General features: G+C 54.1%; 106 protein-coding genes, 1 tRNA gene and 2 pseudogenes (1 of these 109 running past the window's edge). 38 read left to right on the forward strand and 71 right to left on the reverse strand.

Features of this window, described 5'->3' with window-relative positions; translation table 11 throughout:
- The first annotated feature begins 76 nt into the window (after window positions 1–76).
- The 7 genes from glnK (at window position 77) to ATG98_RS04935 (ending at window position 7,252) form a co-directional block, all read left to right on the forward strand.
- Complete coding sequence (gene glnK / locus ATG98_RS04905; RefSeq protein WP_007350272.1) at window positions 77–415, forward strand: P-II family nitrogen regulator; 339 nt, start codon at window positions 77–79, stop codon at window positions 413–415.
- Window positions 416–488: 73 nt separating this feature from the next.
- On the forward strand, window positions 489–1,757 hold the full coding sequence (locus ATG98_RS04910; RefSeq protein WP_098422264.1) for an ammonium transporter: 1,269 nt from the start codon (window positions 489–491) through the stop codon (window positions 1,755–1,757).
- Window positions 1,758–1,927: 170 nt separating this feature from the next.
- On the forward strand, window positions 1,928–2,794 hold the full coding sequence (locus ATG98_RS04915; RefSeq protein WP_179888050.1) for a DUF4123 domain-containing protein: 867 nt from the start codon (window positions 1,928–1,930) through the stop codon (window positions 2,792–2,794).
- A complete protein-coding gene (locus ATG98_RS04920) occupies window positions 2,795–4,642 on the forward strand; it encodes an alpha/beta hydrolase (protein ID WP_098422266.1) in 1,848 nt (615 codons plus the stop codon).
- A gap of 184 nt (window positions 4,643–4,826) precedes the next feature.
- On the forward strand, window positions 4,827–5,828 hold the full coding sequence (locus ATG98_RS04925) for a WD40 repeat domain-containing protein (RefSeq protein WP_098422267.1): 1,002 nt from the start codon (window positions 4,827–4,829) through the stop codon (window positions 5,826–5,828).
- A 186-nt stretch (window positions 5,829–6,014) separates the two neighbouring features.
- A complete protein-coding gene (locus tag ATG98_RS04930) occupies window positions 6,015–6,614 on the forward strand; it encodes a sigma-70 family RNA polymerase sigma factor (RefSeq protein ID WP_098419728.1) in 600 nt (199 codons plus the stop codon).
- Window positions 6,611–7,252: a ChrR family anti-sigma-E factor gene (locus ATG98_RS04935; RefSeq protein ID WP_098422268.1), complete on the forward strand. Its 642-nt coding sequence runs from the start codon at window positions 6,611–6,613 to the stop codon at window positions 7,250–7,252. The genes ATG98_RS04930 and ATG98_RS04935 overlap by 4 nt, the downstream gene beginning before the upstream one ends.
- 46 nt (window positions 7,253–7,298) lie before the next feature.
- Here ATG98_RS04935 and ATG98_RS04940 read toward each other — a convergent pair whose 3' ends face one another.
- Window positions 7,299–8,030 carry an SDR family NAD(P)-dependent oxidoreductase gene (locus tag ATG98_RS04940; RefSeq protein ID WP_098419730.1) on the reverse strand — a complete coding sequence of 244 codons (732 nt, stop codon included), beginning with the start codon at window positions 8,028–8,030 and terminating at the stop codon, window positions 7,299–7,301.
- Between the two features lie 200 nt (window positions 8,031–8,230).
- On the opposite strand from ATG98_RS04940, the gene tcdA reads away from it, so the two are divergent.
- Together tcdA and ATG98_RS04950 are read left to right on the forward strand one after the other, a co-directional pair.
- Window positions 8,231–9,022: a tRNA cyclic N6-threonylcarbamoyladenosine(37) synthase TcdA gene (gene tcdA / locus ATG98_RS04945; RefSeq protein WP_098421736.1), complete on the forward strand. Its 792-nt coding sequence runs from the start codon at window positions 8,231–8,233 to the stop codon at window positions 9,020–9,022.
- A 31-nt stretch (window positions 9,023–9,053) separates the two neighbouring features.
- Window positions 9,054–10,865 (forward strand): cation:proton antiporter, encoded by a 1,812-nt coding sequence (locus ATG98_RS04950; RefSeq protein ID WP_098422269.1) that lies wholly within the window; start codon window positions 9,054–9,056, stop codon window positions 10,863–10,865.
- A 4-nt stretch (window positions 10,866–10,869) separates the two neighbouring features.
- Here ATG98_RS04950 and ATG98_RS04955 read toward each other — a convergent pair whose 3' ends face one another.
- On the reverse strand, window positions 10,870–11,850 hold the full coding sequence (locus ATG98_RS04955) for an NADP-dependent oxidoreductase (RefSeq protein ID WP_098422270.1): 981 nt from the start codon (window positions 11,848–11,850) through the stop codon (window positions 10,870–10,872).
- 127 nt (window positions 11,851–11,977) lie between these two features.
- Complete coding sequence (locus ATG98_RS04960) at window positions 11,978–12,787, reverse strand: alpha/beta fold hydrolase (protein ID WP_098419734.1); 810 nt, start codon at window positions 12,785–12,787, stop codon at window positions 11,978–11,980.
- 233 nt (window positions 12,788–13,020) lie between these two features.
- Between ATG98_RS04960 and cls the strand changes: the two genes are divergently transcribed.
- Window positions 13,021–14,451: a cardiolipin synthase gene (cls, locus tag ATG98_RS04965; RefSeq protein ID WP_098422271.1), complete on the forward strand. Its 1,431-nt coding sequence runs from the start codon at window positions 13,021–13,023 to the stop codon at window positions 14,449–14,451.
- Window positions 14,452–14,472: 21 nt separating this feature from the next.
- Here the strand turns inward: cls and ATG98_RS04970 are convergent, their stop codons facing one another.
- The 9 genes from ATG98_RS04970 to argH are packed head-to-tail and all read right to left on the reverse strand — an operon-like array spanning window position 14,473 to window position 25,062.
- On the reverse strand, window positions 14,473–15,090 hold the full coding sequence (locus ATG98_RS04970) for a hypothetical protein (RefSeq protein ID WP_098422272.1): 618 nt from the start codon (window positions 15,088–15,090) through the stop codon (window positions 14,473–14,475).
- A gap of 48 nt (window positions 15,091–15,138) precedes the next feature.
- Window positions 15,139–17,985, reverse strand: coding sequence for a transporter substrate-binding domain-containing protein (locus ATG98_RS04975; protein WP_098422273.1), 2,847 nt, complete (start codon window positions 17,983–17,985; stop codon window positions 15,139–15,141).
- A gap of 56 nt (window positions 17,986–18,041) precedes the next feature.
- Window positions 18,042–19,424 (reverse strand): GGDEF domain-containing protein, encoded by a 1,383-nt coding sequence (locus ATG98_RS04980; protein WP_098422274.1) that lies wholly within the window; start codon window positions 19,422–19,424, stop codon window positions 18,042–18,044.
- 39 nt (window positions 19,425–19,463) lie between these two features.
- Window positions 19,464–20,426, reverse strand: a complete 963-nt coding sequence (gene xerC / locus ATG98_RS04985; RefSeq protein ID WP_098422275.1) for a tyrosine recombinase XerC — start codon at window positions 20,424–20,426, stop codon at window positions 19,464–19,466.
- Window positions 20,427–20,429: 3 nt separating this feature from the next.
- Window positions 20,430–21,173, reverse strand: coding sequence for a DUF484 family protein (locus ATG98_RS04990; RefSeq protein ID WP_098422276.1), 744 nt, complete (start codon window positions 21,171–21,173; stop codon window positions 20,430–20,432).
- Window positions 21,174–21,188: 15 nt separating this feature from the next.
- Complete coding sequence (gene dapF, locus ATG98_RS04995) at window positions 21,189–22,199, reverse strand: diaminopimelate epimerase (protein WP_098422277.1); 1,011 nt, start codon at window positions 22,197–22,199, stop codon at window positions 21,189–21,191.
- Window positions 22,196–23,446 carry a diaminopimelate decarboxylase gene (gene lysA / locus ATG98_RS05000; RefSeq protein ID WP_098422278.1) on the reverse strand — a complete coding sequence of 417 codons (1,251 nt, stop codon included), beginning with the start codon at window positions 23,444–23,446 and terminating at the stop codon, window positions 22,196–22,198. The genes dapF and lysA overlap by 4 nt, the downstream gene beginning before the upstream one ends.
- A gap of 13 nt (window positions 23,447–23,459) precedes the next feature.
- Window positions 23,460–23,642, reverse strand: a complete 183-nt coding sequence (gene lptM, locus ATG98_RS22910; protein ID WP_098419743.1) for an LPS translocon maturation chaperone LptM — start codon at window positions 23,640–23,642, stop codon at window positions 23,460–23,462.
- Between the two features lie 4 nt (window positions 23,643–23,646).
- The gene (argH, locus tag ATG98_RS05010) at window positions 23,647–25,062 is read right to left on the reverse strand and encodes an argininosuccinate lyase (protein ID WP_098419744.1); all 1,416 of its coding nucleotides are present in this window, start codon (window positions 25,060–25,062) and stop codon (window positions 23,647–23,649) included.
- A 118-nt stretch (window positions 25,063–25,180) separates the two neighbouring features.
- On the opposite strand from argH, the gene ATG98_RS05015 reads away from it, so the two are divergent.
- The 6 genes from ATG98_RS05015 to ATG98_RS05040 all read left to right on the forward strand — a co-directional run bounded on the left by ATG98_RS05015 (window position 25,181) and on the right by ATG98_RS05040 (window position 31,224).
- On the forward strand, window positions 25,181–26,218 hold the full coding sequence (locus ATG98_RS05015) for a sensor histidine kinase (RefSeq protein ID WP_098422279.1): 1,038 nt from the start codon (window positions 25,181–25,183) through the stop codon (window positions 26,216–26,218).
- Window positions 26,215–26,973 (forward strand): LytR/AlgR family response regulator transcription factor, encoded by a 759-nt coding sequence (locus ATG98_RS05020; RefSeq protein WP_143751437.1) that lies wholly within the window; start codon window positions 26,215–26,217, stop codon window positions 26,971–26,973. The genes ATG98_RS05015 and ATG98_RS05020 overlap by 4 nt, the downstream gene beginning before the upstream one ends.
- Window positions 26,974–27,080: 107 nt before the next feature.
- Entirely contained in the window at window positions 27,081–28,022 is a 942-nt protein-coding gene (gene hemC / locus ATG98_RS05025; RefSeq protein ID WP_098419745.1) for a hydroxymethylbilane synthase, read from the forward strand.
- Window positions 28,003–28,809, forward strand: a complete 807-nt coding sequence (locus ATG98_RS05030; protein WP_098419746.1) for a uroporphyrinogen-III synthase — start codon at window positions 28,003–28,005, stop codon at window positions 28,807–28,809. The genes hemC and ATG98_RS05030 overlap by 20 nt, the downstream gene beginning before the upstream one ends.
- Before the next feature lie 13 nt (window positions 28,810–28,822).
- Complete coding sequence (locus tag ATG98_RS05035; protein WP_098422280.1) at window positions 28,823–29,986, forward strand: uroporphyrinogen-III C-methyltransferase; 1,164 nt, start codon at window positions 28,823–28,825, stop codon at window positions 29,984–29,986.
- The gene (locus tag ATG98_RS05040) at window positions 29,983–31,224 is read left to right on the forward strand and encodes a heme biosynthesis HemY N-terminal domain-containing protein (RefSeq protein ID WP_098422281.1); all 1,242 of its coding nucleotides are present in this window, start codon (window positions 29,983–29,985) and stop codon (window positions 31,222–31,224) included. Before ATG98_RS05035 ends, ATG98_RS05040 begins: the two co-directional genes overlap by 4 nt.
- Window positions 31,225–31,256: 32 nt before the next feature.
- Here the strand turns inward: ATG98_RS05040 and ATG98_RS05045 are convergent, their stop codons facing one another.
- The 3 genes from ATG98_RS05045 to rho form a co-directional block, all read right to left on the reverse strand.
- Window positions 31,257–32,258 carry a 2Fe-2S iron-sulfur cluster-binding protein gene (locus tag ATG98_RS05045; protein WP_098421737.1) on the reverse strand — a complete coding sequence of 334 codons (1,002 nt, stop codon included), beginning with the start codon at window positions 32,256–32,258 and terminating at the stop codon, window positions 31,257–31,259.
- Between the two features lies 1 nt (window position 32,259).
- Complete coding sequence (ubiD, locus tag ATG98_RS05050; RefSeq protein ID WP_098419749.1) at window positions 32,260–33,771, reverse strand: 4-hydroxy-3-polyprenylbenzoate decarboxylase; 1,512 nt, start codon at window positions 33,769–33,771, stop codon at window positions 32,260–32,262.
- A gap of 178 nt (window positions 33,772–33,949) precedes the next feature.
- Complete coding sequence (gene rho, locus ATG98_RS05055) at window positions 33,950–35,212, reverse strand: transcription termination factor Rho (RefSeq protein WP_098419750.1); 1,263 nt, start codon at window positions 35,210–35,212, stop codon at window positions 33,950–33,952.
- 450 nt (window positions 35,213–35,662) lie between these two features.
- Between rho and moaB the strand changes: the two genes are divergently transcribed.
- The 4 genes from moaB to ATG98_RS05075 all read left to right on the forward strand — a co-directional run bounded on the left by moaB (window position 35,663) and on the right by ATG98_RS05075 (window position 38,282).
- On the forward strand, window positions 35,663–36,235 hold the full coding sequence (gene moaB, locus ATG98_RS05060) for a molybdenum cofactor biosynthesis protein B (RefSeq protein WP_098419751.1): 573 nt from the start codon (window positions 35,663–35,665) through the stop codon (window positions 36,233–36,235).
- Between the two features lie 83 nt (window positions 36,236–36,318).
- On the forward strand, window positions 36,319–37,533 hold the full coding sequence (glp, locus tag ATG98_RS05065) for a gephyrin-like molybdotransferase Glp (RefSeq protein ID WP_098419752.1): 1,215 nt from the start codon (window positions 36,319–36,321) through the stop codon (window positions 37,531–37,533).
- A gap of 2 nt (window positions 37,534–37,535) precedes the next feature.
- Complete coding sequence (moaD, locus tag ATG98_RS05070) at window positions 37,536–37,796, forward strand: molybdopterin converting factor subunit 1 (RefSeq protein ID WP_098419753.1); 261 nt, start codon at window positions 37,536–37,538, stop codon at window positions 37,794–37,796.
- Between the two features lie 3 nt (window positions 37,797–37,799).
- The gene (locus ATG98_RS05075) at window positions 37,800–38,282 is read left to right on the forward strand and encodes a molybdenum cofactor biosynthesis protein MoaE (RefSeq protein WP_098419754.1); all 483 of its coding nucleotides are present in this window, start codon (window positions 37,800–37,802) and stop codon (window positions 38,280–38,282) included.
- 8 nt (window positions 38,283–38,290) lie between these two features.
- On the opposite strand, the gene mobA is transcribed toward ATG98_RS05075, so the two are convergent.
- Both mobA and trxA read right to left on the reverse strand, forming a co-directional pair.
- Window positions 38,291–38,896, reverse strand: a complete 606-nt coding sequence (mobA, locus tag ATG98_RS05080) for a molybdenum cofactor guanylyltransferase MobA (RefSeq protein ID WP_098419755.1) — start codon at window positions 38,894–38,896, stop codon at window positions 38,291–38,293.
- Between the two features lie 116 nt (window positions 38,897–39,012).
- Window positions 39,013–39,339 carry a thioredoxin TrxA gene (trxA, locus tag ATG98_RS05085; protein WP_018402620.1) on the reverse strand — a complete coding sequence of 109 codons (327 nt, stop codon included), beginning with the start codon at window positions 39,337–39,339 and terminating at the stop codon, window positions 39,013–39,015.
- Window positions 39,340–39,618: 279 nt separating this feature from the next.
- Here trxA and ppx point away from each other — a divergent pair, with 279 nt between their 5' ends.
- The gene (ppx, locus tag ATG98_RS05090) at window positions 39,619–41,160 is read left to right on the forward strand and encodes an exopolyphosphatase (RefSeq protein ID WP_098422282.1); all 1,542 of its coding nucleotides are present in this window, start codon (window positions 39,619–39,621) and stop codon (window positions 41,158–41,160) included.
- Between the two features lie 63 nt (window positions 41,161–41,223).
- Here ppx and ATG98_RS05095 read toward each other — a convergent pair whose 3' ends face one another.
- Window positions 41,224–43,164, reverse strand: coding sequence for an ATP-binding cassette domain-containing protein (locus ATG98_RS05095; RefSeq protein WP_179888052.1), 1,941 nt, complete (start codon window positions 43,162–43,164; stop codon window positions 41,224–41,226).
- A 37-nt stretch (window positions 43,165–43,201) separates the two neighbouring features.
- Here ATG98_RS05095 and ATG98_RS05100 point away from each other — a divergent pair, with 37 nt between their 5' ends.
- The 3 genes from ATG98_RS05100 (at window position 43,202) to ATG98_RS05110 (ending at window position 45,033) form a co-directional block, all read left to right on the forward strand.
- Window positions 43,202–43,762 (forward strand): TIGR02444 family protein, encoded by a 561-nt coding sequence (locus ATG98_RS05100; protein ID WP_098422283.1) that lies wholly within the window; start codon window positions 43,202–43,204, stop codon window positions 43,760–43,762.
- Window positions 43,759–44,142 carry a DUF4124 domain-containing protein gene (locus tag ATG98_RS05105; RefSeq protein ID WP_098419758.1) on the forward strand — a complete coding sequence of 128 codons (384 nt, stop codon included), beginning with the start codon at window positions 43,759–43,761 and terminating at the stop codon, window positions 44,140–44,142. Before ATG98_RS05100 ends, ATG98_RS05105 begins: the two co-directional genes overlap by 4 nt.
- 174 nt (window positions 44,143–44,316) lie before the next feature.
- Window positions 44,317–45,033 carry an FKBP-type peptidyl-prolyl cis-trans isomerase gene (locus tag ATG98_RS05110; RefSeq protein ID WP_098419759.1) on the forward strand — a complete coding sequence of 239 codons (717 nt, stop codon included), beginning with the start codon at window positions 44,317–44,319 and terminating at the stop codon, window positions 45,031–45,033.
- A gap of 71 nt (window positions 45,034–45,104) precedes the next feature.
- On the opposite strand, the gene rsd is transcribed toward ATG98_RS05110, so the two are convergent.
- Together rsd and ATG98_RS05120 are read right to left on the reverse strand one after the other, a co-directional pair.
- Window positions 45,105–45,587, reverse strand: a complete 483-nt coding sequence (gene rsd, locus ATG98_RS05115; protein ID WP_098419760.1) for a sigma D regulator — start codon at window positions 45,585–45,587, stop codon at window positions 45,105–45,107.
- A gap of 114 nt (window positions 45,588–45,701) precedes the next feature.
- A complete protein-coding gene (locus ATG98_RS05120) occupies window positions 45,702–46,232 on the reverse strand; it encodes a disulfide bond formation protein B (RefSeq protein ID WP_098419761.1) in 531 nt (176 codons plus the stop codon).
- A 68-nt stretch (window positions 46,233–46,300) separates the two neighbouring features.
- On the opposite strand from ATG98_RS05120, the gene ATG98_RS05125 reads away from it, so the two are divergent.
- On the forward strand, window positions 46,301–46,744 hold the full coding sequence (locus ATG98_RS05125) for a flagellar basal body-associated FliL family protein (RefSeq protein ID WP_098419762.1): 444 nt from the start codon (window positions 46,301–46,303) through the stop codon (window positions 46,742–46,744).
- A 15-nt stretch (window positions 46,745–46,759) separates the two neighbouring features.
- Here the strand turns inward: ATG98_RS05125 and gshA are convergent, their stop codons facing one another.
- The 3 genes and pseudogenes from gshA to ATG98_RS05140 all read right to left on the reverse strand — a co-directional run.
- On the reverse strand, window positions 46,760–48,316 hold the full coding sequence (gshA, locus tag ATG98_RS05130) for a glutamate--cysteine ligase (protein ID WP_098422284.1): 1,557 nt from the start codon (window positions 48,314–48,316) through the stop codon (window positions 46,760–46,762).
- 52 nt (window positions 48,317–48,368) lie between these two features.
- Complete coding sequence (locus ATG98_RS05135) at window positions 48,369–50,726, reverse strand: Tex family protein (protein ID WP_098422285.1); 2,358 nt, start codon at window positions 50,724–50,726, stop codon at window positions 48,369–48,371.
- Window positions 50,727–50,786: 60 nt separating this feature from the next.
- Window positions 50,787–50,973 (reverse strand): annotated as a pseudogene (locus ATG98_RS05140) (EAL domain-containing protein); the annotation flags it as partial.
- 184 nt (window positions 50,974–51,157) lie between these two features.
- On the opposite strand from ATG98_RS05140, the gene rep reads away from it, so the two are divergent.
- Window positions 51,158–53,176 (forward strand): DNA helicase Rep, encoded by a 2,019-nt coding sequence (gene rep, locus ATG98_RS05145; protein WP_098422286.1) that lies wholly within the window; start codon window positions 51,158–51,160, stop codon window positions 53,174–53,176.
- Window positions 53,177–53,220: 44 nt separating this feature from the next.
- Here rep and ATG98_RS05150 read toward each other — a convergent pair whose 3' ends face one another.
- Window positions 53,221–53,634, reverse strand: coding sequence for a c-type cytochrome (locus ATG98_RS05150; RefSeq protein ID WP_098422287.1), 414 nt, complete (start codon window positions 53,632–53,634; stop codon window positions 53,221–53,223).
- A 198-nt stretch (window positions 53,635–53,832) separates the two neighbouring features.
- Between ATG98_RS05150 and ATG98_RS05155 the strand changes: the two genes are divergently transcribed.
- Both ATG98_RS05155 and ATG98_RS05160 read left to right on the forward strand, forming a co-directional pair.
- Window positions 53,833–54,168 carry a hypothetical protein gene (locus tag ATG98_RS05155; protein WP_098422288.1) on the forward strand — a complete coding sequence of 112 codons (336 nt, stop codon included), beginning with the start codon at window positions 53,833–53,835 and terminating at the stop codon, window positions 54,166–54,168.
- A gap of 58 nt (window positions 54,169–54,226) precedes the next feature.
- Complete coding sequence (locus ATG98_RS05160) at window positions 54,227–55,396, forward strand: phospholipase A (RefSeq protein ID WP_098422289.1); 1,170 nt, start codon at window positions 54,227–54,229, stop codon at window positions 55,394–55,396.
- A 126-nt stretch (window positions 55,397–55,522) separates the two neighbouring features.
- Here the strand turns inward: ATG98_RS05160 and ATG98_RS05165 are convergent, their stop codons facing one another.
- The 12 genes and pseudogenes from ATG98_RS05165 to ATG98_RS05220 all read right to left on the reverse strand — a co-directional run bounded on the left by ATG98_RS05165 (window position 55,523) and on the right by ATG98_RS05220 (window position 66,579).
- Window positions 55,523–56,878 carry a phosphomannomutase gene (locus ATG98_RS05165; RefSeq protein WP_098422290.1) on the reverse strand — a complete coding sequence of 452 codons (1,356 nt, stop codon included), beginning with the start codon at window positions 56,876–56,878 and terminating at the stop codon, window positions 55,523–55,525.
- Between the two features lie 113 nt (window positions 56,879–56,991).
- Window positions 56,992–57,081: pseudogene (locus ATG98_RS22185) on the reverse strand (bacterioferritin); the annotation flags it as partial.
- Window positions 57,082–57,175: 94 nt separating this feature from the next.
- Window positions 57,176–57,280, reverse strand: coding sequence for a (2Fe-2S)-binding protein (locus ATG98_RS22915; protein WP_416376568.1), 105 nt, complete (start codon window positions 57,278–57,280; stop codon window positions 57,176–57,178).
- Window positions 57,281–57,356: 76 nt separating this feature from the next.
- Window positions 57,357–58,661: a Xaa-Pro dipeptidase gene (gene pepQ, locus ATG98_RS05180; protein ID WP_098422291.1), complete on the reverse strand. Its 1,305-nt coding sequence runs from the start codon at window positions 58,659–58,661 to the stop codon at window positions 57,357–57,359.
- Window positions 58,651–59,568 (reverse strand): LysR family transcriptional regulator, encoded by a 918-nt coding sequence (locus ATG98_RS05185; RefSeq protein WP_179888054.1) that lies wholly within the window; start codon window positions 59,566–59,568, stop codon window positions 58,651–58,653. Before ATG98_RS05185 ends, pepQ begins: the two co-directional genes overlap by 11 nt.
- Before the next feature lie 73 nt (window positions 59,569–59,641).
- Window positions 59,642–60,655, reverse strand: coding sequence for an ABC transporter ATP-binding protein (locus ATG98_RS05190; RefSeq protein WP_098422293.1), 1,014 nt, complete (start codon window positions 60,653–60,655; stop codon window positions 59,642–59,644).
- A complete protein-coding gene (locus ATG98_RS05195; RefSeq protein ID WP_098422294.1) occupies window positions 60,652–61,650 on the reverse strand; it encodes an ABC transporter ATP-binding protein in 999 nt (332 codons plus the stop codon). The genes ATG98_RS05190 and ATG98_RS05195 overlap by 4 nt, the downstream gene beginning before the upstream one ends.
- Before the next feature lie 4 nt (window positions 61,651–61,654).
- A complete protein-coding gene (locus tag ATG98_RS05200; RefSeq protein WP_098422295.1) occupies window positions 61,655–62,587 on the reverse strand; it encodes an ABC transporter permease in 933 nt (310 codons plus the stop codon).
- Window positions 62,584–63,633: an ABC transporter permease gene (locus tag ATG98_RS05205; protein ID WP_098419772.1), complete on the reverse strand. Its 1,050-nt coding sequence runs from the start codon at window positions 63,631–63,633 to the stop codon at window positions 62,584–62,586. The genes ATG98_RS05200 and ATG98_RS05205 overlap by 4 nt, the downstream gene beginning before the upstream one ends.
- 112 nt (window positions 63,634–63,745) lie before the next feature.
- Entirely contained in the window at window positions 63,746–65,308 is a 1,563-nt protein-coding gene (locus ATG98_RS05210; RefSeq protein WP_098422296.1) for an ABC transporter substrate-binding protein, read from the reverse strand.
- Window positions 65,309–65,486: 178 nt separating this feature from the next.
- Window positions 65,487–66,218 (reverse strand): LrgB family protein, encoded by a 732-nt coding sequence (locus ATG98_RS05215; RefSeq protein ID WP_098422297.1) that lies wholly within the window; start codon window positions 66,216–66,218, stop codon window positions 65,487–65,489.
- Window positions 66,211–66,579 carry a CidA/LrgA family protein gene (locus tag ATG98_RS05220; RefSeq protein ID WP_098419775.1) on the reverse strand — a complete coding sequence of 123 codons (369 nt, stop codon included), beginning with the start codon at window positions 66,577–66,579 and terminating at the stop codon, window positions 66,211–66,213. Before ATG98_RS05220 ends, ATG98_RS05215 begins: the two co-directional genes overlap by 8 nt.
- A gap of 102 nt (window positions 66,580–66,681) precedes the next feature.
- Between ATG98_RS05220 and ATG98_RS05225 the strand changes: the two genes are divergently transcribed.
- The gene (locus ATG98_RS05225) at window positions 66,682–67,218 is read left to right on the forward strand and encodes a YaeQ family protein (RefSeq protein ID WP_098422298.1); all 537 of its coding nucleotides are present in this window, start codon (window positions 66,682–66,684) and stop codon (window positions 67,216–67,218) included.
- A gap of 141 nt (window positions 67,219–67,359) precedes the next feature.
- Window positions 67,360–67,436, forward strand: a tRNA-Arg gene (locus ATG98_RS05230).
- A 131-nt stretch (window positions 67,437–67,567) separates the two neighbouring features.
- Here the strand turns inward: ATG98_RS05230 and ATG98_RS05235 are convergent.
- From ATG98_RS05235 to prpR, 13 genes are all read right to left on the reverse strand, one after another.
- Window positions 67,568–68,260 (reverse strand): glutathione S-transferase family protein, encoded by a 693-nt coding sequence (locus ATG98_RS05235; RefSeq protein WP_098422299.1) that lies wholly within the window; start codon window positions 68,258–68,260, stop codon window positions 67,568–67,570.
- Between the two features lie 204 nt (window positions 68,261–68,464).
- Window positions 68,465–69,928, reverse strand: a complete 1,464-nt coding sequence (locus ATG98_RS05240) for an NAD-dependent succinate-semialdehyde dehydrogenase (RefSeq protein WP_228706246.1) — start codon at window positions 69,926–69,928, stop codon at window positions 68,465–68,467.
- 93 nt (window positions 69,929–70,021) lie between these two features.
- Window positions 70,022–70,726, reverse strand: coding sequence for an ABC transporter ATP-binding protein (locus ATG98_RS05245; protein ID WP_098422301.1), 705 nt, complete (start codon window positions 70,724–70,726; stop codon window positions 70,022–70,024).
- Window positions 70,723–71,523: an ABC transporter ATP-binding protein gene (locus ATG98_RS05250; RefSeq protein WP_228706247.1), complete on the reverse strand. Its 801-nt coding sequence runs from the start codon at window positions 71,521–71,523 to the stop codon at window positions 70,723–70,725. The genes ATG98_RS05245 and ATG98_RS05250 overlap by 4 nt, the downstream gene beginning before the upstream one ends.
- The gene (locus tag ATG98_RS05255; protein WP_098422303.1) at window positions 71,502–72,449 is read right to left on the reverse strand and encodes a branched-chain amino acid ABC transporter permease; all 948 of its coding nucleotides are present in this window, start codon (window positions 72,447–72,449) and stop codon (window positions 71,502–71,504) included. The genes ATG98_RS05250 and ATG98_RS05255 overlap by 22 nt, the downstream gene beginning before the upstream one ends.
- Complete coding sequence (locus ATG98_RS05260; RefSeq protein ID WP_098422304.1) at window positions 72,446–73,315, reverse strand: branched-chain amino acid ABC transporter permease; 870 nt, start codon at window positions 73,313–73,315, stop codon at window positions 72,446–72,448. The genes ATG98_RS05255 and ATG98_RS05260 overlap by 4 nt, the downstream gene beginning before the upstream one ends.
- A gap of 78 nt (window positions 73,316–73,393) precedes the next feature.
- Window positions 73,394–74,581: an ABC transporter substrate-binding protein gene (locus tag ATG98_RS05265; RefSeq protein ID WP_228706016.1), complete on the reverse strand. Its 1,188-nt coding sequence runs from the start codon at window positions 74,579–74,581 to the stop codon at window positions 73,394–73,396.
- A 127-nt stretch (window positions 74,582–74,708) separates the two neighbouring features.
- Window positions 74,709–76,322, reverse strand: a complete 1,614-nt coding sequence (locus ATG98_RS05270) for an AMP-binding protein (protein ID WP_098422306.1) — start codon at window positions 76,320–76,322, stop codon at window positions 74,709–74,711.
- 261 nt (window positions 76,323–76,583) lie between these two features.
- Complete coding sequence (dctP, locus tag ATG98_RS05275; protein WP_098422307.1) at window positions 76,584–77,648, reverse strand: TRAP transporter substrate-binding protein DctP; 1,065 nt, start codon at window positions 77,646–77,648, stop codon at window positions 76,584–76,586.
- A gap of 35 nt (window positions 77,649–77,683) precedes the next feature.
- The gene (locus tag ATG98_RS05280) at window positions 77,684–78,985 is read right to left on the reverse strand and encodes a TRAP transporter large permease (protein ID WP_098422308.1); all 1,302 of its coding nucleotides are present in this window, start codon (window positions 78,983–78,985) and stop codon (window positions 77,684–77,686) included.
- Window positions 78,986–78,989: 4 nt separating this feature from the next.
- Window positions 78,990–79,526: a TRAP transporter small permease subunit gene (locus ATG98_RS05285; RefSeq protein WP_098422309.1), complete on the reverse strand. Its 537-nt coding sequence runs from the start codon at window positions 79,524–79,526 to the stop codon at window positions 78,990–78,992.
- Between the two features lie 22 nt (window positions 79,527–79,548).
- Entirely contained in the window at window positions 79,549–81,147 is a 1,599-nt protein-coding gene (locus ATG98_RS05290; RefSeq protein ID WP_228706017.1) for a long-chain fatty acid--CoA ligase, read from the reverse strand.
- Window positions 81,148–81,410: 263 nt separating this feature from the next.
- A complete protein-coding gene (gene prpR / locus ATG98_RS05295) occupies window positions 81,411–83,351 on the reverse strand; it encodes a propionate catabolism operon regulatory protein PrpR (protein ID WP_098422311.1) in 1,941 nt (646 codons plus the stop codon).
- 229 nt (window positions 83,352–83,580) lie between these two features.
- Here prpR and ATG98_RS05300 point away from each other — a divergent pair, with 229 nt between their 5' ends.
- Genes ATG98_RS05300 through ATG98_RS05320 form a run of 5 tightly spaced genes read left to right on the forward strand, consistent with a single transcriptional unit; the run spans window position 83,581 to window position 87,757 of the window.
- Window positions 83,581–84,642 carry a phosphotransferase family protein gene (locus ATG98_RS05300; protein WP_098422312.1) on the forward strand — a complete coding sequence of 354 codons (1,062 nt, stop codon included), beginning with the start codon at window positions 83,581–83,583 and terminating at the stop codon, window positions 84,640–84,642.
- On the forward strand, window positions 84,642–85,022 hold the full coding sequence (locus ATG98_RS05305; protein ID WP_098422313.1) for a DUF6285 domain-containing protein: 381 nt from the start codon (window positions 84,642–84,644) through the stop codon (window positions 85,020–85,022). Before ATG98_RS05300 ends, ATG98_RS05305 begins: the two co-directional genes overlap by 1 nt.
- Window positions 85,022–85,744, forward strand: a complete 723-nt coding sequence (locus tag ATG98_RS05310; RefSeq protein WP_228706018.1) for a histidine phosphatase family protein — start codon at window positions 85,022–85,024, stop codon at window positions 85,742–85,744. Before ATG98_RS05305 ends, ATG98_RS05310 begins: the two co-directional genes overlap by 1 nt.
- A gap of 58 nt (window positions 85,745–85,802) precedes the next feature.
- On the forward strand, window positions 85,803–86,981 hold the full coding sequence (locus ATG98_RS05315; protein WP_098422314.1) for an acyl-CoA dehydrogenase family protein: 1,179 nt from the start codon (window positions 85,803–85,805) through the stop codon (window positions 86,979–86,981).
- Window positions 86,981–87,757, forward strand: a complete 777-nt coding sequence (locus ATG98_RS05320) for an SDR family NAD(P)-dependent oxidoreductase (RefSeq protein ID WP_179888261.1) — start codon at window positions 86,981–86,983, stop codon at window positions 87,755–87,757. Before ATG98_RS05315 ends, ATG98_RS05320 begins: the two co-directional genes overlap by 1 nt.
- Before the next feature lie 1,044 nt (window positions 87,758–88,801).
- On the opposite strand, the gene ATG98_RS05325 is transcribed toward ATG98_RS05320, so the two are convergent.
- The 7 genes from ATG98_RS05325 to ATG98_RS05350 form a co-directional block, all read right to left on the reverse strand.
- Window positions 88,802–89,191 (reverse strand): SDR family NAD(P)-dependent oxidoreductase, encoded by a 390-nt coding sequence (locus tag ATG98_RS05325; RefSeq protein ID WP_098422316.1) that lies wholly within the window; start codon window positions 89,189–89,191, stop codon window positions 88,802–88,804.
- Window positions 89,192–89,395: 204 nt separating this feature from the next.
- Complete coding sequence (locus ATG98_RS05330; RefSeq protein WP_098422317.1) at window positions 89,396–89,587, reverse strand: DUF2283 domain-containing protein; 192 nt, start codon at window positions 89,585–89,587, stop codon at window positions 89,396–89,398.
- 5 nt (window positions 89,588–89,592) lie between these two features.
- Window positions 89,593–89,850: a DUF4258 domain-containing protein gene (locus ATG98_RS05335; RefSeq protein WP_218925831.1), complete on the reverse strand. Its 258-nt coding sequence runs from the start codon at window positions 89,848–89,850 to the stop codon at window positions 89,593–89,595.
- A gap of 155 nt (window positions 89,851–90,005) precedes the next feature.
- Window positions 90,006–90,365: a DUF4351 domain-containing protein gene (locus ATG98_RS22190; RefSeq protein WP_228706019.1), complete on the reverse strand. Its 360-nt coding sequence runs from the start codon at window positions 90,363–90,365 to the stop codon at window positions 90,006–90,008.
- Window positions 90,352–90,612 (reverse strand): hypothetical protein, encoded by a 261-nt coding sequence (locus ATG98_RS22195; protein WP_228706020.1) that lies wholly within the window; start codon window positions 90,610–90,612, stop codon window positions 90,352–90,354. The genes ATG98_RS22190 and ATG98_RS22195 overlap by 14 nt, the downstream gene beginning before the upstream one ends.
- A 407-nt stretch (window positions 90,613–91,019) precedes the next feature.
- Window positions 91,020–91,319 (reverse strand): helix-turn-helix domain-containing protein, encoded by a 300-nt coding sequence (locus tag ATG98_RS05345; protein ID WP_098419807.1) that lies wholly within the window; start codon window positions 91,317–91,319, stop codon window positions 91,020–91,022.
- Between the two features lie 5 nt (window positions 91,320–91,324).
- Entirely contained in the window at window positions 91,325–92,710 is a 1,386-nt protein-coding gene (locus tag ATG98_RS05350; RefSeq protein ID WP_228706021.1) for a HipA domain-containing protein, read from the reverse strand.
- Window positions 92,711–92,795: 85 nt separating this feature from the next.
- Here ATG98_RS05350 and ATG98_RS22205 point away from each other — a divergent pair, with 85 nt between their 5' ends.
- Window positions 92,796–92,891, forward strand: a complete 96-nt coding sequence (locus ATG98_RS22205; RefSeq protein ID WP_228706248.1) for a hypothetical protein — start codon at window positions 92,796–92,798, stop codon at window positions 92,889–92,891.
- 174 nt (window positions 92,892–93,065) lie between these two features.
- Here the strand turns inward: ATG98_RS22205 and ATG98_RS05360 are convergent, their stop codons facing one another.
- The 11 genes from ATG98_RS05360 to pncB form a co-directional block, all read right to left on the reverse strand.
- Complete coding sequence (locus ATG98_RS05360) at window positions 93,066–94,268, reverse strand: Fic family protein (RefSeq protein ID WP_098422319.1); 1,203 nt, start codon at window positions 94,266–94,268, stop codon at window positions 93,066–93,068.
- Window positions 94,269–94,346: 78 nt separating this feature from the next.
- The gene (locus ATG98_RS22210; protein WP_228706022.1) at window positions 94,347–95,006 is read right to left on the reverse strand and encodes a hypothetical protein; all 660 of its coding nucleotides are present in this window, start codon (window positions 95,004–95,006) and stop codon (window positions 94,347–94,349) included.
- Window positions 94,969–95,718: a type I restriction enzyme subunit R domain-containing protein gene (locus ATG98_RS22680; protein ID WP_267283826.1), complete on the reverse strand. Its 750-nt coding sequence runs from the start codon at window positions 95,716–95,718 to the stop codon at window positions 94,969–94,971. Before ATG98_RS22680 ends, ATG98_RS22210 begins: the two co-directional genes overlap by 38 nt.
- Window positions 95,616–96,296 carry a DEAD/DEAH box helicase family protein gene (locus tag ATG98_RS22685; RefSeq protein ID WP_267283827.1) on the reverse strand — a complete coding sequence of 227 codons (681 nt, stop codon included), beginning with the start codon at window positions 96,294–96,296 and terminating at the stop codon, window positions 95,616–95,618. The genes ATG98_RS22680 and ATG98_RS22685 overlap by 103 nt, the downstream gene beginning before the upstream one ends.
- A gap of 100 nt (window positions 96,297–96,396) precedes the next feature.
- Window positions 96,397–97,722 (reverse strand): RNA-guided endonuclease InsQ/TnpB family protein, encoded by a 1,326-nt coding sequence (locus ATG98_RS05370; protein ID WP_098422320.1) that lies wholly within the window; start codon window positions 97,720–97,722, stop codon window positions 96,397–96,399.
- Window positions 97,723–97,859: 137 nt separating this feature from the next.
- Window positions 97,860–98,570, reverse strand: a complete 711-nt coding sequence (locus tag ATG98_RS05375; protein WP_218925832.1) for a type I restriction endonuclease — start codon at window positions 98,568–98,570, stop codon at window positions 97,860–97,862.
- A 181-nt stretch (window positions 98,571–98,751) separates the two neighbouring features.
- Complete coding sequence (locus ATG98_RS05380) at window positions 98,752–100,146, reverse strand: restriction endonuclease subunit S (RefSeq protein WP_179888055.1); 1,395 nt, start codon at window positions 100,144–100,146, stop codon at window positions 98,752–98,754.
- Window positions 100,136–100,990, reverse strand: coding sequence for a PDDEXK nuclease domain-containing protein (locus ATG98_RS05385; protein WP_098422322.1), 855 nt, complete (start codon window positions 100,988–100,990; stop codon window positions 100,136–100,138). The genes ATG98_RS05380 and ATG98_RS05385 overlap by 11 nt, the downstream gene beginning before the upstream one ends.
- Window positions 100,987–103,401, reverse strand: coding sequence for a type I restriction-modification system subunit M (locus ATG98_RS05390; RefSeq protein ID WP_098422323.1), 2,415 nt, complete (start codon window positions 103,399–103,401; stop codon window positions 100,987–100,989). Before ATG98_RS05390 ends, ATG98_RS05385 begins: the two co-directional genes overlap by 4 nt.
- A 186-nt stretch (window positions 103,402–103,587) precedes the next feature.
- Window positions 103,588–104,226, reverse strand: coding sequence for an isochorismatase family protein (locus tag ATG98_RS05395; RefSeq protein ID WP_098422324.1), 639 nt, complete (start codon window positions 104,224–104,226; stop codon window positions 103,588–103,590).
- A gap of 33 nt (window positions 104,227–104,259) precedes the next feature.
- Window positions 104,260–105,492: a nicotinate phosphoribosyltransferase gene (gene pncB, locus ATG98_RS05400; protein ID WP_098422325.1), complete on the reverse strand. Its 1,233-nt coding sequence runs from the start codon at window positions 105,490–105,492 to the stop codon at window positions 104,260–104,262.
- Window positions 105,493–105,619: 127 nt separating this feature from the next.
- Here pncB and ATG98_RS05405 point away from each other — a divergent pair, with 127 nt between their 5' ends.
- Window positions 105,620–106,348, forward strand: coding sequence for an NUDIX hydrolase (locus tag ATG98_RS05405; RefSeq protein WP_098422326.1), 729 nt, complete (start codon window positions 105,620–105,622; stop codon window positions 106,346–106,348).
- Window positions 106,349–107,439: 1,091 nt separating this feature from the next.
- On the forward strand, window positions 107,440–109,779 hold the full coding sequence (locus tag ATG98_RS05410) for a membrane-bound PQQ-dependent dehydrogenase, glucose/quinate/shikimate family (protein WP_098422327.1): 2,340 nt from the start codon (window positions 107,440–107,442) through the stop codon (window positions 109,777–109,779).
- Between the two features lie 201 nt (window positions 109,780–109,980).
- Here ATG98_RS05410 and ATG98_RS05415 read toward each other — a convergent pair whose 3' ends face one another.
- The 4 genes from ATG98_RS05415 to ATG98_RS05430 form a co-directional block, all read right to left on the reverse strand.
- On the reverse strand, window positions 109,981–111,363 hold the full coding sequence (locus ATG98_RS05415) for a sodium-dependent transporter (protein ID WP_098422328.1): 1,383 nt from the start codon (window positions 111,361–111,363) through the stop codon (window positions 109,981–109,983).
- A gap of 93 nt (window positions 111,364–111,456) precedes the next feature.
- Window positions 111,457–111,612, reverse strand: coding sequence for an aminotransferase class I/II-fold pyridoxal phosphate-dependent enzyme (locus ATG98_RS05420; protein ID WP_323807748.1), 156 nt, complete (start codon window positions 111,610–111,612; stop codon window positions 111,457–111,459).
- A gap of 5 nt (window positions 111,613–111,617) precedes the next feature.
- Complete coding sequence (locus ATG98_RS05425; protein ID WP_098422329.1) at window positions 111,618–111,821, reverse strand: hypothetical protein; 204 nt, start codon at window positions 111,819–111,821, stop codon at window positions 111,618–111,620.
- Window positions 111,814–115,343, reverse strand: the 3' portion of a protein-coding gene (locus ATG98_RS05430; RefSeq protein ID WP_098422330.1) for an indolepyruvate ferredoxin oxidoreductase family protein. It continues 37 nt past the right edge of the window; only the last 3,530 of its 3,567 coding nucleotides appear in the window; the start codon falls outside the window, past its right edge; its stop codon occupies window positions 111,814–111,816. Before ATG98_RS05430 ends, ATG98_RS05425 begins: the two co-directional genes overlap by 8 nt.

Genomic DNA, 115,343 nt, shown 5'->3' on the forward strand with positions numbered 1-115,343 from the left:
GGGGCGGCCGCATCCCGGTCCCAGTCAGCAGCATTATGGCGCTGCCGATCGGCACAGTTTTACTAAGGAGAAATCAATGAAACTGATTACAGCAATCATTAAGCCATTCAAATTGGATGACGTGCGTGAAGCCTTGTCCGAGATCGGTGTTCAGGGTGTCACCGTCACGGAAGTTAAAGGCTTCGGGCGCCAGAAGGGCCACACCGAACTGTATCGCGGCGCTGAATACGTGGTGGATTTCTTGCCCAAAGTAAAAGTAGAGGTCGCCATTGGCGATGATCTGATGGACCAGGTGATCGAGTCCATCACCAAGGCCGCCAACACCGGAAAAATTGGTGATGGCAAAATCTTTGTGACCGAGTTACAGCAGGCCATCCGGATTCGTACCGGCGAAACGGGCGAGGAAGCGGTCTGAACCCGTTCTGATGCTTTAACTACCAGCGCAAAAAACTTTTTCATTTAATAGAGCCTTGTGCGGAGGGTCTTGTATGGACAGCAATGTCTTTCAGTTACAGTACGCGATTGATACCTTTTATTTTCTGATGTGCGGTGCCTTGGTCATGTGGATGGCCGCCGGCTTTGCCATGCTCGAATCTGGCTTGGTGCGCGCTAAAAACACCACCGAAATACTCACCAAAAACGTGGCTCTGTATTCTATCGCCTGCATTATGTACCTGGTGTGTGGTTACGCCATTATGTATGACGGCTCAATCCTGCTGTCAGGCATCGGCGTAACAGACACAGCCTCAGTGCTTGCCGACTTTGCCGGCCGTGAAGACGGTTTTGAAGGCGGTTCCATCTACTCTGCCCCGTCAGACTTTTTCTTCCAGGTCGTGTTCGTGGCGACGGCTATGTCCATCGTCTCCGGCGCTGTCGCCGAGCGCATGAAACTCTGGGCATTCCTGGTCTTTGCGGTGGTAATGACAGGCGTCATTTACCCAATGGAAGGCTCATGGACCTGGGGCGGCAGTGATGTGTTCGGCCTGTATAACCTCGGCGATCTTGGTTTCAGTGACTTTGCCGGCTCCGGAATCGTGCACATGGCCGGTGCCTCAGCCGCTCTGGCAGGCGTAATACTGCTCGGGGCGCGCAAAGGCAAGTATGGCTCAAATGGCGAAATCCGCGCTATTCCCGGCGCCAACCTGCCTCTGGCAGCTCTTGGCACTTTTATTCTGTGGATGGGCTGGTTTGGTTTTAACGGCGGCTCGGTACTTAAACTGGGCGATATCGCCAGTGCCAATTCGGTCGCCATGGTGTTTCTGAACACCAACGCCGCCGCCGCGGGTGGTTCTATTGCCGCGCTGATTACCGCCCGCATACTGTTTGGTAAAGCAGATTTAACCATGTTGCTGAACGGTGCTATCGCTGGCCTGGTGGTTATTACCGCCGAGCCCTCCACACCAACGGCTTTACAGGCAACTCTTTGGGGCGCGCTCGGCGGTATCGCAGTCGTGTTCAGCATTATTGGCCTGGACAAACTGCGCATTGATGATCCGGTCGGTGCCATTTCAGCTCACGGCGTTTGTGGTCTGCTCGGCCTGCTGCTGGTGCCGGTCACCAACAGTGGAGCCAGCTTCAGTGGCCAGTTGATTGGCGCTGCCACCATCTTCGTCTGGGTATTCCTGGCCAGTATGGTTACCTGGGGCATCATCAAGGCGATCATGGGCATACGCGTCACTGAAGAGGAAGAGTACGAAGGCGTGGATATTGCCGAGTGTGGCATGGAAGCCTACCCGGAGTTTGTTAGCAGCAAGTAACATAGCTGCGTACAGCAACAACAAGGGGCGCCCAAGTGGGCGCCCCTTCGCATTTTGCGGCATCTGTTTCAGAAATCTGACATTTTCCCCGGGTTTGAGCTGACCGGCCCTGCCGCTTGAGCTAACATCTGGCACAGATTTCGGCCATCTAAGGATAGATGAAAGCAGCCATGAAGGACGCCACAGCCCTGAGCCACGAGGCTCGCACAACCACGTCGTTTTACCATCACGAAAACGCCGTTAGTACAGATGCCTGCTGGTACCTGGTTGACCAGGCAAAGCACTCAGATGCTTTGCGCTTGCTGTTCGAGCAGGACCCCGCACCAATTTACGACTTGCCATATATCCATTCGCAACACCATGAACAAGCCCTGAATGGCCCGTTAATTATCAAGCCCACCACAAGCCAGAGTAAAACATGGCTGCATAACTGGCGGACAGAAGCCAAAGCTCTGGCACTGCAAGGCCCGTTGCTGACGTTAGAGGAAGTACGCGATCATCTTATAAGCTTGAACACCGTTCGCACCCCTTATGGTGACAGCCTTTTTCGCTACTCCGACACGGCAACGCTTGGCAGCATTGGCGCATCGCTGTCACACCAGCAGCGCCTGCGGGTTCTCGGCCCGCTAACCGCAATTCACGGTTGCTATGCTGGCACCAACTGGCCCCTGAAAAAAGACCACTCCTCGGCACATCCGGACGAATTGCGTAAGCAGAACCCACTGCCTCTGGAATTGACCCAAGAGAATCTCGCATCAGTAGAAGTGTACCGTCAAAATCTGTTGGCAAAAGCCCTGGCGGACAACCATGAATTGGAGGTCCGGACTGTCTCCTGCTGGTTCCAACAACTGAAAACACTCGGTGCACCGAGTGAGCAAGGTTTGGTAGAAGGCGTCGGGTTATTCATCGCACAGGGTATTACCCGCGCGCTGAGCGAGAATGAGCTTGCGGCCTTACGCAAAGCAAGGCACGGAGCCTGCTGGTCCGACACGCTGGACGCATTTACAACATTAACGCATTCACAGGAAGGAACCTGAATGACACCCACTAGCAACCTACCCTTCTCCCCCAGCACTGCGCCTCTCGGGGCCCACAGTGCGCCGGTTTGCAAGCACGAAACCGCAAACGTGATGTTGCGGCGTTCTGACAATCTTGGGCGACCGAGGGCTTTTATCAATGCCGGTAAAATCGAGGATGAGAGCGGTAAGTTAGTCACTGCCGAAGTGCAAGATGGCAAAGAGCATACGCCTGCTAATGCAGAGGCCCGCTTCGCCAAGCTCGTTACAGGCAACGCACGATGGCACGGCCCCGAAGAGCCGGAGGGAGAGCATTTGATCGGGTTCGATACCGTGAGTGAACAGCTCCGTTTCACCCCCGGCCAGACTCCCAGCGAAGGCGTAGACCTGACCGTCATCCAGGGCGAACGCAAAGCAAAAGCGATACACCTACCGCCGCCGGTGATTATTAACCTGCGCGAAGAAGTGCCCGCTCCTGAAGACTTACTCACGGACGAACAACTGGATTACTTTCGGGCAAACGGCAATAACGCGCTCGTTTTTATGCACGGTTACAACATTCCTCATGGTGCATGGGGTCGACTTGAATGGCACTCTCAAAGCGCCAGTGTCTGGCAAGATCCGCAAACCGTGAACGATGAGTATCTGAATGGCGCCGGCGCCCACAACTGGGCTGTTCACTTGGAGTACCAACTGAACCGTGCGGCGGGTTTCGACGGCGAAAACTGGACGCCCTACAGCCGCATCATTAACATTTCCTGGCCGGGGGATACGAGCTCCACCGATTTCATACAGGCGGAGCTGAAGGCCATGGCATCCGGGCGACGCCTGGCCCCGCTTTTGCTGCAGCTGGCAGCCGCCGGCATTGCCATCAACCTGCTCTCGCATTCTCTTGGTGCCCGGGTAGCGCTCACCGCCCTGAACATTCTCGGCACCATCGGAAAACGCGACCTGGTCGAACACCTGTTTCTCTGGCAACCCGCCGTTGCCGACAATGCCCTCACCAACGACAGCAGCCGGGACGTGCACCCCCTGGGGCTTGGCGTATTTCCTGCCGCCAATAGCGCAGCTCGCAAAATTGTGGTGCTGCATTCCCGTGGCGACGGCATTCTTGGGGCGGATAATAGTAAAGATGAGGCTTTGTGGCGGAAAGCCCTGTCATTCAAGCACCCATTAGCCACTACCGCATGGATCGCTGCAACCGCAGACGACTCCTTGGACGACATAGCCGGATACTTTAGGGGAGCCTATGATAAAAAATGGTGGAGCTTTCCAAGTTATCTGAACTTCGGCTTCGGGCCTGCCGTCGAAAAGTTATACAAAGATTACTTGCCACTCAGGTTCGAGGCGTGGATGACCGCACACCCCCAGCGAACTTTGGCCACACCCAAAGCGCTCAAACAAACCGTTCAGGAAAACTGGACCAGGTTAGAAAAAAACATCCTCACCGAGGCAAATGCTTTATGGCAGCCCTGTATAGACTGCCTGCGCAACGGCGAGCGGCCGTCTGACTACACCCTGCCGGCCCCCCTAAACCACCAGGCCAGCGTAAGCCCCGAAGTGGCCAAAGATTATGTTTTGCGTTTGAAAAAGCTTGCTGGGAATAACTGGGTTCCGGAACAACGGCCACGGCCTGCGTTGGGGTATGTGGGGTTTAATGAAGTGGCTGGTGAACGGGCTGGATTGTTTCGAGATCGTTTTATAGAAAACAAGTTGTTTGACGAATCTTGGTTAGCTACAGATCAAAGTAAATGGCTCTTTAGCCACTCGGGGATGCGAATTCCAAGCGAGGAAGTATTCGATCGCTCTTACAGAGCAGAAATTATACGTCGTATATCGGACGGAGGAGTGGATTTTGGCCGTTATTAACGCTAATAAAGTGCGCTGGGCAGGCGCGGTGCTTGGTGCCTTTGTGCCTTTGTGCCTTTGTGCCTATTAGCATCCTGCTGAACTCCAACCTCCTAGGAGTATGGGCTGGGCCGGTTATGTCCATGGGTGTATCGGAGTCTGGCCGCTATGTCGTCAGTGCCCACAGAGACAACAAGCTTATTTTATGGGATCTGCAAGAAAACAGTGGGACACGCTCTCCGGTGACGCCAACCTTTACAGAGCCTATTTTATACCGGGTCAAAACGCTTTTTTGTGGCAGGACACAGACAATATCGTTACTGCACAAACGGTCGACGGAAAAGTACTGAAGCGATTTCAGCACTTCCCAACCTACGGCCACGTTATCGGTGGCGATCTTGAGACCTACTTGTTTGCTGATGAGCATTGGAATGTGTTTTCTGGCTATGGGGACACAAAACGTACTGTCCTTAGTGATGGCATCAGCCCGAGCTTTTTAGGATCCGGCAAACTGTTCAACCTCGCCATAGACCGAAACAACACCTTCTTTGTAACAGCCGGAGTCGATAATGATCGCTCAGCAATCGCAGACCACTCACCACTTAATAGCGGTCAACGGTTCTCAAAATATGGGGGCGTCACTCTTTGGAACGCTGTGACAAAACAACCTGCCGCAAAGCTCCGCGGAAACTCCTCCAAAACCCACGCTACTATCAGTCCAGATGGGCAATGGGTAATCAGTGGGGATGAGAATGGAATTGGATTGTTTTGGAACACGGATCGACCGGAAATCCGACACCGATTAGCGGGATATCATAGTGGGATCTATCTTGATGATGCGCCTTTTGCAACGGGCGACCCTCGAAACTGGGATGAAAGTGAACTCATCGATGCGCCCGCCGGCCTCAACAACTTCACCATCGCCGGCGCCTTCATCCACAACAGCGAATACTACCTCCGCTTCGGCAACAACAGCCATGTCGCCGCTCTATACGAAGCCGGCAGCCCCTGGCCCGTGAAGTATTTTGATCTCGGAGAGTCTCCCAAACTGGTCACTTACGGCAGCCAGTACGACCGCAACACCGCCATCGCCACTTCACCGGAAGCGGGCATTCTGGCGATGGGGCACCAGTCTACCGGCGGTATCAGCGTGTACCAGTTTGACCCCGACAAGCTGACGCTGGAGCGGATCTGGGTGGTGGAGTAGTTGGAAGCTGCGGTTGCTACCGCCGACCATAACCAACGATTTCTGCGGGCTTTAAAAGGTAAACCACAGAGGATGGTGATCCGAGCGTATCAGCCGGGCGTAAATCAATACCTGACAAACCTGGGGTGAGTGCATAGAATGATGACAACACAAAGTTCAAATCATGCAACAGTCAAGGAGCGTCCGGTGATGACACTGGATCAGAAGCCGGTTAAAGCCGAAGGTCGTAACGACCCTTGGAGTAACCTGCTGGTAAAAGTAGGGAAAAACCAGGACCGACAGGCTTACCATCAGCTATTCGAGCACTTTGGCCCGCAGATTAAGTATTACGCCATGGCCAACGGTATGGCGAATCATGCTGAGGAGCTTGTGCAGGAAGTGTTTGTATCGATCTGGCGTCGTTCCTGTCTTTATGATTGGCGCAAAGCAGCGGCATCCACCTGGATTTTTACCATTGCTCGAAATCAGCGCATCGACATGTTGCGCAAAATGAAGCGCATCAGCGCCGAAATATCGGTAGAGACTGAAGATCTGTGGCAGATCCCCGGTGATCACGAAAACGAGCCCGTTACGTCATTGGTTCGCTTGATGTCGGAGCGCCGGGTACGCGAATCCCTCAGCTTGTTACCGGAAGAACAAACGACTGTTATTGCCAAAGTGTATATGGAAAGCAAGTCTCATCAGATGGTTGCTGACGAATTGCAAATACCCCTGGGAACAGTAAAAAGCCGGGTCCGTCTGGCGCTCAACAAACTGAAAGTGATTTTGCAGGATCAAAACCAATGACACGGCATCACCCCGAAAGTACAAGCCTGATGGAGTTCAGCGCGGGTACACTGTCTGACCCTCACGCCCTTTGCATACGGCTGCACCTCGAAAAGTGTGCGCTTTGTCGTAGTCGGGTAGATACCCTGGAAAGCTTGGGTGCAGTGATGTTGGAACAACAACCCTTAACTGATAGCTCCGTACCGGCCGCTTCAACATTCGATGCGATTCTTGCTCGTATTGATAGCGAGACGGCGCCTGTAAAATCTCCGCAGCAACGTCAAGACCTCATAAAGAAGCTTCTGGGCTGCGACATCAACGATTTGCCTTGGAAGCGCCAGCTTGGCGATGTCAGCATGCTCGATGTGACAGATCGTTTCCCCGGGCAGAAAGAGAGGGTGGTATTGCAAAAACTGTCATCCGGAGGCAAAGCGCCGGCCCACACCCACCGCGGGACCGAGACCACTATCGTCTTGCAGGGTGCATTCTCTGACAATAATGGTATTTTCAATCAGTGGGACTTTGCCGTGCTGGACCATAACGACAATCACCGCCCGGTGGCTGTTGGTCATGAAGACTGCATCACTTTGTCGGTGCTTAGCGCACCACTGAAATTAACGGGTACCTTTACTCGACTGCTCAACCCTTTCATGAGCTGAGCAGGCTCTCGAATTAGTCAGACGGAATACCGGCGGCACACTGCTTTTACCAAGGCAGCGTGCTGCCGTCCCACGATAAAAAGCTGCCATTCGCTGATTCGTCAATTTGGTCAATCACCGCTAACAGGTTAGCCGCGGTTTCATCCGCATCGTGAACTTCTAGGTTAGCCAGCGATTGTGAAAAAGGCTCACTCAATGCTGAGCGGGTTGTGCCCGGATGTAATGCAATACAAGCCACCGGCGACATGCGCCTAGGTAATTCTACAGACAGCGTTTTTACCAGCATATTCAGTGCTGCTTTAGAGCTTCGGTAGGCATACCAACCCCCCAAACGATTGTCGCCGATGCCCCCTACCTTGGCGGAAATCGCCACGATGCGCTTTGCGCGCTTATGCCGCAGCCAAGGTAATAACGCTTGCACCAGCAATCCGAAACCACTGGCATTCACCGCCATCGCCCGCGCCAGAGAACTGGCCTGCAAATCTTCCAGGCGCTTCTCTGGTTTCATATTCGCTCCGTGCAGTATGCCCGCAGCGTAAATAATCATATCCAGCCCTTCTGCCTTTGGCACAACAGCGGCCAGTTCCGCGGCAATCTGATCCAGGGCCTCGGGTTTTTCTGCATCCCAGGCCAGTACCTGATGTCGCTCGCGCAGAACCGCTGGTGCTTTTTCCGGCTGCCGACACAGGCCAATAATCTCAACATCGGCCCGTGCCGCGAGTTTTTTGGCCAGGGCTGCGCCAATAGCGCCCGACACACCCGCAATCAAAATCCGCATAGTTGTTCACCAGGGTCAGTTTAAAAGAATTGTGCACGGCTGTTCATTGCCACACAGAGCAACGCCGAGCTTTACGCAATAACGTTATGCCGGCCATAGCTCAAAAGGTCAACATTCCGCGCTATTGCTTCATTATTCCAGCTTTTTTGTATCTGCCAGCGCTGGGTTACAATAGCAGCCTCAAGTCCAATGGAGAGATTATGAATGCCGACGATTACGCCTTCCGCTTTGGCGGCATTGAGCGCCTGTATGGACGCACTGCGCTTGAAGCCTTTCGCCAGGCCCACATTGCGATTGTCGGCCTTGGTGGCGTGGGTTCCTGGGCGGCGGAAGCTTTGGCGCGCAGTGGTATTGGCACTCTAACGCTGATTGATATGGACGATATCTGTGTATCCAACACCAACCGCCAGCTGCACGCGCTCAGTGGCCAATACGGTAAAACGAAAACCGATGCCATGGCCGAGCGTTTGCGGGCCATCAATCCTGCCGCGGATATTCGCACCCAGTTTGCGTTTATTACTATCGATAACATCCCGCAACGGATAACCGCCGACGTCACCGGTGTGATCGATGCGATCGACAGTGTGAAGCCAAAAGCCGCTTTATTGGCTTACTGCCAGCGCAACAAGTTGCCGATTGTGTGTGCAGGGGGCGCCGGAGGGCAAATGGACCCAACCCAGATCCGCGTGGCGGATTTAAGCAAAACCACCCAAGACCCACTGCTGGCCAAAGTACGCAACTTGCTGCGCCGGCAGTACGGTTTTTCCCGCAATCCGCAGCGGCGTTTCGGCATAGAAGCCGTATACTCGCTGGAACAGCTGACGTACCCCGCCGCCGACGGTACAACCTGCCTGCAAAAACCGGTTAACGCAGGCCCGGTTCGGCTGGATTGCGCCACCGGCTTTGGCGCCGCCAGCCCGGTGACTGCGAGCTTCGGGTTTTTTGCGGCCTCGCGGCTACTTAACAAAATCGCACAACGCGCCCAACCCTAATTCACGGAACCGATTTTTATGGCCGTAAGCACTGTTTTGCCAATGGCTGGCCTGGCGTGTACGTATGCCGGCCATACTGTTTTTGCTGGCCGGCGGTATTGCGTCGGGCCCGGTGCTGGGCTACTTGAATCCCGAAGATGTGTTTGGCGACCTGCTATTTCCAATGGTGTCGCTGGCTGTGGCCATTATCCTGTTTGAAGGGAGCCTGACACTGCGCTTTGCCGAAATTCGCGGCCACGGCAAAATGGTTCGCAATTTGCTCCCAATCGGGTCAATTGTTACCGGCACCATCGGCACCTTGGCGGCGCATTATATTCTGGGCATTTCCTGGGAAATCGCCCTGCTGTTTGGTGCCATATCGGTTGTTACCGGCCCTACCGTGATTGCGCCGCTGCTGCGCTCGGTCAGGCCCAGCTCGAAACTCGCGAATATTCTGCAATGGGAGGGCATTATTATTGACCCCATTGGCGCCCTGCTGGCAGTACTGGTGTTCGAGGGCATTGTGTCTTGGGGTCAGGGCAATGTATTTGGCCACTCCCTGTATATTTTTGCCAAAACCATCGCGGTAGGCACTTTTTTAGGTGCGGCGGCGGGCTACATGAACGGTCAGGTACTACGTAAACACTGGATGCCCCAATACCTGCACAATGCCGGCACGCTGACCTTCATGCTAGGCGTGTATGCACTGTCGAACGAACTGGCTCACGAATCCGGCCTGCTGACGGTGACCATCATGGGTATCTGGATGGCGAACATGAAGCAGGTGCCGGTCGACAGCATTCTGGAGTTCAAGGAATCCCTGAGCGTACTGCTGATTTCAGCACTGTTTATCATTCTGGCGGCGCGCATCGAATTTTCTGCCATAGCCGATTTGGGCTGGGGCCTGGCTTGGGTACTGGCCATATTGATGCTGGTAGCACGGCCTCTGAGCATTTTTCTATCGGCTGTTGGTACCAGCCTGAACTGGCGAGAAAAACTGTTCCTAAGCTGGATAGCACCGCGGGGCATTGTTGCCGCAGCGGTGTCTGCACTGTTCGCCTTCCAACTGCAAAAAGTGGGCTATGATGGCGCGGGTGCTCTGGTACCGCTGGTGTTCATGTTGATTATTGCCACCGTAACCATTCAGAGTCTGACCGCTCGGCCGCTGGCAAACCTGCTGAATGTAATGGAGCCGTCGGAGTTCGGGTTTCTGATTCTGGGGGCTAACCCGGTAGCGCGAATGATTGGCCTCGCTTTAAAGAAACACGAGGTGCCGGTGGTGCTTGCGGACACCAACTGGGAGAACGTGCGCCAAGCGCGAATGGAGAATCTGCAGGTGTACTTTGGTAACCCGGTGTCTGAGCACGCGTCTAACCAGCTGGATTTGACTGGAGTCGGCAACCTGTTGGTCATTTCACCCTACAAACACATGAATTCCCTGGCCACCTATCACTTTCTGGACTGGTTTGGTGACAACAGCGTGTACAGCCTGGCGGAAGGCGATCAGGACCAGAAAGCGCGCCATCAAACAGCCGAAAAAATCCAACAGACACGCGGCCTTTTCAACGGCGTCAGCTACGCCAAACTGGCCAGCTTGGTAAGCCAGGGCTACTCGGTAAAAACCACCGAGCTTAGCGATGAGTTCAGCTATCAAAACTTTCTGGACAAGTACCAGAGCCAGGCTCTGGTACTGTTTATGTTTGATGGTAAAGGCCGCATTACGCCGGTGAAATCCATGGACAAACTCAAGCCCGATGAAGATTCCACGCTGATCAGCCTGGTTCCGGCCCGCGCACCAAAAGAGCGCAAGGAACGCAAAGACCGTGATAACGCCGAAGGTAACGGAACCAATGGCGCAAAATAAACAATCAGTCGCGGCAGTCCAGTACCAGCTTGCCGCAAACGTGGCCGCCTTCAAGCAACTCGTGGGCGGCCGCTACCTCTGCCAGTGAAAACACCGTTTCGATATGAACGGTGACATCGCCGTCTTCAATCAGCTCGGCGATTTCCTCAAGATGAAACACATCCGGGCGCACCGTCATGCCATGAGCTCTCAGGCCCATGGCTTCGGCGGCACAGATAATTACATCTGCGGTCACCGTGGGCACCGTTACCAGCACACCTTTTTCACCCAGACAGTTTAACGAGCGCCGGCCAGCATCGCTGCCCACCAGGTCCAACACCACATCCAGGCCAAAACATTCCTGAGCCACGTCGGTGGTGGTGTAATCGATGATTTCGTGCACACCCAGGCGGTCTAGAAAATCGTGATGGCCCTTTGAAGCGGTCGCAATGACGTGGGCGCCTTGGGTCAGGGCAAATTGCACGGCCAAGTGCCCGACACCGCCGGCACCGGCGTGAATCAGAATTTTTTGCCCGGCCTGTAGGTCAGCCACCTCGAATAACGCCTGCCAGGCGGTCAACGCTGCCAAGGGCATCGCCCCAGCAGTCACCAAATCCAGATTTTCCGGCACAATGGCCAGTTCATCGGCTTGAGCCAGCGCGTAACTGGCGTAGCTGCCGCCCGTCAGGGCGAAACCTACTAGCCCCATCACCCGGTCCCCGGGTGCCAAGGTGGTCACATTGTCGCCCACGCTGACAACCTCACCGGCCAGATCATAGCCAGGCGTCCACGGCAGCAGCTCTTGTTCGCTCAGCTGCTTGGCCACAAAACCCAAGCCTTTGCGGGTTTTCCAGTCAATCGGGTTAAGCCCGGCCCCATGAACCTTGATCAGCACCTGGCCCGCCTGGGGCTCAGGCACTGGAGCATCAACAAGCTGCAAAACATCACGGTCACCAAACTCTTCGTAGACTACTTTTCGCATGCTGGTGTTAACGGCGTCTTCCATGGGGTGCTCCGGCAAAAGGGTCGGTCATCGTTCGGCAGGGATAATGGTAAACTCTGCACATTTCGAGTGTATCAGATAAGCCAGCGTGTCCTTTGACTCAAGACATCACGCTTAGCCTTATATTGACTCAATCGTCGGTAGCAAGAAAGTCCACACACAAGGTAGCAAAGGTGTCCGGTTTTTCGGCGTGCAGCCAATGGCCTGTCCCCTCAATCACCTTTACGCTAGCGTTAGGAAACAACTGCAAGATGATGTCTTTGTGCTTGCTTTGTAAATACGCCGAATCTGCGCCTTTAATAAACAGCACCGGCCCTTCGAACCCGCCTTCACCTTGCGGAGCATCGGTGAGCTCTGAATAGCAACGCTCGATTGTCGCCAGGTTCAGCAACCAGCGAAATACCGGCCCGCCTTCAATTGCCTGGTCCTTCGGAATACGTTCCAGATTTTTCAGTAGAAACTGGCGAACGCCGGCGTCGGCCACAAAGTTTGCCATCTGCCTGTCCGCCTCGGTGCGCGAGCTTACCGCGCTCAAATCCATGGCTTTAAGGCCTTCCAGAATGGCATCGTGGCGCGGCTTGTAAGCAACCGGCGAAATATCGGCAACAATCACCCGGTCAATTCGATCCGGCGCCAGTAATGCCAGCTGCATCGCCACTTTGCCACCCATGGAATGGCCCAGCACGCAGACGCGCTCAAGGCCCTGGGTATCCATGTAGGCCAGCACGTCCGCCGCCATGGTTGGGTAGTCCATCGTGTCGGTGTGGGGCGATTGGCCGTGGTTGCGCTGATCCAGAGCGTGGATCTGCCAACGGTCTTCCAAACGGCGGATTATTCCACCCAAATTGTCCAGCGAACCGAACAACCCGTGCAATACGATTAATGGCAAACGCCCGGATTCGGCCGGTCCGGCTTGGCGGGCATTGAGTTCAACAGTCATCAGAGATTTCCTTGCGGCGCTTTTGGCCGCTAGATTAGCACTGCAACAGCCGCATCGACAAAGATCCTGCACTTCTTAAATCGGCTGCACTATCTACGCACTATCTACGCACTATCTACGCAGGACCTCCACAGCACCCACGCAGTACCACAAATGTGGCGGATGATAGGCGCCATGCTATCTTGGCCCATTATAACGCTGCGCGTGCAGTGCCCACCAATACAGGAATCCAGATGCCCGAATTCTCACTGATTGCCGTTATTGTTGCTCTGGTGTATCTGGCATCTCTGGTGTGCATCTACCGGATTCTGATGACGTATCGCACGGCACAGGGGGCTTTGGCCTGGGTTATCGCCTTGCTGGCGCTGCCGTGGATTACTCTGCCATTGTTCTTGCTTATTGGGCGTTCACGCTTTGGTGGGTACGTTAAAGCGCGACGCATGGGCGACGAGGCGCTGACCAATCTGCTGAACCGGTTTGAACAGCAAGAAACCTCGTTACGCTCACCAGCGCACGAACATTTCAGTGACGAACTTCAGGTACTCAGCAAGCTGGCTCGCCAGCCGTTTACCGAAGGCAATCACAGCACTTTATTGCGCGACGGCGAAGCGACTTTCAACGCCCTGTTTGACTGCATGGAAAACGCCCAGCACTACATCCTGCTGGAGTTCTACATTGTGCGCTCTGACCGTGTTGGGCAGCGCATAAAGTCCATTCTGGAGCGCAAGCTGGCGGAAGGCGTGAAGGTGTGGTTTTTGCACGACAACATTGGCAGCTTTGGCTTGCCTCGCAAATACATCAGGGAACTGACGCAAGCCGGCGCCCACACCGCCGCCTTTGGCGATGGCAACGTGCGCCGCTGGCGCTTTCAGATGAATTTTCGCAATCACCGCAAAATTTTGGTGTGTGATGGCAAAGTAGGCTTTGTTGGCGGTATCAATCTGGCAGACGAGTATCTGGGCGCAGCTATGGACCAGGAACCCTGGCGCGACACCCACTGCCGTATTGAAGGCCCCGCGGTAACCGGGTTACAACTGGCTTGGCTAGAAGACTGGAACTGGGCCAGCGACACCTTTCCAGAGCTGAACTGGGCACCCCATCACAAAACCCCGGGTGACGAGCGAATTCTGATTCTGCCCACCGGACCCGCCGACCGCTGGGAAAGCTGTACGCTGTTTTTCCTCAACTGCATCAACAATGCCCGCGAGCGCGTGTGGATTGCCTCTCCCTATTTTGTGCCGGACCTTCAGATAATGAACGCTCTACAGCTGGCAGCACTAAGGGGTATAGACGTCAGAATTCTAATTCCAGAAAAATCCGACAGCCGCATCATTGGCCTGGCAGCTTATTCCTATCTGGTACAGGCCTGCCAGGCCGGCATTCAAATTTATCGCTATCAGCCCAGCTTCATGCACCAGAAGGTAATTCTGGTGGACGACCGCTACACCGCAGTCGGCACGGCAAACCTGGACAACCGCTCCATGCGCTTGAATTTTGAAATTACCGCAATCAACACATCAGGGAAATTTGTAAATGAAGTAGACGCGATGCTCACCGAGGACTTCAAACAGTCCCACTTGATGGACGAACGCGATTATCGCGACCGTTCCCTGGTGTTTCGCATTACCTGCCGCGCCATACGCCTGGCCGCGCCGCTGCTGTAAAGCAGCTGGCCGATGGCAATTTCAGCGCTGGTTATCGTTACTAGACGGCAATGGCTCTACGGTCAGGTGCGACGTGTCGGGCACGATGGGCGGTGGCAATTCTTCTTTGCTGCCGATATCACTGCCGGCCGGTGCCAGGCTCCAGGCATCAATATGATCAAAACTCGGAACCTTAACCGACACGGATTCGACTAAAGTTACGCCCGGTGGATCCAGAGTCAGCGCAGAACCCGCCAGCACCGCATCGGTGCGCTCGCCAGCGATGGGTAAACCACCGGCGCTCGTCTGATTTACCGCGAAGGGGCTGCTGGCCTGGCGCTGGGGTGGCTGGGAAGAAACGGCTGACTGGGAAGCCGCTGCTGACGGCGGTGCAGGGTTCGCCTGCTCTGGTTGCGTCTGCGCGCCGGCTTGCCCTTGCGCCATGGCCTGAACGTACGCCCGCATGCCGTGCTTTTGCAGCAGAGCGCGGTATTTTTCAGCCTGGGTCTGGTCTAGCTGGTTGCGAATAACCACCGGCTTACCGCTGAACATGCGCTCAAGCTGGGTGTCGTTGGCCTTGAATAATTGACGCGCACTGCTGCGAGCTGTGACAAGATCGGTGCCTGCAACACACTCGCCTTTGAATATCAGCTGGAACATATGCCGCTACCTCTGCTATTGAATCAGAATAACGTGTTAACCCTGCCCTTAACCCTGGCCCAGCAGGCGCGGGAACAACTCTAATGAATTATTCACCGCGTCAAGGTTAAAGGCCAACACATCTGACAGCAGCTTTTCGCTGTAACTGGATACCGAGTGCGAACGGTAGCGTTGGCCCCAGGCCACCAGGCGTTCAGCGAAATCGCGCATTTTCTCCGGATCACCGCTTTTGCGCACGCTTTCCCACTCGTCACCGAAATCTTCCGCCAACTGCTGCCGCAACCAACCCCGCTCCTGCATACTCAACGTCTGCGCCAGCAGGCGCTCACCTTCTTCCGGTTTGCCTTCTTCCTCGACTTCTTCGCCGGTTGAGGCCACATCCGGAAGAATCAGCTTGAACACTGAACCTTCCTCCAGGGTGCTTTTCAGGGTCAGTTCTCCGCCCATCATCAGCGCCAGTTTACGGCTGATGGCCAGCCCCAGGCCAGTGCCGCCATAGCGCCGCGAGTTCTGGCCCTCCTGCTGCTCAAAGGCATCAAAAATTCGCTCTTGCTGATCAGTCGCGATACCAATTCCGGTGTCAGTGACGGTGATTTCCAGCCGGTAACGCGGGTGCTCGGGTTCTCCGGGTTTGGTGCCCGGCGGATAGCTCTGCTTTGGCAAAGGGCTCGCCTTGGCGCGTACCGTCACCCCACCCTCGTGGGTAAATTTTATGGCGTTACCCGCCAGGTTGAAAAGCACCTGGCGCAGGCGGGTTTCGTCCAGCATCAGCGCTGCAGGCATTTTTTTACCCACGCTGACCTCAAGGGTAACGCCTTGGTCCCGGGCACGCAGGTCAAAAATGTGCAGCACGTCGCTGAGCATCCTGCGCATGGACACCGGCGCATAATCCAGCCGCATTTTTCCTGCTTCAATTCGCGACAAGTCCAGAATGTCGTTAATCAGCATCAGCAAAGCGCGGCTACCGGCGCGAATGGCGTCCAGATAATTGCGCTGCTGTGGGTCTGTTACCGTATTGCTCAACAAATCGCTGTAGCCGATCACCGCGTTCATCGGGGTGCGAATCTCGTGGGACATGTTGGCCAGAAATTCACTTTTTGTCAGACTAGCGGCTTCCGCTTCCCGCGCCAACCGCTCGGCTTCGAGCTTAGCCGCCCGCAGTTCATCTTCACTGCGCCGCAGTGCGTTTTCCGAGCGGATTCGCTCATCCACTTCCCGCGACAGTTTGCGATTCCAGTACAAGAATATCAGCACCACCACCACCGCCAGTAGAATCACCCGGCGCACCACGGTGTAATCGGTCGCCTGTTCGATATCCAGGTGAATCCAGCGGTTATAAATGGATTCGGTTTCCAGGCTTTCCATGCTGCTCAACGCTTTGTTGAGGATGCGCTGCAAATCCGGATTGTCTTTGCGCACCGCCAATCGCAATTCGTACTCATAGGGCGTCACGCTGGTAATGCGCAGGTTGGTTAATCCCAGGCGGGTCACGGTGTAACTGACCGCCGGAATGTGCGTTACCATCACGTCCAGATCGCCGTTCGACAGCGCCAGCAAGCCCTCTTCCACGTTGGTCATGGGGTAAATGTTCAGATTCGGATGATTAATCAACAGGTAATCGTGAGCGGCATGGCGATTCACCACCCCCACTTTTTCCTGGCGTAGTTCACGCAAATCGCCGATGAAACGGCCGTCGTCGCGGATCGCCAGAGCAATAGGTACGGTCAGGTAGGGCCGGGTAAACAGAAAATCCTGTTCTGTGCGGGGGGTGCGTGAGATGCCCGGTAAAATATCCACTTCGCCGGTTTTGAGCTGTTCTTCAGCCTGCAACCGGCTAATCGGCATGGTGTTCTGAAAGCGCACGCCCAGCTTGGCTTCCAGCCGCGACATTAAATCCGGTACCAGGCCAGCGGGTTTTCCATCTTGCTGAAACTCGAAGGGTGGCCAGTCTGTGCGGTACGCCACGACCAAATTAGCGTTGTTCTTGAGCCAGGCCAAATCCCGCGCCGACAGGTCGTTGCCGGGCTTTTCTTGGGGCGGCACTTCCGTGGTCAGCCAGGCTTCCAGCACCTGGCGGTGCTCGTTACGATCAATGCGGGCTATGGCGTCGTTGAGCAGTCGTAACAGGGGTGCGTCAGCTTCACTCGCGGGCAACCGCAACACAACATCAATGGTTTTCTGGTCTGGCAGGACAGCCAGGCTAATGCCATTCACCCGCGCCGATTGCAGATAATCCGATACCACCGGCACCGGCCCCAGAAACCCCACCGCCTGCCCTGATAACACCACATTCACCGCCTCGGCAACGTCGGCCACCATAACCGGCTCAAAGTTTTCAACGGGGTCTAGCAGCGGGTATTGATTCACATCGTTGCTAATCACCGCAACCCGGCTGTTTTCCAGGTCTGCCAGGCTGCGAATAATGCCGTCACCGGCGCGAGCGAACAGGCCGTAGGTTAACGACATCAAAGGCTGGGTATGAACAAAATCGGTGGCTGGCGGTGCATCGCTGAAACGGGTCACCAGTGCGGCATCTACGTCACTACCTGGCGACCGCGGTTCTACCGGCACACCCAACTTTATTGACAGTTTGGCCAGGTAATCGATATAGATCCCTGCCAAAGAGCCACTCCCGGTATTGAACACCAACGGCACCTGCTCCGCCTTAACCGACACGGTAACTCGCTCGTGTTCGGCCAGCCATAGCCGGTCGGGGCTTGCGGGCGCCAGGCCCTGGGGTGGTTCAAAGGCAGGCTCAGATTCGTTAAAGGAGTTATCGCTGGCAAGCGTTGCGGCGGCAACCGAAGCACCCGGCTCATCCGCTGGTTCGGCGCGCAGCGGAGTATGAAGCCCGCTTAACAGCCAACACAAAAGTAAAACATGCGCAGCCTTCACTAAGGTTCCTCAAAGGATTGGTTGAGCTGAACGCAATAACAGCCGGCTTGGCTCGATTATTCCGTGCTGATCTTGACCTGGTTGCGACCGGCATTCTTGGCCATATAAAGCGTGCGGTCAGCGCGTTCGAACAGGGTGTCTTCGTTATCGCCACTTCTGATGCTCGCAATCCCTGCCGAAAAGGTAATGGTAACCGGCTGATTGCTGAAGTGAAACGGCAACTTGGCGACATTAGCGCGCAAGCTGTCTATTACTTGCTTGGCCTGGGTATCTGTGGTTTCCGGTAGCAACACCACAAATTCCTCACCGCCAATACGGGCGATAAAGTCTGTCGAACGCAGTCCTTTTTTCAATTCTCGCGCCAGCAGTTGCAGCACCCTATCGCCCGCCTTGTGGCCGTAAGAATCGTTAATGCGCTTGAAGAGGTCGATATCGACAATGGCAATTGTTATTTCACCTTTATAACGCTGCCACCGCTCGACCTCGAATTGCAGGCGGTCGTGCCAGGAGTCACGGTTTGGTAGCTGGGTTAGCATATCGGTATTGGCGCGCCGGCGCTCTTTAACGACCTGTTCGCGCATCAGCTCAGACTCGGTTTCCATGGTCACGACTTTCTGCTGCATGGCTTCCAACTGAGTCGCCAGGGCTTTTTCACGGTCACTTTCCCGCTCGCGAAACTGGACGACTGACTGGGCTATATCGTCCAAGTGAGCAGTCACAGAATGTTTCAGCTGCCCTAGGTTACTACTGCTCTGAATATGTTCGCTCAGGCGCGTGATCCCGCCCCGCAAATCCCGGCCCAACGCCTCTGATGCACTCAACCGGCCGCTTTGTGCCGACGTGTGCGCTACAAAACTCTGGCGCAGCACGGCAAGGCGATCGTCAAGCTGTTGAATAAATTCATCAAACTGGGCGCGGCATTGCTTAATGGCCAGCATCACCAATTCAGCCACATCGCGCAGACCTTTACGCAACGCGCTCCATTCTTCGCTGTAGAGCAGAATCTGCTGCAAAGCGCGGGCCTTTTTTTCCGCCTCCGCGCCTATCGGTACCTCACTGACGATTTGCTCCACTAACTGGCCAACCCGGCGTGCAATACGCAGGCGTTCGCCGTCTTGGCCGAGGTCCATAGAATCTGCAGCAGAGCCTTCACCAGAACCTTGTGAAGCAAATTCCGCTTGCTCTAGAAGCACCATCTGGCGATCAATCTTTGTTTGCAACAACTGCCAGTGCTCAACGTCGATAGAGGGGCTACGCACCTGATCACGAACGTTATCCAATAGCTGGTCCAGCTCGCCAGACTGCCCCTTCAGACCCAAGCTGGTGCGCACCAACATGCGCTCAAGCAGCATGCGGTGCTGTTGCCACTGTTGCTCGCGGTGTTCGGCCGCATCCAACTCCCGTAGATACTTGTCTTTCCAAGACAACTCTGCGCTCATTGGACCTCCTGCGCGTCACACGGCCGTGTGCTGGTCAGCTTACTCATGATTGATTCGTCGCCGCTTTGCTCTTGGATGACTTTGGTCATACACACTGGCAAGGTGTTGAAAGTCTAGATGAGTATAGACCTGAGTGGTCGCAATGTCCGCGTGGCCTAGCAACTCCTGAACCGCCCGCAGATCGCCACTGGATTCCAACATGTGGCTGGCAAATGAATGCCTCAGCATGTGCGGGTGCAGTTTCTGATCGGCGCCTTTAACCAAGCCCCAACGCGCCAGTCGCACCTGAATACTTCGGTGGCTAAGGCGGTCGCCGCGGCGGCTGACGAATAGTGCCTGCTGCCCGGCACCCGCAAGCCCTGACCGCACCGCTAACCAAGCCCGAAGCGCCGCCAGGGCAGGTCGCCCCACGGGCAAAACGCGCTGCTTATTGGCCTTACCAGTCACTTTTACCTGAGCGGCTGCCAAGTCTACCGTGCCCAAATCCAAAGCGGCGACTTCTGCCAGCCTTAAACCTGCAGAGTACAGTAATTCAAAAATGCACACATCTCGCAATTCCAGCGGATCATCCGCCTGGGCATTCAACAGGTGCGTCAGCTGGTCTACATCGGCAACGACAGGCAGCCGCCGCCCACTTTTTGGTGCGCGAATACCTTCCGCCGGGCTATTTTCGGCCCAACCTTCACGCAACAAGTAATGGTAAAAACGGCGTATAGCTGAAAGGTGGCGGGCAATGCTGCGGCCGTTCAGGCCCGCACGACTCAAGTATGCGACGTAACGGCGGATGTCGTGACTATTGAGGGTTCGCCAGCTGGCTTGTGAGTGCTCTTGAGATTGATCGAGAGAGCGCTCTTCAAGCCACTGCTGCAGGCGCAGCAGATCTCTCTGGTAGTGTTCGCAGGTGAGCGGTGACAGGCGTTTTTCAGCGGCCAGATGGCGAATGAAACCAGCAACACCCTGGAACAGGCCAGTGTGTTGCGGTTGATCGCCGGCCCATTGCATAGGTCAACGAGACTCGGCAATATCGCTTAGCGGCAATGCCACCAAGTGGCGCTGTACCATAGGCGGTAACAATCGGCTTAACGTGTCGCTGATATAACTCAAAAACAGTGAGCCCATGCTCTGGTCAAAGTAACCCGGCACACAGCTGCCAATGGCAAACACACCGACAAGTTCGTGGTTGCGCAGCGGCACAAGCGCCACCGAGGCAACCGGCTCGTCGCGATCAGGGAACAAAAAAGCGCGTTCGCTTTCGCGGAACTGGCCGCACACTGCGCGACCGCCGTCCAGCAGATTACCCAGCCTTTTGTGCGCTACCGCCGGCGACACCACATGCAGAGCGCCCTGGGCCGCCTGGGGTAGAGGGCCATCGGTAAACAAAATCACACTGGCCGCGTCCAGACCAAAGTCACCGCGAATACTGTCATCAATCACCGCCGCCATGTCATTCAGATTTTTGGCTTCGATAATCTGCATCAGCAAGCGCTTGCTTTTCTGGAACAGCTGGTCGTTCTGGCGCGCAATGCCCACCAACTCAACCAGCTCATCACGCATAGTGTCGCGCTGCTCGCGAAAAAGATGAACCTGGCGCTCAACCAACGAAATGGCCCGCCCGCTGTCGTGGGGTAAAGTCAGGTCGCGCAGCAGGTCGCTTTGTTCAACAAAAAAATCAGGATTGTCACGCAGGTATTGCGCCACTTGTTCTGCATTTGGAACGCCGGCCTCTTGGCGGGCCGCTGAATCTGTCATCGTGTGCTCCTGGTTTCAGGATCGTTGCCTGCCGGTTCTGGCGGGTTTACGGCGGCGGATGCCGGGCTCTGCGGGCAGTCGCAGCTGGCCCTCAAAAACGTTAGCAACGGGGCCGTCCATCATAACAGCGGCTCCGAGCCCCTGCCATTCGATAATCAGCCGGCCTCCGGGCAGTTCCACTTCTACCCTCGGGTCGAGCAAACCTCGCAAACATCCTGCAACAACCGCAGCGCAAGCGCCAGTGCCGCAGGCCAGAGTTTCACCACAACCGCGTTCAAACACCCGCAAACGAATATGGCTGCGATCCACAATTTGCATAAACCCAATATTGGCTTTGGCTGGAAAGCGCCAATGCTTTTCTAGCAGCGGGCCCAGGGTTGCCAGCGGAGCGCTATCGACGTCGTCCGTCAGCAGAACGCCATGGGGGTTGCCCATCGACACCGCCGACAACTCTATGTTCTGGCCATTTACCTCTACGTTATAAACCGGTGCAAATTCGTCAGCGCTGAACGGCACCGTAGCCGGTTCAAGCCTTGGCACACCCATATCCACTTTCACCAGTCCGTCTTTCCCCACCCGCAGCTCAATAATGCCGCCAGCCGTTTGCACCCGCATCACTTTTTTGTTGGTCAGGCGCTGGTCGCGCACAAAACGGGCAAAACAACGGGCGCCATTACCACATTGCTCCACTTCCGAGCCGTCGGCGTTGAAAATCCGATAACGGAAATCCACATCCGGCAGCCCTGGCGGCTCCACCACCAGCAGCTGATCAAAACCGATGCCAAAATGGCGATCGGCCAGCTCGCGAATCATCTCCGGCCGCAGGCGAAACATCTGGCTGATGGCGTCAACCACCATAAAATCATTACCCAAGCCGTGCATTTTTGTAAAACGCAGAATGCCGCCCGCATTGCCACTATAAGCGCCACCGAGAGCGGCACCCGGACTGCCAACAAAGGCGCCGCCAGCGCCGCGCCGGGAGGCTGGGCCGTCAACGTTGGCCAAGAGTTCCCTGTCGTCACTCATAACGGCAGGTTACTCTCGGGAGCCAATTGTTCTTCCAGGGTTTCGCGGCGGCGAACCACATGCACCTGATCGCCATCGACCATCAATTCAGGCGGGCGATTACGGGTGTTGTAGTTGGAACTCATCACAAAGCCATAAGCCCCAGCCGAACGTACCGCCAGCAGGTCGCCGGCGCTCAAACTAAGCTGGCGGTCTTTACCCAGAAAATCACCGGTTTCGCACACCGGGCCCACCAGATCCCAAACTTTTTCGTCGCCCTTGCTGTGGGGGGCCACCGGCACAATGGCCTGCCAGGCGCCATAGAGCGCGGGGCGAATCAGGTCGTTCATGGCAGCGTCAATAATCGCGAAGTTACGGTGCTCTGTGCACTTCAGGAACTCGACACGGGTCAGCAGCACGCCGGCGTTGGCGGCGATTGAACGCCCGGGCTCCAGAATCAGTTCCAATTTGCGGTTGCCCAGGCGCGCAAGAATCGCTTCCACGTATTCGCCGGGCTGCGGCGGTGTTTCATCGTTATAGGTAACGCCCAGGCCACCGCCCAAATCCAGGTGTTTTATCTCGATCCCTTGCTCTGCCAGGCTGTCCACCAGTGCCAGAACCCGATCCAGAGTGTCCAGAAATGGCGCTACCGTGGTCAGCTGTGAGCCGATGTGGCAATCCACACCACGCACGTCGAGGTGCGGCAGGCTGGCGGCGCGGGCATAGATCGCCGGCGCGACGTCAATATCGATACCAAATTTGTTTTCTTTCAGGCCGGTGGATATATAAGGATGAGTGCCCGCGTCTACGTCGGGGTTTACCCGCAGCGATACCGGCGCTTTCACGCCCAACTCACCGGCAATGTCGTTCAAGCGGTCCAGCTCGGTATCAGACTCTACGTTAAAACAACGTACACCCACTTCCAGCGCGCGCCGCATTTCCCAGCGCTGTTTTCCAACGCCGGAAAAAACCACTTTGGCCGGGTTGCCACCGGCTCGGAGCACCCGTTCCAGCTCACCGGCGGATACGATATCAAAACCCGCACCCAGACGGGCCAGCACGTCCAGCACCGCCAGATTGCTATTGGCTTTTACCGCATAGCACACCAGATGCGGGTGGTTCTGCAGGGCGTTGTCGTAAGCACGATAATGGCGTTCCAGGGTCGCTCGGGAGTACACATAAGCCGGCGTGCCGTGCTGCAGTGCAATGCGCGCCAGCGGCACATCTTCGGCCCAGAGCTCATTGTTCTTATAAATGAAATGATCCATAAAAATTCCTGAATTATCGGGCCTGACCCGACGTTTCTGATATGGGCACGGGCGTCGGCTCCGCGCTTTGTACGGCGAGCTCCTGGCTAGGCGCTTCGCGGTAGAGATCGCCTTTCTGACCGCAGCCTGTAAGCCCGATCAGCAACAAAAGGCTTAACAGCGCTGCGACTTTACTCGCGGGAAATTTCAGACCCATTGCCTCAACCCTGCTTCAGTGCGTTACGGGCGCGCTCAACGGCTGCCCGAACCTGCGCCGGTGCGGTGCCGCCCAGGTGGTCACGAGCCTGCACCGAGCCTTCAAGAGTCAGCACATCAAATACGTCTTCGCTGATAGTACCGGAAAAAGACTGTAGCTCCGCCAGTGTCATATCTGACAAATCGCGTTTCTGCTCTACGCCAAAGGCCACGGACTTGCCTACCACTTCGTGGGCATCGCGGAACGGCATGCCTTTTTTAACCAGGTAATCGGCCAGATCCGTCGCGGTGGAGAAGCCCCGCTTGGCTGCTACCCGCATGTTGTCGGCTTTGGCCGTAATCGCCGGCACCATATCGGCGTAGGCTCTCAGGCAACCTTTCACCGTGTCTACGGTGTCAAACAGCGGCTCTTTATCTTCCTGATTGTCTTTGTTATAGGCCAATGGCTGGCCTTTCATTAATGTAAGCAAACTGATCAGGTGACCATTCACCCGGCCGGTCTTGCCTCGGACCAATTCTGGCACGTCCGGATTTTTCTTCTGCGGCATAATCGACGAACCGGTGCAAAAGCGGTCCGGCAAATCAATGAAGTCAAACTGTGCCGAGGTCCACAGCACCAACTCTTCGCTGAAACGGGACAGGTGGGTCATCAACAGCGCAGCAAAGCTGCAGAACTCAATGGCGAAATCGCGATCGCTGACCGAATCCAGCGAGTTTTCCGAAGCACGGTCAAAACCCAGCAGTTTGGCGGTCATCAATCGGTCAATGGGATAAGTGGTACCGGCCAGAGCCGCAGCGCCCAGGGGCATAATATTCACCCGTTTGCGGCAATCCTGCAGGCGTTCGCCATCGCGCACCAGCATCTCGTACCAAGCCAGCAAATGATGGCCAAAAGTCACCGGCTGCGCAGTCTGCAGATGGGTAAAGCCTGGCATAATGGTGTCGGCTTCGCGTTCAGCCAGGTTCAGCAGCCCGGCCTGCAGGCGTTTGATCTCCTCGGCTATCACATCAATCTCGTCACGCAAATAAAGTCGGATGTCGGTGGCTACTTGGTCGTTTCGGCTGCGGCCGGTGTGCAATTTTTTACCGGTAATGCCGATGCGATCGGTCAGCCGCGCTTCGATGTTCATGTGCACGTCTTCCAGACTGACCGACCACTGAAACGTCCCAGCTTCGATGTCAGCCTTAACCGCCTTAAGCCCTTCAACAATGGTGTCGCGCTCTTCGTCGGTCAGAACGCCCACCGCTGCCAGCATGGTGGCATGGGCAATGGAGCCGGTGATGTCGTGATGATAAAGGCGCTGGTCAAAACCGACAGAGGCGGTAAAGCGCTCTACAAAGGCGTCGGTAGGCTCGGTGAAACGTCCACCCCAAGGTTTTTCCGAGCTTGAAGCCTGCTCCGGCGATTTGTTATCCGTCATGATCTATAGTTCCTGCTGGCAGCCCGAGGTCACAGGGCCAAAATGGATAAATAAAAAGTAGTGAGAGTATAACATTCTGACCCGGTTAAAGCAGACACCCGGTAACAGCGCAACCGCCCTGGATGCGCGATTTTTTGTGCCAGACCTGTGCCGGGTGCGGGCCTTGTTCATGTTACTGGTTACCAGCGAACTGCTGGTGCTGGTGCTGGCACTGGCAATGGCGCAGACGCAAAACGGCTGGATTGACTGGGGATATTTTGGCTTGCTGTCGTTGTTTGTGCAGTGGACTGTACTCACCAGCATCGCCATGATCTGCCCGCTGCGTCCGCGCCTGGCGCAGCTGTCTGTGGCCAGCGCCACGCTGGTCATTGTTATTCTGGTGCTGGCGGATGTCTTCGCTTTCAGCCTGTTTGCCGACCGGGTGTTGAATCCGGGGCCCGGCGCGCCTCAATGGAATAACATCGCTAAAAAAATGCTACTGGCGATGCTGATCACGTTAATGGCGCTTCGCTACTTTTATCTTCAGCACCAATGGCAACAACAGGAAGCCGAACTGCAAGCACGCTTAAGCTCGCTGCAGAGCCGGATTCAACCCCACTTTTTATTCAACAGTATGAACACCATCGCAAGCTTGATCGCCAGCGACCCCCAGCGAGCGGAAGACGCGGTGCTGGACTTGTCGGAGCTGTTCCGCGCCAGCCTGCGCACCAGCGAACAACTGATCCCCCTGCAGCGCGAACTGGAACTGTGCCAGCGCTATCTGGACATCGAGGCCCTGCGCCTGGGGGATCGCCTGCAACTGCAGTGGCATATCGCTGACGGCCTGCAAAACCAGGCTATTCCGCCCCTAACCCTGCAGCCGCTGGTTGAGAACGCTATTTACCATGGCATTCAGCCCCGCGCCCAAGGCGGCATTGTGTGGGTAGAAGCACAGGCCAGCGGTGATTTTGTATACTTGCTCGTGCAGAACCCGAAGCCCGAGCCCGGCCACGACGGCAACCGCATGGCGCTGGACAATATTCAGGCCCGTATCCAGGCGTTATTCGGCGACCGCGCGGTGCTCAAACACAGCCATCAGGGCGATATTTACACCGTGACCTTGCGCTTGCCCGCGCAGCAAACAGACCGCGATGAAACGCAGCGAAAGACTCTATGACCAGCCAGAAAATTCTGATTGCCGACGACGAACCCCTGGCCCGCGACCGCATGCGGAGGCTAGTCGAAGGACTTCCCGGGTACAGCGTTTGCGGCGAAGCGGCCGACGGCGACCGTGCACTGCAAGCCGTTGCCGAGCTGGAGCCAGACATTGTACTGTTGGACATTCGCATGCCCGGCGCCGACGGCATGGACGTTGCCGCCCACCTGAGCCAGCTTGAACGCCCGCCCGCGGTTATTTTCTGCACCGCTTACGATCACTACGCGCTGCAGGCGTTTGATGTGAACGCTTCTGCTTATCTGATGAAACCGGTACGCAAAGACGCCCTGGCCACGGCGCTGCAACGAGCCGCAAAAACCAACCGCTTGCAACAACAGCCACCTGCCAGCAATGTTCCAGCCGCGGGCGAACTTGCCGTACGCACGTATCGAGGCACCGAACTGATCGATCTGGCTTCCTTGATTTACTGCCAGGCTGACCAGAAATACGTCACCCTGCACCACTTACAGGGTGATGTATTGTGCGACTACACCCTTAAAAAGCTTGAGCAGCATTACGGTGACCACCTTTTAAGGGTGCATCGTAATACTCTTGTTGGCACACGATTTATTCAGGCGCTGCACCGCAATGCCAGCGGCCAGGCGATTCTGGTTCTACGTGATGGCCTTGGCGAGCTGCCGGTTAGCCGCCGCTACGCCAGTGGCTGCACGACTATCGACCCGGCAGACACTAGCGAGCAACTTGGCAGGCATTAGCGAAAAACCTGATTTACATTAGCAAGCAACCTGACTGACCCTAGCGAGACTTTTTTTGGGCGACAAGGTACCCTTAATACACATTTAACGAACCGACAGTGAGTGTCATGTCCGCAAGAAATCTTCGCATTGCAACCCGCAGCAGCGCATTGGCGCTGTGGCAGGCAGAATTTATCAAAGCCGAGCTGGAACGACTGCACAGCAACGTCACAGTGGAACTGGTCAAGATTAAAACCCTGGGTGACAAGATTCTGGACGTGCCACTGGCCAAAGTGGGTGGCAAAGGCCTGTTCGTCAAAGAACTGGAAGAAGCCATGCTCGATGGCCGGGCCGACCTGGCCGTGCATTCCATGAAAGACGTGCCCATGGCATTCCCGGAAGGTCTGGGTCTGGTGGCCATCTGCGAGCGTGACGACCCCACTGATGCCTTTGTCAGCAACCATTTCAGCAGCCTGGATGACCTGCCGCAGAACGCGGTAGTGGGTACGTCCAGTCTGCGCCGCGAATCTCAATTGCGGGCCAACCGCCCGGACCTGCAAATCCGCATGCTACGGGGCAATGTAAACACCCGCCTGGCAAAACTCGACGCCGGCAATTACGACGCCATTATATTGGCCAGCTCGGGCCTGAAGCGACTGGGTTTCGAAGCCCGTATTCGCAACTGCATGCCAGACACGCTCAGCCTGCCAGCTGTTGGCCAAGGGGCTTTAGGCATTGAATGCCGGCTTGACGATCAGGAACTGCGGGCCATGCTGGAGCCGTTGAATCACACCGACAGTGCGGACAGGGTTAAAGCCGAACGCGCGTTGAATACCCGCCTTAACGGTGGCTGCCAGGTACCCATTGCCGCCTACGCGCTGCTGGAAGACAACGACATGTTGTGGCTACGCGGCCTGGTGGGCGCAGTGGACGGCAGCCTTATTTTCCGCGCCGAAGGCCGCGTACACCGCAGCGAAGGCGAACGCCTGGGCCGCGAATTAGCCGAAAACCTGCTGGCACAGGGCGCTGACAAAGTACTGGCTGAAGTCTATGGCTACACTCCGACCTGAGTCTGCGTTACTGCCCCTTGCGGGGCGGCGCATTCTTATCTGCCGCCCACAGCCAGAGGCTGACCGCCTGGCGCTGGCCTTTCGGGCAGCCGGAGCACAGACCGAGTGCCTGCCGCTGATTGACCGCGCGCCGCTGGAACTGAGTGCAGAACACCAGACCCACATTCAAAACCTGGATCTGTTCCAGCACATTGTTGCGGTAAGCCCTTACGCTGCGCGCCAGCTGCTGGAGCAGGTTGACGCCTGGTGGCCGCAGTTGCCCGAAGGCACTCATTGGTATGGCGTAGGCGCCGGCACCGCTGCTGAACTGTCACGCTACGGAATTACTGCTCGCAAGCCCGCACAAGGTTGGACCAGCGAAGCGTTACTGGCATTGCCGCCGCTACAAAACCTGGTAAACCAGCGAGTTTTGCTGGCCCGCGGCGGCGAGGGTCGCGACTTATTGCGGAACACCCTGCGCCAGCGGGGCGCACGAATAACTGTGCTACCCTTATACCAACGTTTCTGTCCGCAGTATTCCGCGGCACAACTGGCGCATACTCTGGATGATTTTAACCCGGACGCCGTAATTACCCTATCCGGTGAAACCCTGAAAAATCTCGTCGCGCTGTGTGCGAAGAACGACCATAATCTGTATCGAAAGCTATTGATTGTGCCCGTGGAGCGGGTAGCCGAGCAGGCTCAGGCAGCCGGCTTCATGAATCCCCATGTTCCAACGGGCCTGACAGACAACAACATAGTGGCCAGTGTAACAGCTCAACTCACTGGTCGGACGGTGGCCCTGTAACCGCGAAGTAAGGATGCCCGTGACCGACACACAAAAACAACTTCCTGCCCCCATAGCCCAGCAACAGCAGCCGGCGCGAACGCGTATCTGGCCGCTGTGGCTGATCAGCATAATTGCTTTGGTTCTGGTGCTGTTACTGGTGCTCTGGAACTGGCAGCAGTGGAATAACAACCAGGCCAGCCAGCAAGTCCTTAAAGACCTGCAACAGGAAACCGCCCAGCTTGATTCACGCTACGGTGAACGCGGCAGTCAGCAGGCTCAGCGCTTGCAGTCGCTGACCGACGCGGTGGCCGCACAGCGAGAACTGATTGCCACCCAACAGCGGCAGATAGACCACAACGCCACCACCCTGCTGGAAGCCGGCAATCGAACCCGCACCGACTGGTTGTTGGCCGAAGCCGAGTATCTGTTGCGGGTAGCCAATCAACGTCTGCTGATCGAGAAAGACATAAAAGGTGCGGCTTCTGCGCTTCAGGCTGCAGATGACGTATTGGCCGAGTCGGATGATATTGGCGTGTATCCGGTGCGCCAACAATTAGCTCGGGAAATGCTGGCACTAAAGAGCATTGTCGCGGTGGATAGAACCGGCCTGTACCTTCAACTGGAAGCCGTTATAGACAGTGTTCATCAGCTTACCGACCAGGCGCTGATTCATGAAAACGCGCCCGGTTTCATACTCTCGGCCGATGCCTCCGACGTCGATGTGGGCGAGCCCAGCATGGCGGTTCGCGCCTGGCAGTCATTTACCCGCACGCTCAAACAGGTTGTTGTTGTAAGGCGGCTGGACGAACAGGTAAAACCCTTGTTGTCGCCGGATCAATCCGCCTACGCCCGTCTGAATCTGCAGCTGATGCTGGAAGAAGCCGAACTGGCGGTACTGCGCGGTAACCAGGAGCTGTATCAGAAGTCCCTGGAAAAAGCCGGTACCACCATACAGGAATGGTATAACGCCGATAACCCCCGTGTTGGCGCTCTGGCAGACACGTTGAGCGAGCTCGCCAGCCGCAATGTAGACCCTGAACTGCCAGACATCAGTCGCTCTTTGGGACTGCTGAAACAGCGTGTTGCCGGCCGCGGCGCGAACAGTGATGGCGACCCGGACGCCTCCGCCAACAGCGATGACGAGAATGGCGATGCGCCAGCCGATGGGGCCACCGGTAACGGAGGCAACTCATGATCGGTTTGCTGGTCATTATTGTACTGGCACTGCTGCTGGGAACCGGGCTGGCGTTCGGCCTGCAGTATGACTTGGGCTACATTCGAGTTAGCTTTGGCAATTATCTGGTCGAAACCAACTTTTGGGTAGGCCTGGCACTGCTGGTGGTGTTGGTCGTACTGACAGTCATGCTGATTGGCCTGGTGCGGCGTTTACGCAACGGCACCAGCGTGATGTCGGGCTGGATAGCCCGCGGCAAAGAGCGCCGTGCGCGCCGCCGTACCACTCAAGGACTGCTGGCACTGGCCGAAGGCAACTGGCCGCGGGCAAAAAAGATGCTGACCTCGTCCGCAAGCAACGCTGATACGCCGCTGATTAACTATCTGGCAGCGGCACAGGCCTCGTTTGAATGCGGCGACCACGAAGCGGTTGACGAACTGCTGCGCAAAGCGTTTGAGAGCACCCCGGGGTCTGATATGGCCGTCGGCATTACCCAGGCCCAGCTGCAGTTGGCAGGCAATCGGGTGGAGCAGGCCCTGGCCACTTTGCTGCGCCTGCGCAAGCAGTCGCCTCATCATCCATTTGTACTCAAGCTGCTGAAAAGCGCCTACTTACGCCTGGAAGACTGGCGCGAGCTGTCCAAATTGCTTCCGGAATTGCGCAAGTACAACATTCTTGTTCCGGCTGAACTGGACGATCTTGAGCGCCAGACTTGGCACAACCTGTTGGAGCAGGCCGCCAGCAAGTGCCGTAAGGAGCAAGCCAGCAATCCCGCCGCCAGCCTGGATCCACTCACCGGTCTGTGGGATCAGTTACCCAGCTCTATGCGCCGTGACGAACGCACAATCTTCAATTACACCAGCCTTCTGGCGGGCCTGGGGGATGAGGCACAGGCCGAAATACTGCTGCGCAAGGTGTTGCGTAATCACTGGAGCGACGAGCTGATTAATCTTTACGGCCGGGTAGAAAGCCAGGCACCTGACGAGCAACTGCTACTGGCGGAACAGTGGCTGAAAGACCGCCCCAATAACGCCGAACTGTTGTTGGCGCTGGGCCGGTTAAGCCTTCGCAATGAGCTGTGGGGAAAGGCGCGAGAGTACTTTGAAACCAGTCTGAAACTGCAGCGCAAACGTGAAACCCTGGCAGAGCTGAGCCGGTTGAACGCCCATATGGGGCACGACACCGCCAGCATAAATCTGCTGATGCAGAGCCTGGAAAAGGATAACGGCCTGCCCCGCCTGCCTATGCCAAAAGCCTGACAGTTGGGGTTGGGGCCGAGTGCGCGCCACGGCTATAACCGCGGCGCATATTCCAACACATCTGAAAAGAACACGTCCGCTGGCATTCCGGCGTCTTTTAAAGCGTCCATCAGGGTGTACACCATGGTGGGCGAGCCACTGGCGTGTACTTCCACATTGTTCAAATCAATGTTTGCGCCCAACACAGCATGCGCCAGCTGGTCATGGTGCCCGGACCATTCGTTGTCTTCGTTATCACCCACCACCGGCACAAAGCGAAATTGCGGCCAGTCTTTGGCCCATTGCTCGGCCAGGCTTTGCAAATACAAGTCCTGTCGCTGGCGCACGCCCCAGAACAACACCACCGGCTGGTTGTAATCGGTGCTGCGCAAGTACTCTATCAGGCTCTTCATTTGCGCAAATCCGGTGCCTGCTGCGATTAATAGCAGCGGCTTTGTGGGCATCGCCGCCAAACAGGCTTTACCGTGGGGCAATTCCACCATCACTTCGGCGCCCACTTGCAGCGCGTTTACAATGATCTGCCCCGATGCCCAACCCGGCGAGGCCTGAATGTTCAATTCTATATTGGTCTGCTGCGGACTGCTGGCAATGGAAAAATAGGCAGGGCCGGCGTTATCCAGGTGAATCGCCAAATACTGGCCAGCATGGAACGACAGCTCGCGGCGCCGCGATAATTGCAGTTCAATCCGAAAAATATCGTGATTGAGTTTGCGGACGTCCAGCACTTTGGCAAGGACTTTCCGCGGCGGATTACTTCCAGCAGCGATCACAGACGTTATCTCCAGTTCCACATCACCCAGGGCCCGAGTACGACACAGCATCAGGCGGCTGGCAACAGCTAGTGTATTTTGATTTCTCGTGTTTACAGCCGCGCCGGCAAGCATGCGAGCTTCACAAATCTCGCACACACCGTTGCGGCACGCCATAGGCACTGCAATACCTGCAGCCGCCGCTGCGCTAAGCAGGTCGTCACCGGCTTTGGCCCGATATTCCAACCCGCAGGGCTGTAACCGGACCCGGTAACTATCCGCCATATCAGCCGGGGCGGCCGGGCACGGTTTCAACCCCGGACTTCGCCGGCAAGTTAATGCCCAAGCTATCCCAGAGTTCATCCACCCGCTGTTTTATCTCGGGAGTCATGGTGATGGGCTCGCCCCACTCGCGGTCCGTTTCACCAGGCCACTTATTCGTCGCGTCCATGCCCATTTTCGAGCCCAGGCCTGATACCGGTGAGGCAAAGTCCAGATAGTCGATAGGCGTGTTTTCTACCATCATGGTGTCACGGGCCGGGTCCATACGGGTGGTCATAGCCCAGATAACATCTTCCCAGTTGCGGGCATCAATATCGTCGTCAGTCACGATAACAAACTTTGTGTACATAAACTGGCGCAGGAATGACCACACACCCATCATCACCCGTTTGGCGTGTCCCGGGTATTGCTTTTTCATGGTTACGATTGCCAAACGGTATGAACAGCCCTCTGGCGGCAGATAGAAATCAACAATCTCGGGAAACTGCTTCTGCAGAATGGGGATGAACACTTCGTTCAGCGCCACACCCAGAATCGCCGGCTCATCGGGCGGGCGACCGGTGTAGGTGCTGTGGTAAATAGGATCTTTACGATGGGTGATGCGTTCGACCGTGAACACCGGAAACTGGCCAACCTCGTTGTAGTAACCGGTGTGGTCACCAAACGGGCCTTCCGGCGCCATGTCGTCCGGGTAAATAAACCCTTCCAACACAATCTCCGCGCTTGCGGGCACCTGCAGGTCACTCAACCCAGCCTTCACCAACTCGGTACGGCTGCCACGAAGCAAACCTGCAAAGGCGTATTCTGACAGCGAATCCGGCACTGGCGTCACCGCGCCCAGAATCGTTGCGGGGTCTGCACCAAGGGCAACAGCCACCGGATACGGCTGGCCCGGATTGGCTTTCTGCCAGTCACGAAAATCCAGCGCACCACCACGGTGGCTGAGCCAGCGCATAATCAAGCGATTGCGCCCGATCACCTGTTGGCGATAAATACCCAGATTTTGGCGCTCTTTGTGGGGGCCACGGGTAATGACCAGCGGCCAGGTAATCAGCGGGCCAACATCCCCCGGCCAGCAGTGCTGCACGGGTATCTGGTAAAGGTCGACTTTGTCTTTTTCGATCACCACGTCCTGGCAGGGAGCAGAGCGCAACACTTTCGGGCTCATGCGCATAACCTGGCGGAACAGCGGCAGTTTTTCGATGGCGTCTCTGAAGCCCTTGGGGGGATCGGGCTCTTTCAGGAACGCCAGCAATTTGCCGACGTCGCGCAGCGCGGTAACGTTCTCTTGCCCCATGCCCAAAGCAACCCGCTTAGTGGTGCCAAACAGGTTGGCCAGCACGGGCATGGAATACCCTTTAGGATTTTCAAACAGCAAGGCCGGTCCGCCAGCACGCAGTGTGCGGTCGCAGATTTCGGTCATTTCCAGGTGAGGATCTACTTCGACTGAAATGCGTTTGAGTTCGCCCAGCTTTTCCAGCTGGTTGATAAAATCCCGCAGGTCGTTGTATTTCATGCTTTGCTCCGGTTAGTTCCGGTCATGTACGTGAGTTCTGGGAAATTGGTTCTGGTTAAGCGTTCAAACGATTGAACTCGGAGTACGAACAAGATGAGGGACCGCATTCTGGGAGCCGTGCCGGGGGAAAACTTTCCTCCGGCACGGCGCAACACCCCAAACAAATGCGCAAGAAATCTTAGCGGCGCTTCATAGACTGGAAGAACTCGTCGTTCGTCTTGGTGTCTTTTAGCTTATCCAGCAAAAAATCGATGGCTGCGGTGTCGTCGTCCATGGAGTGCAGCAGCTTGCGCAGTATCCACACTTTCTGGATGTCGGCTTCGCTCATCAGCAGGTCTTCGCGGCGGGTGCCGGAGCTGCGAATGTTGATGGCCGGGTAGGTACGCTTTTCGGCAATCTTGCGATCCAGGTGGATCTCCATGTTGCCGGTGCCTTTGAATTCTTCGTAAATCACTTCGTCCATTTTGGAACCGGTGTTTACCAGAGCCGTGGCAATAATGGTCAGGCTGCCGCCTTCTTCCACATTACGCGCGGCGCCGAAGAAACGCTTGGGCTTTTCCAGGGCGTGGGCGTCAACACCGCCGGTCAGTACTTTGCCGGAGGATGGAATCACGGTGTTGTAGGCCCGAGCCAGACGGGTAATGGAATCCAGCAGGATAACCACGTCTTTTTTGTGCTCAACCAAGCGCTTGGCTTTTTCGATAACCATTTCTGCCACTTGTACGTGCCGGGCTGGCGGCTCGTCAAAGGTTGACGCAATCACTTCGCCGCGCACGGTGCGCTGCATTTCCGTTACTTCTTCCGGGCGCTCGTCAATCAGCAGCACAATAATGTGACATTCCGGATGGTTACGGGTGATTGATTGGGCAATACTCTGCATTAGCAGGGTTTTACCGGCCTTGGGCGGCGACACAATCAAACCACGTTGGCCCTTACCAATAGGCGCAACCAGATCCAATACACGGGAGGACAAGTCCTCCGTGCTGCCGTTACCGGCTTCCAGATGCATGCGCTCGTCTGGGAACAACGGGGTCAGGTTTTCAAACAGGATCTTGTTACGGGCGTTATCGGGTTTGTCGAAGTTGATCTCGCTGACCTTCAACAGCGCAAAATAGCGCTCGCCGTCTTTGGGCGGGCGAATTTTCCCGGAAACGGTGTCGCCAGTGCGCAGATTAAAGCGGCGAATCTGGCTGGGTGACACGTAAATGTCGTCAGGACCCGCCAGGTAGGACGCATCCGCAGAACGGAGGAAACCAAAACCGTCCTGCAGAATTTCCAGTACGCCATCGCCGTAGATGTCTTCTCCGCCTTTGGCGTGGCGTTTGAGTATAGTGAAGATAACGTCTTGCTTGCGCGAGCGTGCAAGATTATCGAGGCCCATTTCTTGCGCAATTTCGAGCAATTCGGGCATGGAATTCTGTTTGAGTTCAGTAAGATTCATAGTTTATTGAATTTTCAGGAATGGAAGAAAGCGAGCGTTAGGGTGAAGGGGTGCCCCGGAACGGATTGATAATACAGTCTAAAGAACGGGATGCTGGCCAGATAGAGCAACCGGGAGATAATAAAGTCCGGAATATGAGTACAGAAGCCAGAGAGTGGGAACAATCGTTCGCCGGGCAAGAACGATAATCTGCTACCTCGGCGCCGAATGTCAAGGCCAGAGCCGAAAAAACCACCAATTTCGCAACGGATTGCGCGTTCAGGCCGTTTTATTCTGGCTTCGCTTACATTCAAAGGCTTGCCTTGGGCGGTTTGGTAAGCGTTGTACGGTGCCTCTGCGTCTTGGGCTGTTCCCCACAAAGAGTTACTCCCCTTCCATTAACGCCCCGCGATGCGGATACTAAAGACCACACTTTTTCACACTTTCTATCGCCGAAAACAGGAGCCGCCCATGAGCAGCAAGCCAAGCCAGGAACTGATTCCTATGAATATTGCCATATTGACAGTGTCCGACACCCGCGGCGAAAGCCAGGACAGCTCCGGCCAGTTTCTGGAAGACAGCGTGGTCGAGGCCGGCCACAATCTGATTGCACGGCGCATTTTGCCAGACGATGTCTATTTGATGCGTGCGTTGATCAGCGGCTGGATAGCCGACCCACAGGTTCATGCCGTTATTATTACTGGCGGCACCGGCTTTCATGAGCGCGACAGTACGCCAGAGGCCCTTGGGCCCTTGCTGGACAAAACCATCGAAGGTTTTGGCGAAGAATTCCGCCGCTTGTCGGCCGCAGAAATTGGCACTTCGACCATCCAGTCCCGAGCGTTTGGCGGACTGGCCAATCATACGGTCATATTCTGCCTGCCTGGCTCTACCGGCGCCTGTCGCACCGGCTGGAACGGTATTCTGTCCACCCAACTGGACAGCCGCCACGGCCCTTGCAATTTCTCTGCACTGGTCGGGCGCAAGCCGGAGCGGGTAACAGAGCGTCTGAATCAAGTGATTGGTAAGCGCGCTCTGCGCTAGCAAATAAGGTAGAAATCGCGTTAACAGCCCATCAGTTATCCGATTTTCACGCCTAACCACCCCTAACAAAGAAAGCAGGTACCATGGCCGCCGTCGATCTGACCCCCGTTGAAAATGCCATTCAGCATTTGCTGACCCTTGCCACGCCGCCAGCGGCGGTTGAGCTTATCCCGGTTCACCGGACTCTGGGCCGGGTGTTGGCTCGGGACTACACCGTGCCCGCCGATGTGCCGCCAGCCGATAACAGCGCGGTAGACGGCTATGCTCTGCGCACAGAGGATTTTCAGCCGGGAAAGCCGCTGTTGATTTCGGCGCGCATTCCCGCCGGCCAGGCACCAGGGGCGTTGGTTGCCGGCACCGCCGCACGGATTTTCACGGGTTCTGAAATCCCGTCAGGTGCCGATACCGTTGTGATGCAGGAACGTACCAGGGTTGATGCCGATGGCGTGCTGATCGACGGCGACGTAAAGCTCGATCAGAACATCCGCCGTCGCGGCCAGGACCTGACCGCGGGCGACTTGGCACTGGCCCAAGGCACCCTGATTCGCCCCCAGGAAATGGGCCTGTTGGCCAGCATGGGCATTGCCGACGTTGAAGTGTTCGAAAAGCTGAAAGTGGCGATACTCACCACCGGCGATGAACTGGTTGACCCGGGCACACCGCTCGAAGCCGGTCAGATCTACAACACCAACCGCTACACCTTGTTAGGCCTGCTGGATCAAGCAGGCTGCGAAGTCGTGCTGTGTGAGAGCTTGGCGGACACCCGCGAGGGTACCCGATCAACTCTGCAACGGGCAGCCAAAGCCGCCGACCTGGTGATCACCAGTGGCGGCGTGTCTGTGGGTGAAGAAGACCACGTGCGCGCAGTATTGGAAGAATTCGGCCAGCTATCACTGTGGCGCATGGCGATCAAACCCGGCAAGCCGCTGGCGTTTGGCGATATCGGCGGCACTCCGGTACTGGGCTTACCCGGCAATCCAGCGGCGGTGCTGGTCACATTTTTGGTGGTAGGCATGCCGTATATTCGCCAACGCCAGGGGCGCCTGCAGATCCATCCTTTAGGGCAGCAGGTCGCGGCCGGATTCAGCGTGGCGCCGGCCTCCGTGCGGCGGGAATTTGTGCGAGCAAGGCTGGAGCAGGATCGTGGCACTACCATCATCAAAGCGTTCCCCAACCAGAGTTCCGGTATTCTCAGTTCAGCCTGCTGGGCTGATGGCCTGGCAGTAGTTCCAGAACACAGCACCCTGAGCCCTGGCGACACCATCACTTACTTTCCGTTTTCTGAATTGGTGAGCTGACCATGCCTGAACAGACCCTTAACGTCCGTTTTTTTGCCCGCCTGCGCGAAGAGCTGGGCATCGAACATTTAACCATGCCGGCACCCGCAGGCCAGACCGCCGCAGACCTGCTGGCCACCCTGGCCAACCGCGGTGGGCCCTGGACCCAGCTGAACACCGGCCAACCGGTGATGATCGCCATCAACCAGGCCATGGCAAAACCACAATCACCCGTTAAACCAGGTGATGAAGTCGCGTTTTTCCCACCCGTCACAGGAGGTTAGTGAATGTCACAAAATTCTTCTGTCTGCTCGCAAGCTGTGCCCAGCGTCAGTATCCAAAACTCGGATTTTGATGCGACGCAGGAATACGCGCAACTGCGCGACAGCGGCGCGGGCACGGGCGCTATCGCCACATTCACCGGACTGGTTCGCGACAGCGGTGATCGCCAGGGCGTAACCGGACTGTTTCTGGAACATTACCCGGGCATGACCGAGCAGGTCATCAGTGATTTGGTCGCACAGGCTGGCCAGCGCTGGGATGTGCGCAAAGCGCGAGTGATACATCGCATAGGCCGATTGCCCCTGCAGTCACAGATTGTGTTTGTAGGTGTATGCAGTGCCCACCGGGGCGATGCCTTTGCCGCCTGCGAGTTTATTATGGACGCACTAAAAACTTCGGCGCCGTTCTGGAAGAAAGAGCTGACAGACGCAGGTGAGCACTGGGTCGAGCAGAAAGCGTCAGACGTTGCGCGCACAGAAGGTTGGTAGCAAGAACGTTAGTCCTTCAGATCCTGCGGCCGATTGCGGTTGGTGAACAGCTCAGAGGCCGCAGGGCAATCTACAGACTGAGCCTGTTGGCTGCGGGCAAACATCATAACGCGGCGGTTATCATTACGCAGCTGCTGCTCAAGTGCAGCCGCCATAGCCACCGGATAAACTCCGTGCAACGGGTGGTCGCGCCCGTCGCACCGGGCTATCACTGGCTGACCGGGGGCACTGTACCAAGCCTGCAGCAGCAGCTGCATTAGCGCAGGGGTAACGCCCGGCGTGTCGCAGGGGCACACCAGCACAGCCCCGTTTCCACGGGCCTCGGCCTTCCGCAAACCTGCTAACAGGCCCGCCAGTGGCCCTTGCCCGGCAAACTCTGGGGCGTCAGTGAACACGTCTCCCAAACGGCTGTATTCCTCCAGGGAACGGTTGGCGCTGATCAACAGCGAACCGGTTGCGGCTTTCAGGGCTTCTGCAACCCAGACTGCCATGGGCTTGCCACGCCAGTGCATCATGCCTTTGTCTTTGCCATCCATTCTTGTACCCGCGCCGCCTGCCAGCAACAGACCGGCTACCAGAGAGGGCGCTTGGGAATCGTTGGTATCAGCGTTCATCACTTTCCCTTTATGGCCGTATTGCCTGGCACCATAAAAAAACCGCCCGAGAGCAGCGCTCCGGGGCGGTTTTTCAGCCTGGTTTTTCAGCCTGGCTTTTCAGTCGGGCTATGCAATCAGAGATTGCTGTCCAGAAACGCTGCCAGCTGGGACTTAGACAGAGCTCCCACTTTGGTTGCGTCTACATTGCCGTTCTTGAACAGCATCAACGTAGGAATACCACGAATGTTGAACTTGGGTGGCGTTTGCTCGTTCTCATCAATGTTGAGTTTGCAGACTTTCAGCTTACCGGCGTATTCCTCGGCAATTTCTTCCAGCACCGGCGCGATCATTTTACAGGGGCCACACCACTCAGCCCAATAATCCACCAGTACCGGCACATCAGACTGCAGTACGTCCTGTTCAAAGGAAGCATCGGTTACGTTTACAATATTTGCGCTCATTCTCATTTCCTGTTTCTGGCATCTGCCCGGTAACAGATGCAGTTAGCTGTATTGACTATCGCTGTCATTTTGAAAACCGCGCGATAACTCACGCTTTCTTCGTGGACCATGCCTTCAATGGACAATACTTTACGCCATTGCTCCGTCTGTTGTGAAGCCTTCGCTGACAGGCGGGGTAATTCCCTGCCCGTTAAACCACATGAGGCCAGGCTGGCTGACAGGCCCTTGGGTTATCGCTATAGTACGCCCTACGTTCATCCCACAAGGATTCATAACCCCGTGACGGCAGAACCCAACGCCGAAAACGTTTCCGCGCCTCCTGATATGCTTGCCGCTATCGATATGGGCTCAAACAGCTTTCACATGGTGGTCGCGCGCCTGGTGCACGGTGAAATTCGTACCCTGGAAAAAATGGGCGAAAAAGTTCAGCTAGGTGCCGGGCTTGACGCCCAGAACCGCTTGACCGACGAGGTTCAAGAGCGGGCCCTGGCCTGCCTGAGCCGCTTTGCCCAGCGCCTGCAGGGCATGCCACCGGAAGCCGTGCAAATTGTTGGCACTAACGCCCTGCGCATTGCTCGCAACGCCAACGAGTTTCTCGGCCGCGCTGAGGAAGTGCTGGGCTACCCGGTAGAAGTGATTGCCGGGCGCGAGGAAGCGCGACTGATCTATCTGGGCGTTGCCCACACCCTTTCTGACGACACCGGCCGCCGGTTGGTGATCGACATAGGCGGTGGCAGCACCGAATTTGTGATTGGTCAGCGCTTTGAGCCGGAAGCCTTGGAAAGCATGCACATGGGCTGCGTGTCGTTTAGTAATCGCTACTTCCAGGACGGAAAAATCAGCCGTCGCAGTTTAGATAACGCCATCACCCACGCCGAGCAAGAGCTGCAGAGTATTCGCCGCCAGTATCGGGCAATGGGCTGGCAAAGCGCTGTGGGTTCTTCAGGGTCGGTAAAAGCCATTGGCCAGGTTCTGGCCACGCTCAAGATTACCGATGGCACAATCACCCTGGAAGCCATGCAGGAACTGCGTAAACGGCTGGTCAGCATGGGCCGCGTTGAGCGGTTGGGCGAACTGGGTGTACGCCCGGATCGGCAAAGTATTTTTCCTGGCGGTTTCGCCATTCTGATGGGCGCGTTTCAGTCACTGGGCATTGAAACCATGAGCTTTGCCGATGGCGCGCTGCGCGAAGGCCTGTTGTACGGAATTGTTGGGCGAATACGCCATGAAGACGTGCGGGAACGAACCATTTCCGCGTTACAAGAACGCTACCACGTTGACCAGCTGCACGGCGCCGCCGTAGAAGCCAGCGCAGTGGCTGCCTGGGCACAGGTCGCAGAAACCTGGAAGATAAACAGTTTCAGTGACGAAGACACCCTGCGCTGGGCCTGCAAGTTGCATGAAATCGGCTTAACCATCTCACACAGTCAGTATCACAAGCACGGCGCTTATCTTTTACAATATTCGGACTTACCCGGTTTTACTCAGCAGTTCCAGTGGGATCTGGCGGCCTTGGTGCGTGGGCATAGGCGCAAGTTTACCGCAGCCATTTGGGCGGGAGCCTTAGTGGAAGAGGTCCCCCGCTTGCGCTATCTATGCATACTGGTGCGCCTGGGCGTGCTGCTGCAGCACGCCCGCAATCTGGAAAAACCACCAGAGCTGACGCTGGAAGCGTCTGCGAACAAGCTCAGCATCCGCTTCCCGGAGGGCTGGCTGGAACAGCGCCCACTCACCCTGGCAGACCTCGAAAACGAACGGGACTACCTGCTGCGGCAGGACTTCAGCCTGGACATTATTACCGAACAAAAAATCACTGAATAAGAAGTCACCGAACAGGAAACCGGCCAAAAGCGCCGGTTTCTGCTGCAAAGTGGCAAAACAACCTTAACTTTCCAGTTCCGCTTCCAGAGCTTCAACCGTTTCACTGACCTCCAGCCACTGGGCTTCTACAGCTGCCATTTTTTGGCGCGCCTCGGCCTGCCGTCCCAACAGCGTTTTCAACTGCTGTTTGCCGCTGTCACTGTACAGCGCCGGATTGGTCAGCTCGGCGTCCATCTCCGCCAGCGCAGCCTGCATGCTGTCCATCTGTTTTTCCAGTGTGGCCTGCTGTTTGCGAAACGGGCTGATTGTCTGGCGCACGGCCGCCTCGGCGCGCTTGCGGGCCTTGCGGTCATCGGCACTTTCACCGTTGACTGCCGCGTCCTGGCCACCTTCTGCAGCAACAGACTGCCGCTTGGGTGCCTCGGTGTCGTCTTTGCGGCGATCAGCCAACCAGCGTTCATAATCCTCCAGGTCGCCCTGGTACTCAACAACGCGGCCATCGTTCACCAACCAGAACTCGTCCACGGTGTTGCGCAGCAAGTGGCGATCATGCGACACCACCACAATGGCCCCATCAAAGTTCTGCAGGGCCATGGTTAGCGCCTGGCGCATTTCCAGGTCAAGGTGGTTTGTAGGCTCATCCAAAAGCAACAGATTAGGTCGCTGCCAGGCGATCACTGCCAGCGCCACCCGAGCTTTTTCGCCGCCGGAAAAAGAACGTATCGGTGACAGGGCCGCATTGCCATGAAAGTCAAAACCACCGAGAAAATTGCGAATACTCTGATCCGACGCCCGCGGGCTCAAACGCTGCAGGTGCAAAAATGGGCTGGCGTCCAGATCCAGAGATTCGAGTTGATGCTGGGCAAAATAACCAATGGCCAGATGCTCGCCGCAGGTGCGCTCACCGTTAATCAGCGTGGCCTCACCCCGCAGACTGTCCATAAGGGTAGATTTACCCGCGCCATTAGGGCCAAGCAGGCCAATGCGGCTGCCCGGCAACAGGCTCAGATTCAGGTTGCGCAGAATCGTCACGTCACCGTGGCCGGCCTGGCCCAAACGAATACTCAGCAGCGGGTTTGACACTTTTTCGGCTAAAGGAAATTGAAAATTAAACGGTGAATCAATGTGTGCAGGCGCAATTTTTTCCATGCGCTCCAAAGATTTCACTCGGCTCTGAGCCTGGCGTGCCTTGGTGGCTTGAGCCTTGAATCGGTCAATAAAACGCTGGATTTCAACAATGCGCGCCTGCTGACGCTCGAATCCGGCCTGCTGCTGTGCCAGGCGTTCGCTGCGCTGAACTTCAAAAGCTGAGTAATTACCGCTATACAGTGCCAGATCGCGCCGATCAAAGTGCACAACATGTGTCGCGACACGATCCATGAAATCCCGATCGTGGGAGATGAACAACAGGGTTCCGGAGTAACGCCGCAGCCAGTTTTCCAGCCAAAGACAGGCGTCCAGGTCCAGGTGGTTGGTCGGTTCGTCCAGCAGCATCAGATCGGACGGGCGCATCAGCGCCTGAGCCAGATTCAGACGAATCCGCCAGCCACCAGAAAAGCTCGATACCGGGTGATCAGCATCACCATCACTGAAACCCAAGCCGCGAAGCAGAGTCTCAGCGCGACGCGATGCAGACCACGCCTCGTGCAGGTCTAGCTCGCCATGGACACGGGCCTGGGCCAGGTCGTCTTGTGCGGCTTCCGCTCGTGCCAGTTCGTGTTCAAGACGACGCAAGTCGAAATCACCGTCTAATACAAAGTCCCGCGCGCTACGCCCGGTCGCCGCCACTTCCTGCGCCATATGAGCGATGCGACAGCCTCCGGGCAGAGAAAAATGACCCTGCTCTGGCGCCAAATCACCCAATAAAAGCTGGAACAAACTGGACTTGCCGGCGCCGTTAGCACCCACAATGGCCATGCGCTGGCCCGGTTGCACGGTCAGGCTGACGCCTTCTAGCAACCACGCACCGCCTCGTTGTAAACTAAGATCATTAATTGTTAACATGTTTTAATTCTGGCACTTTAATAATTTCAGGGAAGCCTTGGACACTGCACCGGACGATATCGCGATCATACCGCAAACCTCGACCAGCCTGGCACTGCCGGCAGATTTGCAGACCGACACAAAGCTTTGGTCTTTTGCCTTATCATGCTGGCAAAAACCGGGAGTAGCATCTGCCTGCCTGTTGTTACAACAACAAGGCTGGAGTGTGACCCGCATTCTATGTGCGGCCTGGCTGGCGAATCAGCGCAGAACTTACACCGGGCTAGAAGCCATTACGGTAACAGAGTGGCGCAACCGTGTAACCGGGGCACTGCGTGATGTAAAAAGGGCGCTGCCGAAAGAGTCGGAAAGTTGTTATGAATTGCGCGCAGGCGTGGCTCGCCTGGAGCTTGAAGCAGAGCGTGTCGAACTCGCTCTGGCGTGGCAAGTACTGAATACTGAAACAGAAAAACCGGCAATGCAAGATCGCGACATTTTGATCATCGGCAATCTTACAGCAGCGGCGCCTTGTGCAGACAGCGCACGGGCAGCTGCCTCAGATATTCATCAACTAGCGTCTGCTTTGACTTTTTCGCGCCCCGGAGCGCAATCAACATGATGATTAAATGGCTGGTACGACTAGCCTTTCCTGCCCTGGGCGTATTGGTATTGCTGATCGTGCTTGGCTTGGGAACCCCCGAGCAACAAGTAGCACAGCCGTTGGCTAAAGAAACAAAGCCAACAGACATTCCCGCCTTCGAAACGCTGGTTCCAGACTCAGTGGTGATTGAGTCGCCGGACATCATTTTCAAGTGGCAGGATACCGATGGTAACTGGCACTATGCTGACCAGCCACCGCCTCGGGGGCCTTGGAACACCTTGGCCATAGAACGGCCGACTCCGTCCCGCGGCGTGACTGGCAGTGCTGAACCTGGAGCTGGCTGGCAGACACCGTATACCGCACCATTCAACATGGGCGCAGGCGCTTCAGGCAGTTAGTAGGTGCTTCGGGCAGTAACGTGATTTTTTGCCCGGCCATTAACAGATGTTCAGTGGCGTAAAGCCGGCGATATAGGTACCTTTTGCGCCAGCATTACATCGACTACCCTCAATCAGCCAGCGCCGGCCAAGTCCGGACATTGCGGCTCATTTACTAATACGAAGGATAGATTCATGAAGAAAACACTGTTTGCACTGACGATTGCCGGCCTTGTTGCAGGCTGCTCTTCCGCTCAAGAAGCACCGAAAGACCCTGCGTTGGAATCCAACAGCGAAAAGGTCAGCTACGGCATGGGTCTTGTTATGGGCGAGCGTATGGGTAACGACCTGCCAGACCTTCAGATGGAGCAGTTTCTGCAGGGAATCCAGCACGGCAACAACGGCGACCAGGAACAGCGCCGGATGACTCAGGAAGAAATCCAGGCAGCGCTGATGGCTTACCAGCAGCAGCTGCAGGAAGATCAAGCCAAACAGATTGAAGGAATGGCACAGAAAAATATGGATGCGGGAAACGCCTTTCTGGCTGAAAATGCCGAGCGCGAAGGCGTGACAACCACGGACTCCGGCTTGCAGTACGAAGTGCTTGAAGCTGGCAATGGCCCGCAACCCGGCACCGGCGATACGGTAAGAGTCCATTACACGGGCGAACTGCTGAGTGGCGAGGTGTTTGACAGCTCCCGCGAGCGCGGTGAACCGGTTTCATTCCGCCTGGACCAGGTTATTCCCGGCTGGACAGAAGGCTTGCAGCTGATGAGCGAAGGCGCGCGCTACAAACTCTATATTCCGTCAGACCTGGCGTATGGCCCGGGCGGCAACCGCGCAATTGGCCCCAATGAAACACTGGTTTTTGACGTGAAACTGTTGGCGGTTAATCCGGACAGCGCCCAATAACTGTTTGCTGTCGTTAGCACCTGGGCGACGACGTTTCTAGAACTCGCCGCCCAGGTTTGCCAACCGCTCTTTCAGGCGGGCTCTACCTTGTCTGCATTGGCAGTATGCAGATGAGCAATCAGAAGGTCTTCCAGCTCAAAACGGCTGGCCAGGATTTCACCCACTCGCGATAACTCCGTAAACAGCGCCTGCATTTCCGACTCGGAAAGGTCGCGGCCATCTACCTTGTCATTAAAATCAAGAATCACCTGGGTGGTTTCGGTAATACGCGGATATACCTTCGCGGCCAGTTCCAGGCCCTCGTCGTCGTTAAACTCTCGCGCCTCGCGCACCAGTTGCTCGTAGATTTCAAAGTGGCCGGCGGAAACGTAATCCATCAGCATTTCGCACAGCAGAACCAGTTTGGGTCTCAGGCTTTCGGTCTGGGAATAGTCGTTTTCAGCAGACAGCTCACAATACCGCACCAGTACATCCTGACGCTCCTTAAGCCAACGGTCGATCAGATCACTGACCCCACCCCACCGCTCACGGGCATTTCGACAATGCTCCAACATAACGCCTGTACTCCACTTGGTGTTCTATCTGGCTGATGCCTTCTGAACTTCAACATAAGTCTATGCAAGTTACCCTATGGCGGTGACCAGCCGCAACCGTTTGTGGCTGCGGTCTTACCAAGGCCGCTTCGGCGCGGGGCGCAAACACAGATAAAGACCCACCAGCGCCACGCAAACGAAAAACAGCGCGCTCCACCCCGGAATACTCAGGCCCAGAAAACGCCAGACCACCGCCGCACAGTCACCGGTCCCGCGAACCGCGGTCGCCAGTACTTCCGACCAAGGCAGCACATCCAGCATGTAATCCACCGATGGGCCGCAAGCCGGCACTTGGTCCGCAGGCAAGCTTTGCAGCCAGAGCTGGCGACTGGCCAAGCCCAACCCCGTGCCCGCAGCCAGCGCCAAAAACAGACCGTATATCCGTGTGGCGATCGGCCCCGGGCCGTGTAGCCACGCCAACAGGCTGACCAACCCGGCTGCCATGAAAGCAAACCGCTGTAACCAGCACAAAGGACAAGGCTCCAGCCCCATCACATGTTCCATATAAAATGCCACCGCAAGCAGTGCGGCACACACCAGAAAAATAACGGCAAACATGATTCTGTTGGTCAAGAGATCACCTCGAAAATAGGAATGGGACTGCATCTGTGCTACCAGCCTGTTACTGTAATAATCGTTGTGAAACTATCGCGGTTATCAGAGTTATCAGGGTTATGACTGTATTGAAAAAAATGATGCCAAAAATCTTCATCGCCCTATTTCTGATGGCGCTCGCAGTTCTCGCCTACGGTGAAGAGCCCGACGAACCGGCTGAACCAGCAGAACCGACCATTACCGATTATATATCGCTGGAGCCCGCGTTTGTGACCCACATAGGGCCACCAGGCGGCAAGCTTTCCTATCTGAAAGCCAGTGTTAGTTTACGCGCCGGCGCCAGCACCACTCGCCCCGCCGTAGAAGCCCACATGCCACGCATGCGCCATGAGCTGGTGCTGCTGTTTGGCGAACAAAGCGATGTTGATGCCCTTACCCGCCCAGACACGCAGCAGACACTGGCAACTGAAGCCACGGCCCGCGTTAATCAGGTACTGGAAAACCAGCACACCGGTGAAATTGTTAGCGGCGTGCTGTTCACCGAGTTTGTCGTGCAGAAATAACCAACACTCCGGTGTTCAGCTTTGCTGATACTGATGCAGGTAATCGGCAAAGCTTAGCGTATCGGCGGCTTCAATCTGTTGCTGCTGTTGCAAGGACTCAAGGCTAAACTCTTTATATTGCTGCTGCACAGCGCCTGGCAGCGGCTGCGCGAGCAAGCTGTGTTTGTGCTGGTGGGACATTTCCAGCGCCCAGTCGCGGTGGCCCAGACCACTACTGGTCATTGCATCCAGGACCTGCTGCGATGGCAAACACCAACTGCCTTCCAACTTTTTCCGCTGCTCCGCCAGAGCCCGCACGTAGGTGGCGTCACCATTCCAACCGTCGAGCTGTTCCGCCAGTGGCTGCAGTGAATCCAGAAGCTCAAGCGCCGTCTCTCCGGCGTTAACACTGCGATTGCCCAGCTGCAACGCCAGGTTGCGCCCGCGTCCATGTGCAACCACATCTTTGAAATTGTTATCCAGCAGGGCACACTCATCGTCACCAATCCGCGGGCTGTCCTGTAACAGACAATCCAACAGGAACAGGTCAAGAAAATCCACTTGCGGTGCGGTAATACCCACGGCTGCGAACGGGTCCAGATCCAGACACCGCACCTCGATGTACTCCACCCCGCGGCTCATCAACGCGTGGATGGGTTTTTCGCCACTGGCGGCAGTGCGCTTAGGGCGTAAGGCACTGTAATACTCGTTTTCAATCTGCAGCACATTGGTATTGAGCTGAATGTATTCACCGTCGCGGTTTATACCCATTTTTTCGTAGGGCGGCCAAGGCGTGTGAATGGCTCGCTCCAGGGTGCGGGTATAGGTTTTCAACTCGTTAAAACAAATGTTCAGGGATGCCTGGGCATTGTTGTGATAACCCAAATCGCCCATGCGCAGCGAGCTGGCCTGTTCACCGTAAAAAGTATTTGCATTGAAGCTGCTGAGGTTGTGCCGCACGTTGGCGACAAAACTCTGATCCAGCGCCGGTGAGGCGCCAAACAGCAGCATCAACAGCCAGCTGCGGCGGCGGAAATTACGAATCAACCAGAAGTACTGCTCGGATTTGAAATCTTGCAGGCTCAGCTCACTGCCGCCCACAGCCTGCTGCCACTGCGGCCAAAATCCTTCAGGTAGCGACACATTATAATGGGTGCCCGCGATACTCTGCATCATTCGCCCATAGCGAACCGCCAGACCCTGGCGATACACGTGCTTCATCTTACCCACGTTGGAGGTGCCGTAATTGGCGATGGGAATACTGCTGTCGCCATCCAGACCGCAAGGCATACTGGCGGCCCAGAACACCTCGTCACCCAGGTTCTGCTGCACAAATTGATGGGTGTGGCCCAGCGCTTCAAGCATGCCGGCGGTGGTGTCATACACCGGCGTAATCAGCTCCAGCAGAGATTCCGAATAATCGGTGGTAATGCGTGGGTGGGTTAACGCCGAACCCAGAGCGTGCGGGTGCGGGGTTTGTGCGATGAAGCCGCTGGCATCGGCACGCAGACCTTCTTTTTCAACGCCTTTACGAAAGCCCTGCCACTCGTTGGCGGCAAACTGCTGAAATATGTGATGGCGTGATTGAGCCATGAAAAACTCCTGCTGCAACCGCTGTGGTTGCCAAGTAAAGTTGCCAAGTAAATTAACGGTCGCGCTTGTTGGCCGACGCCATGGCCTGAGCCAGAGCTCCAGCCATGGCACCTTGACCCTGACCCGGATTCTGATTCTGACTCTGATTTGCAGCCGGCGCCGGTTTACGCGCGCCAGCCGCAGTGTTGCGATTTGGGCTTGGGGTTTTGTCACCACGGGGCCGTTCAGCCGGCTGCTGGCCAGGCTGATCACCCATGCGCATGGTCAAAGCGATGCGCTTACGCGGAATATCCACCTCCATCACCTTCACTTTTACGATGTCGCCCGCTTTCACCACTTCCCGCGGGTCTTTTATAAAACGGTCTGCCAACGCCGATATATGAACCAGGCCGTCCTGGTGCACGCCAATATCCACGAAGGCGCCAAAATTGGTGACGTTGGTGACAGACCCTTCCAGCACCATTCCCGGCTCCAGATCTTTCAGGGTTTCTACGCCTTCTTCAAAGCTGGCGAAGCGGAATTCCGGCCGCGGGTCGCGCCCCGGCTTTTCCAACTCGGCGAAGATGTCTTTGACCGTAGGCAAGCCAAACTGCTCGGTCACATAATCCTGCGGGTTCAGGCTGCGCAAAAATGCTCCATCACCCACCAGGTTGTTCATATTCCGGTGATTTTTAGCGGCGATGGTTTCCACCACGCGATAAGCTTCCGGGTGCACCGAAGACCGATCTAACGGATTATCACCATCGCTGATGCGCAAAAAGCCCGCCGCCTGTTCGAAGCTGCGGGCACCCAGACGCGGCACTTTCATCAGCTGCTTGCGGTTACGGAACTGGCCATTCTGGCTGCGATAATCCACGATGTTCTGGGCAATGGTTGGGTTTAACCCAGATACACGGGTTAACAGCGGCACCGACGCGGTGTTCAGATCGACTCCTACGCCGTTTACACAGTCTTCTACCACTGCATACAGGCTGCGCGATAGCTGTACCTGCGATACGTCGTGCTGATATTGGCCCACACCAATAGATTTTGGCTCAATTTTAACCAGTTCCGCCAACGGGTCCTGCAAGCGCCGGGCAATGGATACCGCGCCGCGAATGGTGACATCCAGGTCCGGCAATTCCCGCGAGGCGAATTCCGATGCTGAATAAATAGACGCACCCGATTCGCTGACCACAATGCGCGCCAATTTCAGTTCCGGGTAGCGCTTGCACAGATCGGCCACCAGTTTATCGGTTTCCCGCGAGGCAGTGCCATTACCAATAGCCACCAGTTCGATGTTGTACTGGCGACACCATTTGGCCAATTGCTCTATCGAGGCGTCCCACTGATTTCGTGGGGCATGGGGAAATATAGCGCCGTGGTCCACCACTTGCCCTATGCCGTCAATTACGGCTACTTTTACACCGGTACGCAGGCCTGGGTCCAGGCCCAGAGTCGCCCGTGGTCCGGCCGGAGCCAGCAACAACAAATCTTTTAGGTTATCAGCGAATACCTGGATAGCCTCGGTTTCGGCAGCCTCTCGAATCTGGCCTATCAGGTCGGTTTCGAGCTGGCCAGACAGTTTAACCCGCCAGGTCCAGCGCACCACTTCGGCCAGCCATTTGTCGGCCGCCCGGCCCTGATCGCGGATATTCCAGTGGGCTGTAATGTAAGATTCTGCCGGGTGCGGCTGGCGACGATCGTCGCTGTTTTCGCCAACGGCAATGGTGTAGCTCAGAACGCCCTCGTTGCGGCCGCGTAAAATAGCCAGAGTGCGGTGTGACGGTACTTTTTTTAACGCTTCGCTGTGATCGAAATAATCACGGAATTTGGCGCCTTCGGCCTCTTTACCGGCAATAACGGTGACTTTCAACTGGCCTTGCTGCCAGATGAAACCGCGCAGCTGGCCTAAAAGTTCGGCGTCTTCTGCGAAACGCTCCATCAGGATGGCACGGGCGCCTTCCAGGGCAGCCTTGCTGTCAGCCACATCGGCGTTAACGAACTGCGTTGCCAAAACCTCTGGCACGTGTGTAGGGTCGTTATAAAGGCCATCGGCCAGTGGCTCAAGACCGGCCTCACGGGCAATCTGGGCTTTGGTACGGCGCTTGGGTTTGTAAGGCAGGTAAAGATCTTCCAGGCGGTTTTTGGTGTCTGCCCCGTTTATGCTGGCTTTCAGCACATCGGTCAGTTTGCCCTGCTCGTCAATACTGGTGAGGATGGTGGCGCGGCGGTCTTCCAGCTCGCGCAGATAGCGCAGGCGCTCTTCCAGGGCTCGCAACTGGATGTCGTCAAGCGCGCCGGTCAGCTCTTTGCGATAGCGGGCAATAAAGGGCACAGTCGCACCGCCGTTTAACAGCTCAACGGTGGCGTTGACCTGTTCTTCACGTACACCGAGCTCATTCGCAATGCGTTGGGAAATACTGTTCATGCTACCTCTGCTAATCACGTTCGCTGACAAACAAAGTGGCAAAGGTACAGCGGCACAGGATTACAGGCAAGCAGACTGCCTCTGATTAAGGAGGAACTGTAGCAACTGACCCCAAGGCATCGGCCGATGCAAAATAGTAACCCTGGACGTGGTCACAGTTCAGTTGTCGTAAAAACTCCATCTGGGCGTAGGTTTCCACACCCTCTGCTACTACGCTCATTTTCAGGCTGTGAGCGAGGCTGATCAAAAAAAGCGAAAGGCGATACCATCTGCGAATCCATGAGTTTGTAAGATTTTCTGCACCAATGCGCAGTAATTCAAGCCGTACAATTCATTAACAATAGCTGACTTTCCGGTAGGGTGCCGATTGCCCGGGTGCTGTAGAATAAGCACGATATTAACGCACTTTGCAACCAGGCTGCTGTGACGCCGTGACAAAACTGAACCCCCGACAACGCGAAGCCGTGCGCTATGCAGATGGCCCCATGCTGGTACTAGCGGGTGCCGGCAGCGGCAAAACCAGCGTTATTACCCGCAAAATTGCGTTTCTGATCGAACAGCTGGGTATTCCTGGCCGGCATATAGCCGCCGTGACCTTCACCAACAAAGCCGCACGGGAGATGAAAGAACGGGTTGGCCGCATTATCGATCGCAAGCTAACCCGTGGGCTAACCGTTTCCACCTTCCATAACCTTGGCCTGAACATAATCCGCGAGGAAAATGACCACCTGGGCTATCACCCGGGATTTTCCATTTTTGATGCCGAGGACGCCAAAGCCCTGTTGCAGGATCTGATGTTAACCCATGGCAGCACCGATGCTGGCGATGAGCTCAACCCGGTACAGATGACCATCTCTTCCTGGAAAAACGCCATGCGCACCCCTGCCGAGGCGCTGAGTAAAGCGGCGGACGAGCGCGAGCAGAGAATCGCTATCATTTATGGATACTATAACGAGTACCTGAAAGCATACAACGCCGTCGACTTCGATGACCTGATTTTGCTGCCGGTGATGCTGTTTCGCCAGCACCCGGACGTGCTGGCGAAATGGCAGCGTAAAATTCGGTACATGCTGGTGGATGAATATCAGGACACCAATGTGTGCCAATACGAGCTGGTAAAACTTTTAGTGGCGGGGCGTGCCGCTTTTACCGTGGTGGGCGATGACGACCAGTCGATTTACGCCTGGCGTGGAGCGCGGCCGGAGAACCTGGCGCAGTTGGAACAGGATTTCCCCAGCCTGAAAGTGGTTAAGCTGGAGCAGAATTACCGCTCCACCAGCCGCATACTGCGGGCCGCCAACACGGTGATTGCCAACAACCCGCACGCCTTTGAAAAAGTGCTGTGGAGCGATCACGCCATTGGCGAAGAAATCCGCATCATCCGCTGCCGCAATGAAGAAGCAGAAACCGAGCGTGTGGCCACCGAAATACTGGATCAGAAGCTAAAGCAGGGCTTGGGATTCAAAGATTTTGCGGTGCTTTACCGGGGTAACCATCAGGCTCGACTGCTGGAAGTGAAGCTTCAGGCCTACCAGATTCCCTATCGCATTTCCGGCGGCCAGTCGTTTTTTGCCAAAAGCGAAATCAAAGACGCCATGGCGTATTTGCGCTTGCTGATCAATCCCACGGACGACGCCGCGTTTTTACGGGTGGTTAACGTGCCCCGCCGGGAGATTGGCCCGCGCACGCTCGAGCAGTTAAGCCACTACGCACGCGCTCGCAACGTCAGCCTGTTCAAAGCACTGGGCGATATGGGCGCGCAAAGCCACGTGACCGACAAGGGCCTGGAGCGCCTGCGTCGCTTCGCCCACTGGGCAGACGCTACCTGCGAACGGCTACACAGCGATGACCCTGTGCAGGTGATCAAACAGCTGTTTACGGATATAGAGTACGAAGAATGGCTACACCAGCATTCTAGCTCGCCCAAGCAGGCGCAACGGCGCATGGAAAATATCTGGTATCTGGTGGACTCCATCCAGCGCATGCTCGACGACGGCAAAGGCACCGCCGACGAAATAGGCGTGGAAGACGCCATTACCAAACTGATTCTGCGGGACATGATGGAGCAGCGCGAGGAAGAAGACGACAGCGATAAAGTACAGCTGCTGACCCTGCACGCTTCCAAAGGCCTGGAGTTTCCCCACGTGTTCATCATCGGCTTGGAAGAAGAGATTCTGCCGCACCGGATGAGCATTGAAGAAGAAAATATCGAGGAAGAACGGCGGCTAATGTACGTAGGTATTACCCGGGCACGGGAAACCCTGACTCTGACCTACGCCGCGTCTCGCCGGCAATATGGCGAAAAAATGGAAACCATTCCGAGCCGCTTCCTGGACGAACTGCCGGAAGACGATGTGCGCTGGCTGGGTTTAGGGGAAGCAGATGTAGAAGTGAATCATAAGAAGGGAAAAGCGACGCTCAGCGCTTTGCTAGGAGATTTAGGCGCCTGACACCGGGCAGTCCGCATTGGCGAACAACCCGGCTTTAGGCAGCGTTACTCGCTTTCTGCCACTAGGTATTCAACGGCTGCAGCGATTTCTTCATCCGGGCAGCTGACACAGCCACCTTTGGCTGGCATGGCGTTATAGCCATTGATTGCGTGGAGGATCAGCGTATCCATGCCCTGCTCGACCCGCGGCGCCCAAGAACTGGCATCACCAATCACCGGCGCACCCGCTGCACCAGTGGTGTGGCATGCCAGGCAAACGGCGCCGTAAACTTCAGAACCAGAACGAGGGCCGGCACTGGCGGTAACCGTTGGGGCGGCCGCAGAACCGCACTCTTCACCCTGCAGACACACATCGCCTATCGGCTGGATACGGGACAAAATTTCGTCATCAACACTTGCCAGAACAGCGCCGGCTGTCAGACCAAAACCAAGCAGAACAGCGGCTAGAATTCTCTTCATCTTCACAATGCACCTCGCATTCAAGCGTTATAATAATAAGTCGCCGCATTATAGCGGCTGTACCCCGGCAAAAAAACCAACGCGCAGACGTATACATCAATTTCAACACCATTTGTTGCCATTTGGTAAATCACAAGACCTGTCACGCCGTTATGGTTACCATACGCTCTCAGCCCGTTTATCGCTCAGGAATTCGCCATGCCAGACCCCGGTCACTCGCACCACCGCTTGCGCAAACCGCTCTTAATTATAGAGTTTACCGCGCTAGCCACCCTGCTGGGCTCTATGATCTGGTTTGGCTACAGTACCCCGCCGGGGGAAGTTCTGGCGCCCGCCTGGCTGCTGGTGCCGGCTGTGGCCAGCCTGCTGGTTTTTACCAGTTTTATTGGCCTGATGTACCTGCGCTGGGTGATTACCGCAGGCGCAGAGCGGCAGATTCGCCATAAACTGATTTTTGCATTGCTGGCAATAACTATGTCCAGCGTGTGGTTATACGGCATAGCGAATACCTGGATCAGCCTGAACGCCCAGTAAAACTCTATCATTTATACGCTATTTTTCTTTCGTCAAAGGTCAAAGAGACATTACCAACATGCTATCCGCACCTGCGTTAACAATTATCCGGCAGCGCCGCCACGTGTTGGCAACGGCACTATCCACAGCACTAGCCGCCGCACTGTGCACCTTGGCTTGGGCGCCTGCAGCCAGCGCCCAAACCGACGCTGAGCCCCAGGCAGCTCAGCCGCTGTCCGCCCAAGACTGCGCACTGATTCGCGATGGATTGCAGCGCCTGGCCTGTTTCGATGAGGTTTACCAGCCTGATCAAGCCCGCGACAACGCCAGCGCCGAGCAACGGCAGCGGGTAGAGGTCGCCACCGAGGCACTACTGCCAAGCAAACGAAACATGGAAGAGACGCCGAATAACCCCGGGGCAGAGGACGAAACCGCGGTAATGTCGTCGATTCTGGACCGCTACATGGATGCAGAAGAGGCCCTGTTTTCATTCTCTGGCAGTTTTATTCGCCACCGCCCGAACTACATTCTGCCAATCACTTGGTCAGACCACCCAAACCAGACACCTACAAGTCCGCGCCTGGGCGTGACCGGCTACGACTACGGCCTCAAGCGGGAAGAAGCCAAGTACCAGATCAGCTTCAAAGTTCCGCTGCTCACCGGCTTTATGGATAAACGCACTACGCTTTGGTTCGGCTACACCCAGAAGTCTTTCTGGCAGCTTTACAATCAGGATGAGTCCGCGCCGTTTCGTGAAACCAACTACGAGCCTGAACTATTCCTGCGCTACCAACCCGACTGGAACATTGGGCCGGGCCGCCTGAACACGGTGAATCTGGGCATTAACCACCAGTCAAACGGTCAGGCCGAGCCGCGCTCGCGCAGCTGGAACCGCATTGTTGGCATGGGAACTTACACTTACAACCGCTGGCTGTTCATGGTCAAACCCTGGATACGCTTGCCAGACGGCAACACCGACGACAACGACGATATTGAACGCTATCTGGGCCATGCCAGTTACCACGCAGTGTACAAACTGACGGAAGACCGTACCTTTTCACTGAAACTGCTGAACAATCTGCGCACCTCAGACAACAAAACCTCGGTGGAGTTTGGCTACAGCTTCCCCATGGGCGATACCATCAAAGGCTTCGTGCATTATTACAACGGTTACGGTGAGAGCCTGATTGACTACAACGAGCGTATTCAAAGAATCGGCGTGGGGATTATGCTGAACGACTGGCTGTAATCGTCAGCGCCGAGGCGAGAGTTATAAACAGCTATAAAGAGGTATAAAGAAGCAAAAAGGCCCTGCCGGATTTAATTGTCCGGCAGGGCCTTTTCACAGATGTCACAAAGCAAATCACAAGCATGCTTAAAGAGCGTTCAAACGCTCCATTTCCGCAAGCAGTTCGTCGGTTTTCTCTCGCATCAACGGTATATCACCACGGGATTCCACGTTCAGCCTAACCACCGGTTCGGTGTTAGACATCCGCAGGTTAAACCGCCAGTGGTCGAATTCCACACTCACGCCGTCAATGTGGCTCACGCTCTTGGCATCGGCGCCGTATTTTACTTCGATGGCGGCAATCACGGCAGCGGGGTCTGCAATCGTACGGTTGATTTCGCCGCTGGCCGGGTAGGCTTCAATGCGGGCATCAATCAACGATGACAGCGTGCAACCCGCCTGGCACAGGCGCTCTGCCACTAGCAGCCAGGGAATCATGCCGCTGTCGCAGTACGCAAAGTCGCGAAAGTAATGGTGGGCGCTCATTTCACCGCCGTATACCGCATCTTCATCGCGCATACGCTGCTTGATGAACGCATGTCCGGTTTTGCTCTCAACGGCAATTCCACCAGCAGCGGCAACCAGGTCCAACGTGTTCCAGATCAGACGCGGGTCGTGAATCACCTTACCCGGGCCGGTCTTACGCAGAAACTGATCGGCCAGCAGGCCAACAATGTAATAGCCTTCAATAAAGCGGCCATTTTCATCGAAGAAAAAACAGCGATCGTAATCACCGTCCCAGGCGATGCCCATGGCAGCACCACTGGATTTTACCGCCTCTGCGGTGGCTGCGCGGTTTTCTTCCAGTATGGGATTGGGAACACCGTTGGGAAAATGGCCGTCTGCGTTGTGGTGCACTTTCACAAATTCGAACGGCAAGTGCGCTTCAAGTTCATCAATCACCAGCCCGGCACCGCCGTTACCAGCATTGACCACCAGTTTCAGCGGCTTCAGATTTGCACCGTTGACATAGCCCAGAAGGTGATCGATATAGGCGTTCATGGTTTCCAGGGTTTCGTAACGGCCTTGATCCTGAGCATCCGCAAACGGCTCCAAAACACGGTCACGGATGTCGTTCAGGCCATTGTCTGAACTGATCGGCCGCGACTCTGGCCCCACCATTTTCATGCCGTTATGGTCACGGGGGTTGTGGCTGGCGGTGACCATAATGCCGCCGTCCATGTCGTAATGGCTGGTGGCAAAGTACACCATTTCGGTACCGCACAGGCCAATGTCGTACACGTCTGCGCCCGCAGCCATCAAACCCGAGCACAATGCCTGGCTGATCTCGCGGCTGGACAAGCGAATGTCATAGCCGACAATAATTTTTTTCGCGCCGGTTACTTCCACATAGGCTCGGCCAATAAGCTCCGCCAGCATAGGGTTCAGCTGGTCTGGAACACGGCCACGAAGGTCATACGCTTTAAAGCAGGACAGATCCATTGTCGACATTTACTCCGCTGCGCCAGACTGTAACTGGATGTAATTTTGAATACCCATCCGACTGATCATTTCCAGCCCGTCGATGTGCTCTTCTTCACTATCGAGCATACAGAGCGTGAGTACAACAAATACTGGTTGATGGCCGTCAGCTCGTTGCCTAACACTTTGTTCAAAAACTGTATAATTTGTTTATCGCCTTTCATAGCGCCTCTCTCTAAAGATTTTGATCGGTTCGGGTAAGAATAGCGCGTTAGGGCAATAGTTAGAATCGCTGCGGTGATAAAGGAAGCCAGGCACTCAGGCCGGGTGGGCCAGCATGCCGGCCAATGCCATATAATCTTGAGCGTTGTAATCGCGGAGGATTTCACGGGCGGTTACGCCGTGGCAAAGGCACACATACATAGGGCTCTCACTTACGCAATTAAATGTTAGTGATAATTATTTCCATTGCGATCTTAAAGTTCAAGCCCTTTGCGAATTAATTTTCGTTCAATCTGCTCAGATTTCGTGCGCCCGTCTCGGTCACCAGCACGTTGTCTTCCAGCCGCACACCACCGCAGCCCTTCAGTTCGTCCAGTATCGCGGTGTTGATATGCTGCGCCAATGGTCCTGCCAGCAACGGTTCCAGCAACGAAGGGATAAAATACAGACCCGGTTCAATAGTCACCACCATGCCGGCTTCCAACGTTCGCGTCAGGCGTAAAAACGGCGCTTCTGCCGGCGACGGTACGGGTTTTCCAGCCACATCGTGCACCTGTATGCCCAGAAAATGGCCGATGCCGTGGGGGAAAAACACCCGGGTGATGCCCTGCTCTACCATGGCTTCATCGCTGATACCGCTTACCAGCCCACTGGCACTAAGCAGCGCGGCGACACCGGAATGAGCTTTGCGGTGAATAACCAGGTACTCGACACCCGGTGCAACCATCGTGCACAGGCGCTCGCGCAACAGGTCCATACCTTTTACCAGTGCGGCGAATCGGCCTTCGCCCGCGGCTGCGTAGGTGCGGGTAATGTCCGAGCAGTAACCGCGGTAGCGCACACCGGCATCCATCAGCAGGCTGCGGGACTGCGCCGGTGCCGTGATGTCGTAATACTGGTAATGCAAGGTGCCGGCGTGTTCGTTCAAGCCGATAATGCTGTGATAAGGCGCTTCTGTTTCACGCTGCAAGGTAGCCTGCTGATACGCCAAGTTGATCGCAAATTCACTGGCACCATCGGCGAACGCCGCGGCTGCCGCCTGATGGCCCGCCAACGCAACGTTATTGGCACGGGCCAGGCAGGCCACTTCATAGTCGGTTTTGTGCATGCGGGTTTCATCCAGAGCCGCCGTCAGCGCCGCCGGATTATGGTCACCCGGCACGCCTGCAAGCAGGGCCGGATCGCCCACAACGGCCAGTCCCTTACCCTGACGGGTCTCGGCAGGCAATGGCGGCAGGCCGCGTTTGGCAATGTAGCGAATATCCATTGCCTGCTGCCAGGGTTCGCTTGGCAGCTGCAAAGTCGCGTGCCAGAAGTCCACCGGCTGATACAACCACAGCACCGGCGTTGTATCTGGCTGAATCAGCAGCCAGGCGTGTTCGTAACCGGTCAGGCCGGTCCAGTGCAGGAACGGGCCAAAGCCCTGGAAAGGCGCGCTCTGGTCGTCGCCATAGCGCATGGGCGAAGCACCAGCGCTGATCAACAGGGCGCTGTAGCCATGTTCCGCCAGCGCTCGCTGGTAGCGCTGCTGCAACTCGGCAATGTGGTCAGGTTGCAGGGCCAGAATTTGGTTATCGGTCATATTGAGTTTCCAATGTGTTCCAGAGTGTATTGAATTCCTGGGTACGGGGCTGGCTCAGGCGCAGCAATCGAATTTCCAGTGTTACGTCCCAGCGCTCATCGCCGGCGCGCACCAGGCTGCCAGATTCTTCGCTTTTTTGGGCCATGCGCTGGGGCAACCAGCCCATGCCAAAGCCCTGCTTTACCAGGGCTTTCACGCTGGCCGACTGGGCGTTTTCATTCAGCGGTAACAGATTGGCGGTGGTCTTCTGCCGCGCCAGATGGGTGGTAATGGCGGGCTGCAAAAAGCCCCGTGGATGGTAAGCAATCAGCGGCACCGGCTGCGCCGCGCTGCCCGGCAGAACAAAACGTGGGGCGCCTTGTTCGTCACCGACGCTCAGCGGTATCAGTGCCTCCTTTGACAGTGTCATAGAGCGGTAGGCACTGCTGTTCAGCCGCTCATGCCAAGGCAGGTCGTCATGCCAGTAGCACAGCACCAGATCGCAGTCGCCGTTGTCGAGTGCGTCCAGAAACTGCTCGCCCACCCAGTTGGTGGCCTTTAGATTCAGTTGCAACCGCTCGGCTACCCCAGCCTGTTGCGCCCAGGTCTGGTAAAAATGGGAGAACAGACCCTGGGTTGAACCCACACTGATGCGGGCATTGGCTTCGGATTCAAGGTGTTTTACCCGCTCGCGGGTGTCGCGAACATCGCGGGTGACCCGCGCGCACAATTCGGCGAAAACCTCACCCGCGGGGGTCAGCGACAGTGGCAGCGTCTGGCGGTTAACCAGAGTTGCACCCATCGAGTCTTCCAGCAGACGAATACGCCGGCTAAAAGTAGGCTGGCTGACGTGTTGAAGCTCAGCCGCACGTGAAAAATGGCGGGTGCGGGCCAGCGCCATAAAATCTTCCATCCAGCGTACTTCCATCAACCCCCCACGGCTTTGCGGACCCTTGGCGTTACATCAAGAGCGCCATGATAACGCATCGGCTAATGGGTTTTCACAAACGGCCTTCTTCCACCCCGTGGCAGGCCACCTGGCCACCGTCATCTGTGGCAAACAATTCCGGAATTTCCTGGCGGCAGCGATCGTTAGCGTAGGGGCAACGGCCATGAAATACGCAGCCCGGGGGCAGGTTAACCGGCGTAGGCACCTCGCCCTGCAGGCGAATGTAATTGGGCCGGCCGTCTTCCAGTCGCGGTATCGCGGACAGCAATGCCTGGGTGTACGGGTGCCGCGGGGTGGCAAACAACGCCTTGGTAGGCGCCAGCTCACACACCCGGCCCAAATACATAACCGCCACGCGGGTGCCAAAGTGCTCCACCACCGCCAAATCGTGGGTGATGAACAGATAGGTCAGATTGCGGGATTCCTGGGCGTCCATCATCAAATTCAGCACTTGTGCCTGAATAGACACATCCAATGCCGAAATGGGTTCGTCCGCCACAATAAATTCCGGGTCTACCGCTAACGCGCGAGCTATGGCAATACGCTGGCGCTGGCCGCCAGAGAACTCGTGGCCAAATCGGCTGCCCCAATCCGGATCAATCCCCACCGACTGCATTACATCCTGAACTTTTTCCAGCACGTCGGTTTTGTTCCACTTGGGGTGGTGAAAGTGGATCGGCTCTTCGAGGGTTTGCTGAATGGTCATCCGCGGGTTCAAAGAGGCATAAGGATTCTGAAAAATCATCTGCATTTTGCTGCGGTACGGCAACAGAGCTTTGCCTTCCAGCGTGTCGATGCGTTTGCCTTCGTAGTGCACCTCACCGGCGGTGGGTGACAGCAAGCCCATAATAGTGCGGGCCACCGTAGACTTGCCGCAACCAGACTCGCCCACAACGCACAGGGCTTCGCCTTTGAACACCTGCAGATTCACGCCGTTGATGGCGTGCACCGCTTCCTGTTTGCGCTGAAAGCGACCGTTTTTAAAGCTGATCTGCTCCAGAAAGCTGCCAGACAGGTCGAATTTCTTTTCCAGACCGCGAATATCAACCAACGGCGAGGCGCTCATGGGGCCACCTCTCGGGCTTGCTGTTCTTGTGCAATCAAACGTTCTACCTCATAGCAGGCCACATCTACATTACCGGCCCGCACATACTCAGGCATAGTGCTGCGGCATTCATCGGTGGCGAATGAGCAGCGCGGGTTAAACGGGCAACCCGTGGGCACATTCTTTAACGACGGCATGGCGCCCGGTATCTGGAACAACCGCGCACCGGGCTCGCCCATTTGCGGCAGTGCGTTTATCAGCCCCTGAGTATACGGGTGCTGGGCATCGTTGATGATTTCGCGGGTAGGCCCCTGCTCGATGATACGGCCGGAGTACATCACCAGCATGCGCTGGGACACCTGGGATACCACGCCCAAGTCATGGGTAATCAGCATCAGCGCGACGTTTTCCTGCTCACACAAATCCAGCAGCAGAGCCATGATTTCGGCCTGAATGGTCACATCCAGAGCGGTGGTGGGCTCGTCGGCAATAATAATTTCCGGGTCTAGCAGCAACGCGATGGCAATAATCACCCGCTGGCGCATACCGCCAGACAGTTCATGGGGATATTGGTCCAGACGTTTCTCGGGGGACGGAATCTGCACCTTGCGCAGCTTGTCTACGGCAATGGCCCGCGCGTCTTTGGTGTTGATCCGGCGGTGGGCCTTGATGGCTTCCACCATCTGGGTGCCAATGGTCAGCACCGGGTTCAGGGTCATCATCGGGTCCTGAAAAATCATGGCGATGCGATTGCCGCGGATTTTCCGCAATTCGCGCTCGCTCATGGCCGCCAGGTCTTTGCCTTCAAACAGAATCTGCCCACCGGCAATGTAGCCTGGCTGCGCAATCAGATTGAGAATGGAAAACGCCGCCACGGATTTACCCGCACCGGATTCGCCCACCAGGCCCAGCCGTTCGCCTTTGTCCAGCGAAAAGCTGATGCCCCGCAGGGCCGTCAAATCGCCACCGCGCACGGCAAAGCGAACATCCAGATTTTTTACTTCCAGCAGTGCCATCGGATTATCCCTTGTACAGCCGTGGGTTCATTACATCGCGCAGCCAGTCGCCCAGCAGGTTGATCACAAGCACCAGTACCACCAGCACAACGCCCGGCAGCAGGGTGATCCACCAGGAACCGCTCTGAATGTAATCAAAGCCAGATTTGATCAGCGAGCCAAGTGACGGCTGGGTTTCAGGCATGCCCAGACCCAGAAACGACAGCGCCGCTTCGGAAATAATGGCGTTGGCGATCTGCACCGTACCAATCACGAAAATGGGCGACAAAGTATTGGGCAGAATGTGGCGGAACATAATGCGATTGGTGCGAAAGCCCATCACCTTGGCCGCATCCACGTATTCTTTTTTCTTTTCTGCCAGCACGGAGGCACGCACGGTACGGGCAATCTGCGGCCATTCGGACACGCCGATGATAAAAATCAGCATGTAAATGGCGATTTCACCAAACATCAGGCTGCCAAAGCTGGCCTTGAAAACGGCCCCGACAATGATCGCAACCATCAACGTTGAAAACGACAACTGTACATCGGCAATGCGCATCAAAATAGCGTCTACCCGGCCACCCAGGTAGCCCGCCAGCAGGCCGAACATAATACCCAGAGCGGCTTGCAGAATGACGGCACCAAAACCGATCATCAGCGACACCCGGGTGCCGTACAAAATGGTCGACAGCATGTCCCGGCCCTGAGCGTCTGTGCCCAACGGGAAGGCTTCGTCGGCGCCGTTCATACCAAGCGGCGGCAACTCCGAGTTCATGATATCGATTTGCGCAAGATCGTACGGATCGGTCGGCGCCAGCAAGGGCGCGAAAATCGCCGACAGAACCATCGCCAAAAATACGATAAAGCTGATAATGGCGACCTTGTCGCGCTTGAAGCTGTACCAGAGAAAAGAGTCGCGGACGCGAGCCCAACGGGAGACAGTCGCGGTCATCATGCTTTTTTACCTGTCAGTTTTACAGTGGGGTTCACCAGGCCGTAGATCAGATCCACAATGGTGTTGGTAATCACAAAAACCAGCCCCACCACCATCAGGTAGGCCACAATCAGCGGAATGTCGCTGCGGGTAATGGCTTCCAGAAACATCAAGCCCATGCCCGGCCACTGGAATACAGTTTCAGTAAGAATGGTGTAAGCGACCATGATGCCGAGTTGCACACCGCCTACGGTGATGACCGGCAGCATGGTGTTTTTCAAGGCGTGCAAAAAGTTGATGCGGCCGGAAGACAGCCCCTTAGCACGCGCGTAGCGAATATAGTCGCTTTGCAGCACTTCCATCATTTCCGCACGAATCAGCCGGATAAACAGCGGCAGCATGATTGACGCCAGAGACACACAGGGCAGCACCAGGTGCCAAAGGCCGTCTGAAGAGAAAAACCCTGAATTCCAGGTACCGAACAAATGGGTAAGTTCATCACCGCGGCCGTAAGAGGGTAAACCGCCATCGGTAGACAGCGCGCCGTTTAGCCAGGCGCCCCAACCGGTATCCGTTGGAAACAGTTCAATCGTAACCCCAATCGAAAACAGCTGAATCAGCACAATGGCGGTCAAGAACACCGGAATTGAAATACCAACGGTGCTGATGCCCATAAAAAATTTCGACAAAAATGCTTGCGGGCGAATGGCTGCGTACACACCAATAGGCACCGAAAACACCAAAATAATCAGGCTGGCACCAATCACCAATTCCAGGGTGGCCGGAAGGTGTTCAGCAATAACCTGTAACGTAGGCTTGCCGTAGAAGTACGAAATGCCCAGATCTCCCTGCAGAGCATTACCGGCAAAGCGCGCATACTGCACGTAAATTGGGTCATTAAAACCCATGTCTTCACGTATGGCATCGCGCTCTTCCAGCGACACCGACATGCCCACCAGTTCATACAGCGGGTCACCCAGGCCGTCCTGAATGGCAAACGCGATCACGCTGATCACGAACATGACCAGAAATGCCTGGGAAATCCGTTGAACCAAAAACGCTAGCATGAAAAATGTCCGGATTAGGCGTCAATAAAAAAGCCGGTTGCAGGCGCCCTTGGGAGGTGGGTGCCCGCAGCCGACCGGGTTTTACGGGTTGATCACGTGTGATTAGAGGCGGTTACTCGACCACTAAGTCTCCCAGGTACGGGAAGTTCATCACGTTCAATATGGGTTCAAGTTTTACGTTCTTCTTTGAAGCCCAAGCCAGATCCTGCCAGTGCAGGGGGATGAACGCAGCATCGTCATACAGTTGCTTTTCTGCGTCTTGCAGCATCGCAGCGCGTTTTTCACGATCGGTTTCCACATTGGCTTTTGTGACCAACGCGTCTACTTCCGGATTGCAGTAGTAACCCGCGTTGTACTGGCCAGCACCGGTGTCGGCGTTCGGGCAGAAGGTCAGAAACTCGAAGAAGTTCGCTGAGTCTTCGGTATCGGCGTGCCAGCCAATCAGCATCATGTCACCTGAGCGGGCATCAAATTCCGGCCAGTACTGCGCCTTGGGCAGGGTTTTCAGATCCACCGTGATGTTAATGCGCGCCAGCATGGCCGCAGCCGCCTGGGCAATCTTGTCGTCGTTCACGTAGCGGTTGTTGGGCGACATCATGGTGATGGTAAAGCCGTCTTCATAGCCGGCCTCCTTCATCAGTTGTTGCGCCTTTTCCACATCATAACGAGGTTTCAAAGAGTCGTTATGGCCAGAATAGCCAGCCGGTGACATCTGCGCTGCGGGGGTCGCGAAGCCTTTCATGATTTTTGCCGCAATGCCTTCCTGGTTAATGGCGTAAGCCACCGCCTGGCGGACTTTGGGGTTCTTGAAGGCCTCAACACGATCCTGGTTCATGTGGAACATGATGATGCGGGTACCGCTCATGGTCACCAGATCCGTGTCTTTGTCGCGCTTAATGCGGTCCAGATCGGTTGGCGGCACCGGAGCAATAAAATCCACACCACCTGACAACAACGCCGATACGCGGGTGTTGTTTTCCTTGATGGGGGTCAGCACGATTTTCTTCACGTTGCCGGGTGATGCTTCATCCCAGTAATCGGCAAAGCGTTCAAACTCCATGCGCACGCCCTGCTGACGCGAGGTAACAACGTAAGGGCCAGTACCGGACAAGTTGCCAGACGCGAACGAACTACCGTGCTTGGTAATGGCCGCTTTGCTTTGGCCATTTTCGGTTTCACCGGAATAGAACTCGCTGTCCATCGGAAAAATATAAGTCGCGGTGTTCAGCAGCAGCGGGTAAGGCTCGGCGGTAACCAGCTCAAAGGTGTAGTCATCAATGACATTGATGCCGGTGAAAGGCGCAAAGATCGCCTTATAGTCAGAGCTTTGCTTCAAACGGTCGTAGGTAAACTTTACGTCTTTGGTGGTCAGCTCGTTACCGGAATGAAACTTAACACCCTCACGCAGCTTGAAGCGCATGGTTTTGTCATCCACACGTTCCCAACTTTCTGCCAGGCGGGCGTCAAAACCCAGGTCTTTGTTCCAGCGGATCAGCGGGTCAAAGGTCATGTGGGACAGTTGCAGCATACCGCCAGACAACTGCTCATGAATGTCCAGGGTGACGGGATCGGCGTCGTAGGCCATTTTCAGTTCTTTGGTCGCTTCAGCAGACAGCGCCAAGGGCGCTGCGGCCAAAGCCATAGAGCCAACAAATGCGGTTAGTAGCTTTCTCATCGCGTTTTCCGTTGCTGTTTTAAGAATTGTACGGACGAATCGGCGCCCAAGAACGCCAGATACCTAGTAGTAACCTAGTCAACCCACAGAAAAACGGCAATTGAAATTGCGACATACCCCTATACGCAAGATGCATACAGGCGTTTGAATGAACACACAGGTTGGAACGAAGAGCCTGTCACAGGTTGAAAAGAACCGGCAGCAGCAGCGCGGTAAACAGCCCGGTCAGGCTCATGCCCAATGAAGAAAAAGCCCCTGCGGTACTGCTGATTTCAAACGCCCGCACGGTGCCAATGGCGTGGCCATTCAAGCCGAGGGCAAAACCGATCACCCGCTCATCCGTAATGTTCAGCAGGCGGGTGGCTACCTCAACACACAAAGTGGTAAACACGCCCGTAATCAACAGAGCCGCCATCAGCATCGGCACCGAACTGCCAATGATGTCACCAATACCCAAAGCGATGGCTGCCGTAACCGATTTTGGTGCCAGCGACGCCATAACCGTTGGCGACGCACCCAGCGCCCAAGCAATGACCAGCGTGTATAACACCGCCAGCGAGGCGGCTATAGGCAAGGTAAGAACGATAGGCCAGAGCATGGCACGAATATGATGAATGTTTTGATACAGCGGCACGCCCAGCGCCACTGTAGCCGGGCCCAACAGCAGCATTAGCCAGTTTGCGCCTTCACGATAACTGTCTGGGTCTAAGCCTGAAAGCGCAATCATGCCGGCCAGAATGGTGGCTGCGGGCACCACCGGTGGCAGCCAAACCGGGCGGCCAATAGCGATGTACACCCTGTTCGCTGCAAAAAACGCCAGTATAGTCATCGCGATGGCAAGCATCGGCGTGTCTGCCAGCACTTGAGACAGAGTCAGTAAACGCTCCCAAACCGTCAGCGAACTATTCATGGTTGTCTGATCCGGAGGGCAGTTTGCGCGCCAGCACATTTAATAAAACCAAGGTGGTAACCACACTCAAAAAGGTACCCACCAGCAAAGACACACTCACCGCCAGCCACTGCCCGGTGAACTTGCCGGAGATGAAAAATATCTCTGTCAGGCCCGGCATAATCAGCAAAATAAGCACCGAAATCAGAGCCTGGCTGGCACCGGCCACAGCATTACCCACGCCGCCAGTTACCATCAAATACAGGGTAAGTAACATCAACCCCAGAATACCGCCGCTAATCGGCACCAGAAACACCAGCCGCAGTGATTCCCCTAGCAGGAAAAACAGCACCAGAATCAGAAAACCCCGTAATATCGACATAGGTGGCGCCCGGCTATCCCTGAAATGAATTACACTCGTCGCGCGCATTGTCCCCCACGCACCGAAAGGGCGCAAATAGCCCGCGATTACCATAGGAACCCCATGGCGCTCAAAGCTACAATTTTCAAAGCCACACTGAATATTGCCGATATGGATCGCCATTATTACGCCGACCACCAGCTGACCCTGGCACGCCACCCGTCTGAGAACGACGAGCGCATGATGGTGCGGCTGCTGGCGTTTGCACTGAATGCCAGTGACCAACTGGAGTTCACAAAAGGCCTGAGCACCGACGACGAACCGGAACTGTGGCAAAAAAGCCTGAGCAACGAAATTGAACTGTGGATTGAACTGGGCCTGCCAGACGAAAGCCGCCTGCGCAAAGCCTGTAATCGCTCAAAACAGGTAATCCTGTACACCTACGGCGGCCGCGGCGTGCCCATCTGGTGGGACAAAAATAAAGCAAAACTGGCCCGCTTTAACAACCTGACCTGCGTGAATCTGGACCCGGAAGCCACCGAACAGTTGGCCGGCATGGCCCAGCGTGCCATGAGCCTTCAGGTAACCATTCAGGATGGCGAAGTGACCTTCAGTAATGAGCACGGGCTTGTCGCCCTGACGCCCGAACCGTTCGCCTGACTAAGCTGAGCGGTGAGTTGGCCTCTTATATAGGGCCAAACCAGTAAATTAAGCGCCGCTGCCCGGCAAAGGCTGGACAGTCGCCCGCGGCAAACGTAAGATTACGCACTCGAAATTAGCGCATAGCCGTTAAGCTCGTAAGCGCCCGTAGCTCAGCTGGATAGAGTACTGCCCTCCGAAGGCAGTGGTCACAGGTTCGAATCCTGTCGGGCGCGCCATATTTTTCAAGGTCTTACGTGAAAGCGTAGGGCTTTTTTAATTTCCTGTGTCCAGACTGCCCACTCTGCCAGCCTAGTTGTCCAATTGGCTCAGGGTGTAGTGGTCTCGTCCGGAGCTACCGGACGGTTGATTAATAGTTCGACGGAAATAGTGCACGCAGCGTCTCTTCGTCCCGCTCTTTCTTGAACGGGTGGTCCGTGCCGACCAGACGCGCGCGAATCGCCGCTGGCCTGTCTTCGATAAGCTCGAACCAACGCTTAATATTGGGAAATGCCGCTAGTGGGTTATCATCGCCTGAAAACACACGTTCCGCCATGTTGATCCAGCCCCAGGCGGACATGTCAGCGATAGAATAGTCATTGCCAACGATGTATTCCCGGCCGTTCAAGTGATCTTCCAGTACTTGGTAGTGACGTTCGGCTTCCCGACGATAGCGGTTGATAACGTAGGGTAGTTTTTCCGGAGCCGCGAGTTGAAAGTGCACCGCTTGACCGGAGAAGGGACCAAGGCCCGTGCCGATGAAAGAAAGCCAAGACAGCAGTTCCCCGCGATCTTCTGGCGCGCCATTAAAGCGCCCGGTTTTCTCGGCGAGATACAGTAGAATGGCGGTGGAATCGAAAACCCGCACGGCGTTTCCACCCGGGCCGTCGGTATCCACAATCGCGGGCACCTTGCCATTGGGGTTGATGGTTCGGAACTCGGGGGTGTGTTGCTCGCCCTTGCTGGTGTCGGTGGGTACTACCTCGTAATCCAGACCGGCTTCTTCCAAGAAGAGCGCAATCTTGGCCGGGTTGGGGGTCGGATGGAAATAAAAACGGATCATATAAGAAAGCTCCCGCTCTGGCTGGCTGGCTGAATTTTTTGCGGCCAGAGTCTATTGTTGACTTAAGTTTCTGATCAATCGTTCTACGATAAGTTAGGTAACCAAATTCTGGGAGACCCGAGGCCAGCCAAAACTTCGGGAGTGTCCAGCCCGCGGAGCGTGCGACGGGGGAGCCTGACATTCAGTTCCCCTTAAACCCCGCACCTAACGCATGCCGCCGAGACATAGGTATTTGAGCTCCATGAACTCATCCAAACCATATCGTGAACCTTCCCGGCCAAGCCCGCTTTCCTTAATACCGCCAAAGGGGGCCGCCTCTGTAGAAATAATCCCATCGTTAATGCCGATCATGCCAGTTTCAAGAGCCTCAGCCACATGCCATATGCGTCTTACGTCATTGCTGTAGAAGTAGGCAGCCAAGCCAAACTCCGTGTTATTGGCCATGGCGATCGCCTGCTCTTCAGTATCAAACCGAAACAGCGGCGCCACCGGGCCAAACGTCTCTTCACTGGCTACCACCATTTCCTGTGTTACATCAGTAAGGATTGTGGGCTCGAAGAATGTTCCGCCAAGCGCGTGTGCCTTCCCTCCCAATACGACTTTCGCTCCCTTAGCCGTCGCATCGGAAATATGCCGCTTGACCTTGTCCAGAGCCGCCTGATTGATCAACGGCCCCTGGTGCGTCTCACCGTCGAGACCGGCACCTACAACCATCTTGCTGACAGCAATCTTTAGTTTCTCAACAAATGCATCATAGACTCCGGACTGAACATAGATACGGTTGGCGCAGACACAGGTCTGCCCCGTATTTCGATATTTGGATGCCATAAGCCCGTTTACTGCCGCATCAAGATCCGCATCGTCGAAGACGATAAACGGGGCATTGCCGCCCAGCTCCAGGCTCACTTTTTTGACAGTGCCGCTAGCCTGGCGCATCAGCAATTTGCCAACCGGCGTTGAGCCGGTGAACGATACTTTGCGAACGATTGGGCTCGTTGTTAACTCTTCACCCACCTCCGGCGCTCGGGCTTTAGAGCAGGTTATGATATTGAAAATTCCTGATGGAACTCCCGCCTCAGCTGCCAGCACCGCCAACGCAAGGGCGCACAAGGGTGTATCTTCCGCAGGCTTGACGACAACAGGGCAACCGGCCGCGAGCGCGGGCGCTACTTTGCGAGTAATCATCGCCACTGGAAAGTTCCACGGCGTGATGGCCGCTACCACCCCTATAGGCTGCTTGATGACTATAATTCGCTTATCCCGGCCGTGACTGGGAATTACATCGCCGTAGGCTCGCTTGGCTTCTTCGGCAAACCACTCGATAAAACTTGCCCCATAGGCCACCTCGCCCCGTGCTTCCGTAAGTGGTTTACCTTGTTCGGCGGTCATCAGCCGGGCCAGGTCTTCCTGATGATGCATCACCAGATCAAACCACCGGCCAAGGATACTCGCACGCTCCTTGGCTGTTCGTGCACGCCAGTCAGGCCATGCAGCCTCCGCAGCTCGGATTGCTAATGCCGTGTCTTCCGCGCCCATGTCCGGCACAGTGGCCAAGCTCTCTCCATTGGCAGGATTGATAACCGAGAAAACCTCACCGGATTGGGCCTGAATCCACATTCCATTGACGTAAGCATTTTTACATAGGAGTTTCGGGTTCGCTAAACTAATAGTCATCACAGTCCTCACGGGGGGAGATTCAACGTTTCCAAAGTAAATAGTTTTTAATCATATCTGCTCCTGCAGCAAAGATTTCAGGCCAGATTACGCGACCGACAAAAACCTGTCCTGAGTGGCCTGGTCAGCTCGCAGTTCGTCACTAGTGGCCTGATGGACAACCTGTCCCTTTTCCAGAATGTAGGCTTTCCGGGCATGTTTCAGTGCAAATCGAACATTCTGGTCAGTGAATAGTATGGTCGTGGTCTGACTAAGATCGTCAATCAACTCCCCGATCTGCTGCACAATAACCGGGGCCAGCCCCTCATTGGGTTCATCCAGCAACAGCAGCCTTGGCTGAGTCATCAGCGAGCGAGCTACCGCCAGCATTTGCTGCTGTCCGCCAGACAAAGTAGCTCCGTCTTGATCTTCTCGCTCTCCCAACATTTCGTATTTTTTGAGGATATTATCCACTGTCCAGTGGGCGGCACTCCCCTTGCGCTGATAAGCGGCCACTTCGAGGTTGTCCCGGACGCTCAGACTGGGGAAAATCCGGCGATCCTCCGGCACATAACCAATGCCTGAACGGGCAATTCGGTGCGGCGGCAAACCCTGAATTCGCTTGCCGTTAAAGATCACCTCACCAGATCGCGGAGGTGTTAAGCCAATAATACTTTTCAGTGTTGTACTCTTTCCGGCTCCGTTCCGGCCGAGTAGACAAACAGTCTCACCCTCTTCCAGTCGAAGAGTAACGCCTTGAAGCGCTTGGCTTTCGCCATAGAACGTCTGAATATTGCGAACATCAAGAATCATGCGCCGGTCTCCTCGGTCACTTCGTCTTCTTCCTCACCCAAGTAGGCACGCCGAACCTCAGGATGGCTTTTCACTTCCGCTGGAGTGCCTGCAAACAATTTTTCACCACGGTGCATGACGAGAATGCGATCCGCTACATCGAAGACCACATCCATATCGTGCTCGGTGATGAGGAACGTATAGTCGCCACTGTTTGCCAGACTTTTGATCAGTTTTGCGGTTCGCCGGGTTTCCTCCGGCGTCATTCCTGCCGTTGGCTCGTCCAGCAGAACCAATTTTGGGCGCGTCGCCAGAACCATCGCTATTTCTAACAGACGTTTGTCGCCATAACTGATGACCTCGGCACGTTGATCCTTGAGGCTATCGACACCCAGGCGCTTGAGGAGCTCTATCGCTTCCTGCTGAATACCGGTGTTACGAGACGCAATATTAAACAGCTTGCGACTGTGGCCATGGTAAGCCGACAACACCACTTCAACGTTTTCTTGAACCGTCATCTCAGGAAAAATGTTGTTGATCTGAAAAGAACGTGAAATTCCCAATTTGCTAATTTTATGGGGTGGCAGGCCAGTAATGTTTTTACCGTCAAGCGTGATATTGCCCTCAGAGGGCTGCATCCGGCCAGAAACCATGTTGTAAAACGTCGTCTTGCCAGCGCCGTTGGGGCCGATGATAGCCATGGTCTCCTTCCGCATGACTTCCAGATTGATGCCCGAAACCGCAGCGTTTCCGCCAAAACGTTTGGTAAGGTTTGATATGGTGAGAATTGGATGAGTCATTTCTTTATCTCCATCCACCAATCAAGGACGGTGCCTAGTAAGCCCTTGCGGAAGAATATAACCATTAGAGCGAGGATAATTCCTAAAACAAGCATCCAAGACTCTGTGAAGCTGGTTATCCAGGTTTCTAGCAGTACAAACACGGCTGAGCCAACAAACGGTCCCAAAAAGTAGCCTGTGCCACCCAGGATAGCCATCAGTATCGGCTCTGCAGACATCGACCAATGCAGCAGTTCAGGGCTCGCAACCCGAAGAAACGGAGCCATTAGACCACCTGCCAAGCCAGCAAAAGAGCCTGCAATCACAAAGGCCACCAACCGATAAGTGCGCACATTCAGGCCAGCAAATGACACCCGCTCGGGATTCTGGCGAATAGCTCTCAGAATCATGCCGAATGAACTACGGCAAACCAGATATAGCACCGCGGAGGCAATAGCAACAATGACTAGCACGACGTGATAGTAGATCGCTGGATTCGCCAGAGTCAGATCAAGCCCAAGCCCGAACGAGCCCAAAGAAAAGCCAGCCAGCCCGTCACTGCCATTGGTGACTGAGCGCCATTGGTATGCAATAGCAAAAACCATCATGCCGAAGGCCAAAGTCAACATGGAGAAATACACTTCATTAAGCCGAACGCAGAAAAAACCAATGATCAAGGCCAATAGCGCGGACGCACCCATGGATACCAGCAGGCTGACGACGAACGGCCATTCGAGATGTATTAACACCAGTGCCATAGCGTAGGAGCCGATACCGAAGAAGGCCGCGTGCCCGAAACTCAGCATTCCTGTATAGCCAAAAATCAAATTAAAACTGGCTGCGAACAAGCCTAAAATAAGTATTTCGGTAAAAATGAAAATATAAAAGTAAGAGGCAATCCAAGGTACGGCAATCAGCCCTGCGATCACCAAAGTCAGCAAGGCCCATAAAATCTTGATCTTCATGCCGCTGCCCCTTTGCCCATAATGCCATTAGGTTTGAACAACAGAACCAGCGCCATTCCCAAAAATGGCAAAAGCATGTTTACCTCAGGAAAATAACGACCACCAAAGCCATGGATTAGCCCGAGAATAATGGCCCCGATCAAGGCGCCTGGAAAGCTCCCAAGACCACCGATGACCACCACAATGAAGGATTCGATAATAATCTTGTCGCCCATGCCGGGATCCAGTGCACGCATCGGTGCGGCAATCACACCGCCGACAGCCGCAAGCCAGGCGCCAAAGGCAAACACACCTGTCACCACCAGCCGGGTATTGATACACAAGACCTCTGCCATATCGCGATCCAGGGCCGCAGCACGCATGATTCGACCGATTCGGGTCCGATTAAACAGGAACCAGAGGCCAGCCAGCAGGGCCAGACCCATAACAATCACAAACAGGCTGTAGGTCGGTATGAAACTACCCATAATATCCATCGACCCAGCCAGCAGCTGAGGTGGCTGAACGACCTGAATTCCGCTGCCCCAGATTATTCGCACACTCTCGTTAATAATTAACAGAAGCGCAAAAGTGAGTAACAGACTGTCTGCTATATCCCTGGAATAAATATACCGTAATAAAAACCGGTCGATGAGAACCGCCAATATAGCCACACCAAGCGGAGCCAATAGCAGCGCTGCCCAAAACGGCATTCCTACTATGTTGATCAGGGTAAATGCCAGATACGCCCCCAGCATGTAGAGCGCTCCGTGAGCAAAGTTGATGATGTTTAAAACACCAAACACGATATTCAGTCCCACTGCGATAATGAACAGCAGAAGCCCGATATCAAGACTATTCAGCAACGCCGATCCGATGCCAGACATGGATTACCTCATTTCGTTAGAGCCGGTTTCGTGGCGCCCTGCAAGGGCGCCACGGCAAGCATTTTGACCACCGTTAATTCAGAGCTTGCAACCGGTCTCTTCGATAGAGCGAGCCACATCCTCGCCGTTAAAGATCTGCAGATCAGTCAGTGTGCGGATACCGTACTCAGGATGCATCGGGCCTGAAATGCCCCAGTTCGGACTGACCATTGCCTGATTATCTCCTTTTCGGAAAGTAACCGTACCGTTTGGTGCTTCTATGCTCATACCACTAAGTGCTTTTGCAACCGCAGGGCCATCGGTAGTGCCCGCTGTCTCCATTGCTTTTTTATAGGCATAAATTGCCGCATAGGCGCCTTCCGCGTTATAGCTGGGGGGGCCACCGTAGGCATCGACATAAGCCTTAACGAAACGGGCATTGATGTCGTTATCATAAGCATCGAACCAGTACCGAGTAGAAAGGTGCACGCCTTCTGGCATCTCGTCGCCAAGAGCCGATAACACTTCGGTTGCTGCACCCACGGTAAAGAGCAGCTCAAAGTCTTTTTCAAAGAATCCGCGATTGTTGGCCTGGCGAACAAAGTTGACCAGGTCGCCACCCCAAACAGAGATAAGAACACCGTCGGCATCCGAGTCCATGACCCGATCAATGAACGGAGTAAAATCTTCAGCCCCAAAACGCGGGAAATTGGTCTCCGACATCAGGTTGACGTCAGGTTTGAGCTCTTTCAGGTAGTTTCCGAAAAACTCCCAGGATTGGTGACCAAAAGCATAGTCCGGGCCGATAGTCGTCCAGTTAGTGGCATCAAGTTTTTCAGCAACCAGGGCAGCGGCCTTCATGTTCTGGGCAACGTTTACGCTGATACGATAGGTCAACGCATTACACAGCTTTCCGGTAACGTCGGGAGTGGCTGCATGAGTAATAATGAGCGGTTTCTGCAGCTCGGGCATTGTCGGCACCATGCCCTGGGCGACACCGGAACTATCCAGTCCAACCAAGGCGTCAACACCTTCCGAATACACTAATTTCCGGGCTGCCTGTATGGCCACCGACGCTTTACCCTGGCTATCTTCGTAGACCATCTCGACTTGCCGGCCCAGAATTCCGCCAGAGGCGTTGATTTCATCGACCGCGAGGTTAATGCCCTTCTGGGCAAACTCACCATAGGTCGCAGCGCTGCCAGAGAGAATGTAGATTCCCCCGATGCGAATTGGCTCCTCCGCGTAACTGGTACTTGCGGCACCCATCGCAGCAGCTGCGGTCATCGCAACCAGGATTTTTTTTGCACATGTTTTTATCATTGTAATGCCCCTTCGTTATTGTCTTTATTTTTAATGGCTAAAAAGCGTTCTAGTTGCTATCGCAACCTCCTTCTGGCCACGGCCAGACTTGTTATGGGAACAGCGAGTCCCGAAGAATGTTTTTGCGGACCTTCCCTGTAGCGGTTTTCGGCAACTCGCGAAACACGACCTTCCTGGGCGCCTTGAAATGCGGCATGTGCTCTCTACAAAACGCTATAATATCAGCGGACGTTATCTCTTCACTATCGTCAATCAGACTGACAAAAGCACAGGGTACCTCCCCCCACTTTTCATCGGCTATTGCCACGACAGCAGCCTCGGAAATCTGCGGGTGCCGGTACAGCACCTCCTCCACTTCAAGGCTGGAGATGTTCTCTCCGCCAGATATAATGACATCCTTGGCCCGGTCCCGAATCTCGACGTAGTGGTCAGAGTGCATGACCGCCAGGTCGCCCGTGTGAAACCATCCATGACTAAAAGCATCGGCTGTGGCTTCCGGATTTTTCAAATAGCCCTTCATCACGGTGTTTCCCCGAATACAGATCTCACCCATGGTTTTGCCATCGGCAGGCACGTATTCACCACTCACCATATCGAGAACAGCAATCTCATCCAGCCCATGTGTGGAAACTCCCTGACGGGACATTTTCAATGCTCTTTGTTCTAGCGGAAGGGCCTGCCACTCGGGCTGAGGCACGCACAATGCGGATGGACCAAATGTCTCGGTCAAACCGTAGAGGTGAGTAATCTGAAAACCGATCTCTTCTGCTTTTCGAATCACACTGCTCGGGGGTGCTGCACCACCCAAAGCGAATTGGGTCGAACGGGACAACTTCAGTTTCTGCCGCCCGAGCTCTTGCAGCAACATATTCATGACCACCGGAGCCCCACACATATGAGTCACTCCGTAAGTCTCGATATGACGATAAATTTTCATCGGGTCCACATCTCGGAGACAAACGTGGGTTCCACCCACTGCCGTTATGGCCCAGGTATAGGCCCAACCATTGCAATGGAACATTGGAAGGGTCCACAGGTAGACCGTCTCGGGTGTCATTTGAAACACCATTGAGTTCGTCATTGCCGCCAGAAAAGCACCACGATGGTGGTAAACCACGCCTTTGGGATTACCCGTCGTGCCCGACGTATAGTTCAGAGAAATCGCGTCCCACTCATCATCAGGGCGCTGCCAACTGGCCTCCGGATTTCCCTCTGACAGAAAACTTTCATAGTCCTGTTGCGCAAGCCCATCACTTACCCCCGCTTTACTCTCGATAGAAATCAGAAGCGGCGGTGCGTCCAACTGTGAGACGGCGGCGCGCACCACATTCTCCCAATCTGTGTCGTAAAACAGCACGCGGGCCTCACCGTGGTCCAAAATAAAGGCAAGGGTTGCGGCATCCAGGCGAATATTAATGGTGTTGATGACTGCACCCGCCATGGGCACAGAGTAGTGGGACTCCAGCATCTCGTGGCAATTCGGGCTTAATATCGCGACCGTATCACCGGAATTAACACCTCTGCGCCTCAGCGCATCACTCATCTGGCAGCAGCGTCGGTATAGTTCACCATAGGAAAGCACCAGATCGACATCGATTACGGCCAGTTTATCCGGATACACGGTTGCCGAGCGCTGTAGCAACGTAAGTGGCGTCAGTGCGGAAAAATTGGCGCGTGCTCTGTCGAACTTTTTGTACTTATTCATGTTTCACCGATTCAGGTAGCCCGGGCTGTTATTCCCAAACGAGCGTCCGTTAGAGTTCGGAGCACTTCACGCAGAGCCTTATCTCAACCATTCAGCCGACGCTCGCGAATCGCATCGGCGGGAGATATCCAGCCATTGCTGAGAGTAATCACGTCGATTTTTAATCCACTTCAGTCGGCCAAGGTTATCTCTTAACAAAAATTTTAGTCGAACGACCCAAGTTTTGTAATATTCAAAGAGCCGCCCGCCAAATAAGTCAGATTAGATTTTGCCTGTCAGTTGCATGAATTCGCGTAGAATTGGGCCAATCTTCCCTGAATATTCGGGATCACGTTTGGAAAGTTCGTCGACTACCTCTAGCGATTTTAAGCGAAGCATTTCAACTGAATCGTTGTTCATGTAAACAATTTCGCCATTATATTCAGATTGAAAGTCTTTCATTCGCTGGAGATCGCGAATCATGAACATGCCAGCTGCTTCAAGGTGTGTGGCCAAAACTGCGTCTTCGATCACGCGTTTGAAATCGTCTCCCAACTTATTCCAAGCTTCTAAAGAGAAAAACACCTCACTATTCTGATGCGCCGCTAGGTTGGGTTGGATAATATACTTGTTTACTTCTTGTAAGTTCATTCCCCACCCAGCGGAAACGCCGCCCCAGTGAGCGCCGTCTACAACACCTGTTTGAAGGGCCTGATATAGCTCACCCCCAGTAATAGATACAGGAGCTGCGCCCATTTTTTCAAAAACTTGCGCAGAACTACCATTAGAACGAACTTTAAAACCTTCGAAATCTTTTGGAGTTTCCAGACGTTTGTTACTGTAAATTGCGGTGCCACCATTTGAAATTGGCCCTACTTGGTAGATGCCCCTGCTTGCGTAAGCCTCACGGATAATTTTAAGAGCCCCCATATCATGCAAGAAGAATTGCATCTCCTCCATAGAATCCCAAGTACCAAAATTACCGTTTAGATGCCCTGCCGCCGGGATATCTCCAACCCAATAAGCGGGATAAATCATCGCGCCTTCCAGCGTTCCACGGCGAACGCCACGCAGTACATCTCCGGTGGAAACGATGGAGTTTGGTTGATGTGTTTCAATTTCAAATTCACCATTAGTAGCTTCTTTAATACGGCGGGCAAACCCCTCAAAAATAGGATCGTAATACCAGTTTCCGGTAGGCCAGTGGGTTTGCATTCTCCACTTGATCTTCTGTTTTGGGGAAGCGATGACAGCCGGTGCTGAAAGACCAGTTACGGCAACAGCGGCAGCAGCCGTTGCGCCAGTAGCCAAGAACGAGCGACGGTTGATGGTTTTTGTATTGTTCATGACAACCTCTCTTAATGCTTACATTGGTTTTAGGACTACGTGAGTATTTTAACGCCTTCCGTAATAATGCTCGGAAATGCCAATAAAAAAACGCCGAATAAAATCATTATTACAACAAAAGGAAGCACGCTCTTATAAAGCTCTAGAATGGGAGTTTTTGGGCTTAAAGTCTTCAGATAAAATATATTATATCCAAATGGCGGAGAAATATAGCCTACACATAAATTTAGTTGAAATATAACGGCAAACCAAATTGGATCAAATCCCAATTCAATAACAACCGGCATGAATATAGGCATAACCAAAAGTATAATGCCTATGGGATCAAGGAACATCCCTAAAATAAATCCAGCTATTTGCATTATCACAATTAAAAGCCAAGGAGATAGCTCAAGTGATAATAGAAAAGACTGTACAAAATTTATCCCGTTCGCTGCCGAATAAACTGATACAAATGCGCTCGCGCCAAAAATAATCCAGATAACCATACCACTCATGGTAGCTGTTGAATAACTGACGTCTTTAATAAAACTCCAGCTGAACTCCCCGCGAATGGCGATGGCAATTAATACGGCAGCAGCACCGACCGCTGCGGCCTCTGTCGGTGTGGCCATACCAAGAAAAATGGAAAGCAGTACAATCGCTACAATTGTAATTGGAAGAACAATGGAGCGCAAAGAGCGGATTTTGTCTCTAAATGGGATACTTTCTGCCGATGCGGGAGCTTTCTCTGGCTGGAGATTGGCGATTACAATGACATAAGCCAAAATAACGAGCAACATACCGATCCCGGCAATCAGTCCACCCATAAACAATTTTCCGATCGAAAGCCCCGTACTCATACCAATCACAATCAATGTAATTGAAGGTGGAATGAGTATTCCCAATGTTCCTGCCGCTCCAATAGTGCCTAGCACAAGCCTTTTGTCATAATTGTGGCGCTCCATTGCTGGCATACCCACCATGCCTGTGGTCAATGTAGAAGCCGCACAGCTACCGGTCATAGCAGAAAGAAGAGAAGCAAACCCGGTTGTGCCTATCAATAGTCCCCCATTAAGTTTGCCAGACCAGAGATAAAAGGCTCTGTAAAGATCGGATGCGATCTTGGACTTTCCCAGTGAGACCCCCATCATCACAAATAGCGGGATAGCGGCTAAAGAAATTGACCACATACTTCCAAATGTAGCGGATAAAATAGGGAAAAGTCCGCTTGTTCCATTCATGATTACTGTAAAAATGACTGCAACTGAACCGAGAGCGAACGCGAGTGACACACCTGCAAGAATAAGAACTAGCAACAGGCCAAACATACCAGCGGTTAATAATTCTGGTGACATGAGATTACCCTTCGCTTTGTTTTTTTGGTTTGATGAATTGAAGGCTGGACGTGAAAATTCCGCTTAATCCCTGAATCAGAATCAACGCTGATCCAACTAATAGTGTCAAATTAACCGGCCACATGGGGTGACGTAAGGCGCTAGCGTCCAGCTCATTGAACATCCAAGCATCTTGAAAATAAAACCAAGCTTCGTAGGTTAAAGCCATTGTCCATATCACAAGTGCAATATAATTAATGATATCAGCAAAGGCATTCCATCGAAGTGACCGAGTGTTTAATAAAATGTCAACCCGCACATGCCCCCCTTTTATAAGGGTATAGGCTCCAATTAAAATAAAGTAACCAGCGAATACACGTTGTGTATAGCCTGGCGCCCACACAGAAGGAGCGTTAAAAACGTATCTGGCTATCACTTCGTAAACAACGATCGCCATGCCAATGAAGACAAAAAAACTAAATAGTTTTCCGACCGCTAGATTTATTGCTTCGATGATTTTTATGGGGTTCATATTTTGCTCTATTATTTTTGTGTGGCCCATTCATGTCGGCTGTCGCTGGAAACTAGCTCCACTGGTAATGGTTGAAATCCTCTCTCAACATTTTTTTACTTACCTTTCCTGTGGCTGTATGAGGCAGTGTTCCAACAAATTCGCACGCGTTTGGAATCCACCACTTTGGAACTTTTCCTTCCAGATAACTAAGCAGCTCGCCGGGTGTTAATACTTGATTGTTATTATTTGGGACTACGATCAATAGGGGACGTTCGCTCCAGTGCTGGTGGGCTATTCCAATCACAACCGCTTCGCGCACTCCAGGATGAGACATAACTACGTTTTCTATTTCGATAGAACTAATCCATTCCCCGCCCGACTTGATCACATCTTTCACTCGGTCTGTTATGCGCATGTAGCCGTTAGGATCGATGGTTGCAACGTCACCGGTGTTGAACCAGTCGTGTTCCTGGGTTTTTCCATAATAGGCGCTGCATGTCCATGGGCCACGAATTTCAAGCACGCCAGTTGTATGGCCGTCATGAGGTAAGCTGTTGCCGTCTTCATCAACAATGCGCATTTGAACGCCAAACAAAGGCCGCCCAGACTTGAGGCGCTGTTCTATACGAGCGTCGTCTTGAAGCTGATGATGCCAAGATAGTTGTCGATTGTAGCTGCCGATAGGGCTGAGCTCAGTCATTCCCCAGCCATTCTCCAGCGTGACGCCGTGGCTATCCATTTCTTCATACAGCTTGAGTGAGCCTGCTGCACCACCAATAACCCCTCTAACAAGGCTGGGTATGCTAACGCCTGAGCTTTTCAGATATTGGTTGATGCCACTCCACAAGGTTGGCACAGCAAGTGAAAACGTAACCTTCTCTTGATTGATAAGGTCAACCATTGCGGAGGCATCGGACACATTCGGACCCGGAAGAACCAGTGCAGCGCCGGCCATCGGCGCGCTATATGGCATGCACCACGCATTAACATGGAACATTGGCACCATTGGCATTACGACGTCTTCGGATGTGAGGCCCAGATTACTGGCCATATTTTGAGACATGCATTGCAAAACAATACTGCGATGACTGCCGAGAACACCCTTGGGATCACCCGTGGTGCCCGAGGTATAGCAGAGATTGCTGGCTCTATTTTCGTCTAGAAGCGGCCAGTCATAGATGCTTTTTTCGCGAGCAAGAACGCTTTCATAAGACCTCAGATTTGGTAATTTACTTATAGGTAGACTGTCAGCCGAGCAAAGCGCTATCCAGTGCTTAACAGATGGAAGCTGATCCATCATCTCCTCAACCATGGGAATAAATTGAGGATCGATGAAGAGCGCCTCGTCCCTTGCGTCGTTAATGATGAACTTGATTTGCTCAGGAAATAATTTTGGATTGACCGTGTGACAGATACGGCCGCCGCATGGAATAGCATAATGCAGTTCAAAATGCCGGTTGTCGTTCCAGGCTAAGGTGCCCACCCTCGCATCGGCGCTCAGATTTAGGTAATCCAGCGCATTCGCAAGCTGTGCGATTCGGGCGAAGGCCTGATGGTAGATAAGCCTACAGATACTGCCGTCTGCCCGACGGGAAATAAGCTTGGTATCCGCTGCGGTCGTTTGCGCATGGGACATTATTGTTGTGATGCTCAGCGGAGCATCCATCATTAAGCCTCGCAAGATAGGCCTCCGATTATAAATTTTGTAAGGGCGACCGTACGTCACCACGGAACGATGGATAAAAGTGATGCGATGAAGATGACACAGCAGGATGCATGCCAGCTTGCCTCTGTTTACTCTAACAGGGGCTTCGGGGGAGGTTTTGGAGATCCAAGTTGGTGCGGGCTTGACTCTCATTTGTTTCACATTTGAAACTCTTGTCGCATCGGCTGGACGTGCGGTTCACAACGCGGCTATGCTTTTGGACGTCATCAGCGAAGTCTGCGCCAGAGTGTCGAGCGGCTAATACCCAGTGCTTTTGCCGTTTTGGCCAAATCACCGTTATGCGAGTCGAGAACCTCTTGGATGTGCACAATCTCGGCCGCCTTACCGTAGGCTTGTAGGCTTTCTTTTGGTTTTTTTGAACTGACAGATTGATTAAATGAGTCTGAGAATAACTCAGGGAAAAGAGCTTCTGTTGAGTGGTGCTGATTCGGAAACTGGCTCACTAGATGAGCTCGTTCGACGAGGTTTTCTAGTTCGCGGATATTCCCTTTCCAAGGATGTTGAACCAGCCGAGGTGTGAGAGCCTTTAAAACCTGATTCGTTGCCTTCTCTTGGTCAACGTTGCCTTGGGCGAGGTTTTTCGATATTCCCATCATAAGAGAATTGATGTCAGACGTTCGCTCGCGTAGGGGTGGAACGGAGACTCTGAGAATATTCAGTCGATAATACAGGTCTTCCCGAAAACGCTTATTTGCGATCTGTTGTTGAAGATCCTGGTGTGTAGCAGCAATAACCCGAATATTGAGGGGCGTCGGTTCGGAAGCCCCCAATCTAAGCACCTCTCGCTCCTGCAACACTCGAAGTAACCGAGTTTGGAGGTGAGTCGGCATATCACCTATTTCATCGAGAAAGATCGTGCCGTTGTGCGCGGCTTCAAACAAGCCCGGTTTGCCTCCCTTTCGGGTTCCGGTAAACGCCCCATCTTCGTAACCAAAGAGCTCACTTTCTAGCAGCGTTTCAGGGAAGGCTGCACAATTAATGGCAACAAAGGGCATCTTCTGCCTGTAACTGGCGTTGTGAATACTCTGTGCAAATAGCTCTTTGCCCGTTCCGCTTTCACCTGTAATCAGAACGGTGGAGTCTGAATGAGCGTAAAGTCTTGCCAGCTGAACGGCTCTTTTGAATTGGCTATCCTGTCCTAATATCAGGTCAAAGTGATACTTTGCTATGAAGTGGCTGGGTCGGCTTTGAGAGCGTAATCTCCTTTCTGCGCGTTGAATTTCATTAATTTCTTGACATGTCAGAATCGCTCCGTCGACCAACCCTTCTTCCAGGATTGGAATGACGCTGATCGCCAGCCGTTGGCTTCCCCGGATGCTCAAGCGATTTTCAATGGCGGTTCCAGTGCTCAGTACCTTACTTATATCGACATCAGGAAAATGCTCTGCAGCGGTTTCGCCGATGGAGATCGGCCGAATAGGTTTTAGCAAGTTGTTCATGCTTGTATTCACCGAGAACACTTTCCCCAGTGCGTCCAGAGCGATTACTCCCTCATTCAGGTGCTTCAATACGGAGTGAATACGCTGATGCTTCCGTGTTTCTTGTGACCTGCTGTGGCAAATGGCAAGAGCCTCATCCAGCGTGCGTCGCACAGCGTCCGCGTTAATCGCAAACACGCCCTCTGCCCCTGCGGCTTCTGCCAGGTCAACGACCGTTGGCGAGCCGATAATCACTCGATAGCCTTGCTCAACGAAAGTTTGAACTTTCTGGCGGGCATCTTCTAAGGACGTATAGACAGCCTGTGACACCTCGACGGTAAACAAGCTGGACAGCTCATCCAGATCTTTCAATGTGTGCTGGTGGGTGAGAATACCTGCCTTAGTGCCGCGCTCTTTAGCCAAGTTAAGGGCTCGAATCAAATCGTATTCACCCATTCTGAAAGATAAGGTGGTTGTTGAGATTTTCTTGCGCAAAAATTCCGCGGATGCGCCGGAACAAAGCAGAATATCCGCTTCCTGCTCATACTCTATGGCTCTAGCCGTCTCCAATAATTTATCAACCGATGTTTCTACAATGCGTATTTCCGCCTGCTGTTCATAGCGAGGCATTATTTCCTGGAGGATTCGCGTCAGCTTGCTGGGATTGCCATCGAATGTGAGGTGGTTGATAAGGGTAACGATCCGCGGTTTGCGTTTTGCAAAGGCCATGTTTGATTCTTTTAATCTTGGATTTAGGCTCCATCCTAGCTGTAATGCGAGTATTTCAAAAGTGACTTTAAACGTTTCATTGATGAACCATCAACATTTGAACTTACTATTCTATTCTTTCAACCGATTTCAGAGGCTTGAATTTAAACAAAAAATATAAATCTTGGCAGCTGGCACCGTACTTGCTAGCAGACAGGGTATAGAAACATGACTTCAAAGAGGGTAGCTAATGGACATTTCGCAGAATAGCTTAGCTTCGCAACAGGATATTCCGGGGGCGCCACAGGGTTGGCAACAAAGCCTGGAACGATATTTCTCAAATGTCGTTTTGAATGGCAAAGCTAAGATCACTGATATGAAGCGTCTTTCTGGCGGCGCCATTCAAGAGAACTGGCTGCTAAGTGTTCTTGTGCAAGGCGGTGATTTCGCTGGCGAGAATAGGTGGGTGTTACGAACAGACTCCTCGTCTGTTGTACAGGTGAGTATGTCTCGCGGGCATGAATACGCTGTACTCAAAGCTGTTTACGAAGCTGGTGTTCAGGTGCCTGCGCCTTTGTGGCTCTGTAGTGATTTAGATGTTATTGGGCGTGAGTTTTTTGTCATGCAGGCGGTGGGTGGTGCAGCCGCTGGCCACCGTTTGGTGAAAGACGATTCACTGGTTCCGGATCGATCCGCACTCTGTCGTGAGCTAGGGCGAAATCTGGCGAAGCTTCACGCCATACGCCCCCCTAGAGAGTCGCTCGCTTTTCTACCTGCCCCTGGAGCTGACCCAGCAAGATCAATTATTGAGCAGTATCTTGATTTTTTGGATGAGCTGCCTCAAGCGTTCCCTGTTATCGAATGGGGGTTACGTTGGTTGCACACAAACAAACCGAATCCCATCGAACCCTGTCTTATCCATCGTGATTTTCGAACCGGTAATTTCATGGTTGATCAGGGATCGGTTTCGGGGATTCTGGACTGGGAGTTTACGGCTTGGGGAGATTGGCGCGAAGATATTGGATGGCTAACCGCAAAGTGTTGGCGCTTTGGCAATAACGCCAACGTGGCCGGCGGAATTGGCGATGTGAGCGATCTGATGGCGGGATACTCCGACATATGCCCGCGTGAAATATCGTCGGAAGAGCTTCGCTACTGGCAAATTATGGCACACGTTCGATGGGCCATAATTGCCGTTCAACAAGCGGAGCGCCATCTATCAGGCCAGCAGCATTCGCTGGAGCTTGCGCTAACAGGGCGCATGGTTCCGGAGCTTGAACACAATATTTTGACATTGATAGGAGGCCACTGATGAATCGTCCGGATGCGTCGGAGCTGCTTGCTGCCGCTCGTGAAACCCTTATGAATGATGTTTTTCCATCAGTTCCCGAGCACTTACGCTATGAGGTGCGCATGATCGCCAGTGCTATGGGCATTGCGGCTCGCGAAGCTGCAGCTCAAAGTCAGACTGAGGTCGAGTTATTTTCCAAGGTTTTGCCAGAGTCCATTGCTGTTAGTTCTACATCCTCTTTCGACGCGCGCCGTGCCATAGCGAGAGCTATTCGAGCCGGTGTGTTTGATACCCCTGGCGCCCAGCAAGAAAAACTTCAGGTAGCTTTAACGGAGACGGTCTACAACGCGCTAAAGATAAGTAACCCGAAAGCCACCCAATCATCGGGAGGGCAGCGATAGTGACGCCGCATTCGAAAGACTATTCAGGTTCGGGACGCCGCCGGTTGTACCTGATTCGGCACGGACACGTAAGTTATTTTGACGATTCGGGTCGCCCACTGGATCCGCGTAATGTCCCGCTGTCCACTGATGGTGAGGCTCAGGCATTGGCTCTGAGTGACTTCCTGAAAGACATAACCTTTGATAGGGCCATTAGCTCTGACTATCCAAGAGCCATACAAACACTTGAGATGGCGCTATCAGGAGCTTCCACTCATGTTTTCACTGAGACAACACCTGAATTAAGAGAGATTCGTGGGGGCCGCCTTAGCCAACTACCGCGCGATGTTTACAGCACGGAAGTCGCCGGAGCGTACCACCTGTCTCTTCGGCCAGAGGCTGGTTTTTTGCGGGGCGAACGATGGAGCGATTTCGGCACAAGAGTTCTGGATTGGTTTCGCTCGATACTTGCTGATTTGCAGTGGCAGAATCTTGTAATCGCCAGCCACGACGCGGTGAACCGTGTCCTGATTTCATGGCTGATGAATGGAAATTTATCGGCGCTCCCTCTTCTTGAGCAAGATCACGCCTGCATTAATATCGTCGATATTGATCGCTCTGGCGATGATTCTTCAATAACGGCGTACGTGCGCCTGCTGAATTTTACGCCATACAACCCCCTCAAGACCGGCGAACGTTCGACTGTGATGGAGCGACTGGCTCAGTCCATGTCGCGGATGTGAAATTCAATAAAGTGTCAGCGCATCAATAACTAATGGATTAAGCGATCAGGAGATCAACATGAATTTTGAATTAAGTGACGACATCAAAGCATTGCAAGCAAAGGTACGCCGCTTTATTACTGAAGAAGTGATGCCTATGGAGTCTGATTCGCGACAAACGCCACACGGGCCAACCGAAGCTCTACGCGACGAACTGGTTGCCAACGCGCGTAAACACGGGCTGCTTACTCTTCATGCCTCGCGGGAGATGGGTGGTGCCGGGCTTTCCCATGTTGCAAAAGCAGTGATTTTTGAAGAAGCCGGATATTCCCCTTTGGGTCCTACGGCGATGAATATACACGCGCCAGATGAGGGTAACGTGCATCTGATGGACGTAGTAGCTTCGGAAGAGCAAAAAGAGCGTTGGCTTCGCCCTATGGTTGAAGGCAAAACGCGGTCTTGTTTTGCGATGACTGAGCCCGCACCCGGCGCAGGATCTGACCCTTCAATGTTGGAAACAACAGCGGTTCGTGACGGCGATGACTACGTTATTAACGGCGAAAAATGGTTTATCACAGGTGCTGAAGGGGCCAGCTTTGCAATCATTATGGCCAAAACAGAAGATGGCAATGCGACCATGTTTTTAACCGATACCAGCCGGCCCGGATTCATTGTTGAACGGCTGATGGACGTTATGGACTCCTGCTTTACTGGCGGGCACGGGGTTGTTCGCTTCGAGAATCTACGCGTGCCAGCAACCGATATACTTGGCGAGCTTGGCAAAGGATTTCGCTACGCGCAAATTCGTTTGGCGCCTGCGCGCCTTACACATTGTATGCGTTGGCTGGGAGCTGCGCAGCGGGCCCACGATGAAGCGTGCCAGTATGCTCGGACACGAGAATCTTTTGGTAAGCGTTTAGGCGAGCACCAGGGCGTTGGGTTTATGTTAGCTGACAACGAAATGGATATGTTGACCACACGGCTTTCCATCTTGCACTGCGCTTGGATATTAGACAAAGGTGAGCGCGGTAATCGCGAGTCCAGCATGGCCAAGGTCATCAGTTCTGAGGCTATTTGGCGAGTAATTGATCGGAGTGTTCAAATCCTTGGGGGACAAGGTGTTTCAAGCGAAAATATCGTAGAACGAATCTTTAAAGACGCTAGGGGTTTCCGTATTTACGATGGACCAAACGAAGTACATCGTATGAGTTTGGCGCGGAAAATTATTGCCCGTAAGGCGGATAGGGCAGAAGGATAATTATGTCTGATATTAATAATCTTTTTAGCATGACGGGCAAGCGTGTGTTGGTCACGGGTGCTTCAAGCGGGCTTGGGCGACATTTTGCGCGAATGCTGGCACGAGCGGGTGCAAGAGTTGCAGTTGCGGCGCGGCGGACAGATCGGCTTCAGACGTTAGTCGAAGAGATTCGCTCTGATGGTGGTGAAGCGGTCGCATTGGCTTTGGACGTATCGTCACGCAAGTCCGTAATTGCCTGTCTTGACGCTCTTAATGATCAGTTCGGCGGGCTAGATGTTGTGGTGAATAACGCCGGAGTGAGTGACACCAAGGCTGCGTTGGATTACACCGATGACGATTGGGACAGCATTTTACAAACTAACCTCAAGGGCGCTTGGATGGTAGCCCAAGAGGGGGCACGCTGGATGGTCAAAAATGGCGGCGGTAGTATCATAAATGTGACCTCTATCCTGTCCAGCCGTGTAGCCGGTGGCGTTGGGCCCTATTGTGCTGCCAAAGCTGGCCTAGCTCATTTGACCCGGTCGCTGGCCCTGGAGCTCGCACGCTATGGCGTGCGCGTTAACTCTTTGGCGCCGGGCTATGTTATGACGGAGATAAATCGGAAATTTTTGGAAAGCGATGGCGGCGAAAAACTGAAAAAACGTATTCCAGCGCGTAAATTCTGCCAGGTTCAAGATTTGGATGGGGCTCTTTTGTTGCTTGCTTCTGATGCGGGGAGAGCTATGACGGGGTCTGAGATTGTTGTGGACAACGGTCACGCCTGCTCGGGCTTATGATGCTAGTGCCGATCCTACTCGAATAGTTACGTTGAAAAAAGTTAGGCGTCACTTATGTTTTTTTCACTAAGAGTTGGTGGCACCTGCGAATATTATCCGAACACAGAAGGGGTTTTATGCTTCCACGTAAAGCCATTTCGAAGTATTACGCAGCCTGCAGAATTTGAACCTGCGCATCCTATTGCGTGACCAAATTCGCAAGTGCCCGGCCGTCACAACTCGTGATTGATGGTAGTGATTTATTTGGTTTGGTCATCACATAACCGGCCAGTCTGTATTTGCATTATTTTCAGGCACTTACTGTGTACTGTAACTTAGTTCGGATTTAAGATTGTGTGTCCTTTCCCCTTCCATTGGAAGGGGGTTTTTTAACGACCTAACAAAGCCTGTTTTATGTGAGCGTCCAGTCATCAAAGATCCGGATTTTCCACGCCTACTAAAAAGAATTTATGCTAAAGAACAGCTCCGATATCTCGCCAGCCAATGCTGTACGGTTCAAACGAGAACTGGCTGCGTCCTGTGAAGAGGATTAGTTGTGTTAGTTAACATCTTGGATAGAGGCGGCTTGCGCGTATCGTGCGGGGCAATTTTTCTAAGCCATACGCTACTTTAAAGCGGCTATTACGCACGCCAAATACCGAGCTGGTGAGAACCAGTACAAACTGGTCAACCAATATCTTGAAGCCCATGCCAAGAATAATCGAAAAGATAAATTCAAGAAGAGCCTGGAGAGGGCAAACTATCTTGGCATTCAGGCTCGCTGGTTACGTGATCAGGAGCAAACATAGAAAAGCATCGCTTTCGTTCCCTAAATTCTCCAGAAGGCGCTTTACCCCAATCTGTAACCCGATCAACATTCATTTAACGAAATATAACAACGACCATTACAGACCCATTACCAAATAGACAACCAGGCTAGCAAAGAGGGGTAGCCTTAAGTCATTTATTACGACAGTTAAATGCCATTCGATAAAACGTAATTTTCGAACCAAGCTATCATCGGCTTGATGAATTAGTCTATTCAAGCGTCGGTTTAAACCATAATCAAACCGAAAGCGAGGCAGTTTGTTGCATCCCCGAAGCCAGATAGCCGCCATCAACGGGCAAGGTGTGGCCATTAACGTAACGCGCCTGACGAGAAGCCAAAAAGACGATAGCGATCGCAATATCTTCGGGATCGGCGAGAAATCCGGCAGGGATCATCGGCAGCAACGAGGCCAACGTTTCATCCGTATATATATCATCGGTCATTGCAGTAAATGTGGCGCCAGGAGCGATTGAGTTAACAGTGATTCCGTTCCGACCTAGCTCCAAAGCCATTTGCCGAGTCAAACCGGCAATCGCGGCCTTAGAAGTGCCATATGCAGTGCGGCCTACCCCGGCCCGAAATCCACTAACCGAGGATAGATTTATGATTCGACCGTTTGGCCGAATTCGTGAATCAGGCCTTCAATTTCGTAGAGCAATTCCTAAGTTTGGCCAAACTGAAGGCAGGAATAAGAACAGTGCCAGCATCGGCCAGCTCGTGGCAGGAACCGGTTACGCCTGTCACCGCTCCATGGTGTTTTAGGTCAATTATAGTCCCTTACCGCTTATTGTGAATATTCAGCTCTGGCCTATCAGCAATTAAAACCACCATTACGCAGCGTGAGTTTTCACCAAAGGCCACGCACCATTTTTGTGTGCGTCAAGCACTACAACCTCAACGATGGAACCATCGGCTGCATAACTTAAGTGGGTGCTCCAATCCTGTGAAATCTCTTTCACAATCTGTTTGTCGCTTAGATGGACTGTAAGGATATCATCGGCTTCATCATAGATGGTGTGCATTGTTCTCAGCCCTCCCATGAAAAATGGTGCATTACTGTTTTAACTATCAAAAATTTTTCTTCCAGAACTACTGGCGCGCACAACATATTATCAAGCCGCTCCTCAAAGCGATGAGCAACCCATAATCTATACTCATCCTTGTTACGAGTTTGCCCTTCCTCAATCAATAGCGCCAGCTCAAGATCCGTTATACATCGCGTGCGCATTCTCTGCATTGCGTGGCGAGTAATTTTAACTTCCCGCCCAAAGCGTTCTGAATACATACAAGCCTTCTCCTTCCGTGGATTAATGCTGCCCCTTACTACTGCCACTCGGCTCCCGCTGCCATTCCATAGAGATTTCATCCAGAAAGTCATAAACCGAAGAGCTCTACGGAATGTCCTGATTCGATGATTGAAAATCCAGGTAGGCCGTTTCGTTAATGCCGATTTAGCAATGACTCCAACGTATCCGAGGTCAATATAGCTTCCAGCCAGACCTCCAGTTCTGGAACACCGGCAGATTGAATTTGCGCTTCGGCCCAGTGGGGAAGCTCACCGAATTTCAGGCTGATCAGCTTTTTCAAAGCGGCGGCTTCACCTTGCTGCATGCCTTGTTCTACGCCTTGTTGCATGCCTTGTTCTACACCTTGCTGCATGCCCTTTTGCATGCCTTCCGCTCGTAACCGCTCACTCAAGGTGGCCATGGTGTTGCTCTCCTGCGGGTATTGCGCTTTATATTGTTCCGTTTCATTATCATCCAGGGCTGAGTAGATGTCGATGAAGTCAATATACTTCAATTGCTTCTCGGGGTCTGGCTCCAGCGTGCTCACCGCCCGGCCATTCCACCATCAGCGGTACATCCAGCTCGCGAAAGCGCTCACCAAGCCGCTCTTTTAACTGCTCTTGGCGCAATGGAACAACCCGTGCTCTCGGGCCAATGTGCCTGGCCTCTTCGGGGCTGAAAAGCTCAATGGCTTGCCGTGGATAATCAATGATAAGGTTTTTGAAATTCTGGTCGTGGCTAACTCGCTTGGGTCCATCCATACCTTTCGTCCATTTACTGTATTTAAACAGTAATTTAGTGAACCAACTGAGTGGGGTCAAGCCGAAAGAGAGAGCATTTAGTCCCTGCCAGGCACCCGATCACCCGCGCCCTTGCCGGACACCGTCACAAGGATGTACCTGAGGTCGCAGTAGGAATGCCGGTCACCCGACACCCCCTGCACAGATCCGTACGTGCGCTACTAACGCATACGGCTCCTATCTTGAGTGGCATGGAGCGCAGCGCAACGGCGGTATCCACGGACAGGATGTAGCCAGCGAAGGCAAGCAAAACACCGCTCTCGAGCCAAGATCGGAAAACAGCGCCTTGCGACGGGCGGTTGCTTTTTTCAGCGTGGCCACAATGCGAACATGCTTGGCTGGAATACGCACCGATTTTCCAAATTCCGTTAATGATCACTTGGAATTGCTGAAATTTGGCGCAGTGTCAGGCGCATCCCAAAGCGTTTGAGAATCTGGTTAAGCGTTTTGACTGTCGCGCTTTCCGCATCCCGTTCCACGGCCGACATCGTATTGGCTGATAGTCCTGCAATCTTGCCAAAGCGTCCTTGGCTCAGGCCTGTCCATTCACGGCGCATACGCCGGATCGCGCCACCCAGTTCGAGGTCACCGCGGTCAAGCGCGGCAAAGATTTCTTCGCGTGCTCGGATTCGCTCTTCACTGCTTACGGGTTGCATGAGTTTTGGCATAGCAGTTACCTCGGGGCCGGGCCACCTTCAATCAGGGTGTTCAGAGCCATCAGCACTTCGCCAGCCAGATTCAGCTTCAACCTGCCGGCGTTGAGCATTGCTTCCGGCGCCCCGTTGCGTCTCAAGGCTTCGGTCATATTGTCCAGCTTTACCAGGTGATCCCTCAGGAGATCCGTAGCCAACTCAAGGTCACCCGCGTATTTAACAACAATCCCCACATAGTTCGGTTCTCCATTTAATTGTAAGAGTTCCCTTGGCCATCGGGTCGTCATGGCAATGCCTTCAGGATCTAGAACCATCGGCGCAACATCATAAGCGGGTGCGAGTTCAATATCCTTTCCACGTTTAATCAACGCGGTATTGCGACCATGATTGTCCTTATTGCCAACAGCAAAGTTCAGAAGATCGCGAGCAAGATAGTCAGCAAGCAGGGCATCCTTGGCTTGGGGTTTGGTCGTCTTCTCAATCAGAGCTTCGAGGATGTCGTTATGAACCAAAGCCGCTCCGTCGCCAATCTTCCCCATCATGGAATAAATGGACTCCACGCCATTGCGCACAATCACCCCGTCAACCACCTCTCGGTCAAAACGGGGCATCCATAAAGCGTATTGACCGTTGCACTCATCAATACGGGTGTTTTTAATGGAGTCGAAATTTCTTTGCTCGAGTGTCTTGTAGATGGCCGCTTCGCCCTTGAGCACGTTCATATCCGCCTCGGTCTTGCGCCCGCGTGGGAACTTGACCAGCCAATGCTCCTTCACTTCAGCCTCAGCGACGGTGCCTTCCAGCGCAAAATCGCCGTCATGGGTTTCAACCATCAGCAGTTTCGGGGCATCACCACCGGCACCAGTAGCGCCACCGATTGCAATACCAAGGTTGTGAGCGTGTTCAATCAGATTATCGGCGCGCCTGCAAACCTGCTCTCGCGTGAACCGCACAGCCGGCGCTGCCGCCGCCAGTCGTTCAGCGAACGCCTCAGCCGCTTCTTTGATTCTCAGATTGCCAATCGGCGCAATGCATCCCTCAGACAGCAATCGCGTATCAATGGTCTGCTCCGGATCACGGCTGTAACCCATCATTTTCACCCACAGACGCCTGCTGGCTCCTTGCGGAATAATGTCGCGTAATATAGGAGCAATTTCGCCATTGAGGTAGTCCCCGCCAAAATGGCAGGGCAGGTTCACACCCACTGCAGTTTTATCGATCAGGTTCTCCGCATTGAAATCACCCAGATATTCCAGGGCATTTACGGTGTATCTGGTGTCATAGGAGAAAAAAGGGTCGCCAAGCAATCCATTTTCGGGTTTACGGAACCGAACGGTGCCAGCATCGTGCCACTCATTTTCCCAATGTACTTGTAAAGTTAGATTCATACAGATTCCATATTCCAAGTATTCTTGTAATATTAGCAGATTGGCATTTCATCTCTACAAGTAAAGCTGTAATTTTGTTTTCAAGCATTGTTGGCGGGAAGCCATCTTTCGAGAAACCTGCGAACAAATGGGAAAGGAGTTAATCGAGTGCAAAGGAGAAGGCGATCACGTTCACCTGATTGCCAGCGTTCACTCTTAACATTCGATCTCGAATTTTGTGGGCAAACTGAAAGGAAAAAGCGTCTACGTCCTGCGCCGTGATTATCACGAAGAAATCAGTCCGTGGCTTTGGGACAGCCACCTTTAGAGTCCGAGCTATTGCTTTAGACACTCGCGTCAGGTAACGCCAACCCATTCGATGGCGCACGTACCACTAAGCACCTGGTGCGAGCTGCGGAAAATAAAACGGTTCTGCGTGCTCTGGGATCTCCCACTTTAAAGGGGATCGGCTACTGGTTTCGCTGAGCAAGCCATCTTCTTTTAGTTGTGCAAGTAAGCGGCGAGCGCTGCGTTCAGGCATCCCTGTTAGTTCAATGGCATCAGCCCTTTCCAGAGAGCCCGCCAGGAACGCATTGTAGAGTAGCAGTGCTGTTATGGGCTTGTGCTTACCGATCATTCCAGGAATGCGACCATCATTTCGAGCCTCGATATAACTTCGCATTCTAGCGCGCAACCCATCAAGAGCCAGCAAGTCCGTCATGTAACTAACTTGATCCAGCGCGATTTCCAGAATGAATTTGCAGAACAATGCCAGGCGCTCTTGGCTCAGATAGCCCCGACCGTCCGTTTCACCCTGTCGTGGGTAATCCGCTTGCGCCAGGGCTGCTTTATAGTCCGAAGACTGACGTGCCAGCCCTCGGCTTAGGCACCAGATGCCGTAGCTTTCCAGGCCTACCGCTCGGAAAAGGGCATCCGTCCATAACCGAACTACCCGACCGTTCCCGTCCATAAACGGGTGAATCCATAAAAAACGGTGGTGAGCGCAAGCTAAGCCGATCAGCCGGCTGTGGCCTGAATAGCGGGCGGATCGATATTCATTACAAAACCCCTCCATCAAGCTCACCAGCCCTTGGGCATCGGGAGGAATATGTCTCCCGACTTTCACATTCTGTTGCCGCCAGTGTCCCGGCTCAACCATTGCGACAACCCCACTCTCATCGTGTACTTGTCGTAAAGTCTCTGGAAGCTCCTCATAGAACCGACGGTGAAGCGCGAGAATAAACTCCGTCGAACAAACCGTTTCCAGTGTCAGTTCCTGGCCTTCAATCCATTCCTGAACCTTGATATGCGCGACCGATTCCAGCTGATGATCCCGTTTGACCGGATCTTCGCTGTAGTACCCACGCTGAGCCTCCCGAATTTCATGGGGAAGCGTTCGATTTCCTTCGATGAGATTGGAGTAGTAGGAGTTAATGACGGACATGTGACGCCGGATTGTGTCGGCACTTTCGGTCGGCATCATGCCCGTCAGCCGTGCGGCCTGACGATCAAGCTGGGTCACCAAATCAAAAATCCCATGCCGTTGAAGCGCGGACTCTTGAGGAATAAAGGGAGTGATGTCGAGCTTTGATGTCATAACTTGGCCGGTTTAATGTCCGCTTTATTTAGAATTTAATACTCTCTATCTAATTATTATAGATCATTTTAATTATTTTTACTCAACCTGAAAAATAACCGTTATGGCCGGATAAATGGCCGGTTTATAGTGGTTTTTTGTCTCTGAAAATCGAGAGGTTGAATAGATGCGCCATATTCGTGAACCCAGCTCTTCAAAGTCCATCAGCGTTTCGCTGTCATCGGCACGGATATACATATCCAGCAAATGGCGCATCGCCGGTTCAAAGCGCTTCATGTTCACCAAATCGCCACTGCCCAGCTTCACCTCGTCGCGAACTTTTTCATAATAGGCAACCTGGTTGCGCGCAGACTCTGCATCCTGCGCGTTATAACCCGCATCCGACATTTCATTGGCTGCTCGCAGCAGCTTAGCCACGCTTTGGTAAAGGGTCAGGCGCAACGATTCTTTTTCGCCAATGTCATCTTGGTCAGCGCCCGACTCACCACAGAAATAATGGATGTAGTCTTGGGTATTGCACGGTGCTTTAACCGGTTCACACAGAGCGCGCACCATTTCCAGTGCGCTGTCTAAATCCTGCGTTGCCTGCTCTAACCGGTTTTTTAGCAGGCCGGCGACGTCTTCCGCGTCATAGCCATCAAACGCACCCTGGGTGTAGTCCGTAATCGCCTTGTCGAGTGAGCGAAACAGGTCTTTATAGTCAACGATGTAGCCGTATTCTTTGTCGTCGCCGTCCAAACGGTTGACTGACCCGACAAATCGCCTGAAACAGATTGTGATCGAGCATTTGTTTGTCGATGTAAAGATAGGTCGCCGAAGGCGCGTCAAACCCGGTTAGCAGTTTATCCACCACAATAAGCAGGCGCATTTGGCCCGGCTCGTCCACAAACCGCTTCTTAACCTCTAGCTCAAATTCGGCAACCCGCGCAGCCGCTTTGTCTTCGGGCTGCTCAAAATAATCCGCCAGCATTTTGCGGTAAATATCGTACTTGAACAGCTTTTCAGTCAGGCCTTCGCCGGTTTCTTCGCCTTTGATACTGGCCGCTGTTGGCTGAAAACTGGTGACAATCGCCACCTTGCCGGCCAAATCCGACTGGCTGAACATTTCATAAGCTTTGCAGGCCTGATAAACACTAGAACACACCAGCATCGCATTGCCGTAACCGCTCATCAGGCGCGGCTTGGTGTCCATATCCAGCAGAATATCGTTCACAATTTGCTGTAGGCGAGACTTGCTGGACAGCACCTTTTGCAGGGTGCCCCATTTTTGCTTCAGCTGAGTTTTGCCCAGGTTGGACAAGCCGCGGGTTTTGGCCTCAAACCAGTCATCCACCTTTTTTTGCGAGGTTACGTGTTGGTCAATATCGCGGGCTTCGTAGCGTAAATCCAGCACCACACCGTCGGCCACCGCTTCATCAAACTTGTAGGTGTGGATGTAAGAGCCAAACACTTCGATGGACTTTTCTTGTCTTTTTTCATCAGTGGCGTGCCGGTAAAACCGACGAACATCGCCTCTGGCAGAATCACTTTCATGGCGTCGTGCAATTTGCCCGACTGGGTGCGGTGGCATTCATCCACAAACACAAACAGATCGCCCTTCGCCTTAAAGTCTGTCGGCAAGGACTGCCGCAACTCGTGAATAAAGGCGTCCGTGGCGGCATTGTCAGCACGGTCGGACTGGCGACCAAACTTGTGCACTAAGGAACAGGCCAGCCAAGGCGTGGGTTGGTTCAGGGTAGCAATCAAATCAGCACCGCTTTTGGTACGGTAGATGTCTTCGTCTACACCGGTGAATACTTTTTCAATTTGCTCATCCAGCTCGCTGCGGTCGGTTATGATCAGTACACGGCCGCCTTTCACATGTTCCCGTATCCACTTCGCCAGCCACACCATCGTCAGACTTTTACCCGAGCCTTGGGCATGCCAGATAATACCGCCTTCACGTTTTGCCACGCGTTGCTTGGCCGCCTCCACGCCAAAAAACTGATTTTGGCGGCAGGTTTTCTTTACGCCCGCGTCAAATACCATAAAGTCATGAATAATCTGTAAAAAACGATGCTTGTTACAGGTGCGACGTGAACTACCAACACTAAATCGAAGATTTTGAATTGGCATCTGGGTAAACCTACTACGCGGCGATCTGATGCGCAGTATTTTCCCTTCTAATAACGATGGATTTGTGTGGTATCAAATCCATCATTATGGGGTTGGACACGCACCCCTTACAGGCTAGCCCTAAGGCCTCACCCGTTGCTTTTCTCAGGATATTAAGAGCACCGTTAATGTCGGCGTTTATGATCCCGTGTTTGCTTTGATACAGCCCTCGGCGGATTCGCTTTCCGCTGAATAGTGGTAAGACGTTTTTGGGTTTTTCACCGTAAACCGGCAGGAAGTCATTATCCAAAGCGGAGGCTTTGGAAGTGTACGACTCTTCCTGAATAACGGTGGTGATGCCCAGCCCGTGGCACTTATATTGGATTTGAGACATCAGGGTGGCATGCGGAATACCGACAAATTTCTGGTTGTTCACGCGGCCAATGTTGACCTCTTGCTTCCAGTGTTTGTTATAACCGATGACCAACGTCCCGATGTTGTTCTCCAGGCAATAAGCGATCACCTTGCTGGACGCTCTGTGCAACAGGTCTTTTATCCGGCGATTGCGTTTGTTGGTCACGGCGCGAATGTGGGCGTATTTGCCTTGGGAGCGAAGTTTGGCCACACGTTTGTTGTACCAGGCATTGATCGATTTCAGCGCTTTACCGTTGATCAGAACAGGGCGAACGCCCGGCTGATCGGTTGCGAGTGCGATAAGATTGTTGATGCCTAAATCGATCCCGGCCTTGCGGGATTGGTCGAGAAGACGGCAAAAGTTGCCCGCCTCCACAATTTTTGATTCGTTGTAGATGATTTCGATAATGAAGCAGTTGCCCCTGGGTACAATTCTGACTTCAAGCGCAACGGTGTCGCCGACAGACGCGTTCCATTTTTGTGAAAACCGAAACTGCGTTTTGATCGGTGGCAATACACCGTTGGCAAAATACAACGTGCCGTCGACAAACTTGAAGCCGTTTCGTCCAATGTGGACGGTGGCTGCTTTGTGGGCGTAACGTGGTTTTTGAGGTCGAGCTTTGAAGGCTGAAGGTGTTTTCTTGAAAGCCGATAAGGCGGCAAAAAACGCCTTCCATTCCTGGTCGACAATCTGCGTGCTCCGCTGGGCAATGGCCGACGGGAGCTTGGTGTACAGTTCCGAGTTGTTTCTCTTCAGCCATTTATCAGCGTCGCGATGCGACAGTCTCTGATCTTTGCCGTCCGGATGGTGCTGCATCAGATAAGAGGTGGCGTTCTTAATTCGGCGAACAATCTGAGTGCAAACGCTGGCTCCGCGAAACGCCTCATGCTGCTTTCGAATGAGGATTTGCTGGGTGCGAATGTGGGTTGATTTCTCGTTGTTCATGTTGATAATATTAGGACTTGAAATAATTGGTGTCAATCATTTATACAGTGAAATTTACCGACGAAAAGAAGCCACAATTCGTGTGCACATCGAAAACCAAGATCGATCCAAATAGTCGCTATCCATCCAACACTAAATCAAAGATTTTGAATTGGAATTCCGCTCATTTCGTTAAATGGAAATCCAGCTTGCTGGAATAGGCGTTGGTAACGTCCTCTTTCCATCCATTCCAGATAGTATTTTGAGGACGTTTCAATGGTGCCGTAGCGTAGCCCCTGGGTATCGTTGCCCGCCATCACCAGCTTCATGGTGGTAAAGAAGTTGCGGATAAAGTCTTTTTTCTGGTTATCCAGGTTCTGGTGAATGCCTTCTGACACAGCAACCGACGACCGCTTCAGTTCCAGCACGCCCAAAGCGATGCCATTCACATAGAGCACAATGTCTGGGCGTTTTTTATTTTCGCCCTTGATGGACACTTCTTCTGCGATGGCAAAGTCGTTCGCTTCAGGGTTTTGCCAGTCGATTAGCCACACGGTTTGATTCAGTTCGCCGGCGCCTTCTTTGTCTTTTACACCGTAACGCAACAGCTGGTACACCGCTTTATTGGCGTAGTAGAGCTTTTTGCCTTCACCCAGCGCAGCGGCGGCGTCTAACTGGCGGATAGCACGGGTGATCAGCGCGCTGCTTACACCCCGCTGCTGAAGCCACGAAGTAAGCGCGCCGGTTTCGATGTTTTTATTGCCCTCTCGATCCTGCAAGTTACCCAGGTAGCGATAGCCAAGGTCTTCCTGAAACAACCGCACCACTCGGCTTTGTGTGTCGCGCTCACGCTGGCCTACTGTTGTCATAGCTCAATCCCTTGCATCAGCACTTCCCAGTCAACCATCGGTCAACCAAATATTTGTTATATATGCCAATGACCTAGCTAGAAAATCCAGTCAAAAACCGCTGACATCCGCACTGCCAATCAACCACCCGTCAAGCAAATCAGGCCCAGAATGGAGTGTACCAATCGTCAAATACTACATTCTAATAACTCTGGCCCGCCACTTTCGCGGATAGCTGCAACAATCGGGTTCTGCCTGTGAGCAGCTCCTGCATCATGCCTTGTTTGATTTGGCGGGTTTTGCTGAGGCGCTGTTCGAGGGCCTGAATTTCTTCGTCCATATTGGAGAGGATGGTGGCGATGGCGGTTTGTTCTTTTACTGAGCTAGGAAATGCTATTGGAATAGCCTTTAGAACATCTTGATTAATATTTGTATTTGCACTGACAGTGCTACCTGAAATTATCCTTTTCCTAAACCCCTCATCATAAAAACAGTATTTTTTAAAATTTATTTCTAATTTACCACCACTACGAAATCGTATAAGAAAACCGGAATAAACTGTTTCAGTTAATTCGTTCAATACAACCGATGTAAGTCCCACGCCTGTAGGCTTGACAGATGAGCGTATAAATAAAATATCTCCTTTTTCAAGAGAATATTCTTTTTTTTCTAAGTCAGTAGAATTTATAAGACCTAAATTCTCTATACAGCTTATAGAAGGCTTACCAAATACATCCATTAAATTTACAAAAGGCGAGCCATACCCAAAATCATCTGCACTTTTATTAATTCCATTTTTAAACTTACCAACGTCACCTAAGGTTAAAACACTCCAATCCTCCGGCACCTCTCCCAACTCACTTTGCTTATAGCCTTTGACTGAGCCATCCTTGCGCAGAGCGAATTGAGGTAAGCGGGTACGGCCAGTGAGCAGTTGCTGCATGGTCGCGGTTTTGATCGCCTGTTTTTTGGCGATGAGTTTTTCTAACTCGCTGAGCAGTGCATCGACATCGGATAGGGCATTGGCGATGGCAGTTTGTTCTATTTTTGTAGATGGTAATGGATATTTTGTTTCACCGAACTCAGTTTTATTTACCAACGGAACAGCTTGCTCACCGGCTAAAACCTTCACTCTAGGAGCCAAATAAGTTAAAGCGTAGTAAGTAAAGTGTGAGTCATTATTAAGATTAGGAAAGACTGCATTTATTTGCTGGTTAGATGTTAAGTCAAAGCAAGCATATCCCGTCTTCCCGATAGTAGAACCTATACAGGTGAAGAGAGTGCTTCCGGCAGGAAACCTCCTAGATAATGCAAAGCCTTTTAATGAAAGCATTTTCTCTGTTTGATAAATATTCTTTTTTTCACCTAAATCAGCGGGGCTGGCAAAAAGATAGCTCTCGCCATAGTTACTTTTATCAGACGGGGGAGGAGTATTTCCTGTAGCAACTTGGTGGTTCTCTGAAATCGAAAGAACAAGCCAATCCTCCGGTATAACCCCAACCCCAGTCTGCTTATACCCAATCGGCACAGCCCTCTCCGCAGCCTCAATCAGATACGCATGACTCACCTCTGCCACACCCACATCCTTATTCATCATCATTTTTCCTGGCAGTGAGTTGGGCGATGACGTTAGCGCGCTCACGTTCAAGCTCGTGCTTTAGCTGCTCTTCGGTGGGTAAATACGGCAGGTACTTGGCGGAAAACAGTTGTTTCTGTTCTGACAGCACGGAGTATTTCACTACTACTTCGCTTTTCTCGCTGCACAGCACCAGGCCAACGGTGGGGTTGTCGTCTGCTCCTTTATGCTGCTCGTCGTAGAGGCGCACGTAGGTGTCCATTTGGCCGACATCCTGATGTTTTAGTTTGCCCAGTTTTAAATCCACCAGCAAAAAGCATTTGAGCTTGAAGTTGTAAAACACCAGGTCGATGTAGCTCACACCTTTAAAACACGCCTCATCAGCAAAACGAATGCGCTGTTGGCGTTCCACAAAAGCAAAGCCTTTACCCAGCTCCAGCAGAAACTGCTGGATATTGCTGATAATCGCCTGTTCCAGCTCGCTCTCTTGGTAGGTTTTATCCTGCAGGTTGAGAAAATCCAAAATGTACGGATCACGCAGGTAATCTTTCACCGATTCGGTACGCAGTGCGTCCCGAATTGGAAACCCTTGATAAAACGCGCGCATGTTGCGCAGGTTGCGAATATCGAAGCCTTTCCCCAAGCGCTGGGTAAGCTGTGCGGATAGCTGCTGTAATTGCTGCTTGCCGTATTCAGCACGGCTGGCGCCCTGCTGTTCGTGCTCAACAATCATTTGGCCGATGTGCCAGTAGCTGTGCACCATTACGCTATTCACCGCTTGGCGAACCTGGCCCCGCGCCTGTTCAATAATCTGGGCTATGGGTTCCACCAAACCCGTCAGGTTGGTATGGCTCGGCTGATTCATAACGCCAGGCCCATGGCTTTGAGGTGCCCGGCAACTTTATTGCTCAGCTGCTCAACCGATTGGGTGATGGCAGGCAGTGGCTCCGCGTAACGTTCGTCCAGTTGTTTCACCCGATTCGCCAGCTGTTGGGTAATGCGCTCTATTTCGGCCTCAATCCGCTCGCACAAGATAGCGAGCCATTTGTCGTCAACAATCAGCGCTTTGATGTCGGCTTCGTTCAGGCTGGGGTAATGTTTGAACACGGCCAAGTCCAATGCATCCTGTGCGTCTTTCACGGCTTTCTTGCCGCGCGTTTCGGCATCAAAGAGTTTTTGTACCTGTTTTAGCGCGGCTCTTTCTTCGGGGTCTGCTGCCAGTTTCAACCGCGCCGTCACGCTGACCTTGGTGACTTTATCTTTGTCGTTCAGCGCGTCCGCCAGGCCGCCGTCCTCAGCGCTGTTTTCTTCAATAAAGCTGTCCAGTTCTTGGGTGGCGTTATCCAGCTTGGCTTGCAGCACATCGAGCTGAGCCTGCTCAGCGGCAAAGTAACGCTGAACAATCAAGGCCGGCGGGATCAGCTCGGCTTTGTATTTGATTTTATTGATGGTCAGGTCCGAGGTTTCTTTTAGCTTTTCACCTTTCCGGGCCACCAGTTCGCGCAGCACCTTGCCCGCTGGCCAGCCGTCCTGCGCCAGCACATACACGTCGTCTTGCATCACCTCTGCCCAGTAATCCATCAGAATCTGGTAGATATCGTATTTGCTCAGCAGGGGCCTTCCGGCGTAGCGGTTTAGCAATGCTTCACTGATGTCGTGAATCAGCTGTTTGGGTTTGTCACCGATGGCGATGCTCTTCAGCGCAGCGCTCTCACTCCAGGCGGTGAACGGCTCCAGGCTTTGGCCGGCAAAGGCTTTGAATTCGTGATGATTTAAGATGGTGCTTTTTACGTTATTGGCAGCTACCAGACTTTTACTGTAGCCGGCCCGGTCACCGGTAAAGAGCGTGGCGCGAAGGCTGGCGAACACTTGCCAGTAGTTATCCATCGCGTCTATGTCGCGGTTGGGAATACCGCCTTGCAAGTGGGCGCTCAGGTCGTGCTGGTCTTCCGGCTCGCTGCTGTCGATGTAGCGGGGAATGTTCAGGTTGTAGTCGTTGCTGACTATCTCCGCCAGCGGCACTACGCGGCTGAAACCTGGCAATTCCAAGTACTTGGTAAACACATCCACGATTTTGTGAATGTCCTGGCTGCGCAGGCGGTTTTTGTTGCCCTCTTTCATAAAGCCTTTGCTGGCGTCTACCATAAACAAGCCTTTACGGGCCTGAGCATCGTCTTTGTCGATCACGATGATGCAGGCGGGAATACCGGTGCCGTAAAACAGGTTGGCGGGCAGGCCGATAATGCCTTTGATGTAGCCCTGTTTGATCAGGTTTTCACGGATGCGCGACTCGGCGTTGCCACGGAACAGCACGCCGTGGGGCAGAATCACTGCGCCTTTTCCGGTGCTTTTCAGGCTTTTTATAATGTGCAATAAAAAGGTGTAGTCGCCGTTCTTCTCCGGCGGTATACCCCAAACGAAACGGCCAAACTCGTCTTCGTGGGGATTCAGGCCACTGGTCCAGTTTTTGTTGGAAAACGGCGGGTTGGCCACGGCAAAATCAAAAGTTTTCAGTTTGCCGTTGGCATCTTTCCATTCCGGGCTGCTCAGGGTGTTGCCCTGCACGATTTTGGCGGTGGCGTTGTCGTGCAAAATCATATTCATGCGTGCCAGTGCGCTGGTGGCATTGTCCATTTCCTGGCCGTAAATACTCAGTCCACGGGGCGCTTCGTCATTGGCTTTTAGCAGCAGCGAGCCAGACCCGCAGGTAGGGTCGTACACGCTGGCGTCTTGCGCTGTGTCGCTGGTGATGCCAATCACCTTAGCCAGAATGCGCGACACTTCCGAGGGGGTATAAAACTGGCCTTTTGACTTGCCTGACTCGGTGGCGAAGTGGCGCATAAGGTACTCGTAGGCGTCGCCCAGCAGGTCATCACCATCGGCACGGTTGGAACTCATGTCCAAACCTTCAAAGGTGCCGATCAGTTTGGTGAGGCGATCCACCATTTCTTTGCCTTTGCCGATCTTTTCCTCGTCGTTGAAATCGGCGACGTCGATCACGCCTTTCAGGTCGTTTTCTTCGGCCAGAGCGCTGATGATTTTGTTGATCTTGTCGCCGATTTCTTTATCACCCTTCAGGGCAATCATGTCGTCAAAACTGGCGCCCTGTGGCACTACAATCATGCCATAGGGGTCACCTCTGTATTTGTCAGACACGTACTTCATAAACAGCAGAGTCAGCACGTAATCTTTGTACTGGCTGGCGTCCATACCGCCACGCAACTCGTCGCAACTGGCCCAAAGGGAGGAATAGAGTTCGTTTTTCTTAATGGCCATTGAAAATCCTTAAATGAAGAGCCCTTAGATCGAGAGCCCTTGAATAGGCTTATCTTTTCGGGCTACCGGATAAGCCTCACCGAGAAATAGCGATGGCAAAGGTAGCGTTTTCCGTAGCGGGTTGAGAGGTCTGTGTGCTGCACACACTTTGGTAGGATCAGAGGTTAAAGGCACTGCCGAAACCCCCTACCGTGGCAGCAGTCGCTCGACGTCGTCCGCATTGTTGGCGAACTCGGCACCGGCCTGCTTCATGTCGGTCATCGCCTGCTCAATGCTGTCCTCAGCGATACCCCGAACGGCTGCCAGATTAACGATGACCTGGAACCCGGCGCCTCTTAACTGTAGAACGGTTTTGGCGACGCAGTAATCAAACGCCAAACCACCAACAATGACAACGGTCACGCCCTTGCTTTCGAGGAATTCGATAACACCCGTGGTCACGGTATCACCCAGATCGTGATAGCAGGCACCATATGGGTGGCAGTCCGGGTCCAGACCTTTGTTCACCATAAAGTCGTAACCGGTGACGGGGTGCGGCAGGCCGTCCAGCAACTCGAAACCGAAGGTTCCCAGTTCCGCGTGCCGAGGCCACTTAATGTCGACATTTTCGCCCTCGACCTTACTGAACACGTCTTCGGGCGTGTCGGCGATCCACTTTGCATTTGAGGGGTGAGCATCCCGGGAACCAACCCGGAAAGCGGCCAGCTCGGCCTGAGCGTTCAACTCATCGACGATTTGGTCACCTTCCGGTACCGGCAGCTCATTCGGGCACAGAGGCGTGAACGTCTTCTGTGCGTCTACGTCAAAAGCGGCAATGCATGTCATGTCAGAACTCCTTGCTTATTGTGTGTCGGCTCCTTATGGAACGTTAAACCGGGCTTTCAGGTTGGCCAGGTACACAGGGTCATCACACATGCTCTTGCCGGGCTCATCGCTGATCTTCGCCACGGGCATGCCATTGCACTTAACCATCTTCATAACAATATTCAGAGGCTTGTAAGCGTCACCGTCGGGTGTCACGTAGTCGCCCAAGTCGTTGCTCAGAAACGTTCCAATGCCAAAGCTCGTCTGAATTCTACCCTGAAAATGTTCCGCGATATCCAAAGCTCGATCGAAATTCAGGCCGTCACTGAACACCAGCGTTTTCGTCATCGGGTCGATGCCCAAGGCCTCATAGTGGGCGATGAACTTTTCGCCCCAAATGATCGGGTCACCGCTGTCGTGGCGCACACCGGAGAACAGCACCGAGAACAAATAATCAAAGTCCGCCAGGAAGGCATCAGCGGTGATGCAATCGGTCAGGGCAACACCCAGGCGACCGCGGTAGACCTGATTCCACACTTCCAGAGCTTCTTTTTGTGACTGGGCGACATTTACAAACGCCTGATGTGCCTGCAGGTACTCGTGCGCCATAGTGCCGATGGCTGTGAGATTGTATTCCTGGGCCAAGTGGTAATTGCTGGTGCCGATGAAGTTATCGGGCAGTGTTTTGGCCAGATAGCCCACCACGCGGTTCTGCACGGTGTAGGAGAAGCGGCGGCGGGTACCGAAGTCGGCAAACTTGAATGATTCAATGCCGCGACGATCCAGCTCCAATTTCAGGTGTTCGACCTTTTCATAGAGCACATCCTGAAACTGGTCCTCACCGACATTGCCGTACCGGCGACGGTTGCGAACTTCACTAACGATAGCCAGTACCGGGATCTCGAACAGGATGGCATAGAGCCACGGGCCGTCGCACTCAATGACCAGCTCGCCCTGCTCCACCCGGATTGACAGGTAGCGCTTGGGATCGAAGCGGTACTGGCGCAGGAAGTCGATAAAGGCTGGTTTGAGGAACCGGATTTTGCTTAGGTACATCAATTCGTCTTCGGTAAAACCCAGCCCGTCGAGATCATGCAAGGCTTTGCGAATCTCGCCGGCATATTGCGCCAGGTTTTCATCGGTCCGGCACTGGAATTTGTACTTCACGATCACCGCTGCGTACTTTTCGAAAACGACCTGCTGCATGTGCAACTTGTAGGCGTCGGTATCCATCGCGCTGGTGATGGTTTGCTGGCGGAACAGTGATTTGTCGACGGTTGCGCTCATCGCTCTACTCTTTAGTCAATTCATTTGACGATAAACTTAGCGTCTAGCCTCGCTTGTGTCAATTGATTTGACAGAAAAAGTTCGGATGGTATTCTTAGATCAACACTTACTCACTGGAGACGCCTTCATGGTTGTCACGCTCGATTTTATTTGCCTGCGCCTGAACCCGGAATCCGGGCTGCCGGAAGTCATGCTGCAAGAGCGCCAGAAGGGGCCAGAGAGCGGTCGATACGCCCTTGTGGGAGGTTGGGTATGGGAAGAACCTGCGTCTGACGGGGGTGATTCAGATGAAACCCTGGGCGATGCCGTAACCCGCATTCTAAAAGGCAAGGTTGGCTTCTTGCCAAGTCATCTGGAGAAGCTCCCTCCGGAAGGAAGTGTGACCCGGGACGCATCACTGGGGTGGTCAGTGACGATTCCATTTCTATGTCTGTTCAATCGCCCGGACATGGCCGAACTGGATCAGCAGGACGGAATTAAATGGGAACCCATCGAGTCGATTCTGGCCGGAAAATACCCTCTGCCTTTTGATCATCAGAAGCTCGTGAACATCGCTTACGAAGCGTTCCTGAACAAAATCAAATACTCGTCGTTACTGCTCTACCTGCTCCCCGAGAAGGTTGCCGTGCGTCAGATCGTTGAAGCGTACAATATCTTTGGTATCTGCGTGAAGAAACAAACGGTGTTCAGTCGGTGGGTAAATACGGGACTACTGGCAGAAACCGGAGAGAAGCGATCGATTGCGGCGAAGGGCCAGCCATCGAAGCTTTACGGACTGGAAGAGAAATCTCTGTCTTATTTCGACAGCGAGATTGGCAAGAGCTACAACAAAGCGCTGTCTGCCGTTTGCTCCTGAATTTCAGAAGTCCCGCCCATGCTAAGAATAGAGTAAAAACTGTGTCGTCATGTGACTGACTGGAAACGCCGTGGGATATGGTTTCACGGCGTTTTTTATTTTTACATACTGTGCAATTGTAGTGGATCAATGATTCCGGACACCAACGTAGGTTGTAATATTGCCGCCATAAGCGAGTTATAGTGATCTGCTAATGGACATTGGTTAAACCTTGACACGGGTCGCTACGACAATAAGCCTCAATCAAAGAGGGAGTTGCGAAGATCAATGGTGGCAAAGGACCAATTGTGCAGGGAATGTGAAAAATTTTATTTAATGGCTTTCCAGATTGTCAAAGTCCTAGGAAAGCTAAAAGTAAGCATCCGCTATAACTGATGCTTTAGCTGTGTGAGTAGCCCATAGTCAGCCAGTCACGTTTCTTGACGGCTCTCATTACTTTACAACTTCGTATATGTAGTACAAATTAAGCCGGTGGAGCTGAACCGATGCCTCAGCAGTCAGAACTGCTGGCAAAATGCGACACTTGAGACCGGACAATTTTTAGAGTCGCGTGGCACTGCATTTCGGCAAATTCATCGAGAAATAGCGGTTTAGGCAGAACTCAAATTGGGCAAAGTTCGACACCAGAAACCGGACAATCGTGTGCCCGCAAGTGGCGTAAAACGTGTAAATATCGGTTTTAAAAGGGTTTTTATCTTTTTAGCACAGCGGTCATAAGCTGTTTAAAAACAGACTTTATGCCGACTAACATCTCATCTCGCCGTGTGAAATTCCCGCCCTACGAAGGCAGTGGTCGCAGGTTCGAATCCTGTCGGGCGCGCCATATTTTTCAAGGCCTTACGTGAAAGCGTGGGGCCTTTTTTATTGGCTGCGCCCAAACGGTGCCCTGAGTGTGTCCACAATTTCAATCTGCTTTTCCTTACCACTGTAATTATAACTACCGCCCAGATTTTGGCCCCCTCCTGTCGGGCACAGAAGCAGGCGCCCCGCCGGAAACCGCTTACATTGCGGCGATTTAAACTTGACGCTGCTATTCAGGCCTACTTAGCTTGAATGTATAGCTGCAAATTGTATGACCCCGGGAACGGACTATGATCCTGCTCGCGATATTACTTGTTGTATTCGGCCTTCCCATGTTGGTAGGGGGCGTCTGGCTTATTACCCTCGGGGGCAGCTGGTACTACGCTCTGGCCGGGACGACACTGATAATAATCGCCTTGCTGGTGAAGCCCCGGCGCACCTTCGCACAGACCCTTTACGCATTGCTGCTGGCAGCCACCGCCGTCTGGGCCTATTGGGAAGCAGGGTTCGACTGGTGGCCCTTAGCGTCGCGGCTGGGGGTTCTGCTGCTGCTGGCTATTCCGCTGCTGTTTCCCGGTGCGCCGGGTCGTCGGCATGGCGCTGTCACGCTTGCCATTGTCTGGATTGGAGTGGGCCTGTTCACTGTGGCCAGTATTCCTTACGACGCCCACCGCATCGAAGGAGAGCTCACCACCGATGCTGTGGTTCCAAATCCCCGGCTCGGGGACGTACCTCAGGGCGACTGGTTCAGTTATGGGCGTAGCAACCTCGGCCAGCGCTATTCCCCGCTGGACCAGATTACACCGGAAAATGTCAGTGATTTGGAGCTGGCCTGGCAATACCAGACCGGCGACCTTAAGGGCCCGGACGATGTCGGCGAAACCACCTACGAAGCCACACCCCTGAAAGTGGGCAATACGCTATACCTGTGTACTCCCCATAACTGGCTGGTGGCACTGGATGCGGATACCGGAAAAGAACGCTGGGTCTACAATTCCAGGGTGCCTTCCGAGAGCCAGCGCCAACACCAAACCTGTCGTGGCGTGTCCTACCTTCCTCCAAGCGCGGGACTCGATGATATTCCGGAGGTAAAAACCCTCCAGTCACCGGCAGAAAGTCAGGCCAGCAGGAAATGCGACTCCCAGCTTTTCCTGCCGACCTCTGATGCCCGCCTGTTGGCACTGGACCCGGTTACCGGCGCCCGCTGCAGCAATTTTGCTGACGACGGATCGCTGAATCTGATGCACAACATGCCCCACAAGCAAGATGGTTTTTATTACTCCACGTCCCCGCCAGTGGTTGCCAACGGCGTGGTAGTCGTCGCCGGGGCGGTCAATGATAACTACGCCATCAACTCACCGTCTGGCGTTATCCGTGCCTACGACGTCAAGACCGGTAAGCTGGTCTGGAACTGGGACCCTGCAAATCCGGACCAGACGCAACCTATTGGCGAGAACGACACCTACTCCACCAGTTCACCCAACAGCTGGGCCGTGGCCAGCGCGGACGAAGAGCTCGGCCTGGTCTATTTCCCCATGGGGAATCGCACGCCGGACCAATTGGGGATGTACCGCACCCCGGAGGAAGAAATCTACTCATCTTCGGTGGTCGCTCTCAGCCTGGAAACCGGACAGGTTGCGTGGGTGCAGCAGTTTGTTCATCACGACCTCTGGGATATGGATACGCCAGCCCAGCCCAGTCTGGTGGATATACAAACAGAACAGGGTCTGCAACCGGGACTGGTGGTACCCACCAAACAAGGAGATGTGTACGTACTCAACCGGGAAACCGGCGAGCCACTGATTCCCATTACGGAACAGTCAGCCCCCCAGGGCACTATTGAGGGCGACTATGCCGCCGCGACCCAGCCAGTATCTGCCCTGAGCTTTCGGCCCCCAACCCTGAAAGCCTCCGATATGTGGGGCGCCAGCGCCATTGACCAGATGGTCTGCCGTATCAGGTTCCAGTCCCTGCGTTACGAAGGCATCTATACTCCGCCTTCGGTCCAGGGCACCCTTGTCTACCCCGGCAATTTCGGCGTGTTCAACTGGGGCGGCATTGCTGTTGATCCGGAGCGCCAGGTGATGTTTGGCATGCCGCTGTACATGGCGTTCATTCAGAGGCTGGTACCCAAAGACAATAACACCCCCATGGGCCCTACCAACCAGGGTGAACAGGGACTGAATGAAAATGCGGGGGCGGAATACGCCGTCGAAATAAAGCCCCTGATGTCGCCCCTGGGTATTCCCTGCCAACGTCCACCCTGGGGCTATGTGGCGGGCGCGGACCTGCGTACCGGTGAAATCGTGTGGAAGCACAAAAATGGCACCATTAAAGATATGGCCCCCATTCCAATACCTCTGGAGCTGGGTGTGCCAGGCATCGGCGGCCCCATCATCACCCGCGGTGGTGTGGTATTCCTTGCAGCCACCGTGGATAACTACCTTCGTGCCTACAATCTGACGGATGGTGAAGAACTGTGGCGGGCCCGTCTGCCGGCAGGGGGCCAGGCCACCCCCATGACCTATCTGAACAGCCAGGGTGAGCAGATGGTGGTGCAGGTTGCCGGTGGGCACGGCTCTGTTGGAACCACCATCGGGGACTACGTACTGGCTTACAAACTGAAGTAAGCGCTCAGTAAGCCCAATCGCCTTTACCCGAAATCAGCGATAAGAGTGCCATCGCCAACCAAACAGGATTCACCGCCACCAGGGATCAGACGACTTTCTCCGAATCCGGGTACCAGAATAAGCAGCGCAAAACACGTTGTAACTTCTTTCTGTCACGGATGGACAAGCTGCTTCCCTGGCGGCCGTTGGAGCAGAATGGCTTTAAATCAGGTTATAAAGAAACACGGTCGCAATACCCGCCGGCGTTACAAACTTCAGTATCACCATGAAGGCTTTGTAAGCGCCGCCCTTCAGCCCGATATCTTCAGCCAGCCCCTCGCGGCGGATGGCCCACCCTGCAAACAGGGCGATAGCAAGTCCTCCCAACGGCATCATCACGTTAGAAACCAGAAAATCGAGCAGGTCGAATACCGTTTTGCCTTCAAAGAAGCCGATAAAGCCCAGCGGGTGCACATCGCCCCACAGGTTAAAGGACAACACGGTACCGATACCCATAAACCAGGCAGCGAAGCCCCCGGCCAGAGCGCTTTTAACCCGATTTACACCCTTGTGTTCCTCAAGCCATTCGACGACGGGCTCCAGCATGGAGATGGCGGACGTTATGGCCGCCACCAGCAGCAATGCGAAGAACAGAGCTCCAAACAGGATCCCGCCGCCCATCTGGCCGAAGGCCAGTGGCAGGGTCACAAAAATCAGACCCGGCCCGGCGCCGGCTTCCAGTCCATTGGCAAAAACCAGCGGGAAGATTGCAAGCCCGGCAAGCAAAGCCACGCTGGTATCCAGCACCGCAATGGTCATGGCGGTTTTGGCGATGTTGATGTTTTTTGGCAGGTACGAGCCGTAAGCCATCAGCACACCTATACCGATACTGAGCGTAAAGGCAGCGTGACCAAGGGCGATTAAAACACCTTCCGTTGTCAGACGGCTGAAATCCGGCGAGAACATGAAGCTGACAGCACGGCCAAAGCTGCCGCTGCTCATGGCGTAAAACACCATCACGATAAGCAGCAAAAACAGCATTGGCATCAGCATACTGACCGCTTTTTCAAGACCCTTACGTATGCCTCGGCCAACGATAAACACCACAATCGCCATGAAAACCGTGTGCCAGAGCAACAGTTCCCAAGGGTTCGCCAACAGGTTATTGAACTGCCCGCCTATGGCTTCTGCATCAGCACCCACAAACGAGCCGAGCGCCGCTTTACCGATGTAAACCAGCGACCAACCACCGATCACCGCGTAAAAGGACAGCACCAGGAAGGACGCAACCACGCCGTTCCAGCCGATGATGCGCCAGCCTTTGGATGTACCCTCGGTTTTTGTGAGGGTGCGCATGGTTGCAACAGGGCTTTGACCACCCCGGCGGCCAATCATGATTTCTGCGATAAGAACCGGCACACCGATAAGAAAAATACAGGCGAGATAAACCAGTACAAAGGCACCACCACCGTTTTCACCTGTGATGTATGGAAATTTCCAGATATTGCCAAGCCCAACGGCCGAGCCGGCTGCAGCCAGAACAAAAGCCATTCTGGAGGTCCAGAGACTACTGGTCTGCTGATGAGGGTGAACTGTTTCACTCATTGCGTTCTCCGTATAATTGTTTTTGTCGGATCGTCATCATTTAAAGCCTCTGTAAAAGAGGCTCTGATTACTTGTTGTCATTGGGTTAATGAGTTACTGCATAACTCTGCGAATCGCGCTGGCAACTCTTGGCAGTGCCCGGTCATTCAGGCCTGCTACATTCACCCGGCTACTTTCCAGCATGTAGATGCCGTGCTCTTCCCGTAATTGGCGAACCTGTTCCGGTGTTATACCCAGGAACGAGAACATGCCGCTTAATTCACTCTGCCATCCGGCGCGCAAGGCGTCATCACCCAGAATGATTTCGACGATGGCGGCGCCATGATGGGCGTCTTGCCTGTGTCATCTTTGTAAACTCCGACACCCAGATCGACCTTGTCGGGCCGGGTATCGTCACGAAACATCTGCATCAGTTGCAGAATCGGATCCTGAGGTAACTGCTTCAGCGACTCAAACATGATCTGCCTCCTTGTTGTCGGCCTGGCTGGTTCGGATCAGTGTCGGGCGGCCTGTGTCGAGGGCTTTGATCAGCTGTGAATGTTTTTCCTGCACAGCTTCTGCGGCCTGTTCGCGCACCGGACCATAGCCCCGCACTTCACCGGCCAGTTCCGCCAGCTGAAGAAAAGTGTCGTAGTTGCTGGCCTCCAGCCCACTGACAATCCGCTCCACAAGCTGTTGGTAATCTTTCAGCTGCGCCCGATCCATCTTGCGGTCGGAGGAATAGCTGAACGGATCGATGGCCGTGCCGCGCAGCACCCGGAACTTCGCCAGCAGCTTGAACGCCTGGAACATCCAGGGGCCAAACTGACGTTTCTTCGGCCGGCCCTGGGCATCGCTGCCACGGCTCATGATGGGCGGAGCCAGGTGAAAGTGAACCTTGAAGTCGCCCTCAAAGGTGTTGTTCACCTCCTTCATAAAGTCGGTTTCCGCAAACAAACGGGCCACTTCGTATTCATCCTTGAAAGCCATAAACCGGTACAACTGCTGGGCTACGGCACGGGTCAGCAACTGGTTAGTCTCGCCCAGAGTTTCCTCGGCTTTACGTACCTGCTGTACCATGTCCATATAGCGATCGGCCCAGCGACGGTTTTGATAGTTCACCAGATGCTTATGGCGGATATCGATCAGCTCTTCCAGGCCCGGCTCCGGCTTCACTTCTTCTACTCTGGCCTCGCCGGTGTTCAACAGATCGGTGATGACTTTCACGTCCACAGCGGCCACTCGACCCCAGCCAAAGGCTTCCTTGTTGCGTTCAATGGCAACGCCGTTCAGCTCGATGGCTTTCATCAGCGCGGCTTGTGACAGCGGCAACAAACCGCGCTGCCAGGCGAAGCCCAGCATCATCACGTTGGAAAACACCGTGTCGCCCAGCAGTTTCTCCGCAATACCATTGGCATCCAGCTGTGCGAAATTGTCATCGCCTACCGCGTTACGGATCAGATCCAGGCGCTTGTCTGCCTGCATGTCTGCATCCCGGAACAGCACATAGTCCGCTGTCGGCAGCTCGGCCTCGTTGGCTACCACACGGGTGTGATTGGACCTGAGAACGCTCAGCGCTTTCTGGGAGGAGGCAACCACCAGATCACAGGCAATCACGGCATCGGCCTGGCCGTTACTGATACGCACCTGGTGCAGCTTGTCCGGAGACGGCGCCATGCGAACATAACTCAATACCGTGCCACCCTTCTGCGCGAAGCCGGTGAAGTCCAGCACCGAGGTACCCCGGCCTTCAAGATGAGCGGCCATGGTGATGAGCTGGCCCACGGTCACAACGCCCGTGCCACCCACACCACCCACCAACAAATCGTACGAGCCCGCAAGCTCCGGCAGAACCGGCTCCGGAATATCCGCCAGTTTGCCGGTAAGCACAGAGCCGGTGTCCATACCTCGGGATTTGCGCAGCTGGCCACCCTCGATGGTCACAAAGCTTGGGCAAAAACCATTCACGCAGGAAAAGTCTTTGTTGCAGGAAGACTGGTCAATCTTGCGCTTGCGGCCCAGCTCGGTCTGGCGCGGTACCACCGAAAGGCAGTTCGACTGTACAGAGCAGTCGCCGCAACCTTCGCACACGTGATGGTTGATAAACGCCCGTTTGGCGGGGTCTGGGTACAGGTTGCGTTTGCGCCGGCGGCGCTTCTCAGCCGCACAGGTCTGATCGTAAATCAGGATGGTACAGCCGGGAATATCCCGCAGCTCTCTCTGTACCTTGTCCAGCTCTGTACGGTCGTGAAAGGTTACATCGCTCGGGAACAGTTGCTTGTGGCTATCGTACTTTTCCGGCTCATCACTAAGCACCACAACCCGGCGCACGCCCTCGGCGGTGACCTGTTGCGCAATCATTGGCACGGTAATCTGACCGTCCACGGGCTGGCCACCGGTCATGGCCACCGCGTCGTTAAACAGAATCTTGTAGGTAATGTTGATGCCGGCCGCTACGGCCTGGCGAATAGCCATGGACCCCGAATGGAAATACGTGCCCTCACCCAGGTTCTGAAATATATGAGGATTACCGATATAACGGCTCTTGCCAACCCAGTTGACCCCTTCGCCGCCCATCTGAATTAACGATTCCGTATTACGACCCATCCAGGACGCCATAAAGTGACAGCCAATCCCGGCCAGCGCTTTGCTGCCTTCCGGCACTTTGGTAGACGTGTTGTGGGGGCAACCCGAGCAGAAATACGGTAAGCGCTTTACGCCACCCGGATCCTGAGCGTTGCTCATGCTGTTTATAGCGGCCAGACGCTCGCTGAAATCTTCACCGAAGAAACGACCAAGGCGGTCTGCCAGAAAACCGGCTACTAATTTGGGGCTCAGCTCACCGACATAAGGAATCAGTGGGCGGCCCAGTTCATCCTGTTTACCGGTAATCAGCACCTCGCCGGGGCGGTCCGGTTCCGACATCGCCTCTTTGATCTGGCTCTCGATAATGCCCCGCTTTTCCTCGATAACCAGCACTTCTTCCTTGCTATGAACAAAGTTGAGAATACCGCGTCGCTCAATGGGCCACACCAGACCCACTTTGTAGATATCCAGCCCCATCTCCCGGGCCCGGTCTTCGTCAATACCCAGCAGATCAAGCGCTTCCAGCAGGTCCAGGTGGCCTTTACCGGTGGTAACAATGCCAAAGCGCGACTGTGCGTTATCAAACAGGCAACGGTCAATGGGGTTAGCCCGGGCAAACGCCTGCACAGCGGCCAGTTTGTGCTCAATGCGGGTTTCCAGTTGGGGCCCGGGCAGATCCGGCCAACGGTAATGCAGGCCGGTTTCCGGCGGGGTGAAATCGTCCGGGGTTACAAACTCTGGCAGCGCAGGTAGCTCTACCGACGCCGCACTTTCCACGGTTTCAGACACCGCCTTGAAGCCCACCCAACAGCCGCTGTAGCGGGACAACGCAATGCCCCAAAGTCCAAACTCCAGATACTCGGCAATGTTGGCCGGGTTGATCGTGGGCATGAAAAAACTCATGAACGCTACATCAGACTGATGTGGCATGGAGGACGACACACAGCCGTGGTCATCGCCTGCAATCACTAGCACGCCGCCGTGGGGGGAGCTTCCGTAAGTGGTGCCGTGCTTTAACGCATCCCCGGCGCGGTCAACTCCCGGCCCTTTGCCGTACCAGATCCCGAACACGCCATCTACCGTGCGGTCATCATCGGTCTCTACCTGCTGGGTACCCAGCATGATGGTCGCCGCAAGGTCCTCATTAATGGCAGGTACGAAATCGATGCGGTTTTCATCAAGATGTTTTTGAGCTTGCCAAAGGGCCATATCATAAGCACCCAAAGGCGAGCCCCGGTAGCCACTTACCATGCCCGCTGTGTTGAGCCCCAGTTTGCGATCCAGCGCGGCCTGCATCAAAGGGATGCGAACCAGCGCTTGGGTTCCGGTCAGGAACACCCGGCCAGAGTCCCGCAGGTAGCGGTCTTCAAGCGTGTAGTTGTCCAGCTGCGGGCTGCCCGCCTCGGCGTTGCGGT

This window comes from Marinobacter sp. LV10R520-4 (genome assembly GCF_002563815.1).
GTDB lineage: Bacteria > Pseudomonadota > Gammaproteobacteria > Pseudomonadales > Oleiphilaceae > Marinobacter.

Coding starts and splice junctions, on each gene's coding strand:
- glnK (WP_007350272.1), top strand. CDS start 77: ATGAAACTGATTACAGCAATCATTAAGCCATTCAAATTGGATGACGTG.
- ATG98_RS04910 (WP_098422264.1), top strand. CDS start 489: ATGGACAGCAATGTCTTTCAGTTACAGTACGCGATTGATACCTTTTAT.
- ATG98_RS04915 (WP_179888050.1), top strand. CDS start 1,928: ATGAAGGACGCCACAGCCCTGAGCCACGAGGCTCGCACAACCACGTCG.
- ATG98_RS04920 (WP_098422266.1), top strand. CDS start 2,795: ATGACACCCACTAGCAACCTACCCTTCTCCCCCAGCACTGCGCCTCTC.
- ATG98_RS04925 (WP_098422267.1), top strand. CDS start 4,827: ATGGGATCTGCAAGAAAACAGTGGGACACGCTCTCCGGTGACGCCAAC.
- ATG98_RS04935 (WP_098422268.1), top strand. CDS start 6,611: ATGACACGGCATCACCCCGAAAGTACAAGCCTGATGGAGTTCAGCGCG.
- ATG98_RS04940 (WP_098419730.1), bottom strand. CDS start 8,030: ATGCGGATTTTGATTGCGGGTGTGTCGGGCGCTATTGGCGCAGCCCTG.
- tcdA (WP_098421736.1), top strand. CDS start 8,231: ATGAATGCCGACGATTACGCCTTCCGCTTTGGCGGCATTGAGCGCCTG.
- ATG98_RS04955 (WP_098422270.1), bottom strand. CDS start 11,850: ATGGAAGACGCCGTTAACACCAGCATGCGAAAAGTAGTCTACGAAGAG.
- ATG98_RS04960 (WP_098419734.1), bottom strand. CDS start 12,787: ATGACTGTTGAACTCAATGCCCGCCAAGCCGGACCGGCCGAATCCGGG.
- cls (WP_098422271.1), top strand. CDS start 13,021: ATGCCCGAATTCTCACTGATTGCCGTTATTGTTGCTCTGGTGTATCTG.
- ATG98_RS04970 (WP_098422272.1), bottom strand. CDS start 15,090: ATGTTCCAGCTGATATTCAAAGGCGAGTGTGTTGCAGGCACCGATCTT.
- ATG98_RS04980 (WP_098422274.1), bottom strand. CDS start 19,424: ATGAGCGCAGAGTTGTCTTGGAAAGACAAGTATCTACGGGAGTTGGAT.
- xerC (WP_098422275.1), bottom strand. CDS start 20,426: ATGCAATGGGCCGGCGATCAACCGCAACACACTGGCCTGTTCCAGGGT.
- ATG98_RS04990 (WP_098422276.1), bottom strand. CDS start 21,173: ATGACAGATTCAGCGGCCCGCCAAGAGGCCGGCGTTCCAAATGCAGAA.
- dapF (WP_098422277.1), bottom strand. CDS start 22,199: ATGAGTGACGACAGGGAACTCTTGGCCAACGTTGACGGCCCAGCCTCC.
- lysA (WP_098422278.1), bottom strand. CDS start 23,446: ATGGATCATTTCATTTATAAGAACAATGAGCTCTGGGCCGAAGATGTG.
- lptM (WP_098419743.1), bottom strand. CDS start 23,642: ATGGGTCTGAAATTTCCCGCGAGTAAAGTCGCAGCGCTGTTAAGCCTT.
- argH (WP_098419744.1), bottom strand. CDS start 25,062: ATGACGGATAACAAATCGCCGGAGCAGGCTTCAAGCTCGGAAAAACCT.
- ATG98_RS05020 (WP_143751437.1), top strand. CDS start 26,215: ATGACCAGCCAGAAAATTCTGATTGCCGACGACGAACCCCTGGCCCGC.
- hemC (WP_098419745.1), top strand. CDS start 27,081: ATGTCCGCAAGAAATCTTCGCATTGCAACCCGCAGCAGCGCATTGGCG.
- ATG98_RS05030 (WP_098419746.1), top strand. CDS start 28,003: ATGGCTACACTCCGACCTGAGTCTGCGTTACTGCCCCTTGCGGGGCGG.
- ATG98_RS05035 (WP_098422280.1), top strand. CDS start 28,823: ATGCCCGTGACCGACACACAAAAACAACTTCCTGCCCCCATAGCCCAG.
- ATG98_RS05040 (WP_098422281.1), top strand. CDS start 29,983: ATGATCGGTTTGCTGGTCATTATTGTACTGGCACTGCTGCTGGGAACC.
- ATG98_RS05045 (WP_098421737.1), bottom strand. CDS start 32,258: ATGGCGGATAGTTACCGGGTCCGGTTACAGCCCTGCGGGTTGGAATAT.
- ubiD (WP_098419749.1), bottom strand. CDS start 33,771: ATGAAATACAACGACCTGCGGGATTTTATCAACCAGCTGGAAAAGCTG.
- rho (WP_098419750.1), bottom strand. CDS start 35,212: ATGAATCTTACTGAACTCAAACAGAATTCCATGCCCGAATTGCTCGAA.
- moaB (WP_098419751.1), top strand. CDS start 35,663: ATGAGCAGCAAGCCAAGCCAGGAACTGATTCCTATGAATATTGCCATA.
- glp (WP_098419752.1), top strand. CDS start 36,319: ATGGCCGCCGTCGATCTGACCCCCGTTGAAAATGCCATTCAGCATTTG.
- moaD (WP_098419753.1), top strand. CDS start 37,536: ATGCCTGAACAGACCCTTAACGTCCGTTTTTTTGCCCGCCTGCGCGAA.
- ATG98_RS05075 (WP_098419754.1), top strand. CDS start 37,800: ATGTCACAAAATTCTTCTGTCTGCTCGCAAGCTGTGCCCAGCGTCAGT.
- mobA (WP_098419755.1), bottom strand. CDS start 38,896: ATGAACGCTGATACCAACGATTCCCAAGCGCCCTCTCTGGTAGCCGGT.
- trxA (WP_018402620.1), bottom strand. CDS start 39,339: ATGAGCGCAAATATTGTAAACGTAACCGATGCTTCCTTTGAACAGGAC.
- ATG98_RS05095 (WP_179888052.1), bottom strand. CDS start 43,164: ATGTTAACAATTAATGATCTTAGTTTACAACGAGGCGGTGCGTGGTTG.
- ATG98_RS05105 (WP_098419758.1), top strand. CDS start 43,759: ATGATGATTAAATGGCTGGTACGACTAGCCTTTCCTGCCCTGGGCGTA.
- ATG98_RS05110 (WP_098419759.1), top strand. CDS start 44,317: ATGAAGAAAACACTGTTTGCACTGACGATTGCCGGCCTTGTTGCAGGC.
- rsd (WP_098419760.1), bottom strand. CDS start 45,587: ATGTTGGAGCATTGTCGAAATGCCCGTGAGCGGTGGGGTGGGGTCAGT.
- ATG98_RS05120 (WP_098419761.1), bottom strand. CDS start 46,232: ATGCAGTCCCATTCCTATTTTCGAGGTGATCTCTTGACCAACAGAATC.
- ATG98_RS05125 (WP_098419762.1), top strand. CDS start 46,301: ATGACTGTATTGAAAAAAATGATGCCAAAAATCTTCATCGCCCTATTT.
- gshA (WP_098422284.1), bottom strand. CDS start 48,316: ATGGCTCAATCACGCCATCACATATTTCAGCAGTTTGCCGCCAACGAG.
- ATG98_RS05135 (WP_098422285.1), bottom strand. CDS start 50,726: ATGAACAGTATTTCCCAACGCATTGCGAATGAGCTCGGTGTACGTGAA.
- ATG98_RS05150 (WP_098422287.1), bottom strand. CDS start 53,634: ATGAAGAGAATTCTAGCCGCTGTTCTGCTTGGTTTTGGTCTGACAGCC.
- ATG98_RS05155 (WP_098422288.1), top strand. CDS start 53,833: ATGCCAGACCCCGGTCACTCGCACCACCGCTTGCGCAAACCGCTCTTA.
- ATG98_RS05160 (WP_098422289.1), top strand. CDS start 54,227: ATGCTATCCGCACCTGCGTTAACAATTATCCGGCAGCGCCGCCACGTG.
- ATG98_RS05165 (WP_098422290.1), bottom strand. CDS start 56,878: ATGGATCTGTCCTGCTTTAAAGCGTATGACCTTCGTGGCCGTGTTCCA.
- ATG98_RS22915 (WP_416376568.1), bottom strand. CDS start 57,280: ATGTATGTGTGCCTTTGCCACGGCGTAACCGCCCGTGAAATCCTCCGC.
- pepQ (WP_098422291.1), bottom strand. CDS start 58,661: ATGACCGATAACCAAATTCTGGCCCTGCAACCTGACCACATTGCCGAG.
- ATG98_RS05185 (WP_179888054.1), bottom strand. CDS start 59,568: ATGGAAGTACGCTGGATGGAAGATTTTATGGCGCTGGCCCGCACCCGC.
- ATG98_RS05190 (WP_098422293.1), bottom strand. CDS start 60,655: ATGAGCGCCTCGCCGTTGGTTGATATTCGCGGTCTGGAAAAGAAATTC.
- ATG98_RS05195 (WP_098422294.1), bottom strand. CDS start 61,650: ATGGCACTGCTGGAAGTAAAAAATCTGGATGTTCGCTTTGCCGTGCGC.
- ATG98_RS05200 (WP_098422295.1), bottom strand. CDS start 62,587: ATGATGACCGCGACTGTCTCCCGTTGGGCTCGCGTCCGCGACTCTTTT.
- ATG98_RS05205 (WP_098419772.1), bottom strand. CDS start 63,633: ATGCTAGCGTTTTTGGTTCAACGGATTTCCCAGGCATTTCTGGTCATG.
- ATG98_RS05210 (WP_098422296.1), bottom strand. CDS start 65,308: ATGAGAAAGCTACTAACCGCATTTGTTGGCTCTATGGCTTTGGCCGCA.
- ATG98_RS05215 (WP_098422297.1), bottom strand. CDS start 66,218: ATGAATAGTTCGCTGACGGTTTGGGAGCGTTTACTGACTCTGTCTCAA.
- ATG98_RS05220 (WP_098419775.1), bottom strand. CDS start 66,579: ATGTCGATATTACGGGGTTTTCTGATTCTGGTGCTGTTTTTCCTGCTA.
- ATG98_RS05225 (WP_098422298.1), top strand. CDS start 66,682: ATGGCGCTCAAAGCTACAATTTTCAAAGCCACACTGAATATTGCCGAT.
- ATG98_RS05235 (WP_098422299.1), bottom strand. CDS start 68,260: ATGATCCGTTTTTATTTCCATCCGACCCCCAACCCGGCCAAGATTGCG.
- ATG98_RS05245 (WP_098422301.1), bottom strand. CDS start 70,726: ATGATTCTTGATGTTCGCAATATTCAGACGTTCTATGGCGAAAGCCAA.
- ATG98_RS05255 (WP_098422303.1), bottom strand. CDS start 72,449: ATGAAGATCAAGATTTTATGGGCCTTGCTGACTTTGGTGATCGCAGGG.
- ATG98_RS05260 (WP_098422304.1), bottom strand. CDS start 73,315: ATGTCTGGCATCGGATCGGCGTTGCTGAATAGTCTTGATATCGGGCTT.
- ATG98_RS05265 (WP_228706016.1), bottom strand. CDS start 74,581: ATGACCGCAGCTGCTGCGATGGGTGCCGCAAGTACCAGTTACGCGGAG.
- ATG98_RS05270 (WP_098422306.1), bottom strand. CDS start 76,322: ATGAATAAGTACAAAAAGTTCGACAGAGCACGCGCCAATTTTTCCGCA.
- dctP (WP_098422307.1), bottom strand. CDS start 77,648: ATGAACAATACAAAAACCATCAACCGTCGCTCGTTCTTGGCTACTGGC.
- ATG98_RS05280 (WP_098422308.1), bottom strand. CDS start 78,985: ATGTCACCAGAATTATTAACCGCTGGTATGTTTGGCCTGTTGCTAGTT.
- ATG98_RS05285 (WP_098422309.1), bottom strand. CDS start 79,526: ATGGGCCACACAAAAATAATAGAGCAAAATATGAACCCCATAAAAATC.
- ATG98_RS05290 (WP_228706017.1), bottom strand. CDS start 81,147: ATGATGGATGCTCCGCTGAGCATCACAACAATAATGTCCCATGCGCAA.
- prpR (WP_098422311.1), bottom strand. CDS start 83,351: ATGGCCTTTGCAAAACGCAAACCGCGGATCGTTACCCTTATCAACCAC.
- ATG98_RS05300 (WP_098422312.1), top strand. CDS start 83,581: ATGGACATTTCGCAGAATAGCTTAGCTTCGCAACAGGATATTCCGGGG.
- ATG98_RS05305 (WP_098422313.1), top strand. CDS start 84,642: ATGAATCGTCCGGATGCGTCGGAGCTGCTTGCTGCCGCTCGTGAAACC.
- ATG98_RS05315 (WP_098422314.1), top strand. CDS start 85,803: ATGAATTTTGAATTAAGTGACGACATCAAAGCATTGCAAGCAAAGGTA.
- ATG98_RS05330 (WP_098422317.1), bottom strand. CDS start 89,587: ATGCACACCATCTATGATGAAGCCGATGATATCCTTACAGTCCATCTA.
- ATG98_RS05335 (WP_218925831.1), bottom strand. CDS start 89,850: ATGTATTCAGAACGCTTTGGGCGGGAAGTTAAAATTACTCGCCACGCA.
- ATG98_RS22195 (WP_228706020.1), bottom strand. CDS start 90,612: ATGGATGGACCCAAGCGAGTTAGCCACGACCAGAATTTCAAAAACCTT.
- ATG98_RS05345 (WP_098419807.1), bottom strand. CDS start 91,319: ATGCCAAAACTCATGCAACCCGTAAGCAGTGAAGAGCGAATCCGAGCA.
- ATG98_RS05360 (WP_098422319.1), bottom strand. CDS start 94,268: ATGACATCAAAGCTCGACATCACTCCCTTTATTCCTCAAGAGTCCGCG.
- ATG98_RS22685 (WP_267283827.1), bottom strand. CDS start 96,296: ATGGTATTTGACGCGGGCGTAAAGAAAACCTGCCGCCAAAATCAGTTT.
- ATG98_RS05370 (WP_098422320.1), bottom strand. CDS start 97,722: ATGAACAACGAGAAATCAACCCACATTCGCACCCAGCAAATCCTCATT.
- ATG98_RS05375 (WP_218925832.1), bottom strand. CDS start 98,570: ATGACAACAGTAGGCCAGCGTGAGCGCGACACACAAAGCCGAGTGGTG.
- ATG98_RS05380 (WP_179888055.1), bottom strand. CDS start 100,146: ATGATGAATAAGGATGTGGGTGTGGCAGAGGTGAGTCATGCGTATCTG.
- ATG98_RS05385 (WP_098422322.1), bottom strand. CDS start 100,990: ATGAATCAGCCGAGCCATACCAACCTGACGGGTTTGGTGGAACCCATA.
- ATG98_RS05390 (WP_098422323.1), bottom strand. CDS start 103,401: ATGGCCATTAAGAAAAACGAACTCTATTCCTCCCTTTGGGCCAGTTGC.
- ATG98_RS05395 (WP_098422324.1), bottom strand. CDS start 104,226: ATGACATGCATTGCCGCTTTTGACGTAGACGCACAGAAGACGTTCACG.
- pncB (WP_098422325.1), bottom strand. CDS start 105,492: ATGAGCGCAACCGTCGACAAATCACTGTTCCGCCAGCAAACCATCACC.
- ATG98_RS05405 (WP_098422326.1), top strand. CDS start 105,620: ATGGTTGTCACGCTCGATTTTATTTGCCTGCGCCTGAACCCGGAATCC.
- ATG98_RS05410 (WP_098422327.1), top strand. CDS start 107,440: ATGATCCTGCTCGCGATATTACTTGTTGTATTCGGCCTTCCCATGTTG.
- ATG98_RS05415 (WP_098422328.1), bottom strand. CDS start 111,363: ATGAGTGAAACAGTTCACCCTCATCAGCAGACCAGTAGTCTCTGGACC.
- ATG98_RS05420 (WP_323807748.1), bottom strand. CDS start 111,612: ATGTTCTCGTTCCTGGGTATAACACCGGAACAGGTTCGCCAATTACGG.
- ATG98_RS05425 (WP_098422329.1), bottom strand. CDS start 111,821: ATGTTTGAGTCGCTGAAGCAGTTACCTCAGGATCCGATTCTGCAACTG.